The organism is Oceanobacillus sp. HCA-5259, assembly GCF_037892815.1.
GTDB lineage: Bacteria > Bacillota > Bacilli > Bacillales > Amphibacillaceae > Oceanobacillus > Oceanobacillus indicireducens.
Map to the genome: position 1 here is coordinate 1 of NZ_JBBKBV010000004.1, position 115,343 is coordinate 115,343.

Annotated in this window: 118 protein-coding genes, 1 tRNA gene, 1 rRNA gene, 2 riboswitches and 1 other annotated feature (1 of these 123 running past the window's edge); of the genes, 77 read left to right on the forward strand and 43 right to left on the reverse strand. The window is 39.6% G+C overall.

Translation table 11 applies throughout. The features are described from left to right. The first annotated feature begins 17 nt into the window (after positions 1 to 17). Positions 18 to 133, forward strand: a 5S ribosomal RNA gene (gene rrf, locus WKU33_RS03425). 746 nt (positions 134 to 879) lie between these two features. Here rrf and WKU33_RS03430 read toward each other — a convergent pair. Continuing rightward, entirely contained in the window at positions 880 to 2,127 is a 1,248-nt protein-coding gene (locus tag WKU33_RS03430; RefSeq protein WP_340453238.1) for a BaiN/RdsA family NAD(P)/FAD-dependent oxidoreductase, read from the reverse strand. Positions 2,128 to 2,284: 157 nt separating this feature from the next. On the opposite strand from WKU33_RS03430, the gene WKU33_RS03435 reads away from it, so the two are divergent. The 6 genes from WKU33_RS03435 (at position 2,285) to trmB (ending at position 8,128) form a co-directional block, all read left to right on the forward strand. Further along, a complete protein-coding gene (locus tag WKU33_RS03435) occupies positions 2,285 to 3,910 on the forward strand; it encodes a putative polysaccharide biosynthesis protein (RefSeq protein ID WP_340453239.1) in 1,626 nt (541 codons plus the stop codon). A gap of 12 nt (positions 3,911 to 3,922) precedes the next feature. Further along, a complete protein-coding gene (locus WKU33_RS03440; protein WP_340453240.1) occupies positions 3,923 to 4,642 on the forward strand; it encodes a pseudouridine synthase in 720 nt (239 codons plus the stop codon). Between the two features lie 14 nt (positions 4,643 to 4,656). Beyond that, the gene (gene thpR, locus WKU33_RS03445; RefSeq protein ID WP_340453241.1) at positions 4,657 to 5,208 is read left to right on the forward strand and encodes an RNA 2',3'-cyclic phosphodiesterase; all 552 of its coding nucleotides are present in this window, start codon (positions 4,657 to 4,659) and stop codon (positions 5,206 to 5,208) included. 23 nt (positions 5,209 to 5,231) lie between these two features. Further along, positions 5,232 to 6,179, forward strand: a complete 948-nt coding sequence (locus WKU33_RS03450; RefSeq protein ID WP_156857813.1) for an NERD domain-containing protein — start codon at positions 5,232 to 5,234, stop codon at positions 6,177 to 6,179. Between the two features lie 290 nt (positions 6,180 to 6,469). Next, on the forward strand, positions 6,470 to 7,285 hold the full coding sequence (locus tag WKU33_RS03455) for an aminoglycoside phosphotransferase family protein (protein WP_340453242.1): 816 nt from the start codon (positions 6,470 to 6,472) through the stop codon (positions 7,283 to 7,285). Between the two features lie 201 nt (positions 7,286 to 7,486). Beyond that, complete coding sequence (gene trmB, locus WKU33_RS03460; protein ID WP_156857811.1) at positions 7,487 to 8,128, forward strand: tRNA (guanosine(46)-N7)-methyltransferase TrmB; 642 nt, start codon at positions 7,487 to 7,489, stop codon at positions 8,126 to 8,128. 78 nt (positions 8,129 to 8,206) lie between these two features. On the opposite strand, the gene WKU33_RS03465 is transcribed toward trmB, so the two are convergent. Next, complete coding sequence (locus WKU33_RS03465; RefSeq protein WP_232334482.1) at positions 8,207 to 8,632, reverse strand: DUF2512 family protein; 426 nt, start codon at positions 8,630 to 8,632, stop codon at positions 8,207 to 8,209. Positions 8,633 to 8,980: 348 nt separating this feature from the next. Between WKU33_RS03465 and uraA the strand changes: the two genes are divergently transcribed. The 5 genes from uraA (at position 8,981) to WKU33_RS03490 (ending at position 15,875) form a co-directional block, all read left to right on the forward strand. Beyond that, on the forward strand, positions 8,981 to 10,240 hold the full coding sequence (gene uraA, locus WKU33_RS03470; protein WP_156857809.1) for a uracil permease: 1,260 nt from the start codon (positions 8,981 to 8,983) through the stop codon (positions 10,238 to 10,240). A gap of 333 nt (positions 10,241 to 10,573) precedes the next feature. After that, entirely contained in the window at positions 10,574 to 11,773 is a 1,200-nt protein-coding gene (locus tag WKU33_RS03475; RefSeq protein ID WP_156857808.1) for an ornithine--oxo-acid transaminase, read from the forward strand. A 127-nt stretch (positions 11,774 to 11,900) separates the two neighbouring features. Further along, positions 11,901 to 12,803, forward strand: coding sequence for an arginase (rocF, locus tag WKU33_RS03480; RefSeq protein WP_156857807.1), 903 nt, complete (start codon positions 11,901 to 11,903; stop codon positions 12,801 to 12,803). Between the two features lie 267 nt (positions 12,804 to 13,070). After that, positions 13,071 to 13,252: riboswitch (Lysine riboswitch) on the forward strand. Between the two features lie 94 nt (positions 13,253 to 13,346). Beyond that, complete coding sequence (gene dapA / locus WKU33_RS03485; RefSeq protein WP_340453243.1) at positions 13,347 to 14,237, forward strand: 4-hydroxy-tetrahydrodipicolinate synthase; 891 nt, start codon at positions 13,347 to 13,349, stop codon at positions 14,235 to 14,237. A gap of 384 nt (positions 14,238 to 14,621) precedes the next feature. Further along, the gene (locus tag WKU33_RS03490; RefSeq protein WP_156857805.1) at positions 14,622 to 15,875 is read left to right on the forward strand and encodes a PcsB-like coiled-coil domain-containing protein; all 1,254 of its coding nucleotides are present in this window, start codon (positions 14,622 to 14,624) and stop codon (positions 15,873 to 15,875) included. A 63-nt stretch (positions 15,876 to 15,938) separates the two neighbouring features. Here WKU33_RS03490 and WKU33_RS03495 read toward each other — a convergent pair whose 3' ends face one another. The 4 genes from WKU33_RS03495 to WKU33_RS03510 are packed head-to-tail and all read right to left on the reverse strand — an operon-like array spanning position 15,939 to position 19,451. Next, the gene (locus WKU33_RS03495) at positions 15,939 to 16,946 is read right to left on the reverse strand and encodes an SPFH domain-containing protein (RefSeq protein WP_156857804.1); all 1,008 of its coding nucleotides are present in this window, start codon (positions 16,944 to 16,946) and stop codon (positions 15,939 to 15,941) included. A 36-nt stretch (positions 16,947 to 16,982) separates the two neighbouring features. Next, positions 16,983 to 17,777, reverse strand: a complete 795-nt coding sequence (locus WKU33_RS03500) for a TPM domain-containing protein (RefSeq protein ID WP_340453245.1) — start codon at positions 17,775 to 17,777, stop codon at positions 16,983 to 16,985. After that, positions 17,777 to 18,808 (reverse strand): TFIIB-type zinc ribbon-containing protein, encoded by a 1,032-nt coding sequence (locus WKU33_RS03505; protein WP_340453246.1) that lies wholly within the window; start codon positions 18,806 to 18,808, stop codon positions 17,777 to 17,779. The genes WKU33_RS03500 and WKU33_RS03505 overlap by 1 nt, the downstream gene beginning before the upstream one ends. A 13-nt stretch (positions 18,809 to 18,821) precedes the next feature. Further along, positions 18,822 to 19,451, reverse strand: coding sequence for a PspA/IM30 family protein (locus WKU33_RS03510; protein ID WP_340453247.1), 630 nt, complete (start codon positions 19,449 to 19,451; stop codon positions 18,822 to 18,824). Between the two features lie 722 nt (positions 19,452 to 20,173). Here WKU33_RS03510 and WKU33_RS03515 point away from each other — a divergent pair. The 3 genes from WKU33_RS03515 to WKU33_RS03525 all read left to right on the forward strand — a co-directional run bounded on the left by WKU33_RS03515 (position 20,174) and on the right by WKU33_RS03525 (position 22,128). Continuing rightward, a complete protein-coding gene (locus WKU33_RS03515; protein ID WP_198042706.1) occupies positions 20,174 to 20,344 on the forward strand; it encodes a hypothetical protein in 171 nt (56 codons plus the stop codon). 199 nt (positions 20,345 to 20,543) lie between these two features. After that, the gene (locus tag WKU33_RS03520) at positions 20,544 to 21,446 is read left to right on the forward strand and encodes a hydroxymethylglutaryl-CoA lyase (protein WP_188859227.1); all 903 of its coding nucleotides are present in this window, start codon (positions 20,544 to 20,546) and stop codon (positions 21,444 to 21,446) included. A 148-nt stretch (positions 21,447 to 21,594) separates the two neighbouring features. Then, entirely contained in the window at positions 21,595 to 22,128 is a 534-nt protein-coding gene (locus WKU33_RS03525) for a helix-turn-helix domain-containing protein (protein ID WP_336253033.1), read from the forward strand. Positions 22,129 to 22,176: 48 nt separating this feature from the next. On the opposite strand, the gene WKU33_RS03530 is transcribed toward WKU33_RS03525, so the two are convergent. Next, positions 22,177 to 23,748 (reverse strand): flotillin family protein, encoded by a 1,572-nt coding sequence (locus tag WKU33_RS03530; RefSeq protein ID WP_156857798.1) that lies wholly within the window; start codon positions 23,746 to 23,748, stop codon positions 22,177 to 22,179. A 58-nt stretch (positions 23,749 to 23,806) separates the two neighbouring features. After that, complete coding sequence (locus tag WKU33_RS03535) at positions 23,807 to 24,340, reverse strand: hypothetical protein (protein ID WP_340453248.1); 534 nt, start codon at positions 24,338 to 24,340, stop codon at positions 23,807 to 23,809. A 181-nt stretch (positions 24,341 to 24,521) separates the two neighbouring features. Here WKU33_RS03535 and WKU33_RS03540 point away from each other — a divergent pair, with 181 nt between their 5' ends. Together WKU33_RS03540 and WKU33_RS03545 are read left to right on the forward strand one after the other, a co-directional pair. Further along, positions 24,522 to 24,851, forward strand: coding sequence for a PadR family transcriptional regulator (locus WKU33_RS03540; RefSeq protein WP_232334480.1), 330 nt, complete (start codon positions 24,522 to 24,524; stop codon positions 24,849 to 24,851). Beyond that, on the forward strand, positions 24,841 to 26,043 hold the full coding sequence (locus WKU33_RS03545) for a DUF2812 domain-containing protein (RefSeq protein WP_156857796.1): 1,203 nt from the start codon (positions 24,841 to 24,843) through the stop codon (positions 26,041 to 26,043). Before WKU33_RS03540 ends, WKU33_RS03545 begins: the two co-directional genes overlap by 11 nt. 33 nt (positions 26,044 to 26,076) lie before the next feature. On the opposite strand, the gene WKU33_RS03550 is transcribed toward WKU33_RS03545, so the two are convergent. Further along, a complete protein-coding gene (locus tag WKU33_RS03550; RefSeq protein ID WP_340453250.1) occupies positions 26,077 to 26,745 on the reverse strand; it encodes an RluA family pseudouridine synthase in 669 nt (222 codons plus the stop codon). Positions 26,746 to 27,128: 383 nt separating this feature from the next. Here WKU33_RS03550 and WKU33_RS03555 point away from each other — a divergent pair, with 383 nt between their 5' ends. Next, positions 27,129 to 27,938 (forward strand): DUF6612 family protein, encoded by an 810-nt coding sequence (locus tag WKU33_RS03555; protein WP_156857794.1) that lies wholly within the window; start codon positions 27,129 to 27,131, stop codon positions 27,936 to 27,938. A gap of 47 nt (positions 27,939 to 27,985) precedes the next feature. Here WKU33_RS03555 and WKU33_RS03560 read toward each other — a convergent pair whose 3' ends face one another. The 7 genes from WKU33_RS03560 to hmpA form a co-directional block, all read right to left on the reverse strand. Beyond that, a complete protein-coding gene (locus WKU33_RS03560) occupies positions 27,986 to 29,674 on the reverse strand; it encodes a putative bifunctional diguanylate cyclase/phosphodiesterase (protein WP_156857793.1) in 1,689 nt (562 codons plus the stop codon). Between the two features lie 115 nt (positions 29,675 to 29,789). Continuing rightward, positions 29,790 to 30,434, reverse strand: coding sequence for a peptidylprolyl isomerase (locus WKU33_RS03565; RefSeq protein WP_156857792.1), 645 nt, complete (start codon positions 30,432 to 30,434; stop codon positions 29,790 to 29,792). Positions 30,435 to 30,505: 71 nt separating this feature from the next. Further along, positions 30,506 to 31,756 (reverse strand): DNA polymerase IV, encoded by a 1,251-nt coding sequence (locus WKU33_RS03570; protein WP_340453252.1) that lies wholly within the window; start codon positions 31,754 to 31,756, stop codon positions 30,506 to 30,508. A 180-nt stretch (positions 31,757 to 31,936) separates the two neighbouring features. After that, positions 31,937 to 33,250 carry a serine hydrolase gene (locus WKU33_RS03575; protein ID WP_156857790.1) on the reverse strand — a complete coding sequence of 438 codons (1,314 nt, stop codon included), beginning with the start codon at positions 33,248 to 33,250 and terminating at the stop codon, positions 31,937 to 31,939. Positions 33,251 to 33,280: 30 nt separating this feature from the next. Further along, a complete protein-coding gene (locus tag WKU33_RS03580; RefSeq protein WP_156857789.1) occupies positions 33,281 to 33,583 on the reverse strand; it encodes a hypothetical protein in 303 nt (100 codons plus the stop codon). Position 33,584: 1 nt separating this feature from the next. Then, positions 33,585 to 33,812, reverse strand: a complete 228-nt coding sequence (locus WKU33_RS03585; RefSeq protein WP_156857788.1) for a helix-turn-helix transcriptional regulator — start codon at positions 33,810 to 33,812, stop codon at positions 33,585 to 33,587. A gap of 662 nt (positions 33,813 to 34,474) precedes the next feature. Further along, positions 34,475 to 35,701, reverse strand: coding sequence for an NO-inducible flavohemoprotein (gene hmpA, locus WKU33_RS03590; RefSeq protein WP_156857787.1), 1,227 nt, complete (start codon positions 35,699 to 35,701; stop codon positions 34,475 to 34,477). Between the two features lie 141 nt (positions 35,702 to 35,842). Between hmpA and WKU33_RS03595 the strand changes: the two genes are divergently transcribed. The 4 genes from WKU33_RS03595 to WKU33_RS03610 all read left to right on the forward strand — a co-directional run bounded on the left by WKU33_RS03595 (position 35,843) and on the right by WKU33_RS03610 (position 37,342). Next, positions 35,843 to 36,280, forward strand: a complete 438-nt coding sequence (locus tag WKU33_RS03595; RefSeq protein ID WP_156857786.1) for an RrF2 family transcriptional regulator — start codon at positions 35,843 to 35,845, stop codon at positions 36,278 to 36,280. Positions 36,281 to 36,330: 50 nt separating this feature from the next. After that, positions 36,331 to 36,609 carry a hypothetical protein gene (locus WKU33_RS03600; RefSeq protein WP_156857785.1) on the forward strand — a complete coding sequence of 93 codons (279 nt, stop codon included), beginning with the start codon at positions 36,331 to 36,333 and terminating at the stop codon, positions 36,607 to 36,609. A gap of 255 nt (positions 36,610 to 36,864) precedes the next feature. Continuing rightward, positions 36,865 to 37,065: a cold-shock protein gene (locus tag WKU33_RS03605; RefSeq protein WP_156857784.1), complete on the forward strand. Its 201-nt coding sequence runs from the start codon at positions 36,865 to 36,867 to the stop codon at positions 37,063 to 37,065. 124 nt (positions 37,066 to 37,189) lie between these two features. Further along, complete coding sequence (locus tag WKU33_RS03610; protein ID WP_445321679.1) at positions 37,190 to 37,342, forward strand: helix-turn-helix transcriptional regulator; 153 nt, start codon at positions 37,190 to 37,192, stop codon at positions 37,340 to 37,342. A gap of 32 nt (positions 37,343 to 37,374) precedes the next feature. Here the strand turns inward: WKU33_RS03610 and WKU33_RS03615 are convergent, their stop codons facing one another. Next, positions 37,375 to 37,962, reverse strand: coding sequence for an AAA family ATPase (locus WKU33_RS03615; protein WP_340453258.1), 588 nt, complete (start codon positions 37,960 to 37,962; stop codon positions 37,375 to 37,377). A 481-nt stretch (positions 37,963 to 38,443) separates the two neighbouring features. On the opposite strand from WKU33_RS03615, the gene WKU33_RS03620 reads away from it, so the two are divergent. The 3 genes from WKU33_RS03620 to WKU33_RS03630 all read left to right on the forward strand — a co-directional run bounded on the left by WKU33_RS03620 (position 38,444) and on the right by WKU33_RS03630 (position 39,349). After that, complete coding sequence (locus WKU33_RS03620) at positions 38,444 to 38,797, forward strand: cupin (RefSeq protein ID WP_156858053.1); 354 nt, start codon at positions 38,444 to 38,446, stop codon at positions 38,795 to 38,797. 148 nt (positions 38,798 to 38,945) lie between these two features. Then, positions 38,946 to 39,128: a hypothetical protein gene (locus tag WKU33_RS03625; protein WP_340453261.1), complete on the forward strand. Its 183-nt coding sequence runs from the start codon at positions 38,946 to 38,948 to the stop codon at positions 39,126 to 39,128. Beyond that, the gene (locus tag WKU33_RS03630) at positions 39,116 to 39,349 is read left to right on the forward strand and encodes a type II toxin-antitoxin system RelE/ParE family toxin (protein WP_340453262.1); all 234 of its coding nucleotides are present in this window, start codon (positions 39,116 to 39,118) and stop codon (positions 39,347 to 39,349) included. The genes WKU33_RS03625 and WKU33_RS03630 overlap by 13 nt, the downstream gene beginning before the upstream one ends. Before the next feature lie 128 nt (positions 39,350 to 39,477). On the opposite strand, the gene WKU33_RS03635 is transcribed toward WKU33_RS03630, so the two are convergent. Beyond that, a complete protein-coding gene (locus tag WKU33_RS03635) occupies positions 39,478 to 39,798 on the reverse strand; it encodes a hypothetical protein (RefSeq protein WP_156858052.1) in 321 nt (106 codons plus the stop codon). Between the two features lie 267 nt (positions 39,799 to 40,065). Between WKU33_RS03635 and WKU33_RS03640 the strand changes: the two genes are divergently transcribed. From WKU33_RS03640 to WKU33_RS03665, 6 genes are all read left to right on the forward strand, one after another. Then, on the forward strand, positions 40,066 to 40,524 hold the full coding sequence (locus WKU33_RS03640) for a hypothetical protein (protein WP_340453264.1): 459 nt from the start codon (positions 40,066 to 40,068) through the stop codon (positions 40,522 to 40,524). Between the two features lie 354 nt (positions 40,525 to 40,878). After that, positions 40,879 to 41,109, forward strand: coding sequence for a hypothetical protein (locus WKU33_RS03645; protein ID WP_336252695.1), 231 nt, complete (start codon positions 40,879 to 40,881; stop codon positions 41,107 to 41,109). A gap of 42 nt (positions 41,110 to 41,151) precedes the next feature. Continuing rightward, positions 41,152 to 43,338 carry a type IA DNA topoisomerase gene (locus WKU33_RS03650; protein ID WP_340453266.1) on the forward strand — a complete coding sequence of 729 codons (2,187 nt, stop codon included), beginning with the start codon at positions 41,152 to 41,154 and terminating at the stop codon, positions 43,336 to 43,338. A 117-nt stretch (positions 43,339 to 43,455) separates the two neighbouring features. Continuing rightward, on the forward strand, positions 43,456 to 44,157 hold the full coding sequence (locus tag WKU33_RS03655) for a hypothetical protein (protein ID WP_188857100.1): 702 nt from the start codon (positions 43,456 to 43,458) through the stop codon (positions 44,155 to 44,157). Positions 44,158 to 44,402: 245 nt separating this feature from the next. Beyond that, on the forward strand, positions 44,403 to 45,611 hold the full coding sequence (locus tag WKU33_RS03660; RefSeq protein ID WP_336252698.1) for an NAD(P)/FAD-dependent oxidoreductase: 1,209 nt from the start codon (positions 44,403 to 44,405) through the stop codon (positions 45,609 to 45,611). A gap of 280 nt (positions 45,612 to 45,891) precedes the next feature. Continuing rightward, positions 45,892 to 46,731, forward strand: coding sequence for a VanW family protein (locus WKU33_RS03665; RefSeq protein WP_336252699.1), 840 nt, complete (start codon positions 45,892 to 45,894; stop codon positions 46,729 to 46,731). Between the two features lie 45 nt (positions 46,732 to 46,776). Here the strand turns inward: WKU33_RS03665 and WKU33_RS03670 are convergent, their stop codons facing one another. Beyond that, positions 46,777 to 47,313 carry a YceI family protein gene (locus WKU33_RS03670; protein ID WP_188857098.1) on the reverse strand — a complete coding sequence of 179 codons (537 nt, stop codon included), beginning with the start codon at positions 47,311 to 47,313 and terminating at the stop codon, positions 46,777 to 46,779. Between the two features lie 256 nt (positions 47,314 to 47,569). Here WKU33_RS03670 and WKU33_RS03675 point away from each other — a divergent pair, with 256 nt between their 5' ends. From WKU33_RS03675 to WKU33_RS03685, 3 genes are all read left to right on the forward strand, one after another. Beyond that, positions 47,570 to 49,348, forward strand: a complete 1,779-nt coding sequence (locus WKU33_RS03675) for a M3 family oligoendopeptidase (protein WP_188857097.1) — start codon at positions 47,570 to 47,572, stop codon at positions 49,346 to 49,348. A gap of 55 nt (positions 49,349 to 49,403) precedes the next feature. Then, a riboswitch (TPP riboswitch) is annotated at positions 49,404 to 49,508 on the forward strand. A 121-nt stretch (positions 49,509 to 49,629) separates the two neighbouring features. Further along, a complete protein-coding gene (thiT, locus tag WKU33_RS03680) occupies positions 49,630 to 50,208 on the forward strand; it encodes an energy-coupled thiamine transporter ThiT (RefSeq protein ID WP_188857096.1) in 579 nt (192 codons plus the stop codon). Positions 50,209 to 50,484: 276 nt separating this feature from the next. Continuing rightward, positions 50,485 to 51,465 (forward strand): zinc-binding dehydrogenase, encoded by a 981-nt coding sequence (locus tag WKU33_RS03685; protein WP_340453272.1) that lies wholly within the window; start codon positions 50,485 to 50,487, stop codon positions 51,463 to 51,465. Between the two features lie 262 nt (positions 51,466 to 51,727). Here the strand turns inward: WKU33_RS03685 and spoVAE are convergent, their stop codons facing one another. The 6 genes from spoVAE to WKU33_RS03715 all read right to left on the reverse strand — a co-directional run bounded on the left by spoVAE (position 51,728) and on the right by WKU33_RS03715 (position 55,690). Further along, the gene (spoVAE, locus tag WKU33_RS03690; RefSeq protein ID WP_188857094.1) at positions 51,728 to 52,078 is read right to left on the reverse strand and encodes a stage V sporulation protein AE; all 351 of its coding nucleotides are present in this window, start codon (positions 52,076 to 52,078) and stop codon (positions 51,728 to 51,730) included. Positions 52,079 to 52,085: 7 nt separating this feature from the next. Further along, on the reverse strand, positions 52,086 to 53,090 hold the full coding sequence (spoVAD, locus tag WKU33_RS03695; protein ID WP_340453273.1) for a stage V sporulation protein AD: 1,005 nt from the start codon (positions 53,088 to 53,090) through the stop codon (positions 52,086 to 52,088). Position 53,091: 1 nt separating this feature from the next. After that, a complete protein-coding gene (gene spoVAC, locus WKU33_RS03700) occupies positions 53,092 to 53,565 on the reverse strand; it encodes a stage V sporulation protein AC (RefSeq protein WP_156856332.1) in 474 nt (157 codons plus the stop codon). A 17-nt stretch (positions 53,566 to 53,582) separates the two neighbouring features. After that, a complete protein-coding gene (locus WKU33_RS03705; protein WP_156856331.1) occupies positions 53,583 to 54,035 on the reverse strand; it encodes a YhcN/YlaJ family sporulation lipoprotein in 453 nt (150 codons plus the stop codon). Positions 54,036 to 54,187: 152 nt separating this feature from the next. Then, positions 54,188 to 54,928: an oxygen-insensitive NADPH nitroreductase gene (gene nfsA, locus WKU33_RS03710; protein ID WP_340453275.1), complete on the reverse strand. Its 741-nt coding sequence runs from the start codon at positions 54,926 to 54,928 to the stop codon at positions 54,188 to 54,190. A gap of 24 nt (positions 54,929 to 54,952) precedes the next feature. Next, positions 54,953 to 55,690, reverse strand: a complete 738-nt coding sequence (locus WKU33_RS03715; protein WP_336252703.1) for a hypothetical protein — start codon at positions 55,688 to 55,690, stop codon at positions 54,953 to 54,955. A 156-nt stretch (positions 55,691 to 55,846) separates the two neighbouring features. On the opposite strand from WKU33_RS03715, the gene WKU33_RS03720 reads away from it, so the two are divergent. Then, positions 55,847 to 56,257 carry a YwpF family protein gene (locus tag WKU33_RS03720; RefSeq protein WP_156856328.1) on the forward strand — a complete coding sequence of 137 codons (411 nt, stop codon included), beginning with the start codon at positions 55,847 to 55,849 and terminating at the stop codon, positions 56,255 to 56,257. A gap of 28 nt (positions 56,258 to 56,285) precedes the next feature. Next, positions 56,286 to 57,650 carry a TrkH family potassium uptake protein gene (locus WKU33_RS03725; protein ID WP_156856327.1) on the forward strand — a complete coding sequence of 455 codons (1,365 nt, stop codon included), beginning with the start codon at positions 56,286 to 56,288 and terminating at the stop codon, positions 57,648 to 57,650. Positions 57,651 to 57,727: 77 nt separating this feature from the next. Here the strand turns inward: WKU33_RS03725 and WKU33_RS03730 are convergent, their stop codons facing one another. From WKU33_RS03730 to lepB, 4 genes are all read right to left on the reverse strand, one after another. After that, the gene (locus WKU33_RS03730) at positions 57,728 to 57,853 is read right to left on the reverse strand and encodes a YjcZ family sporulation protein (RefSeq protein WP_156856326.1); all 126 of its coding nucleotides are present in this window, start codon (positions 57,851 to 57,853) and stop codon (positions 57,728 to 57,730) included. 101 nt (positions 57,854 to 57,954) lie between these two features. Beyond that, entirely contained in the window at positions 57,955 to 59,097 is a 1,143-nt protein-coding gene (locus WKU33_RS03735) for a S1C family serine protease (protein WP_340453278.1), read from the reverse strand. A 33-nt stretch (positions 59,098 to 59,130) separates the two neighbouring features. Further along, the gene (locus WKU33_RS03740) at positions 59,131 to 60,282 is read right to left on the reverse strand and encodes a zinc ribbon domain-containing protein (protein WP_340453280.1); all 1,152 of its coding nucleotides are present in this window, start codon (positions 60,280 to 60,282) and stop codon (positions 59,131 to 59,133) included. 609 nt (positions 60,283 to 60,891) lie between these two features. Continuing rightward, positions 60,892 to 61,422 carry a signal peptidase I gene (lepB, locus tag WKU33_RS03745; protein WP_188857083.1) on the reverse strand — a complete coding sequence of 177 codons (531 nt, stop codon included), beginning with the start codon at positions 61,420 to 61,422 and terminating at the stop codon, positions 60,892 to 60,894. 113 nt (positions 61,423 to 61,535) lie between these two features. Between lepB and WKU33_RS03750 the strand changes: the two genes are divergently transcribed. Continuing rightward, complete coding sequence (locus WKU33_RS03750) at positions 61,536 to 61,721, forward strand: Spo0E family sporulation regulatory protein-aspartic acid phosphatase (RefSeq protein WP_156856323.1); 186 nt, start codon at positions 61,536 to 61,538, stop codon at positions 61,719 to 61,721. A 427-nt stretch (positions 61,722 to 62,148) separates the two neighbouring features. Continuing rightward, a complete protein-coding gene (locus WKU33_RS03755; RefSeq protein WP_156856322.1) occupies positions 62,149 to 62,316 on the forward strand; it encodes an FbpB family small basic protein in 168 nt (55 codons plus the stop codon). A gap of 46 nt (positions 62,317 to 62,362) precedes the next feature. Here WKU33_RS03755 and WKU33_RS03760 read toward each other — a convergent pair whose 3' ends face one another. Next, complete coding sequence (locus tag WKU33_RS03760) at positions 62,363 to 63,274, reverse strand: DMT family transporter (protein WP_340453286.1); 912 nt, start codon at positions 63,272 to 63,274, stop codon at positions 62,363 to 62,365. 122 nt (positions 63,275 to 63,396) lie between these two features. Between WKU33_RS03760 and WKU33_RS03765 the strand changes: the two genes are divergently transcribed. From WKU33_RS03765 to WKU33_RS03775, 3 genes are all read left to right on the forward strand, one after another. Continuing rightward, positions 63,397 to 63,723, forward strand: coding sequence for a hypothetical protein (locus WKU33_RS03765; protein WP_340453288.1), 327 nt, complete (start codon positions 63,397 to 63,399; stop codon positions 63,721 to 63,723). A 433-nt stretch (positions 63,724 to 64,156) separates the two neighbouring features. Further along, entirely contained in the window at positions 64,157 to 65,017 is an 861-nt protein-coding gene (locus WKU33_RS03770) for a methyl-accepting chemotaxis protein (protein WP_156856319.1), read from the forward strand. 17 nt (positions 65,018 to 65,034) lie between these two features. After that, complete coding sequence (locus WKU33_RS03775; RefSeq protein WP_340453291.1) at positions 65,035 to 66,492, forward strand: aldehyde dehydrogenase family protein; 1,458 nt, start codon at positions 65,035 to 65,037, stop codon at positions 66,490 to 66,492. A gap of 199 nt (positions 66,493 to 66,691) precedes the next feature. Here the strand turns inward: WKU33_RS03775 and WKU33_RS03780 are convergent, their stop codons facing one another. The 3 genes from WKU33_RS03780 to WKU33_RS03790 all read right to left on the reverse strand — a co-directional run bounded on the left by WKU33_RS03780 (position 66,692) and on the right by WKU33_RS03790 (position 68,946). Beyond that, positions 66,692 to 67,162: a YkyB family protein gene (locus WKU33_RS03780; protein ID WP_340453293.1), complete on the reverse strand. Its 471-nt coding sequence runs from the start codon at positions 67,160 to 67,162 to the stop codon at positions 66,692 to 66,694. Between the two features lie 254 nt (positions 67,163 to 67,416). Next, a complete protein-coding gene (locus tag WKU33_RS03785; protein ID WP_340453295.1) occupies positions 67,417 to 67,989 on the reverse strand; it encodes an SCO family protein in 573 nt (190 codons plus the stop codon). Between the two features lie 96 nt (positions 67,990 to 68,085). Beyond that, positions 68,086 to 68,946 (reverse strand): metallophosphoesterase, encoded by an 861-nt coding sequence (locus WKU33_RS03790; protein ID WP_156856315.1) that lies wholly within the window; start codon positions 68,944 to 68,946, stop codon positions 68,086 to 68,088. A 538-nt stretch (positions 68,947 to 69,484) separates the two neighbouring features. Here WKU33_RS03790 and cbpB point away from each other — a divergent pair. The 4 genes from cbpB (at position 69,485) to WKU33_RS03810 (ending at position 74,593) form a co-directional block, all read left to right on the forward strand. Further along, positions 69,485 to 69,934, forward strand: coding sequence for a cyclic-di-AMP-binding protein CbpB (cbpB, locus tag WKU33_RS03795; RefSeq protein WP_156856314.1), 450 nt, complete (start codon positions 69,485 to 69,487; stop codon positions 69,932 to 69,934). Between the two features lie 193 nt (positions 69,935 to 70,127). Then, a complete protein-coding gene (locus WKU33_RS03800; RefSeq protein WP_340453298.1) occupies positions 70,128 to 71,876 on the forward strand; it encodes an ABC transporter ATP-binding protein in 1,749 nt (582 codons plus the stop codon). A 109-nt stretch (positions 71,877 to 71,985) separates the two neighbouring features. Continuing rightward, the gene (locus WKU33_RS03805) at positions 71,986 to 73,728 is read left to right on the forward strand and encodes an ABC transporter ATP-binding protein (protein ID WP_340453400.1); all 1,743 of its coding nucleotides are present in this window, start codon (positions 71,986 to 71,988) and stop codon (positions 73,726 to 73,728) included. A gap of 196 nt (positions 73,729 to 73,924) precedes the next feature. After that, the gene (locus tag WKU33_RS03810) at positions 73,925 to 74,593 is read left to right on the forward strand and encodes a potassium channel family protein (RefSeq protein WP_336252712.1); all 669 of its coding nucleotides are present in this window, start codon (positions 73,925 to 73,927) and stop codon (positions 74,591 to 74,593) included. A 42-nt stretch (positions 74,594 to 74,635) separates the two neighbouring features. Here WKU33_RS03810 and rnjA read toward each other — a convergent pair whose 3' ends face one another. The 3 genes from rnjA to def all read right to left on the reverse strand — a co-directional run bounded on the left by rnjA (position 74,636) and on the right by def (position 77,648). Then, positions 74,636 to 76,303, reverse strand: coding sequence for a ribonuclease J1 (gene rnjA, locus WKU33_RS03815; RefSeq protein WP_156856310.1), 1,668 nt, complete (start codon positions 76,301 to 76,303; stop codon positions 74,636 to 74,638). 2 nt (positions 76,304 to 76,305) lie between these two features. Continuing rightward, positions 76,306 to 76,515: a DNA-dependent RNA polymerase subunit epsilon gene (locus tag WKU33_RS03820; RefSeq protein ID WP_156856309.1), complete on the reverse strand. Its 210-nt coding sequence runs from the start codon at positions 76,513 to 76,515 to the stop codon at positions 76,306 to 76,308. A gap of 581 nt (positions 76,516 to 77,096) precedes the next feature. After that, on the reverse strand, positions 77,097 to 77,648 hold the full coding sequence (gene def / locus WKU33_RS03825) for a peptide deformylase (RefSeq protein WP_336252713.1): 552 nt from the start codon (positions 77,646 to 77,648) through the stop codon (positions 77,097 to 77,099). A gap of 785 nt (positions 77,649 to 78,433) precedes the next feature. Between def and WKU33_RS03830 the strand changes: the two genes are divergently transcribed. The 8 genes from WKU33_RS03830 to WKU33_RS03865 all read left to right on the forward strand — a co-directional run bounded on the left by WKU33_RS03830 (position 78,434) and on the right by WKU33_RS03865 (position 87,010). After that, a complete protein-coding gene (locus WKU33_RS03830) occupies positions 78,434 to 79,093 on the forward strand; it encodes a YkyA family protein (RefSeq protein WP_156858003.1) in 660 nt (219 codons plus the stop codon). Positions 79,094 to 79,510: 417 nt separating this feature from the next. After that, positions 79,511 to 80,554, forward strand: coding sequence for a pyruvate dehydrogenase (acetyl-transferring) E1 component subunit alpha (pdhA, locus tag WKU33_RS03835; protein WP_198042718.1), 1,044 nt, complete (start codon positions 79,511 to 79,513; stop codon positions 80,552 to 80,554). A 3-nt stretch (positions 80,555 to 80,557) separates the two neighbouring features. Continuing rightward, entirely contained in the window at positions 80,558 to 81,535 is a 978-nt protein-coding gene (locus WKU33_RS03840) for an alpha-ketoacid dehydrogenase subunit beta (RefSeq protein WP_156858001.1), read from the forward strand. Positions 81,536 to 81,558: 23 nt separating this feature from the next. Continuing rightward, the gene (locus WKU33_RS03845) at positions 81,559 to 82,839 is read left to right on the forward strand and encodes a dihydrolipoamide acetyltransferase family protein (RefSeq protein WP_340453303.1); all 1,281 of its coding nucleotides are present in this window, start codon (positions 81,559 to 81,561) and stop codon (positions 82,837 to 82,839) included. Positions 82,840 to 82,843: 4 nt separating this feature from the next. Further along, entirely contained in the window at positions 82,844 to 84,250 is a 1,407-nt protein-coding gene (lpdA, locus tag WKU33_RS03850; RefSeq protein ID WP_336252715.1) for a dihydrolipoyl dehydrogenase, read from the forward strand. 600 nt (positions 84,251 to 84,850) lie between these two features. Continuing rightward, positions 84,851 to 85,738 carry a polysaccharide deacetylase family protein gene (locus WKU33_RS03855; RefSeq protein WP_336251316.1) on the forward strand — a complete coding sequence of 296 codons (888 nt, stop codon included), beginning with the start codon at positions 84,851 to 84,853 and terminating at the stop codon, positions 85,736 to 85,738. A 39-nt stretch (positions 85,739 to 85,777) separates the two neighbouring features. Further along, complete coding sequence (locus WKU33_RS03860; RefSeq protein ID WP_340453306.1) at positions 85,778 to 86,734, forward strand: NAD(P)H-dependent flavin oxidoreductase; 957 nt, start codon at positions 85,778 to 85,780, stop codon at positions 86,732 to 86,734. A gap of 9 nt (positions 86,735 to 86,743) precedes the next feature. Then, positions 86,744 to 87,010 carry a UPF0223 family protein gene (locus tag WKU33_RS03865; RefSeq protein WP_188857064.1) on the forward strand — a complete coding sequence of 89 codons (267 nt, stop codon included), beginning with the start codon at positions 86,744 to 86,746 and terminating at the stop codon, positions 87,008 to 87,010. Positions 87,011 to 87,046: 36 nt separating this feature from the next. On the opposite strand, the gene WKU33_RS03870 is transcribed toward WKU33_RS03865, so the two are convergent. Continuing rightward, positions 87,047 to 87,664 carry a YktB family protein gene (locus WKU33_RS03870; RefSeq protein ID WP_340453310.1) on the reverse strand — a complete coding sequence of 206 codons (618 nt, stop codon included), beginning with the start codon at positions 87,662 to 87,664 and terminating at the stop codon, positions 87,047 to 87,049. Positions 87,665 to 88,684: 1,020 nt separating this feature from the next. Here WKU33_RS03870 and WKU33_RS03875 point away from each other — a divergent pair. Together WKU33_RS03875 and WKU33_RS03880 are read left to right on the forward strand one after the other, a co-directional pair. Beyond that, the gene (locus WKU33_RS03875) at positions 88,685 to 88,885 is read left to right on the forward strand and encodes a hypothetical protein (protein ID WP_188857062.1); all 201 of its coding nucleotides are present in this window, start codon (positions 88,685 to 88,687) and stop codon (positions 88,883 to 88,885) included. A gap of 129 nt (positions 88,886 to 89,014) precedes the next feature. Continuing rightward, a complete protein-coding gene (locus WKU33_RS03880) occupies positions 89,015 to 89,821 on the forward strand; it encodes an inositol monophosphatase family protein (protein ID WP_188857061.1) in 807 nt (268 codons plus the stop codon). Positions 89,822 to 89,837: 16 nt separating this feature from the next. On the opposite strand, the gene WKU33_RS03885 is transcribed toward WKU33_RS03880, so the two are convergent. Beyond that, positions 89,838 to 90,008, reverse strand: coding sequence for a DUF5325 family protein (locus WKU33_RS03885; protein WP_188857060.1), 171 nt, complete (start codon positions 90,006 to 90,008; stop codon positions 89,838 to 89,840). Between the two features lie 219 nt (positions 90,009 to 90,227). Further along, positions 90,228 to 90,361: a sequence feature (ribosomal protein L20 leader region), on the forward strand. A 10-nt stretch (positions 90,362 to 90,371) separates the two neighbouring features. Here WKU33_RS03885 and infC point away from each other — a divergent pair. From infC to WKU33_RS03910, 5 genes are all read left to right on the forward strand, one after another. Further along, positions 90,372 to 90,935, forward strand: a complete 564-nt coding sequence (infC, locus tag WKU33_RS03890; RefSeq protein WP_188857059.1) for a translation initiation factor IF-3 — start codon at positions 90,372 to 90,374, stop codon at positions 90,933 to 90,935. Between the two features lie 58 nt (positions 90,936 to 90,993). Further along, a complete protein-coding gene (gene rpmI / locus WKU33_RS03895) occupies positions 90,994 to 91,185 on the forward strand; it encodes a 50S ribosomal protein L35 (RefSeq protein WP_188857058.1) in 192 nt (63 codons plus the stop codon). Positions 91,186 to 91,241: 56 nt separating this feature from the next. Further along, positions 91,242 to 91,601, forward strand: a complete 360-nt coding sequence (rplT, locus tag WKU33_RS03900; RefSeq protein WP_156857990.1) for a 50S ribosomal protein L20 — start codon at positions 91,242 to 91,244, stop codon at positions 91,599 to 91,601. A gap of 451 nt (positions 91,602 to 92,052) precedes the next feature. Beyond that, positions 92,053 to 92,325, forward strand: a complete 273-nt coding sequence (locus WKU33_RS03905; RefSeq protein ID WP_188857057.1) for a DUF1294 domain-containing protein — start codon at positions 92,053 to 92,055, stop codon at positions 92,323 to 92,325. 59 nt (positions 92,326 to 92,384) lie between these two features. Beyond that, positions 92,385 to 92,978, forward strand: coding sequence for a TVP38/TMEM64 family protein (locus WKU33_RS03910; protein ID WP_188857056.1), 594 nt, complete (start codon positions 92,385 to 92,387; stop codon positions 92,976 to 92,978). Between the two features lie 270 nt (positions 92,979 to 93,248). Here WKU33_RS03910 and WKU33_RS03915 read toward each other — a convergent pair whose 3' ends face one another. Further along, positions 93,249 to 93,641 (reverse strand): sigma-w pathway protein ysdB, encoded by a 393-nt coding sequence (locus WKU33_RS03915; RefSeq protein WP_188857055.1) that lies wholly within the window; start codon positions 93,639 to 93,641, stop codon positions 93,249 to 93,251. Positions 93,642 to 93,742: 101 nt separating this feature from the next. Between WKU33_RS03915 and WKU33_RS03920 the strand changes: the two genes are divergently transcribed. Beyond that, entirely contained in the window at positions 93,743 to 94,228 is a 486-nt protein-coding gene (locus WKU33_RS03920) for a dUTP diphosphatase (RefSeq protein WP_188857054.1), read from the forward strand. 124 nt (positions 94,229 to 94,352) lie between these two features. Here the strand turns inward: WKU33_RS03920 and WKU33_RS03925 are convergent. Then, a tRNA-Lys gene (locus WKU33_RS03925) sits at positions 94,353 to 94,425 on the reverse strand. A 183-nt stretch (positions 94,426 to 94,608) separates the two neighbouring features. Between WKU33_RS03925 and WKU33_RS03930 the strand changes: the two genes are divergently transcribed. After that, positions 94,609 to 95,694 carry a M42 family metallopeptidase gene (locus tag WKU33_RS03930; RefSeq protein ID WP_340453316.1) on the forward strand — a complete coding sequence of 362 codons (1,086 nt, stop codon included), beginning with the start codon at positions 94,609 to 94,611 and terminating at the stop codon, positions 95,692 to 95,694. Positions 95,695 to 95,737: 43 nt separating this feature from the next. Here the strand turns inward: WKU33_RS03930 and WKU33_RS03935 are convergent, their stop codons facing one another. The 3 genes from WKU33_RS03935 to sspI form a co-directional block, all read right to left on the reverse strand. Further along, a complete protein-coding gene (locus WKU33_RS03935) occupies positions 95,738 to 96,358 on the reverse strand; it encodes a lytic transglycosylase domain-containing protein (protein WP_340453317.1) in 621 nt (206 codons plus the stop codon). A gap of 108 nt (positions 96,359 to 96,466) precedes the next feature. Next, a complete protein-coding gene (locus WKU33_RS03940) occupies positions 96,467 to 96,946 on the reverse strand; it encodes a DinB family protein (protein ID WP_340453319.1) in 480 nt (159 codons plus the stop codon). A 73-nt stretch (positions 96,947 to 97,019) separates the two neighbouring features. Then, a complete protein-coding gene (gene sspI / locus WKU33_RS03945) occupies positions 97,020 to 97,244 on the reverse strand; it encodes a small acid-soluble spore protein SspI (RefSeq protein ID WP_156857849.1) in 225 nt (74 codons plus the stop codon). Positions 97,245 to 97,335: 91 nt separating this feature from the next. Here sspI and WKU33_RS03950 point away from each other — a divergent pair, with 91 nt between their 5' ends. The 15 genes from WKU33_RS03950 to uvrC all read left to right on the forward strand — a co-directional run. Further along, positions 97,336 to 98,082, forward strand: a complete 747-nt coding sequence (locus tag WKU33_RS03950) for a TrmH family RNA methyltransferase (protein ID WP_340453322.1) — start codon at positions 97,336 to 97,338, stop codon at positions 98,080 to 98,082. Between the two features lie 368 nt (positions 98,083 to 98,450). Then, positions 98,451 to 99,485, forward strand: a complete 1,035-nt coding sequence (gene pheS / locus WKU33_RS03955; protein WP_340453324.1) for a phenylalanine--tRNA ligase subunit alpha — start codon at positions 98,451 to 98,453, stop codon at positions 99,483 to 99,485. Between the two features lie 13 nt (positions 99,486 to 99,498). After that, positions 99,499 to 101,928, forward strand: coding sequence for a phenylalanine--tRNA ligase subunit beta (gene pheT / locus WKU33_RS03960; RefSeq protein ID WP_340453325.1), 2,430 nt, complete (start codon positions 99,499 to 99,501; stop codon positions 101,926 to 101,928). 825 nt (positions 101,929 to 102,753) lie between these two features. Next, a complete protein-coding gene (gene zapA / locus WKU33_RS03965) occupies positions 102,754 to 103,017 on the forward strand; it encodes a cell division protein ZapA (RefSeq protein ID WP_156857852.1) in 264 nt (87 codons plus the stop codon). A gap of 3 nt (positions 103,018 to 103,020) precedes the next feature. Next, positions 103,021 to 103,554, forward strand: a complete 534-nt coding sequence (locus tag WKU33_RS03970) for a CvpA family protein (RefSeq protein WP_156857853.1) — start codon at positions 103,021 to 103,023, stop codon at positions 103,552 to 103,554. 107 nt (positions 103,555 to 103,661) lie between these two features. After that, positions 103,662 to 105,380: a DNA polymerase/3'-5' exonuclease PolX gene (gene polX, locus WKU33_RS03975; protein WP_156857854.1), complete on the forward strand. Its 1,719-nt coding sequence runs from the start codon at positions 103,662 to 103,664 to the stop codon at positions 105,378 to 105,380. 11 nt (positions 105,381 to 105,391) lie between these two features. Further along, positions 105,392 to 107,734, forward strand: a complete 2,343-nt coding sequence (locus WKU33_RS03980) for an endonuclease MutS2 (protein ID WP_340453326.1) — start codon at positions 105,392 to 105,394, stop codon at positions 107,732 to 107,734. Positions 107,735 to 107,751: 17 nt separating this feature from the next. Continuing rightward, positions 107,752 to 108,159, forward strand: coding sequence for a DUF350 domain-containing protein (locus WKU33_RS03985; protein WP_340453327.1), 408 nt, complete (start codon positions 107,752 to 107,754; stop codon positions 108,157 to 108,159). 194 nt (positions 108,160 to 108,353) lie between these two features. Continuing rightward, on the forward strand, positions 108,354 to 110,051 hold the full coding sequence (locus WKU33_RS03990) for a long-chain-fatty-acid--CoA ligase (RefSeq protein ID WP_340453328.1): 1,698 nt from the start codon (positions 108,354 to 108,356) through the stop codon (positions 110,049 to 110,051). A gap of 657 nt (positions 110,052 to 110,708) precedes the next feature. Then, positions 110,709 to 111,290 carry a TetR/AcrR family transcriptional regulator gene (locus tag WKU33_RS03995; RefSeq protein WP_340453329.1) on the forward strand — a complete coding sequence of 194 codons (582 nt, stop codon included), beginning with the start codon at positions 110,709 to 110,711 and terminating at the stop codon, positions 111,288 to 111,290. Between the two features lie 122 nt (positions 111,291 to 111,412). Beyond that, positions 111,413 to 112,186: an enoyl-CoA hydratase gene (locus tag WKU33_RS04000; RefSeq protein WP_340453330.1), complete on the forward strand. Its 774-nt coding sequence runs from the start codon at positions 111,413 to 111,415 to the stop codon at positions 112,184 to 112,186. 23 nt (positions 112,187 to 112,209) lie between these two features. Further along, positions 112,210 to 112,983 carry an electron transfer flavoprotein subunit beta/FixA family protein gene (locus tag WKU33_RS04005; protein ID WP_340453331.1) on the forward strand — a complete coding sequence of 258 codons (774 nt, stop codon included), beginning with the start codon at positions 112,210 to 112,212 and terminating at the stop codon, positions 112,981 to 112,983. Between the two features lie 29 nt (positions 112,984 to 113,012). Then, a complete protein-coding gene (locus tag WKU33_RS04010) occupies positions 113,013 to 113,984 on the forward strand; it encodes an electron transfer flavoprotein subunit alpha/FixB family protein (RefSeq protein ID WP_340453333.1) in 972 nt (323 codons plus the stop codon). Between the two features lie 301 nt (positions 113,985 to 114,285). Continuing rightward, positions 114,286 to 114,600 carry a thioredoxin gene (trxA, locus tag WKU33_RS04015; RefSeq protein ID WP_340453335.1) on the forward strand — a complete coding sequence of 105 codons (315 nt, stop codon included), beginning with the start codon at positions 114,286 to 114,288 and terminating at the stop codon, positions 114,598 to 114,600. Between the two features lie 85 nt (positions 114,601 to 114,685). Next, positions 114,686 to 115,343: the beginning of an excinuclease ABC subunit UvrC gene (gene uvrC / locus WKU33_RS04020; protein WP_340453337.1), read on the forward strand. Its footprint extends 1,160 nt past the window's final position; the window shows 658 of its 1,818 coding nt (coding positions 1-658); the start codon lies at positions 114,686 to 114,688; its stop codon lies off the right edge, out of view.

Here is a 115,343-nt window from a genome sequence, read left to right on the forward strand (position 1 = left end):
TAAGTATATATTTCATGTCTGGTAGCGATAGCGGAGAGGTCACACCTGTTCCCATACCGAACACAGTAGTTAAGCTTTCCAGCGCCGATGGTAGTTGAGACTTTGTCTCTGCGAGAGTAGGACGTTGCCAGGCGATAAAAAATGGATTACTTTTGTAATCCATTTTTTTATTATCGCCGAGCGGTCTTTGTGAAGCTTAGTCGTCCTTATACCCTTGGTGAAAGTCAACATTAACTCTAAATGAGGACCGCTTAAATACGGGCTAAAGCCCAACTGCGGCATTCTCCTAAAGGGGTACATTTCCTTTATCTTAATGAGAAGAGTGGAAGCTCAATTAAGTTTGCTTACGTATGAGGCAACTTCGAACTATCTACCGCCCCGGGGGCACAGTTTGTACGTTACTACGATGCACGGCATGTAGCTAATACAAACGCTCTTCGGTGGGACGAGTAATCGCAGTCCCAGGCGTTGCGTACTTAGCCTGTAAGGGAGCTTGCGCCTTTGTTTTAAATTATATAGTGCAAATGAAAAACGTGGCTCTTATAAGAACCACGTTTTTTTGTTGCCCAATAAGCTTTCCAAATGGGACGATTCAAATGGGAACTATTTCGTTCATGAGGAAGACGATTTACCCGGCATAATTTGTTGCATCATTTGCCCGATGCCCTGATTATTCCCGCGGCTCATCGAATAGAACGTAGCAGCACCAACACCGATTGACGCGATTAGCGGTAGCCAGATTCCATTTTTCATTTTTTATCCATCCCTTTCTGTCTAAGCTATTAGACAGTTATAGTGTTAGCTACTTGGTTGCAATCATACGAGGCAGCTATTGGAAATTAGCGGTCAACAACATCTAAAGTCTCCCGAGGGAACAAGTTAGCTCCACGCGGCATTCATACCGGCAAGGCGCCCCGTGACAAGGGCCGAGGTGATGTTATAGCCTCCGGTGTAGCCGTGAATGTCGAGTATTTCTCCGCAGAAGAATAATCTGTCCATCAATTTTGATTGCATTGTGTTTGGCACAATCTCTTTAATGGAAACCCCACCACCTGTAACGAATGCTTTTTCCATCGGAAGAGATCCATCGACTTTAAAGGAAAATTGTTTAATCACTTGAGCAAGTGCACGGACATTCTCATTAGAAAGATGGTTACCTTGTAAGTTTCCGTCAAGGGTTAAAGTATCAAGCAAGAATTGGAGATACCGCTCAGGAATAAGACCTTTTAAGCTGTTCTTAATGGCACGTTTTGGATTATTATGGATGAGTTCGTTTATCTCCTGTCTGATTTTTTCTTGATTTTTGTCGGGGAGAGCATCGATTTGTAAAGTTACAGCCTGTTCTTTCATCAATTCTTTCACGACAAATTGGGAGCAGCGTAAAATGGCAGGTCCCGAGACCCCGAAATGGGTGAAGAGCATGTCCATGCGATGGGTTATAATTGATTTCCCTTTTTTGTTTAATACAGAAACGGCTACATCCCTTAGCGCAAGTCCTTGCAGGATTCGTTCTTTTATAAAAGATTCCTTAGATGTCAAAGGAACTTCTGTAGGAAATAGTGTTGTAATCGTATGGCCAGCTTTCTTTGCCCAAGGGTATCCTTCACCATTGCTTCCTGTATGAGGCACTGCTTTCCCTCCGACAGCAATGACAATAGCCTTCGTTTCATATTCATCTCCATTTTCGCCATATACTTTATGAACCGTTTCTCCATAGTCGACCGCTTTAACTGGAGAATTTAATTTGACTTCCACTTGAAGCTTGTTCAGTTGATCGATGAGGGTATTAACAACAGAAGCTGCTGAATTCGAGGCGGGAAACATACGCCCATGATCTTCTTCTTTTAAGGCAACTCCAAGGTTCTCAAAGAATTCAATAATATCGTAATTATTAAAAACAGAGAACGCACTGTAAAGAAATTTACCGTTCCCTGGAATATGTTTAATTACTTCATCTTCAGGTAGCCGATTTGTTACATTGCAACGACCGCCACCAGAAATGGCCAGCTTTTTACCTAGTTTTTTACCTTTTTCAAGTAAAAGGGTGTGTGCACCATGCTCGGCTGCAGAGATTGCGGCCATTAATCCTGACGGTCCACCACCAATGACAATAACGTCATAAGTCATTTTATTCACTCCTCTCGTTAGATATCTTACCCTTTTCAAGTCAACCTGAGCAACTTTCTAAGTAAATACATGATATTAAAACAGTTTCAATATCAGTTAAGGCAAGTTTATGGTAAAATAACATAGGTATCTATTTAAGAGAAATACAGGTGAAAACATGTCGAATCTTGTCAGAGGATCATTGCTGCTTACAGTAGCAACCTTTCTATCTAAATTTTTAGGATTAATTTATTTAATACCATTTAACGCTCTAGTGGGAAATGAAGGGGGTACGTTGTATAGCCTTTCCTATATTCCCTATAATATCATGTTGAGTATCTCGACAATCGGGATTCCTCTCGCCATGTCAAAAACGATATCGAAGTACAATGCGCTTGGTGACTATGCGACAGGGAGAAAAACCTTTAAGTATGGCACCATTCTTATGTTTATTACAGGCTTTATATCTTTTCTTATTCTTTATTTCGGTGCAGAATTGTTAGCGGCTCGAATGATTACCAACCAAAACCCTGCTTTAGGAACGACAACAGCTGATGTTGTACTCGTTATTCGGGCAGTGAGCTTTGCACTTATTATCATTCCGGCAATGAGTATTATGCGCGGCTTTTTTCAAGGACATGAATCAATGGGACCTTCTGCGTTATCCACCGTGACCGAGCAAATCGTTAGGATTGCATTTGTGCTTGTTTCCGTATTTATTGTTATGGTGGTTGTTGATGGTACAGTAGCTACGGCTGTCGGGTTTGCTACCTTTGGAGCCTTTGTCGGTGCTGTTGGCTCCTGGGTGGTTCTCTTATTCTATTGGAAAAAAAGGAAACCTTATTTGGATGGCTATTTAGAACAGCAAGTTGTACCCAGTGAAACATCGACGAGGGACATTTTTAAGGAAATGTTCAGCTATGCTGGTCCGTTTATTATTGTTGGACTGGCAACATCGCTTTATCAGCTTGTTGATGCGTTAACATTTGAGCGGACAATGACTGCGATAGGAAATAGTGAAACTTGGGCCTTTGGGGCAATTACTACTTATGCCCACAAAATCGTCATTATCCCAGGTACAATCGCAACGGGACTTTCTTTAGCTATTCTTCCGGCATTAACCCGGACATTTGCACAGAGAAATATAAAAGAATTGCATACACAAATTAACCAATCGTTACAAATCGTCCTTGTATTGGTTATTCCGGCAGTAATTGGAATTGCTTGTCTAGCTGATGTGTTTTATGCGTCCTTGTATGGGTTGGATGAGATTGCAACGACAGGAACGCTGCTTGCATGGTATGCACCGGTTGGTCTTTTCTTTGCGTTGTTTACCGTAACAGCGTCGATCTTGCAAGGAATCAATCAACAAAACTTTACCGTGCTGAGCTTAATGGCAGGATTACTCGTTAAGGTATTACTAAATATTCAGCTGATCCAGTGGTTCGGTGCAAAAGGGATTATATTCGGTACTGGTCTTGCTGTTATTATTGCCGTATGTATTAATTTATTCCGGATTAAGCGGTCGGTTGATTTTCCGTTCCGTCAAGTCACGAAACGGACGATACTCATTTTAATTTTTGGGGCGATTATGGCGCTCGCTATCTTTGTTGTAAAAGCAATTCTTGGTATGTTCATTTCGTATGAAACATCACGTACCGGATCCATTATCGTATTGCTTGCAGGAGTATCTGTTGGCGGGGGAGTTTATTTATGGCTCGCCTATACATCAACATTACTTCATCACGTATTCGGTGATGAAATACCGTTTGTCGATAAGTTATTACGTAAGCTCCGTAAATAATGGAGGGATAGAATGCGGTTAGATAAAATGCTTTCCAATATGGGAGTTGGCACAAGAAAAGAAGTAAAAGCCATGTTGAAGAAAAACCTTGTTACTGTTAATGATGCGTTTATAAAAAATGGGAGCAAGCATATTGATCCTGAAATAGATGTTGTAAAAGTGGACGGCCAGAAAATCGTTTATGAGAAATATATCTATTTGATGCTCCATAAACCGGATGGTATTTTATCAGCCACTAGAGATTATCATACAAGAACTGTCGTTGATTTAATTGATCCTTATTTTCAACACTTTCAGCCATTTCCAGTAGGGAGGCTCGATAAGGGTACAGAAGGGTTATTACTTCTTACAAACGATGGTGATCTTGCACATCGCCTTCTCTCACCAAAGAAAAACGTGGAAAAAACATATTTCGCAACTATTGAGGGAAGAATAACAGATGAGGATATTCGTAAGTTTAAGGATGGAGTAGATATTGGGGAAACGGAACTCACTAAACCTGCCGAGCTTGTGATTTTACGAAGTGGTTCTATCTCCGAAATTGAACTGACCATTACGGAAGGGAAATTCCATCAAGTAAAGCGGATGTTTGAGGCTGTTGGTAAAAAGGTCACTTATCTGAAAAGGCTGCGGATGGGCGAACTAACTCTCGATCCATCCCTTCCAAAGGGTGAGTACCGCCGCTTGAATGAAGAGGAGCTGGCTTATTGTGAGCAAGTGAAGGATGCATAACATGAGGTGAGATAGTGAGCCATTATTTTCTTGGAATTGAGATCCCGGATGATTTAAAGAATTTTTATAATGATTGGCAACAGGAGTTAAAGCCGATTTTCCCGTATAAAAGCTGGACAGATACGCGCGATTTGCATATTACACTTTCCTTTTTAGGGGAGGTGCATCGAGACCGTCTCGAAAAGCTTGTGAAGCAACTGGAAATATTACAGTTTTCCGGTAGCTTTACGCTTTCATTGGAAGGACTAGGTACATTCGGGAAGGGTAACCGTCCGCGTGTCCTTTTTGTCGATGTCCGTCTTAATGAGGAACTCCTGCAATTACAACAGCAGATTGTAAAAGCGACAGAAACGTTAGGTTTTGAGCAAGAGAAACGTGCATATCGTCCCCATCTTACCCTTGGAAAAAAATGGGGAAAAGCATTTGATTTGCCAGAAGGTAAGCTAAACGAGATAAAATTACGTTATCAGCAGATTAATCAATTTGAGGTCACTGCCTTTACTTTATATAAGATTCATCCAGGACACGTACCAAGCTATGAAAAAGCTGCTGTTTTTCCACTTTGAATGGCTAGAAAGGGTGGTTTTTAATGGCACAGTTAATTAAAATTCAAGATTACATTACGAGATATGAATGGGATACATTTCGGTACCCCACGCAGTACATCCGTCTAAAACGGGAAAGCTGGGACCGGTTATATGAACGCTGGTCCAGCCCGCGCCGAGACATGCCATCACAAGAAGAACTATATTCGGAGGAAACGGCGGATTCTATTATATCCAAGTTAAAGAATAAATTATTAAGAAAACAAGTTTACTCAGAAACGGTTCAAGAAGAGCAATCAAGTGAAACGGAAGCTCTTCCTGAAACTGAGCAGGAATTAAAACAGGAATTTCTAGATAATCTATTAAACTTTCAGATGAAATGGGCAACATCGACCGTGACTCATCAATCAATCGTTGCCAAAAAATATTATTCAGATTCCTTGTTGAAATATTTGCTCCAGCGACTTCCAGATACGTATCTCGTCATGTATCATCCAATATTTTCAATTAGGCAAGTGCCTGTGGAAGGTGATATTATTTTAATTTCACCTGTGGAAATAGAAGTAATTCAATATGTCGAGTTGGAAGAAGATGCGGTTCTGATGGCAAGCGAAGAGCGGACATGGCATGTAGAGAGCCCAAAGGGAAACAGAAAGATATTAAATCCGCTCATTTCATTAAAACGGACGGAAAAATTAGTGAAAAGCATATTGGCTACAAAAGACATTTCACTACCTGTTAAAAGGAGCGTATTGTCACGTACTAATCCAATTTATTTTGCAAGTGAACCTTACCAGACGCAAATTATTGGCAGTACAAATTATATCGATTGGTTTAATGAAAAAAGATCCTTTCAATCGCCGTTAAAAAATGTTCAAATCAAAGCTGCGCAAACTTTATTAAGATGTTGCCAATCCACCTCATTGAAGCGATCGGAATGGGAAAAAGACGGGAGTGGACATGCTACAATAGAAGAAGCGGAAGACATATAATATGGATCTTTATCGTAAATCCGCAAAGTTGGGAACGGCAGATTACAAACGCATTTTACTGTTTTTATTGGGATTTAGGAGAAGAGATAAAAGGAATCGAACTCCTGGAAGCTTAACAATCGAGTCGGAAAAAAGTGGACGGCGAGACACAAGTTTATAAGGCGGGAAATCAAAAAGCGACAGAACGGAATCCGGTTAATTATTCCGAAATAATACATATAGTTGTAATTTGATACAATTAATTTTAAAATGGTATTTCAAATGTTACAAGTGAAAGATGGGAAAACTTCATGAAGGAATGGCTTGAAAAAGCGGTAGGAAAAGGCTGGACGCTCACTCCAGCTGGCGGCCTAACAGGGGACGCCTATATTGCCACAAAAGACAATCGCAAATTATTTGTTAAACGGAATACCTCGCCATTTCTCGCGGTGTTATCGGCTGTCGGTATTGTTCCTAAGTTGATTTGGACAAAACGGATGGAAAATGGTGATGTGATAACCGCCCAAGAGTGGCTCGAAGGTAGAGATTTAACCAAGGAAGATATGAAGAGCGGGCAAATTATGGAATTATTAAAGAAAATTCATCATTCACCTGAACTATTGCATATGCTCATGCGCCTGGGAAAGAAACCAGTTACATCTGATCAGTCACTCCTAGAGATCGAGGGCCGTTTAGTGCGCCTCGGTTTACTCGAGCAATATGAAGAAGTCGCTGTTGCTTTAAATTATTTGGTGAAGCTTTTACCGATTACCCGAAATCAAAAGCTTGTTGTCTGTCATTGTGATCTTAATCATAATAATTTATTAATGTCTGAGTCAGGGGAGATATTTCTAGTGGATTGGGATGATGCTATGATTGCCGATCCAGTGATCGATTTTGGTTTCCTTTTGAAATGGTATATCCCTAAAGAAGAATGGGACGAATGGCTGGAGAGATACGGAGTCACCGAGCATGAATATTTGTATGAAAGAATGCACTGGTATCTATTGTTGAATGCCCTTGATTATATTAGCTGGCATAGTGAAAGACATGAAGCAGATAAGGTAAAGGAACGGTTGGAGACATTAAGTGAATTGAATCAATTTATGGAAAGCATGATAAACTGACATCATTTGCTTTATCACATATTAACGGTCTGTAATACCCCACCTCTAAACAAGAGGGAAACCGAATATGTGAGGGTTGGGGATAAACAGTCCGTAAATCCCTGATTCTGTTCAACTAACATTCAGGGGGGAAGGATCCACCACTGAATGAAGTATCACTTTATAAATAGAGAAGACATGATAGGTAAGGATGGATAGGAAATGCGTCAACGTTATAAACCATGGGCTGATGATTTTTTATTAGAGCATCAGGATTTAATAATACAAAATCCTACTGAACAAAAGGGCAGATGGCAGGGCTTATTTGCAAGCAAGCAGCCCTTGCATTTGGAAGTAGGAACAGGAAAAGGGCAATTTCTTGTCGGGATGGCAAAGCAGCATCCCGATATTAATTTTATTGGAATGGAAGTTGCAAAGAGTGTCGTCGTGACAGCAGGTGAGAAAGCATTGGAGGCAGAACTGGACAACTTACTGCTCGTCCACGCAGATGCTAATCATTTGCTTGATTACTTTGCGGAGGATGAAATTTCAACTATTTATTTGAATTTCTCTGATCCATGGCCGAAAAATCGCCATGAGAAACGTCGCTTAACGTATACGACATTCTTAAAACAGTATGAACATATTTTACAGCAAGAAGGGGAACTCCTATTTAAAACCGATAATCGTGGACTATTCGAGTATTCCCTCTGCAGCTTCTCCGCATTCGGTATGTTGCTGGGAGAAGTAAATCTTGATTTGCATGCAGAAGAAGATCCATTGAATGTCATGACAGAGTATGAAGAAAAGTTTTCTGCCAAAGGACATCCGATTTATCGCTGCAAAGCTGTTTTTCAAGGATAAGTAAAAACCGCATATCCCTTTCTAATTGTATATAGCGGGATGTGCGGTTTATAAGAAATGATTTTGTGATAAATATCATTAATCTTTTTTATCTTTCTCTGGATAAATTTCCTCACTTGCCTCCGTTTGATATCGCATTGCAGGAAACGGGATAATGGTCGCTTCCCTTCTCGGTAGTATTCGCTCTTTCATATACACATGAAAGAGTGCCTCGCAAAATGTAAAGAAATAAGCAATCGCCAACGAAATGGCTACTAAAGCTGTTGATTGGCCAACATACATTCCAGAAAATAGCCAAACGACGAGAAATGAAATGCCGAAGTCAACGATAGCTGATGCGAGCATGCCAATTGCAGGAAGGATAAGAATGTCCGCTAGATAAGCAACTCCTGTCAACAAGAGTGAAAGGATAATTAAATGACCAACTGTAACTGATCCAAACACGGCGAGAAATGATGACAGGATAATCGCTGTGTAAACCCATTTAATGCCCAATGCTTTCATATGTACCAATTTAATAACCCCTCGCTTCTTGATTATATAGAGTTAGTATTAAGCTGGTTATAGCTTTTTATACACGAATAATCGAGTTTTAAAAAAGTACTTGACTTTATAGGTCGTTATTTGTCATAATTATTAGTAGTGAAAATAATTAGTTGCCTTTAAGTCAACCCTGTGAGGTTGGCAAGGTGATGCGGAATTTAGTTGTTCGAAGAGAACGACTGATAGTGGAATGGGAATATCCATGCGCTAAAAATCTGCACCTTGCTGGCATAAAGGCAAGGTGTTTTTTTATGCAACAATTTAAAAAAACACCTTTCGCTAGAAAAATAAAATGCGAGGAGAAGGAATATGAAACAACGAGAAATTGGCGTCGATGAACGATTACCCTTTATGCAGAGTCTGCCATTAAGCCTACAGCATTTGTTTGCCATGTTTGGTTCAACCGTGCTTGTACCAATTTTGTTCGGGGTTGACCCAGCAACGATTCTAATAATGAATGGATTTGGAACGTTATTATATATCTTTATTACAAAAGGAAAGATTCCAGCTTATTTAGGTTCAAGTTTTGCATTTATCTCGCCGGTTACAGTCGTCTTGACACATGGTGGCGGATACGGGGCGGCCCTTGGTGGATTCTTCGTTGTAGGTGCAGTACTTGTCCTTATCGGCTTAATCGTTAAGTTTGCCGGAACGTCTTGGATTGACTTTATATTCCCGCCGGCGGCAATGGGAGCGATTGTTGCGGTAATTGGACTGGAGCTTGTGCCAGTAGCTGCGGATATGGCAGGATTGATCGCTGCTCAAGACGAACCTAGAGACACGACAGCGATTACGGTTGCTTTACTTACACTTGGTGCGACAATCATCTACTGGGTAACAATGCGCGGCTTTTTAAAAATCATTCCGATTTTACTTGGAATCGTAACTGGATTTATCATTGCCACTATATACGGTATCGTTGATTATACGGCGGTAAAAGAGGCCGCTTGGATTCAAATGCCGACATACTACAAAATTGAGTTTAACTGGGCAGATATTTTAATTATTTTACCAGCGGCACTCGTTTTAATTCCCGAACATATTGGTCACTTAGTTGTGACAGGGAATATCGTGAAGAGAGACCTAGTGAAAGATCCGGGCTTAGACCGTTCCCTATTAGGTAACGGTATTTCAACAATGATCTCGAGTTTATTCGGTTCCACACCAAACACAACGTACGGTGAGAATATAGGAGTACTCGCAATAACAAGAGTATACTCCACTTGGATAATCGGGGGAGCGGCCATTACTGCAATTATTCTATCATTCTGTGGAAAACTTGCAGCATTGATATCATCTATCCCGACACCGGTAATGGGAGGTATTTCCTTACTGCTCTTTGGAATCATCGCGGTTAGCGGGTTAAGAATGCTCGTTGAAGCACAGATTGATTATAATAATTCTCAAAATGTCATTCTAACGTGTGTCGTGCTTGGAATTGGGATCAGTGGTGCAAGTATCAATATTGGTTCGGTTGCATTGACAGGCATGGGCCTTGCAACAATCGTCGCGATTATCATCAGCATCTTTTTCAGACTGCTCGATGTATTAAAATTATCTAATGAATAAAGTTTCACTTTAGGAAGTCAGAATAATTATGTTCTGACTTCTTTTTCTATATCAAAAGCTGAAGCTAGACAATCTATTACGGTGTAATCGCCCCTAGACCTAACGTATCTGAGAACCGAACGAATTCAGGCGATAGGTAATCGTCGTTAACACCTGACTTTAATTCAACTAATACCCAGTGGGATAGAGCAGGACTGAAAACGCGGCGCTTGTCGCAATGTCAGTAATAGTAGATTTTAGTCGTAAAATTCCACTGAAGTTTCGTTCTATGTTATAATCAAACAAATCAATATTTTAAATGAAGTATGAAAGTACATAAGGGGGAAAAGGGTTATGACGATAAAAACAACGGATGGTATTATTTCACAAACGGAGCAGTATGGTGCAAATAATTACCATCCACTCCCAATTGTGATTTCTGAAGCGGAAGGGGTATGGGTGAAAGACCCGGAAGGTAATGAGTATTTAGATATGTTGAGTGCATATTCCGCTCTAAATCAAGGGCATCGCCACCCAAAAATTATTCAAGCATTAAAAGATCAGGCAGATCGAGTAACACTGACTTCTAGAGCGTTTCATAATGATATTCTTGGTAGGTTGACGGAAAGAATTGCGAAATTAACCGGCAAAGATAAAGTTTTACCGATGAATACTGGGGTGGAAGCCGTCGAGACAGCAATCAAAGCTGCACGGCGCTGGGCCTATGAAGTAAAAGGTGTGCAGGATAATCAGGCAGAAATTATTGCTGCAAGGGGTAACTTCCATGGCCGTTCGATCAATTCCATTTCTTTGTCTAATGATGAAACAGCAACAAAAAACTTCGGACCATTTGTACCAGGGATTATGAAGGTTGCTTTTGGTGAAGTGGAAGCTATTCGCAAAGCAATTACCCCAAACACGGCAGCGATTATTGTTGAACCAATCCAAGGGGAAGCAGGGATCATAATTCCTCCAGAAGGTTATTTACGTGAAATCCGTAAGATCTGTGATGAGAATAATGTATTGTTTATAGCTGATGAAGTACAAACTGGTTTAGGCCGGACAGGGAAGATGTTTGCCTGTGAATGGGAAGGTGTAGAACCGGATATTTATGTCATGGGTAAAGCGCTTGGCGGTGGTGTTATGCCAGTCTCTGCGATTGCTGCGAACAAAGAAATCATGGATGTATTTACGCCTGGATCCCACGGTTCCACATTTGGTGGTAATCCACTTGCTTGTGCGGTTTCTATTGCTTCGATTGATGTCATCGAGGAAGAGGATCTTGTAACGAACTCTCTTCGGCTCGGTAAATATTTCGCTGAAGAATTACGAAAAATCGATAATCCGGATTTAGTGGAAGTGCGGGCGCGAGGACTCTTTATCGGTGTCGAGTTTAACCACCCAGTCCGGGGGTTCTGTGAGACACTAAAAGAAGAGGGAATTCTCTGTAAAGAGACCCACGAGAATACAATTCGTTTCGCACCGCCATTAATAATCACCAAAGAAAACCTAGATTGGGCACTAGAACGCATTCATAACGTATTAAGTAAATAGAGAAATTTTCACTAGGCTGGAACATAACGAATGTGTGACTGGTTATGTTCCAGTTCTATTTTGAAAATATATATAGAGATATACGAGCTTTTGTTACATATTTAAAAGGCAACTGGAGGTTTTTCACATGAGAAATATATCAATTATCGGAATGCCGATCGATCTTGGTCAATTACGGCGCGGAGTCGATATGGGCCCCAGTGCAATTCGCTATGCCGGTATCATAGAAAGGCTTGAGAATAGGGGATACACCGTTAAAGATTTAGGAGATATCCAGATTGGTAGAGATAAACTAAAGACAGATCCGAAAACTGGAATCAGAAACTTGGAAGCGGTCTATAAAGCAAGTGAACAGTTAATGATCCAGATTGAAGAAGTTATACAAAAGGATTCTTTTCCGCTTATTTTAGGCGGTGACCATAGTATGGCTATTGGTACATTAGCAGGGGTAGCTAAATCTTATAAAAATCTTGGCCTTATATGGTATGACGCCCACGGAGATCTGAATACTCCTGAGACGTCTCCATCCGGAAATATCCATGGTATGCCACTTGCTGCATCGTTAGGCTATGGCGAAGAAAGTCTCACTGAAATTGGTGGATATTCTCCAAAAGTAAAACCAGAAAATATTATTATCATCGGTGCGCGTGACCTAGATCCTGGTGAAAAAGATTTTATTAAAGAAAAAGGAATCAAAGTGTACACGATGCATGAAATTGATCGAATCGGCATGCCTCAGATTATTGAAGATACGAATCAATATTTTGAAGAGCAGGGGGTAGACGGGGTGCATCTTTCCTTTGATCTCGATGCAATAGATCCCTTGGACGCACCGGGTGTCGGCACTCCAGTTCCAGGCGGGGTAACGTTCCGTGAAGCTCATCTTGCCATGGAGATGCTTGCGGAAACTGGTAAAATTACATCCGCTGAATTTGTAGAGGTCAATCCAATTCTTGATGAGCGAAATAAAACGGGGACATTGGCAGTTGACTTAATTGGATCATTATTTGGTGAACGAATCCTATCCTAGAGTAATTGGTTATAAAATTCCCATTGTAACATCAGAATAATTGCAAATCCTAAGTGAGAGATTCAACAGCCAGTAACGGCCCAATTTATTCAACTAATACTCAGTAAGGAAAAAACGACTAGATGATGTTTTCCTGTATAAAAGATGCACGGTTAGGGTGCAAATAACATAAATATAGCAGTAAAGAGCTGCTGTTACTTGTTATTTCTTACAGTCTTTGTTATAGTAGTGAAAACAATTAAATATCTCTTATTTTATAAACGATAAAGTAAGGATAGAGGTTGCAGTGACCATTAGTACATATGTGGAGGGTGAATGAGACCCAGTGAACCATATGGAAAGGGGGAATTGCCGAAGCAGAAGGAAGCTCATTAATTCCGGATGCTGGGTCTATATCGAATAGGTATAGATCTGTCATATAGGCAACTATATGGGGAGCTATCAAGCGAAAGAACAATCCATCGTTCGAAAAGCAATAGCGGCCCAAACCGTTATTGCTTTTTTGCTTTTATTGATGGTAAAAAAGAAAGGGATGTGAAATAAATGTATTTTGGTAGATTACTAACAGCAATGGTGACACCTTTTGATAAACACGGAGAAGTAGATTATGGTAGAACGTCAAAGCTAATTGAACATTTACTCGATACAGGAACTGATGGTTTAGTTGTGGCCGGGACAACCGGTGAATCACCGACATTAACGACGAGAGAAAAGGTTGAACTATTTAAATATGTAGTGAAAGAAGTAAATGGCAAAGTACCGGTGCTTGCCGGAACAGGCTCGAATAATACGAGAGCCTCCATTGAACTGACAAGAGAAGTTGAATCGATTGGCATTGATGGAATTATGCTTGTCGTACCATATTATAATAAACCTTCTCAAGAGGGATTATATCAACATTTCAGCCAAATTGCAGCGTCCACATCTTTACCAGTCATGCTTTACAATATTCCAGGAAGATCTTCTGTCAACATGACTCCTGAAACGATTATCCGCTTGTCCCAAGTTGATAACATCGTCTCTGTAAAAGAAGCGAGCGGAGATCTTGATGCAGTATCTCAGATCATTGAAGAAACTGGAGATGACTTCAGTGTATATAGCGGGGATGACGGCATGACGTTACCAATTCTTTCTATTGGTGGAACGGGCGTTGTATCGGTCGCAGCTCATGTGATTGGGAAAGATATGCGAGCGATGGTCCAAAACTTCCTTGATGGTAACGTTACAGAAGCTGCTGGAATCCACCGTCGCATCGTGCCGGTTGTAAAAGCCTTATTCCAGGCTCCAAGCCCATCACCAGTAAAAGAAGCATTGAATGAAATCAACGTACCCGTTGGAAGTGTCCGCTTACCACTCATCCCATTATCAGATGTAGAAAAAGCAAATCTCACGCAAACCCTAGCAAACTTCCAAACAAATACTGTAGAAAATTAATAGAAATATGTTAAAGCTAAGGAGAATTTATTTTTCCTTAGCTTTTTAACTTTAGGGAATTATTAAGGTTCCTTGTAAAATGAAGATGCTGAGGATAACTGAAATTGTTAGCACTAGCCCGAGAGTAACAGTTTGTACGTTGCTGCGACTACTAGATGTGCTAGCTTAGTGGCAAACCTTCTACGGAGGGACGAGTAATCGCAGTACCAGGCTCCCGCGTAACGAATCGCGTTCTTAACCTGCAAGGGCGTTTCCGTCTTTGTTTCAATGTAAATTTCTCCTGAAATCTAATTGTAATCTAAGCATAATCTTTTTGTTACGATTGGATGTTATACTGCAACCATAGATTGCGAATTAGAAATCTATGGAAATGGGGGAAAAAGGTTGAGGAAAAAGATAACAATCGTCACCTTGATAGCTTCTCTATTATTTATCCAAGGCACCTTTCATTTACAAGTCCATGCAAGTGGCAAGGGTGATTTAGAGGAGATCCAACAAGAGAGAAAAGAAATCCAGAACAACTTATCAGCTGGGGAACAGAAAATCAATGAACTTTATGACGATATGAAAGCATTGAACGAGGAAGTCAATCGGTTAGATGACCTTCTACAAGAGAAAGAGGCAAAAGTGGAGGAAATTACATATGAGATTGAAACTACGAAAGAAGAGATTTACACCCTCCAAGCAGAAATCGATCGATTGAATGCAAGTATTGAAGAACGCTTTGACTTGTTGAAAACAAGAGCATCATCCTACCAGAAATCAGGCGGGCTAATTAATTATATTGAAGTGATCTTTGACTCCCAGAGCTTTGGAGACTTCATTAGCCGCGTAACTGCAGTCAATCAAGTAATGGATTCGGATGCGATGTTGATGGAACAGCTTGAAGCTGATATGGAACTTGTCGAAGCGCATCAGCACTCAACACTTGAAAAGCTGAATGATTTAGACCAAATGCATGAAGCGCAAGAAGCAGAACGTGCACAGATTGAACAGGAAAAGCAGCAACAAGAGACGGTTAAAGCGTCTTTAAATGATAAGCGCCAGGAACTAGTTGCTTATGTCGAGCAATTAGAAGGGGAAGATACACGTTTAAAAACAATGGAAGATACAGTGAAAAAAGAAATTGCTGCAGCAGAAGCGGCAGAACGTGAGCGCCAAGAAGAGATTAAACTAGCAGCTGCTGAGAAAGCGAAACAGGAAGAACAAGCCCAAGCTGCAGTGGTTAAAACGAAATCAGTAGAGAAAAAAGAGGAACAGAAAGAAAGCAAACCGGTTCAGGTGAAAAAGGAAGAACCGGCTGTAAATAAACCGGAATCGAAACCAACGCCAAAGCCAAGCGAATCTGATAATAAGTCATTCACAGTTACATCTACCGCTTATACAGCAGACTGTAACGGCTGTTCTGGTGTAACAAGTACAGGAATCGATTTAAAGGCGAATCCAAATGCGAAGGTAATCGCAGTTGATCCAAGTGTCATTCCACTTGGAAGTATCGTTCATGTGGAAGGATACGGCCATGCGATTGCAGGAGATACAGGAAGCGCAATTCGTGGAAATAAAATAGATGTATTCGTCCCAACGCAAAAGCAAGCAACAAGCTGGGGCGTACGCACGGTGAAAGTAACGATTCAGTAATAACAAGTGCTCCTATATAAAAAAACAAAGAAAAGGTCGGCATCTTGGTGCCGACCTTTTCTATTACAATTTTTGACCACAGTTCGAGCAGAAGTTTGCTCCATCTGTTTTCTGCCCGCAATTTGGACAGAAGTTGGGCTTGCTTGAATTGCCAGTTGACTGGTTATTCGCTGCTGGCTGATTTTGTTGCTCCTGTTGTTGATTTTGGTCCGGTTGATTCATTTGTTTCATGTTTTTCATCATTTCACTTGCAACGTTCATGCCCATCATCATCCCGGCCATGTCGGATGCGGTTCCGCCACTTTTTACCTTACCTGAGGCTATACCGTCAGTCATTTCAAGTTGTTGATATTTCGCAACGTCACCAACCATACCCTGGGAAGCAGCTTTCGTAATCATATCCTGAATTTCTTTTGGATAGTTAAAGCTGTTTACATTAAATCCAGTGATGGAAAGCCCTAAATCATAGATTTCCATATCAAGGTCTTCCTGGATGCCCTGTGAGATTTCAAATGAATTTGCTTGCAGATTAAACATATCCTTCCCTTCACGCGCAATCCATTTCATTAAGAGTTGATCCAGCACGGTAGTAATCCGGATTTTTACATCTTCCACGAGATATTTCTTTTTCACACCTGCTACATTTTCGATTAATCTCACATAATCATTTACTTTAAAATTAAATGTCCCGTTCGCCCGGATTGGAATTCCACCCGGTAAAGCGGGGGAGGGGGAAGGGATGTTGATTGCGTTTTTCGTTCCCCATTTCACCGTGAATTGTTTCGTGTTAACAAATAGGACTTCGACACGCAGTCCGGAATTAAAGCCAAATTTAAATCCTTTTAAAGTTGATAAGAAAGGAATGATTTCTGATTCAATATTATACTCCCCATCCTCTTCAAAAATCCCTTCAATTTTTCCATTACTAAAGAAAATTGCATCTTGACCAGGTTGAATCATTAGGCGACTGCCTTTTTTAATCTCCCGGTTCGGCCACTTCCAAAAAATCATATCATCTCTAAATTCTTGCCATTCCACAACGTCTGCTAGTTGATTTCTAAAAAAAGACATGGAATCCGTCCTTTCTCGTTACGTATAATTATTTGTTTAAAATTTCCTACCGCCGCCACTATGCGAGCGGCCAGCACGGGTGACACCGCCACCACCAAATCCACCGCCGCCACCGCTATTGCTATTATTTGACGGTTTTCTTTTTCTTGTGACGGTTTTACGGAGATAGCGGTCATGCTTCCTGACGATTCGCGAGTTATTCCGATTTAAATATGTTCCACTTGTTACTGTACTTTTTCCCCCTGAGGAATATGCCATGATAAATACGATTAATCCACCTAGAGTAATAGCAACCCCAAGTTGAAGATACGTATTTAAGAAAATAGATTCCGGATTTACACCGGGGCGAATATTCAAATATTCAGCGGATTTCTCAAAGAATAGCTCAAAAGCTTCAAAGTAATCGTCATTCGCCAAGTCAGGGATAATGTGATCGAGAATTAATTGTATTCTTGCATCGTCTACATATTCCTCTCCCTTTCCGAACCCTGCGATATAAGCTTCCCTATCCGCGCTTGATTCTATATAAATAGTTAAGATGACCATATTATCTTCTGCGCGGTTCAGTTTTTCTTCTAGTTCATCGGAAATGTCCTGTGTATACCTCTTTAGTGATTTACCCTCGATGTCATTTGTTGTAACGACAATGAAGTCAGTCGACCATTCACTAAAATAGGAGGCAGCTTTCTTTTCCAGCTGTTGTATTTGATTTGCATCTAACAGGCCAGCTTCATCGTAAATTCGCTCGACATCTGCAAAGGCGGGAGTTGTGAATAAGAAAAAGAATGCGATAAAAATGATTGCACTTTTTGATAAACGGTTCATGAACATTAGAAATTGATACCTCCTGTAACAATAAAGGAGAAAATTTTCATTAAGATAAAGGATCCACCGGCAATGCTTGCAAACCATCCGGCAATCTTCGCTTTACTGAGTGGAGGCTTTCCGACAACTTTTCCGGTTTGCCCGTTCATTGCAAAAATATGTTCCGCCTGCTCGTAATCATAGTATACCATCCAGACTGGAAGTAGCGTATATAGGCTTTTTGTTTTTGCCGTACGGATATTTTTATCTTTATAATTCACGGAATGGTATCCACTGATTGTTGAACGAATATAATCATCAAGTGGTTTACGCATTTTATCCTTTACCCGTGGCAATAAATCTTCTGCATCATAATTGTACTTCTCTGCAATATAACCTGCAAGATAAGGGGTTTTGAAGTCTTTTAGATCACTATATTGATAGGGTTCAAGCTTATCCATCAGAGCATCATCCATTTTTTCCGAAGCATCGACTGGCACCCGGCTAAAGTCTATGCGTAAATCTCGGTATACATCATAATACTTTGTTTCCGTATAAATATAATCCCCTCTTGTGTAGTTTCTTACCCTCGTTCCAATTGCATGGACTTTCGCTTCATTTTTTAAATCATAGAGCCAGAAGGGGACATATATGCCGGTAATTTCTTTAATCCGGTCAGCCATCTTGAAATCTTTAGGGGTAAGCAGTCCTCTTCTACACCATTTTCGAAATGCTTGTTCTGCTTGCTGTTTTGAAATGGTGAACGGAAGCACAAGCGAAGGGGCAAGGATTCCAGACACACGATCAGCCAACACGACAGCTGCCCCACAGAAACTGCAATTGGTCGCGGTAGTATCACCATCTGTAACAATGACAGCCCCGCAGTTCTCACATTGATATTCTTTTGCTTCCTCTTCTTCAAATACCGTTTCAATAAAGTCCTCGGAAAAGTTCTCTATATTATCCTGTCTACCGCAATTGTCACAGGACAATGTACCAGAATCGGCATCGAACGTCATATCACTCCCACAGTTTGGACATTTATATTGTATAACCATTTGTAATCCCCCGCTATTCGTTAGATGTCTCGCTTCTGTTCGTCGTTAATTTTGCAATTTCTTCATCTATGGACTCAATAGGTGCTGGTTTGTTTCTTAGCTGTTCAAGTGCTTCAGCTTCATCCAGCTTAAAATTTAGTTCTTCCTCGTAACTCATAAAACCGGAAGTAATGGAGGGGTTCCCACTATTTATTTTTTGTTTCTGGTTAAGTAGTGCTGATTTTTCTTTAATCATTCGGCTTCTTGCTTCCAATTGCCTGACATCCAGCGTTAATTTTTCTTCTAGTAATCTCATTTGCCTTGCTTCTATTAGAAGTCGATTATACTTGGCAACTAGCTCTAACTTTTTACTTTCTAGATGTTCTTGGTCATCTAAAAATCCTGCAGCCTGTGTTTCGATCCTATCAGCTGCGCGTTCCCGGTAGCGCTCTAGCTTTCTAATTTCCATTTCACATTCATCCACTGCCCGCTTAGCTCGTCTTACATCCGCTTCTAATGCATTCACTTCAGATTGTATAGTACGAAGATCGAGGTTCACATCGCGTAATGTTTTTTTAATAACTTTTTCAGGATCTCTGGAACGATCGATTCTACTGTTTATATTTGCTTTCATAAGGGTAGTAAATCTAGAAAGGATTCCCATTCCGCTTCCTCCTCCATATAAGGGTTAATTTTAGTTTAACTCAATATCTCACCTTTCGCATCTGAAAAAATAATCACTTTTATTCAGCGTGAGCGCAACCTTCTCCTGGAGGTCCGCAGTCCAGACACCTCTCGCTTTCCGCGGGCGGCTGGTGAGCCTCCTCGCAGGCAAGCCTGCTGTGGGGTCTCACCAAGCCTATCCTCCCGCAGGAGTCTCGAGGTGTCTGGACTGCTCCCAGGAAAGGCCAAACTAGGAACACTATTTCGTACTCCAGAAGTATAATTTTATCAAGATGGAATAACTTCCATTCATCATAATCATCTTTACCAGTTCAGTTGCCCGGCGGACGGTGACTCCTACGGGAAAAGCACGAGTCCAGACCTGAGCAGGAAGCGAACTTCTTCCGAGGAGGCTGAGGCCGTGCCCGTAGAAAGCATCCGTCCGCCGGGCAACTGAACGGTAATTAGAACGCCAATAAAATGAATGCTCAAAATACTTACGCTGAATGAAAGTGATTCGCTGTTTTGGGCTGCGAAAGTTGGGGTAATATATATTACGGTATAAAGGGAAGTTTGGTTTCATTTTTCTTTTTATTGATAGTAAATTGTGAATAGGACTAATTGTTAAAACTTTGTTATGTTTTTGTAATGTTTTCTTAAGATTTGTAAAGGCTTTATCGGGGTACACATTAAGTAGAAAGCTAAAGAAAGGAATGAAACATGATGAAGAAGCAACTCAAAATTTTCGCCTCGATTTTCCTTTTATCAGGATTCCTTGTAGCTTGCGCAGATGCTGAAGATCCAGCAGAAGAACCAATGACACCGGATGTACCTGGTGAAGAAGCGCCTGATGGCGGCGTAGATCCTAGTGCAGACACAGATGAAGGACTCTAAACGAAAAATAAACACAACGATAACAAAACGGGCTCTAAATAGAGTTCGTTTTGTTTTTTTAGAATAATATATTTGCAATGGCTGAATATTTATTATATACTTTACTCAACAATGTTGAATAAGAGTAAACTAATATTGAGTTTAATTTTTTACAGCGTATTGTAAACGGTTCCAATGATTTGATGAACGGAGGGATAGCGTGGAAAATTTACCGAAAGAAGTAATTATGAAAGAGGTTGGTCCCCGAGATGGTTTACAAAATGAAAAGGAATGGATTCCGACCGAACATAAAATTGCTTGGATTAATATGCTTTCGAATACAGGGGTAAAGGAGATAGAATACTCCTCGTTCGTAAATCCAAAAATGATCCCCGCCCTTAAGGATGCAAGAGAAGTGGGCGAGCGTATTATCCGTAACCCAGATGTTACCTATTCAGCACTTGTTCCGAACATGAAGGGATTAGAGTTTGCATTGGAAGCAGGTATTGACCGGGCATCTGTCTTCATGTCGGCAAGTGAAATGCATAATCAGAAGAATATTAATAAATCGATTGGGGATACGTACCCGATTCTAGAAGAAGTGATTAAGGAAGCAAAGGATGCCGGGAAACTTGTGACAGGATATATTTCAACTGTATTCGATTGTCCATACCAAGGAAAGATTACGCCAGAACAAGTGCTTGAAGTATGTGACCGGCTCGTTGAAGCAGGTGTCGATGATTTATCGTTAGGCGATACGATCGGGACAGCGGTTCCTACCGATGTTGAAAAGCTGCTCGAAGTATTACTGAAACATTTCCCGAAAGAGAAGCTTATTCTCCATTTCCATGATACAAGAGGGATGGCAATCGCCAATATTATGACTTCACTCCATTATGGAATAAATCGATTTGATAGTACTGTAGGAGGGCTCGGAGGCTGTCCTTATGCAAAGGGTGCTACCGGAAATGTGGATACGAATGATGTATTGTACTTGCTGCACGGGATCGGAATTGAAACAGGGATTAGTGAAAAGAAAATGCAGCAAGCAGGTCTCTATATTCAAAACATCCTTGGCAAGCAACTGCCAAGCCGCTCCCTAGCTTATATATCCAATGCCTAATAATGAGCCATGGTACCGAAACGGTTATCATGGCTTATTTTACTCTACTTATCTTGACTTGCAGGTCTTGCTATTCTATCATAATAACGTAATAGAATATTTGGGAAAGGAATGAACACCCATAGATCTGCAAAGTATTGGTAAAAAAATTAAGCAAATCCGATTACGAAAAAAGCTAACACAACAGCAAATTGCTGATCAATGCCAAATATCAAAAAGTATGCTCTCCAAAATTGAAAACGGCCAAACTGCTGCAGCTGTCGCGACACTCTCGAAAATCAGTGAAACATTGGAAGTTCCACTTTCCTGGATTTTAGATGAAGAGAAAGAAGAAGAACTCGTATTACAAAGAAATAATGACCGCCCATCTAAAGTAGGGGACGAGTCCATGGGGTATTCTTATGAACTGCTTGCAAACCGGGCTCATTATAGCGGGATCGAACCAACAATTGTCCATGTTACACCAAAGGAATTCAACAAGCGGACGGAAGGGTATACCCACTCACAGGATGAGTTCATTTTCATTTTGGAAGGCTCCATCATTCTTTTTTATAATGGAGAAAAGCATTTGATGAAACAGGGAGATAGTGCGTATTTCCAAGGGCACAAGCCGCATTTATTCATGCCGGTGAATCAACATGAAGAGGCGAAGGTACTTACATTATTTATTGATAGAGAATAGCCACTACCTGGTTTACAGTTGTTTGTGAACCAGATAGTGGCTATTTATTTACTCAGAATCAGTTATTTTAGATGTATCAGCCTCTGCCTCTATTTGTTCCTTTTTCGCTTTTGTTTCTGGAACAGGGTTGATCGTGCTTACGGCTTGTGTTTGTTTACCTGCGATACCTTCCAGTAATTCTTTTACATCAATACCGGAAGTCTCTTTTAATGTTTCCTGCAGACTTGCCATTAGATTAGTTGCATAACCTGACACTTTATTGGCGCCACCATCACCTTTGCCGCCACCAGTATCAACAACCGTAATCTTATCGATGTTGCCAAGTGGTCCTGCAACTTCTTTCGCATAGTCAGGAAGCATCTTGATAACCATATCGAGTATCGCTGCTTGACCGTACTGTTCGAAAGCTTCGGCAATTTTCTCTTTGGCTTCCGCTTCTGCGATACCTTTGAGACGGATGATTTCTGCTTCCGATTCCCCTTGCGCTCTTAATGAATCAGCTTTAGCTAGACCATCAATCCGTACTTGTTCAGCTTCCGCTTTTGCTTGCGCTTCAATACGGTATTTATTCGCATCTGCTGCAGCCATTTGTTTCGCTTTCTCTGCGACAGCCGCTTGCTCAACTGCATAACGGTCCGCGTCCGCTTTTTTCTTAACTTCTGAATCATATTGTTTTTCTCGACGTTGAATCTCTTTTTCTTCGAGTTCAATTTGTTTTTGACGTTCGATAATTTGAATCTGCATTTCCTGTTCGGTAACTTGTTGTTTCGATCTTGCAGTTTCAAAGTCGTACGCTTGGTCAGCCCGTGCTTTCGCAATATCCTGTTCGCGGCGGTATTCGGCTGTTTTCAACTGATTTTCTTTTTCTGCTTCAGCGATTTCAGTTGCACGTTCCAGTTCGGATTTTTGTGCATCCTTCGCAGCTTCGGCCCGCTTAATCCGTGTTTCTTTCTCCGCGTCAGCTGTTGCAATATCTGCATCCCGTTTTACTTGGGCAATTCGCGGTTTCCCGAGGGATTCGAGATAACCATTCTTATCTCTTACTTCTTTAATAGTGAAGGATACAATAACTAGCCCCATTTTCGCAAGGTCTTGAGAAGCAACCCGTTGCACTTCCTGGGAGAACTTATCCCGGTTTTTATAAATTTCCTCAACGGTCATGGAACCGAGGATGGAGCGGAGATGCCCCTCTAATACTTCTTTTGCTTCAAATTCCCGGTCTTGCCGGCTCTTTCCTAAAAATTGTTCAGCGGCAGTTGCAATCTCATTGATCGATCCACCGATTTTAATAATAGCAGTTCCATCCGCCATTACGGGAACACCTTGTTCCGTATAGACTTCGGGAGTAGAGACTTCCAGTTTACTAGACAAGAGACTTAATGGGCTTGCCTGCTGGAAGACCGGCAGAACAAAAGTACCGCCGCCACGGATGATTTTAATCTTATTCCCTGCTTCATCCGTATGTACATTTTTACCTCCTAGATAGCTACCTGTTACAATTAATGCTTCGTCTGGTCCAGCTGTACGATATCTCGTCGTGAAAATCGCGATAAAGGCAATGACAAGAAAGACGACAATCGCAACAACTACCCAGACAGCCATGCTGACTGATTCAAACATGCAGTTTCCTCCTTAATATATATTTATTAACATACTCTCTTTGAGTAGATTAAACGGATTATAAATCGAACCCTGACTCATATGGAATGACATAAAGGATACCATTCTTCACTTCGATAACAAGTACACGGCTGCCTGCCTGGATTTCTTCCTTATCATAACTTGCTGCAGGCTTTGAGATTGTGCCACTTTTACTTTCTATGACAATTTCTCCATAACCATCAAGCGGGATAGAAAGGATTAATTTACCAACCCTTCCTTTTAGTGATTCCTCTGTATAACTTAATGATTCTTCTGCTGATTTCATCGGAATAAATACGAAGAGGTTCAGTACGGAAGTGAGTATAAATGCAATAACAACAGAAATGATGATAATAAGAACCGTTGATAGTGACGAGACAATTTCCATAATATAAGCGGAGGCAGAGAAAAATGTAATGAAAGCAAGAATCAATGCCGGATTAAAAAATGGTGTAATCTCCCCAAAAGCTTCTAAGAAATCTCCAAAAAATAAATAAAGAAACGTTAAGATACCCGAAAGGATAAGGATAATTAAATAAACATTTTCTATAGACGTACCGAATAGTTCCACATAATCCCTCCTTTCTTGCGCCTTACTCTATTTACGTTTTATCGTACCATATGGTTTCAGCTTTTTCATTCAGAATTTTAATTTCTAGAGAAAATACATATTGTAATCGGTTTACTCATCCCTTATACTATGTGTAACGATATATCGTGACGCGATATAGAGATGATGAAGGAATGATGAGATGGGGAAAAGACAAGAGAATCCGATGTCAGAAGCGATGTATTATATTTTGTTAGCTCTAAGGGAGCCTCTGCATGGTTATGCGATAATGGAAAAGGTCCATGAAATTTCCCGGGGAAGAATTGAAATGGGTCCCGGAACATTATATGGAATTTTAAAGCGCCTTGAAAAGGATAACTGGATTGAACTCGCTGATGCAAATGGCAGAAGGAAGATTTATAAAATGACTGCATTGGGTGAGCAGGCGTTGGAACAAGAATATGCTCGCTTAATGGATATGGTTGCAGATGGAAGAGCTAGAATGCTAGGGGGAGAATGTGATGAGCAGTAAAAGAAAAGTTAAATTGCTTATTTTTGATGAGTGGGAGCTTGAAGAACAGGAATCATGGTTACAGGATATGGCAGGAAATGGTTGGCATCTTGTTCATTTCACATTTGGGTTTGCAGAGTTTGTGAAGGGCGAACCTGCTAAAACCCAGTATCGCCTTGAAGTTGCTTCGAAAAATAGGCAATTGGAAGATGAGCAGATTGAATTGTATGAGGCAGCGGGCTGGGAGCATGTAACGTCGAGAAGATTTATTCATGTCTTCCGTGAAAAAAAGGCGGGTGAGACAGTTGAAATTCATACCGATCCAGTGATACAAGCTAGTTCGATTAAGCGTTTAAAGCGGAATATTTTAAGCCGTGGATTCACCATCACTTTTTTTACGATTTTAATCATAATTTCGCAAGGGTATCGATTTATCAATCCGACAAGTTATGATTTATTGGAAAACAATCTATTATCGAATATAATCTTTGCTCTGATCTATCTCTTACTAGCTGTATATATGATTCGAGGAATGATCCATATATCCCTGCTGATCAGGAAGCTTAAACGTAATGAAATGTTTAATCATGAAAAGCCTTATCGACGGAAAAAAATAATGAGAAAGGTATTCTTTTTTATTTATATAGGTTTGTTTTTGATTCTACTAATCTTTATATTCAATGAAACAAGACAAATGTCTCCTGAAAAAGCATATCCGGAAATTCCAGATAGCTCACTGCCAGTAGTAACGTTGCTTGATGTAGAGCAAGTACAACTTAAAAAGGTGAGTTTTCCCACTAATGGAATCGAGCGGAAACGCGAGAATCATTTCCTTGAACAGTCAAGTATTTTCGTGCCGAAACAAATTAAACTGGAACAGCGATTCACTATCCCTGCAAAAACAAAGGAAAACGATACGGTTCCTTATACAGCAAGCATCAGCTCTTACCGTTATGATGCGTTGACGGAATCAATTGCTAAAAAGTTAGTGGATGCTTTAAAAGATGAAAAAGGCTTGGAAGATTATGAAGAAATTCATTTGACAGGTTATGATGAAGCATGGATAGAAGAACAGAATAACTATATATCTATTATTGCACGGACCGAAAATACTGTCACCGATATCGGCTATACCGGGAGCGAACCTAGTAGGGTATTAATCGATCTGTTGGAGGAACAAGAGAAGGAAGAAGGAAAAGAAAATGAGACATAACTGTAGTTTGAGCTATGTCTCATTTTCTTCTTATTAAAACAAATTCCAAGGATATTCATTAGGTGGAGCGGCTGAGATTCGAATCTTCTCTTTTTTCGTTGGGTGAGGTAAAGCAAGCTCACTCGACCATAAAGCAATCTGTTCGCCAGGTTTATTTACATTCTCCCCGTATTTCTGATCGCCATATAAAGGGAGTCCCCGACTTGCAAGTTGAACACGGATTTGGTGCGGGCGCCCTGTATGGAGCGTAATTGCAAGCAAGCTTAGTCCTTTTTTCGTACCAAGTACTTCAAAATCCAGCAGCGCTCTTTTTGCCTCTTTATTCTCCTTCGTGGAGGTGTGGACGATATTTTTCTTTTTATTCTTCACAAGATAATCTTCCAAGCGGGCAAACTCTTTATCTGGCACGCCTCTTACAATCGCTAAATATTTCTTTTCCATCTCCTGCTTGCGGATAACGTCCGAAATTCGGGAAGCGGCTTTCGATGTCTTGGCAAATACCATGACACCGCCAACTGGTCGATCCAAGCGGTGAACCATCCCGACATAAACATTACCTGGTTTATTATATCTTTCTTTAATATCGGATTTTACAACATTCAATAAATCAGGGTCACCTGTACGATCTTCTTGGACAGGCATATTTACAGGTTTAATAACATAAAGTAAATGGTTATCTTCGTATAAAATTTTTAGATCCATGCTGATTTCCTTTCAACTGGTTATTAGTTCACATCATACCATATGTGAAAGGAAACTTCTTATAGTAGGGGGAGCATTTATTATTTCCGGTTCGAATTTTTCCTTTTATCTGCTATAGCACTCAAGGTTGTGAATTAATCTTTGAACCACTGATAACAATAGAATCATAGCATATATCGTAGAAATTCAGGAACCTCGTAATCCGTCCAAATAGATTGTCTTTACTAGGACTTTCGTTGGGAATATTTGAAATTCCGCTTTTTGCCCTGTTCAAAATAAAGAAAACAAGATATACTATCCTACGATTCCGCCAAAAAAGTTGAAACCTTTGATAAAAGTAATTCGTATCAAATGGTAGGGGAAAAAGAAAGGGGATAGTGATTTTGAAGAAATTTACAGTAGGTCTAGCTGTCTTGTTGATGGCCTTCTTAGCAGCTTGCGGTAATAGTGATGAAGCGAAGGAAGTCTATCAAAAAGCTGTCGAAGCTGGAGAGAAAATGGAAAGCGTTGAGATGGATATGGTGATCAACCAAACGATGGAGAGTGACGCGATGGAAGGTGAAATGGTGATGGATATGGATACAAAATCCGCCATGACAATTGATCCACTCGCGATGCACCAAACAGGTACAATCAGTATGGAAGTCGAAGGAATGCCAATTGAAACAGAGATGGAAATGTACCTCACAGATACAGATTTTTATATGTACGAGTCAATGTCAGAGACTTGGTTAAAAATGAGTGCAGATATGATGCCGACAGAAATGATGAATACGGACCAAACTGCACAAGACCAATTAGAAATGCTGGAGTCCTTTATGGATGATGTCGATTTCTCAGAAGAAGATGACTACTATGTATTTAAGTTTGAAGGAGAAGGCGATGAGTTTGCCGACCTTACCGAGGAACTTATCAAAGAGAATCTTGGTGAAGAAACATTTGCCGACTTAGGAGTAGAGATTTCCGAAGTACTTGAAGAAATGACAATTCATTCCATGTACTATGAACTCCATATTGATAAAGAAACATATGATACGACAAAAGTAATTACGAATATGGATTTTGATATTAACGCAGAAGGTGAATCCTTACGTATGAATCAAGAAATGACTGCAACATACACTGGAATTAATACAGTTGATGAGATTGCAGTACCACAAGAAGTAATCGATGAAGCTCAAGAAATCGAATAATGAATTGAAAAACAGCCAGCTGGGATTTTCCAGTCGGCTGTTTTTGGTTACTGCAGAGAATGATATAATTCTTCTATTCTTTCACTGTTTACCGGGCGGCTGAAGAAGTAGCCTTGTCCTTCATGGCATTGCTGCTCCTGGAGGTATTTAAATTGATCACTGTTTTCAATACCTTCTGCGATAATCCGGAACTGTAAGTTTTTGCCCATGCTAATAATCGTGTTGACAATAATTTTTCCATCCCTGTCTAGGTCATCGATAAAAGATTTATCGATTTTTAATGTATCAATCGGCAATTGCTTTAAGTAACTGAGGGAGGAATAGCCGGTACCGAAATCATCGATGGAAAGCTTGACTCCAAGCTCTTGGAGGTCATGTAATTTCTTTGTGGAATCCTCGATATCCAGTAATGTGCCTTCCGTAATCTCCAGCTCTAAATAGGAAGCATCCAGTTGAGCTTCGTGGAGGATTTCCTTTAGATCAGCAATAAAATACGGATCACGGAATTGAAGTGGTGACACATTGACGGACACGCGTTGCAAAAATAGTCCTTGTTGCTGCCAGCTCATCATTTGATGACAGACACTATGAAGAATCCACTTTCCTACAGGTACGATAAGACCTGTCTCCTCTAGAACTGGGATAAATTCCATTGGAGAGACTTTGCCGAGTAACCGGTTATCCCAGCGAAGTAATGATTCTACGCCAACAATTTTATTTGTTTTCAAATTAAATAATGGTTGATAAACAAGGGAAAATTCATTACGCTCCAATGCGTCTGTAACTTCAAGTTCAATTTGATAATCCCGATCCAGCTCTCTAATCTGATTATCTGAATGGAATTGAAAATTGTTTCTACCCTGCTTTTTAGCGTGATACATCGCTGTGTCCGCTTTTTTTACAAGATCTTCAAGCGCAGTAGTTGCATCCCTTTCTGCTAGGAAAGGATGCCCAGAACTGATTCCGATGCTTGCTGTTAGGAGCAGTTCATGATAATCGATTCGGACAGGTTCCCGGATGGTGTGAAGAATTTGATTTACCAGCCGATTTGTATCTTCTCTAGAATGGTTCTCTAATAGGATAATAAATTCTTCACCGTCATAACGGAAGATGAGCGACTCCTTTCCCACGCATGTTTCCAACCGTTTTGCCAAGGTTATGAAGACTTGGTCCCCAATATCCTGACCGAAATTATCATTAATGGTTTTAAAACGGTCAATATCAATAAAAAGAATTGTGATTTTGGTATCGGCTGGGTGCTGTTTTTCCGTTACCCATTTCTTCATATAATTCCGATTTGGAAGGTTTGTCAGAGGGTCAACATAAGCTAGGTTTTCCATCATTTGCTCATACTCTTTACGTTCGGTCATTTCACGCTGGATTAGCACGTAATGGGCTTCTCCAGTCGCGGCGTCGGACGTAGGGGAGAGATTTGCTTCCACCCAATAATAGGTCCCGTCTTTCTTCTGCTGTCTTATGTCACCACTCCATTTTCGCTGATTATTTGCAGCTTCGTTAACAAGTGTTGAAAAGTCTTCAGGGAAAATATTTGTCAACGCATTTCCTAACAATTCTTCCTGGGTATATTGGGTGACTTCTGTAAACCTTTTATTGACATACTGAATGATACCTTGATGATTGAATATAATAATCATTGCTAAGTCGTTGATTGCTTTTTCAATTTCGTGTTGGAATTTGAACTTTATCTGATCCAGTTTTTTAGATGTTTCATTCATATGACTTTCCTCACTCTTTTCACTGATTTAATGCCATCGTGATTATGTTTATAGTATTAACTGTACTATATGTGAAACGGGCTGTCTGTGACAATTAGTTAAACCTTTATGATTACTATTCGGATAATACATTTGGCTCGGGATAGTCATAACCTTTCGTATCGACTTCAACTGTCTTCATTACTTGGTCTTCAAAAGGCTTATCCAGTCCATCACGGTCAACAGAAACAATCTGATCGACGACTTCCATCCCCTCCGTCACTTTACCGAAACTAGCATAGTCACCATCCAATTGTGAGGATTTTTCTACCATAATAAAGAATTGAGAACCTGCGGAATCCGGTGATTGTGATCTTGCCATAGATAGTACGCCCCGATCATGTTTTAAATCATTATCAAAGTTGTTGGAGGAAAATTCTCCAGCAATCGAATAGCCGGGACCGCCCGTGCCAGCGCCATCTGGGTCACCGCCTTGAATCATAAATCCAGGGATAACCCGGTGGAAAATGAGTCCATCATAAAATCCATCTTCAACTAGGGAAATGAAATTTGCAACGGTATTCGGTGCAATTTCCGGATACAATTCCAGTATAATTTGTTCGTCATTCTCCATCGTAATGGTGACGACCGGATTCTCTTCCACGTCATTTGGATAAGCAGTTGTATCATCTGCAGTTTCTTCGGCTGGAGCTTCTTGTTCACCACAAGCAGTTAAAATTGCGGCAAACAGAAAAATAGTGAGTAAGAAGTGTTTTTTCATCGTCTATTCTTCCTTTCGCTGTTTGAGTAGTTAGACATCCAACTTATTATAGCACGTTACGCAGCGCTGGTTTAAGCTTGATGACCTCCGATTTTTTTGCTCCGGTCGAGGAGAATGCCTGCTTCGGTGTAACTCGAGGCTCGCAGGATGGAAGTGGCTCCGTATTTATCACGGATGGCGTCCATGACATAACCGATATTATTTTTCTTTAAGCGATTTTCAAATAAATCAAGCTGGATAGTTCTATGATCATAAAGATTACCAAGGGTTACATATACGTGGCGGATGTAGCTGCTTCCGTCATAGAATTTTTGGAAAAGCTGCATACAGACCTCATACATATCCATCGTTACATTGGTCGGGCGTTCGATGCTTTTCGAACGGGAGAACCCACCCTTCTTTTCTGAGGAATAGGAAATACTAAGACTAATTGTTTTTCCAGCTTGATTAGCAGTGCGCGCACGCCGGCAGACTTCTTCACATAAATCCAAAATACATGTCGCGACTTCCTTTTCCGTATAGTCTCGGAGCAGGGAAATGCCATGTCCGAATCCTTTTTGCTCTGTCTTGGTGAAGTTGCCGTAAACTGGGCTTAAATCAATGCCCCAAGCATGCGAGTAGAGTTGCTCACCCATAATGCCAAAGCGTTTTTTTAGTTGATTCAAGTCATAGCGGGCGAGCTGACCAAGTGTGACAATCCCCATGCGATTCAGGTTGCGTTTCATGCGGCTGCCAATTCCCCAAATTTTTTCAATTGGAAAAGGCCAAAGTTTCTCTTCTACATCTTCATAGCTGCATTCAGCGATTCCTTCTTTCTTCGCGTGAAGATCCATGACGACTTTAGCGAGAAATTTATTATCACCAATTCCGATTGCAGCAGTAAGTCCAAAGCTTTCCATAATTTCTGCTTTTATTTTCTCTGCAATTTGGCGTCGGTCACCGAATAGTCGCTCAAGTCCATTGACTGTCACCCATATTTCATCAATGGAATATGGGTGGATGGCTTCTTTTGGTGCATAATTATGGATTAGCTTTGTAATTTCCAAGGATACATGTAAATAATCGGCCATCCGAGCAGGAACGATATGAATATCCGGATCATCAGGAAGTTCGAAATAACGGCTGACATTACTGATGCCATATTTTTCTTTTAAGGCAGGAGAGGCGGCGAGCACAATACTTCCTGGGCGCTTTAAATCACCGACGACGGCAAGCATTGTTTTCATTGGGTCAAGATTACGTTTTACCGCTTCAACACTTGCGTAAAAGGAGCGCATATCGATACATAGAATGTCATGTCGCGGATAAATTGAATAATCCATCGTAGTCCACCACCTAATAGAAACGTTTGTTCTTATTGTAAGTAGTTTACTAAAGGTTATCAATGGTAAAATCCGCCAAACAAAAACTCTACCGAATTATTCAGGTAGAGCAGGGATCATTTCAATTGTCCCGTCAAGGGTTATTTGCAACTTCACCACGCATTATAGCTTAACAAGGGATTAGGATTGTTCCTCCAGTGCTTGTTTTACTTTTAATCGGTACTCGTCACTACCAATCAAGTTCACCTCGAACGAATTGATGTTATTCTGTAACAACATGCTTTGCCATTGGTTGAGGTCATCCGTAAATAAGATAATTTCTGTTTTTTCGCCGTCAAGATTTTCTGCATAAAGTGCATCATTCAAGATAAATGCGGTTGATCCACCTTTTGCTCCAAGATGGGCGTAGTAGTTCTGATTCGCTTCATTCATTTCCATTGGCCATTCCATTAAGTCCCGCATAATCGCAGCCGCTTTAGTCGGTAGTTCATCGTTGGATATAATCGATAAAAGGTTTCCATAATCCTTTGCAGAGGCTCCGATTAATCGGTCGGACCAGACCCTTTGAATGGCGAATGGCAAATCAAACGAATAGGATTCGATGTCAATCGCACCTTCTTTCATCTGTTGGCTGAAATCAATTGCAAGTTTCCGGTAACGCTCCATCGGTATAGCTTCCAGTTCGTTGACGATATCATCGGTGTCCATGGATTCGTCAGCAATATATTCCGAAAAGAGGAGGGGACTGACTAAAGGATATACCGGTTCGTGATGGGGAAGACCAAGAGATTCAATCCGATCATTAACTGTAGAAATTCCTAGCAGGTGGAGCAGATAGTCGGTATTCGCATTTGAACTGTATGTAATCATTCCTTTAGCAACTTCATGAAGAGTTGTTTGCTTATCTTTTATTTTATCCGCTGCGTGAATGGATTCGAGCCATGCTTCATGTGCAGATCCGTCCGTACCTTCAAAATAAAAACAGTTTAGATCGTCAAGAGGGACAAGCTGATCCTTATCCAGTTCACCAGCTTCTACTTGCATGGCATACTCTAGGGCAATGATTATTTTGACGGTACTTGCGAGTGGACGCACAACGTCCGATTGATAAGCAATAACTTCCTCGCCATTATTTACGACATAGAGCGAAGTTGTTTCTGGATTGTCTTGTAGATGATGAAGGACATAATCTGGATTATCACGGAAAATAATGTAGGCTGCAGTTCCGATAACAATAACGATTCCACCGTAGATAATCAGGCGCTTCTTCGTATATGTCTTTTTATCCAAGAGGATATAGACTATCAGACTAAGGAAGAGAGCTAATAAATAATTCACATTAAAAATCAACACGGCAAGAATAATTGCAAGTACAATTGTATTCATGATTACTGCTTCCCGAATTTTTTCTTTCGTTCGTTGTTTTTCACTCAGGAGCGGCAGAAGAGTAAAGATAACGATTCCGGAAAGCCCAATCCAAGCCCAAATATTCATATAAACACGTTCCTTTCGCTATTTAATGAATTAATATTTTCTTCTTAGTACGCTTAAAATGCTTGCATGGAGAATCATTAAACCGGTGATTAAAAACCAGATAATTAATTTGTATGTTTCATAGTCTAGATGTTGAATGAATTGATCATATAATTCAATTAGAAACCACCCTAACGGCATTAAAGGAAATACAATACCATATGATTTATTGGAAATACTTTGCCCGCGTTCATCTTTGAACTCTTCTCCAAATTCAAATCTTAAAGAAATGAAAACAGCAATAAAGAAAATGATGACATAAGCTAGGCGCAATATAGCTAGAAAAACTTCCACTTTAATCCTCCTCCATTTCATATTGGAAAACATCATGTAACTCAACATCAAAGAAAAGAGCAATATCAAACGCTAATTTTAAAGAGGGATTATACCTATTTTTCTCAAGGGAAATAATCGTTTGCCTGCTTACCCCTAATTGATTTGCAAGCTCACGCTGGGATAATCCTCTTTCCGCTCTTAATACAACAATCCTGTTACTAATCTTTCTTTTTTGCTTAAAGGACATATCCATTCACCTCTTCTATCATTAAGGTAACATATTTTTAACATATGGTAAACTTTTTTTTACCTTTGGTACAAAATAAATTACAGAGCGTAATTGTAAAAGCTGCGGATCACTTTCATTCGGAGTAAGTGCACTTTTGTCTGGTTGCTCCAAGAGTGCAAACAGGACGGGCGCGCGAATAGGAGAGAAAATCATTTTGTTTTCCTATTTCAGAGAGTTGAGTGCATGAATGGGAGAATACAGTCTGTTTGTATTCCCATTCCGTCATACCGAGTGCGCTAAATGGAAAATAAAGTCTGTTTGTTTTCCCGTTCCGTCATACCGAGTGCGCTGAATGGAAAATAAAGTCTGTTTATTTTCCCATCCCGTCACACCAAGTGCACTGAAAGGAAAATATAGTCCGTTTGTATTCCCATTCCGTCATACCAAGTCCACTGAAGGGAGAATATAGCCAGGTTATTTTCCCATTCCAGCAAGTCGAGTGCATTAACAGGAAAATAACACCCGCTTGTGTTCCCATCCGAGCAGAACGAACACACTAGCGAGAAAACAAAACAATTATTCTTCAAATCAGCCGGGAGAGAGGGGAAAAAGAAAAAAATCCCGGCTACTGTGTAAGAAGGGCAGTAGATGGGATTCTCTGATTGTTTGTGATGGTGAAATTAATTTGTAATATCTTCAGCTGGTCCGAAGATTTCAAAGTGGATATCTTCTTCAGCAACGCCGTATTCTTTTAAGATTTTATAAGCGGCACGCATAAAGCCTTTAGGCCCGCAGAAATAATAGGCAGCATCTGTCGTTGGGAGAATTGTGCTTAACCATTCGGTATCAATATGTCCTAATTTATCATATTGATCATCTGCTTCCGGGCTATCGTAGACGACATAGCTTTTCACATTGTTATGGGATTCTGTAATTTCACCCACACGGTCTTTCATTGCATGCACATTACCATTTTGTGCAGCGTGAATATACGTAACTTCACGTTCTGGCTGTTCCTTGATTACTGTTTCAAGCATACTCATCATTGGGGTAAGTCCGACGCCACCACTTAATAGAACGAGTGGACGAGTATCTTCTGTATCAAGATAGAATTCTCCAGAAGGTGCACTAATGGAAAGTACGCTTCCTTCCTCAACATGTTCATGTAAATAAGATGACACAATTCCAGCTGGAGTATCTGCAGTACCATCTTCTCGCTTCACGCTAATCCGGTATTGCCCTTCGTCTGGCGCACAAGATAAGCTGTATTGACGTTGGTGCGTGTATGGTTCTCCTTCGATATCAACTTTTACGGTAATGTACTGACCCGCCTTATAACTAGGAAAAGGGTTTCCGTCTGCCGGTTCTAGATAGAACGACGTAATAACATCACTTTCTTTAACTTTTTTCATTACTTTAAAGTCACGGTAATCAATCCAACCGCCTGTCATGTTTTTCGTTTCTTCATACATTTCTTTTTCAACGGAAATAAATACATCTGCAATCACACCGTATGCTTTTTCCCAGGCATCGATGATTTCATCTGTCGCAGCGTCTCCCAGTACATCTTTAATACCAAGAAGCAGATATTTACCGACGATTGGATAGTGTTCCGGCTTGATGTTTAGACTCTTATGTTTATGCGCAATCGATACGACAGCTGGTAAGATCGCTTCCAAATTATCGATGTTTGCTGCAGCTGCATAAACCGTATTTGCCAAGGCTCTCGGTTGATCCCCGTGTCGTTGGTTTGTCTGGTTGAAAATGTTTTTTAGTTCTGGATGATTTTCAAACATTAATTGATAGAAACGTGTTGTAATTTGTTCACCATGTTCTTCTAATACTGGTACAGTTGCTTTAATAATGTTTCGAGTTTCTTCAGTTAAACCTGTAGTAGTTGTTGCCATAATTTAAGCACTCCCCTTTAAAAGTTTAAACATGTATTTTGAATACATGTTTATTGTATAATTAATGTAACTACTGTATCAATAGGAAAAACCGAACCTATGTTACAATAATGTGAAAGTATTTTTTAAGGAGAAACGAATATGAATCTAAAAAAATATACAGATTATGGGCTTCGTGTTCTATTATTTGCTGGGATGAAAGAGAATGAAGAACTGGTAAACATTAAAGAAATCTCGGAAGTATTTAACATATCGCAACATCACTTGGGGAAAATTGTCCACGAATTAAATAAGCTTGAGTTGATTGAAACAATTAGAGGCCGAAATGGCGGAATCCGTCTAGCAAAGCCTGCAGAAGAAATTAATATTGGTATTGTTGTCAGGCAGCTGGAGAATGACTTTAATATGCTCGAATGCTTTGAAAAAGGTCAAAAACATTGTGTCATCGAACCGGGTTGCACGTTAAAGCATGTCGTTAACCGGGCATTGCATGCATTTTTTAAAGTGCTTGATGAGTATACGTTGAAGGATTTGATTCATAATGAGCAGGAATTGAAGGAATTGATGGGGATTCGGTGAGAAAGAGGGGAAGTCACCGCTAAGGGTTTCTCTTCATGGAGGTGCATGCTATGTCTCTTCCAGATAAAATCATTAAAGAAATTGACATGTTGAATGAGAAGGATAGACAAAAGGTTCTTAACCAAAGTTATTATGTTGCCTTTGAAAATGATGCAAACGATATAACCATGTTCCAGAAAGCTGCTCACTCGGTAATGATTGGATCTCACCTAGATTTCGCACCATATGCAACAGAATCGATTTTATTGGAAGGAAATTATGAAAGAGACATTATAAATAAAATGAAGGAACTGGTAAAAGCATATAATGAAGTTAAAATGGAGTATTAGTCATTATAATAATTTAGCGAACGATTATACTTTGAGAAGAATGGGTTGAAATAGAGTTTGAACCAGATTGAATACTATATCTAAAAAAGAATAGTATCTTTTTTGGGTGACATGTGTTACACTTAGGTTACTTAATTGTTCGTGCTAGCAATACAGGATTTATGTCAAAACATTATAACGTTTATCATCATCTTGAATTATTATCAGAACAACCAAAGTAATAAACGTGCTTGATGCACAATGGAGGAATTTCATATGAACACAGGTTCAGTAAAATGGTTTAACGCAGACAAAGGTTTCGGTTTTATCGAAGTTGAAGGTGGAGACGATGTATTCGTACACTTCTCAGCAATTCAAGGTGATGGTTTCAAAACTTTAGACGAAGGTCAACAAGTTTCTTTCGATATCGAAGAAGGTAACCGTGGACCACAAGCAACTAACGTTGTTAAATCCTAATTTATAGAAAATCCCATCTGCTTCTGTAGCAGAAGGGATTTTTTTGTTTAAATAAAACAACAGAATCAAATGTTCTAACGTTTGTACTGCAAAATCGATTAAAGGTGGCACCAGCAGAAAAAATATGACACAAGGCGAATTGGCAAAAACAGTTAGGGTTTCAAGGCAAACGATTAGTTCAATCGAGACAGGACAGTTTAGCCCAACCGCCAAATTAGCTTTGTTGCTATGTATTGCATTAGATAAGAAGTTTGAGGATTTGTTCTATTTTTATTAAGTGATTAGGCTATACGACAATTGATCCAGATTTTAGCGTATATGTTTTATTAATGTCATTGTTCTATCCAGCCATTTTCTTAATGAAGTTCTATCGTCTGGTATAAGGGTTATATTACTTCTTTTTGCTATTTCTTCAACAACTAAATCAACACTTATATTATCCGTTATTATTTTTTCTTCTGTAATATCTGTATGGAATGCATGGATACATCGGTCGATTTGTGATTTCGTCCAAGTCTCTCCTTGTTCTAACCGTTTATTCAACCGTTTTAATAACGTTTCCTTATTTGCATATAGAATATAATGCTTTAAAGGTATACCATCATCCGTAAGTTTTTGAATGATCTCTTTGTAATACTGGGGATTAGTTACTGTCATTGGTACAATGATTACGCCATCATATGTATTGGAAATGTATTTCAACATGCTGTAATTGAAAGACCGCCATTGTTCATGGTCCTGAAAATCAGATTTGTGTAATTCCTTTGGTGTATTTTTTCGAATAAAATATCCTATGTTTTCTGGGTCATAAACAAAAGAGTTGGGCAGTCGACGTTTTAATTCAAATGCAGAAGTTGTTTTTCCCGAACCAAATGCACCATTTAGCCAAATAATCATGTATGTAACCCCTTTTTATTGCTTTTTCAAATTACTGTATCACCTCAATATATCATTAGACCACCTTCAGTACAAAGGATTTTATTTCCTTGGAATCTACTGAGAAGGAAATCTCGTTGAACAGAATCATTTTATTTTTATTAAGGATCGGATACTTAGCCAAAATAAGAACTGTTCTAGATATGGGTATGATTCCTGTATATGAGTCATGGGTGTGTACAATTCTTGAAAACTTTAAACGCTTTCAAAAAGATCGACAGTGCTACCTAACCCCCCACGCGAAGCCAGTTTATTGTAAATATTATATCATAAAATTGATCGGAGGGAGGGGGGCTTCAATAAACTCATATATCTGCAGCGAATGGGGTGCTTAGCGAAGTTTTGTAATTAAGTTATGTTATTACATTGGATGCCATGAATTAGTGGCATTCTTTTTTTTAGTGAAGAAACCTTGGAATACTATCTATAGTAGGAGGGCATAATGGAGTTTTATAAAATTAGTAAATACAGTGGTAAAAAGATTTTAAAATCCAATTCAGATTTTATTATGTCTCGTATTATTCAAACAGACATGCCAACTAACATTGGATGTATGTATTTAGATGAAAATGGCAGCGTTGGCTATCACCAAGCAGTCGTACCTCAACTTCTTTTAATTTTGAACGGCGAGGGCTATGTTCGTAATGAAAAAGATAACTATTTTAATGTTGAAGCTGAGGATGCTGTTTTTTGGGACAAAGATGAATGGCACGAAACGAAAACCAAAGGAGGATTAACTGCTATTGTTGTTGAAAGTGAAGAATTAAATCCTGCATTATTTATGTCACTGAAATAATTGTTAGTCAAGTTTAAATGGATTTTTAAAATATTAGGTATGATGTTATTCCGAAACACAAGCAAGTTTTAGTCCAAAAGGTATAACGTGGAACCAGTCAACTGCTGATTATTAAATGAATTTGGTTTATAAGTTAGGAGGTAGTTGAATGAGTGCAAAAGAAGAAGTGATAAAGATAATTAAAGACTTACCTAATGATGTGATGTTAGAAGATATTGTTAACGAGCTATCTGTTAAAGTGAAGATTGAAAAAGGGCTGGATCAACTTAATAATGGAGAATATTATTCTCGTGATGAAGTAAAGGAGAAATTTGCTAAATGGCTGAATTGAGATGGTCAAAATTAGCCGTTAATGATTTGGCCGATATCATTTCCTATATCTCTCAAGACTCTAAAGAAAATGCCAAAGTATTTGTGGCTGAAATTTTGATTCTGTTGAAACAACTTACATTCCCATACTCAGGTAGGGTTGAACCAGAATTAAATGATGAGATTATTAGAGAAAAAGTATTTAACAATTTCGCGTTATTTACAGAATTAAAGATAATGTGATGGAAGTTGTCCCGTGTTCTTCATAGCGCTAGAGGGTTTCCCGGAATTAAATGAATAACATCATGACCACAGCTAATGGTTATGATGTTATTTTTCTTTTGCTATTAGGCTGTGTTACTCATCCTTATTTAAAAATAGTCTCTATATTGATAGAGCATTGCAATAAAAGTAAAAATGGTAAATAAAAGAGAAGTGATGAAAGATGGACTTATTGAAAATTCAAATTTACGATTCTCATTCTCTCTATGACCTGTCGTTCCTTGGATTGCTGCATCCATATTTCGTGAAGTGAGTCCTCCTTTTGAAGTGAAAAACCAAATACTAATCGTAACAGCTGCTCCAATGAAAAAAGCGTAATCTAAGAATCCTGAATTTGTAAAATAAGCCAATCCCAAACCTAAAGTAGTTAAAAGCAATAAATTAATTAAAATGCTTAAAAAGACTCTCACGATTGCAAAACACTCCTTTTCGCGAAAATTCTGTATTATTTAAATCGTAACAGATACTCTAATAACTTACAATATGATATTCTTATCCTATTAAAGGAAAGACATCTTACCTTGTTCTTGTAGGATACAATGCACTAGCCTTATTTGGAGTAGTGATTGGGGCACGCTCTAAAAAAGAAGGTAAAGCACCTTTGTTATTGAATATAAAATAAAGAGCCAAAGAACTGAGTATGGATTAGCGCGTTTACAAAGAAGAGAGGAAAGTCAATGAAAAAATGGTTCGTTGTATCGTTGGTATTTGTTGGACTTACTCTTTTTGGTTGTTCGGACTCGGATAATGGGATTGCTGGACAAAAACCTCAAGAAGCTGTAATTGAGATAGGGAGTAAATCGTATGACACGATATTGGGCTCTTATTGCTGGGGTGAAAATGGTCAAACAACATGTGTTGATACTGCTGGACCACAAGAACTGTTGAAAGGGGTAGAGCCGATCAAGGTAAAAGCTGGAGTAAAAATATTTTTTGTGATGAATGATGAATCGCAACCAAATGAGTCTTACGTATTACAGATAAGTGAAAGTGATGAAATTGAAGTAAGTGTCCAAGAGAATAGTTTCCGAGCACCTTTACAACAGGGGATATATTACTATTCTTATGGGTATGGTGGATGGATGAGCAGGAAGAGAACGAATCCAATGGCGATGCCTTCTATAATTTTGTACTAGAAGTTGAATAAACTTTCTTAAAAAAATGGCTATACATTCGTCAGTAATCTAAACAGAAAATGAATCATGTCTCACGGTCAGAAAACCTGTTTTGAGCAATCTATTCCAAAACAGGTTCTTTGAATTTTAATTTAAAAAGTGAATTCGAACAGATGCTATTTAAATCTAAATTTGATTGACTTTTTCAGCGAAATCGTCCAAACTAAAAAAAGAATAAACGTTCGGTTTGGTTTGATATACGCTAGTTGAACCCGTCTAGCAAACGGTTAAAATTAATTTTTGTTTGACCTATTAAAGAGAATGGTCGAAGAAGTGAGTTACTTATAATTCAATATTGATATGGAGGTTATTTTAATGAAGGAATCATTCTTGATTATCAAAAGAATTGAAAGTGACTTAAAAGAAATTGTTAAGCAAACTGAAACCAAAATCATGAAATCTATTCCATCCCTTCCCTCCTACGATTTAAGGACAAGTAGAAAGTACTATATCTCCCACGACTATGATCCGCCGTGGGATCATTCTGGTAACCTATTTACTAGTTTATCGGGAAATGTCTCCCAAAAACGATATTATCGTTTATAATCAAAAGAAGCAACGTGTGTTTTACTTGGAGGTTAAAATGATATGAAATTAATTCTTGCTGAAAAACCATCCGTAGCAAAAAACATTGCAGATGCCTTGCAGATCAAGACGAAGAAAGATGGTTATTATGAAGGAAATGGTTATTTTATTACATGGGCTTTTGGTCATTTAGTAGAGTTATATGATGCGAAAGATTATGAACCGAAGATGCAGCGCTGGCATATGAATTATTTCCCGTTCATTCCGCAGACGTTCAAATATAAAGTGAAAAGCAATCCGCGGAACAGGAAAGCGGCTGACCCAGGAGCTGTAAAACAATTAAAAATTATTGAATCACTTATTAAAAAAACGGAAGTGGAATCTATTATTTCCGCTTGTGACTATGATAGAGAAGGTCAACTAATCGGTGACAGCATCATTTATCGTGGTGGCAAACGGCCGAATAAACCGGTGTACCGGCTCCTCTTGAATGAATGGACGCCAAATGAAGTGCGAAGCGGATTAGAGAAACTAAAGCAGAATGATGAGATGAAAGCTCTCCGGGACGCGGGAATCAGCAGGCAGTGGGCGGATTGGGTAATCGGGATTAATCTTACCTCCGTCACGACGCTGAAATACCAAGAGGGGAGTGGACAAGCGTTAAACATCGGACGCGTGCTCTTGCCGACATTGAAAATCATTTATGACCGGGATAAGGAAATTGAGAATTTCAAACCAGAAGATTATTATAAGCTTGCTGCTGTTTTTGAAACAAACGAGAAAGAGGTTTATGAAGGGACATATACAGAAGGTAAAGAAGATAAATTTAAGAAGAAAGAAACGCTTCTTGAAATTGAAGAAAAAATTGCTGGCAAACAAGGACAAGTCATGGATAAAAAAGTGACAAAGAAAAAGGAATTCCCGCCATTTCTTTTCAACCTTTCGAATCTTCAAGGGTTTATTACGAATAAATACAAAGGCTGGACCTCAGACAAAGTCCTCAAAGTTGCCCAGTCCCTATATGAGGAAAAGTTAATCACTTATCCTAGAACTTCCAGTGTCGCGCTTGATGAGAGTTTAGTCGGGAAAACGGCGCATGTGTTAAAGACGCATAGCGAAGATTTACCTTATAGAGATGAGATTAAATTTATGAAGACAAGACGGGTATTCAACAATGCAAAAGTAGAAAGCCATAGTGCGATTATTCCAACTTATTTAAAACCGAAAAGGCTCACCTCAGACGAATCAATTGTTTATCAAGCGATTAAAAACCGTTTTATAATGCAATTTATGCCGATTGCTGAATACGAGGAAACCAATCTGACGACAAAAATAATCGATGCCTCGATTGACGGTGTGTTTATAACGAAGGGAAGAGTCCAACTAATTGAAGGCTGGAAAAAAGTAGAGAAAATCCAGTCGAAGGATGTCCTTTTACCTATTATTCAAGTTGACGATCAAGTAGACATTAATGAAACAAAATTAACTGATCATGTAACGAAACCTCCGAAACAGCATACCGAAAGAACGCTGCTGCGGGTCATGGAAACGTGTGGTAAGAATATAAAAGAAGAAGACAGTGAAGCAGATGAAGAATTGCTCGGTAGCATATTAACGGGTTTTAGTATTGGTACACCTGCGACACGTGCTGAGACGATTAAGAAATTGAAGGATGTCGGTTATATTTCGGCAAAGGGAAAGAACCTAACTTGTACGGAACTAGGAAGAAAGCTTGTAGAGACTTTCCCGGTGAAAAGTTTATTTGATCTAGAATTTACCGGCCGACTTGAAAAACGTCTCGCAGATATTCAAAAAGGGGAAGAAACGCGAAAAGACTTCCTCAGCCTAATTTTTCAGTTTACAACAAAAGCGGTCGAAACTATTAAGCAAGACGAGGAAACGATCATCCATAAAGCAGCGAAAAAGAAGGCGACAAACGAAGTATTAGGTAAATGTCCAGCTTGTGGCGGGGACGTCGTTGATACTTACATGGCCTTTAGCTGTAAAAACTGGAAAACCGGCTGTAAGTTCGCCATTTGGAAAAATGATAAGTTCCTCGCCACGATGCGGAAGAAACCGACAAAAACAATGGTGAAACAGATTTTGAAAAATAACCGAGCTTACGTAAAAGGATTGACTAGTAAAAAAGGGAAGAAATTCAATGCTTACCTTTCTTATCATAAGAAAGAAGGAACAGCGTATTATAGCTGGGAAATGGATTTTAATAAGAAACAAACACATGAAAAATGACGAATTTCTTAGGTAAATGAGAGATAAAGGAATAATTTATCAAAAACCATTGAAAAACCTCCTACTAAAAGCTTACAATAGGGGCAATTGGAAAGATGTAGCAAGGAGGGATAAATCGTGAAACCTAGGAAGCTGTTAATTATTAATATTATTACGTTTCTTGTTTTTGTTGGCGTTGTTGGCCTAGGTATTTACCAAGCGAATGCGAACCGTGGCGAACTCGGGAAAACAGATAATGAAGAGTTTGAACAAGAAGAAGCAGAAGAAACCGAGGAACGGGAAGACATTGAAATCGTAGAAAAAGAAGATGATGAACCACTTGAGACACCGGTAGATACGGTGAAAAAGGAAACGCTTAGTTCTTTAGTTTTAAAGGATAAGGCAAAGTTCATCCTTGCTTCAAGTGACACAATTGAAGAGGTAGAGGAAGAGCCGCTGGAAGAACCGGAAGTTCCGGAAGAAGAATCGGTGGAAAATGAATTACCGGAAACGGAAGAACCGACGAACTGGAACTGGACCGTTCCAAATAACAATAATTCAAATACTGGAAATAATAATACCCCAGATAACTCAAGCAATTATAATAATCGTAATGATCATAACCCAGATACGCATAAGCGGCCGGCACCGTCGACTCCGAAACCGGACCCGACTCCGAAACCGGATCCGGATCCAAAACCATCAAAGCCGGAACCTGATCCAGAACCAAAGCCAGATCCGAAACCGGATCCGAAGCCAAATCCCGAACCAGATCCTGATCCGGAACCAGAACCGGAAGAGCCGATTGATGATGATCCAGACGGTGGAAGATTGCATTAATAAGATATGGAAGAAGGGATTTGTTTGAGCAAATCCCTTTTCAACTGCAGCTAAAAGAATAAGCTTTCTAAATTTAATAAAAACGATTTCATTAATAGCTTAATTAAGCAAAGTTTGCTATCATTGTAAAGTAGGTTATAAGCTAACTGGTACAAGCGTTCTTTTGTACATAATCATGCTATGAAATGAGAAGAAAAACGCTTTTACTAAACACAGAAAAAATACAAAAAGGGATGGTGTTTATAATGAACAAACCCAAAATTGTTGTCTTGGGGGCAGGTTATGCAGGGCTTACTGCAACGAGAAAATTAGCCCAAAAACTGTCACCTGAAGAAGCAGAAATTGTACTCATTAACAGGCATAACTATCACTATGAGGCAACTTGGCTCCATGAAGTTGCAGCAGGTACAATTAACCATAACCAGGCTCGCTATATGATTTCTGACGTGGTTAATCCAAAGCGTGTTCGTCTGATCTATGACACCGTAGTGGAAGTTAAAACGGAAGACCAGCGTGTCGTACTCGAAAACAGTGAAGTAGAATACGATTACCTCGTTTTCGCATTAGGTTTTGTAACAAATACATTCGGTATTAAAGGAATGGAGGAAAATGCATTCTTCATTCAAGATATCGACAGTGCGCGCGTCATCCGCGAACATATCGAATATAAATTCGCACAATACAGCAGTGGTGAATCAACAGATGATAGTGATCTAACTGTGCTTGTTGGTGGCGGTGGATTTACAGGTATCGAATTTGTTGGTGAATTAGCCGAGAAGATTCCTGAACTTTGTAAGAAATATGATATCCCGCGTAACAAAGCACGGATCATTAACGTAGAAGCGGCACCATCTATATTGCCGGTATTTGAAGAGGATCTTGTAGCATATGCGAAGAAATCGTTAGAAGACCGTGGTGTTGAATTTAGAATCGGTGCAGCTATTTCGGAATGTACAGAAGAAGGATTCATTGTTGGTGAAGATAATGAATTAATTAAAGCTGGTACAAGTGTCTGGACTGGAGGAGTAATGGGAAGCCCAGTACTTGAAAAATCTGGATTTGAAGTATTCCGTGGAAAAGTTAACGTTGACGCTGATCTGCGCTTACCAGGATCTGAAAATGTATTTATTATTGGTGACTGCTCATGGACTATGGATAAAGAAACAGGAAAACCATATCCACCAACTGGTCAATTAGCAACACAAGAAGGTGCTCATGTAGCAGAGAACATCAAGAACGCATTATATGGCCTACCGTTAACAGACTTTGTTTTCGATGACAAAGGTACAGTAGCATCACTAGGAATTTCCGATGGTATTGGAAACATCTTTAATGGCGTGAAATTGCAAGGAAAGCCAGCAGCTGCGATGAAGAAGGTAGTTGACGACCGTACACTCTTGGTAGTCGGCGGACCGAAAGCATTGCTGAAAAAAGGAAAATATCGTCCTTTCTAATTTGGAATTCTACTATTAATCCACTATAAAAGGTAAAGAGGAGTAGATGAACGATGAAAAGATTTTGCAGCATTTTGTTGCTCGCTGTAGCTGCAATTGTAGGCTACCGAGCAGTAAGTGATATCCTAGAAGATTCAAGGGATTTCCGCTAATAAAACCAATTTAAAAAGTCACCCGGTTTTTAAACTGGGTGGCTTTTTTATTCATTCGTATGTTATATCTTCAGTTGAGCCATATTATAACAGAGGTGATAAAGTTGCGCCGTAATACTTTATATTTTGTGCTCACCCTGTTATGGTTTCTCTTGTCTATAGCGGTTGTTTCTGCAGAAGATGATGAAATTATGCTTCAGAGAGACGAACTCCAATCTTATTCCCTATCTGATTGGGCACATGGATTTGTAAATTGGGAAAGGCTGGATGAATTAATGGATCAATTGGCAGAACAAGTTAAAGAGCCCCCTACTAACGCAACACTTGGCAACGGCTTTGAAATTATCGAGGGGCAGCCTGGAAAAGCGTTGGATCGAATTGCTTTTACAACCTCTTTTTTAAAGGCATTTTATACTGGAGAGGATCAGGTGGTTGAAATCCCGACTAAAGCAGTTCAACCAAGGGTGAGTCAGGAAATGCTGCGGGAAATAACTCAAAAACGTCTTGGCTCTTACACGACTTACTATAATTCCGCAAACAAAGAACGGACAAAAAATATTAACCTTTCTGCAGAAGCTGTACATGGAACGGTTATTTTTCCTGGTGAAGTGTTTTCATTTAATGATATTGTTGGTGAACGAACAGAAGAGAAAGGGTATCAACGAGCGCCGGTTATTGTAAAAGGTGAGTTCTCAGAAGATATCGGCGGGGGTATTTGTCAATTATCATCAACAATTTTTAATGCAGTTGATTTACGTGGTATCCAAATGATTGAAAGGTACACTCATAGCCGCTCCGTTCCTTACGTACCCCCGGGAAGAGATGCAACCGTAAGTTGGTGGGGACCAGATTTTACATTTAAAAATTTATACAATGAACCAATCGTGCTTACCGCCTATGCAGCAAATGGCAGCTTAACAGTTGAAGTATTCTCTTCTGAAACAGTAGATTATTTCCAATCAAAATAAAAGCAGTATCCCGGGTTCATGGGGATACTGCTTTATGTGCATCAGTTACTCAGCTTTATGAAGTTCTAGTTCGAAGTGGATTTTTACTTCGTCGGATACGAGTACGCCGCCTGTTTCAAGTGTAGCATTCCAAGTAAGTCCGAATTCTTTACGGCTGATTTTCGTTTCACCGCTGAAGCCGGCAACTGTAGAACCGCTCATCGGGTCTTTACTTTGACCTTCAAATGTAACGTCTAATGTAACTTGATTTGTATTTCCGTTAATTGTTAAATCGCCAATTACATCATATTCATTATTTCCTTTGCGTTTTACATCTGTTGAAACAAATGTAAGTGTCGGATGATTCTCTACGTCAAAGAAGTCTGCAGAACGAAGATGGTTATCACGGTCTTCGTTACGTGTGTTTATACTTGCAGCATCAATCGTTACTTCGATTTTCGAATCGGTAAGGTCTTCCACATCTGCTTCGATCACTGCATCAAATTTGTCGAATGTTCCTTTCGCTCGAGAAATCATCATGTGTTTAACCGAAAAACCTACTTCACTGTGCGCCAAGTCTACCGTCCATTTTTCTCTAGTCATTTAAAATCCCTCCAAATATTATTAAGTATTCCTCAATACTTACTTTCTGTTACCTAGTATAAATTAATAAATCGGTAATGTCAATATATCTTAATTAAAAAATATTTATTTAAGGATAAATTAACAAAACGAAACCATTATTCAAATACCACTAAATAGACTATCTCAAACTTGTTTTCCGTGTAAATGGATCTTAATAATGCAATCCTTCAGATATTTCGATACAATAATATGGGGAGAAGAAGGAGGAAGAGAAATGAAAGAATATAATCCAACTTGGGATTTGGATTCACTATTTCCAGGAGGAAGTGCGTCACAGCAATTCAGAGATTATCTTGGTCAGATTCGAACGGAGATTAAACAATTAGAAGGCCAATTCACCACATTGGAAGTGGGGGTAGATTCATTTTCCACGATGCTTAGCCAGTTTATAAAGGAATTGGAGAAGACAATGTTCAAACTTCGTGAGGCTGGAGCGTTCGTCAGTTGTTTAAGTGCGCAAGATGTAACGGATGAAGGGGCTAAAACACTAGTTGCTGAATATGGCACACTTTCAGCTTCGTTTAATGGCGTGCTGACAACTTTCATGCAGAAACTTGCGGAAATCCCGGACGAGGAATGGCAAGCAACCATTCAGCACGAAGCGTTACAAGAAATAGGGTATGTATTATCAGAATATCGTAATAAAGCACGGGACTTACTTGCTGTGGAACAGGAAGTGCTGATTAATGATCTTGCTGTCGATGGTTATCATGCATGGAATCAAATGTATAATACAATCGTAGGGAATATGACAGTGGAAATTGAAGGGGAAGAAAAGATAGAGTCCTATTCAATTGGTCAGGCCTCCAATCTGTTAACTTCAAGCGACCGAGCAACTAGAAAGAAAGTATTTGATAAGTTAAACGATGCATGGAATAAACAAGCATCCTTATTTGCACAAACATTGAATCATTTATCAGGTTTTAGACTACAAATGTATAAGCACCGCAAATGGGAAAATGTATTAAAAGAACCGCTGAGTATCAATCGGATGAAGCAAGAAACGTTAGATGCGATGTGGACAGCGATAGCTAATAATAAACAACCTTTTGTCGCTTATATAAATAAAAAAGCAGAACTATTGAATATAGATAAATTAAGCTTCTATGATGTCGATGCACCGATTACCGACCATGTTAAAAAATTGAGCTATACAGAAGGCGCCAAATTTATTATGGATCAATTCCGTTCTTTTAGCCCAAAGATGGCGGATTTTGCTGAGCAAGCTTTTGAAAAACGTTGGATTGAAGCGGAAGATCGGCCTGGCAAACGTCCTGGCGGTTTCTGTACAAGTTTTCCTGATAGTAAGGAAACAAGAATTTTTATGACGTATTCCGGAACAGCATCGAATGTTGCCACGTTAGCCCATGAACTTGGTCATGCTTATCATCAGCATGTGATGAATGACGTTCATGGTCTTAATCAACGTTATGCAATGAACGTCGCGGAAACGGCCTCAACTTTTGCGGAAATGATTGTCGCTGATGCAGCAGTTGAACAGGCAGAAACAGCAGAAGAAAAGAAAGCTTTACTTGAAGATAAAGTTAATCGAAGTGTTGCTTTCTTTATGAATATTCATGCCCGGTTTATCTTTGAATTAAATTTTTATAAAGAAAGAGAAAAAGGTTTTGTCTCACCGGCAAGATTGAATGAATTGATGGTGGAAGCACAGAAAGAGGCTTATCAAGATGCACTCGATGAATATGATCCTTATTTCTGGGCGTCGAAACTTCATTTCCATATAACAGGGACACCATTCTATAATTTCCCTTATACATTTGGTTATTTGTTCAGTCTTGGTATTTATGCCCGCGCAAAAGAGCTGGGAGAGAGCTTTGAAGACGACTATATTGCATTACTGGAAGATACGGGACGGATGTCGGTAGAAGAGCTTGCGATGAAACATTTACAAGTCGATCTTACAAAACCGGACTTCTGGGAAGCTGCAATCGAGCTTTGCATCAAGGACGTCGAAGCGTTTCTTAAACTGTAAATTTGTTTTATAAGTGTACATTAGCTATAATAGGGTTAACGAAAAAAGCATAGAAAAAGCCAACAGGGGGAGCTAATAGCTGAGAGTGGGCAACGAGGATTGCTCAGACCCTTTGAACCTGTTAGTTAGTACTAGCGTAGGGATGATGGTTTTTTGATGGATAAAAAGCAATGTGAGCGGATTCCCCATCAGGAACCTTCCCTTGGCATTGCTTTTTTTGTATTTAAAAAAGTTGTTCAAAATAGCTTATAAAAAGCTTATAAAAAGGGGAGTTATAACGAATGAAGTCTAATAAACTACTATTTTTAATTGAAGTATCAATCTTCACTGCTTTGGCGTTGCTTTTAGATATCTTGCCAATATCGTTTAAAATCTGGGCGCAAGGTGGTTCGGTCTCCTTTGCAATGATTCCGGTGTTTATAGTAGCGTTCCGTTGGGGATTAAAAGGTGGATTAGTATCCGGTTTCCTCTGGGGGATGTTACAGATTGCAACGGGGAACGCATATATTCTGACGCCACTTCAGGGGTTCATTGATTATACACTTGCCTTTACGGTGATCGGTTTTGCCGGTCTGTTCGCAAGACAAGTTCAAGAAGCGGTACGGGACGGGCGGACAAAAGTGTACCTAACGTATATAACGGCGGGTGTACTGCTTGGTTCTGTGTTGCGTTTCCTTGCACATACCGTTGCTGGGGCAGTATTTTTCGGTTCAGCAGCGATTGAGGGACAATCAGTTTGGGTGTATTCGATTATCTATAATTCATCGTACATGTTCCCGTCATTTGTATTGTCAGCAGTGATTGTATTTTTCCTATTCCACAAACAACCGCGCGCATTGCTCAACCTAGCATCAAGCTAAACCGCAATCTATCCGCTCACATTGCAACTGTAAAAATAATGATCTCTCCCAAATTAAGGAGAGATTTTTTTAGTTTAACTGTTTCAAAGTGAATACGTAGATCTCTCCGGCGCAGGAGTCTCAAGGTTTAGGCTGCGAATCTTCAGAGAAGAATTTTCAGCACAACATTATAAAAAAGAATCAATTCGTTCTGGTTGATAATTCGCCCAAAGTCGCTGATAATAGAAGATAATTATCTGAATAGATATAAAAGTGCATACGAAAGGGGAAGTGGAAATGAAGGCATTTGTTGTGGAATATGGAGAATTAAAACTAAAAAGTATGCCCGAACCAAAGCCGGGAAATAATGAAATTGTTGTTAAGCTAAAAACAGCGGGTCTGAACAGGAGAGATCTCTATATACCGAACCGGAGAGGTAACGATAAAGAAGCTTTAATCCTCGGTTCGGATGGAGCGGGGATCGTCGAATCAGTTGGAGCAGATGTTACTCGTTTTAAAGTGGGGGATGAAGTCATCATCAATCCATCACTTAACTGGCACGAAAATAGTGATGCACCACCAAAAGGATTTGACATCCTCGGAATGCCTGATCACGGAACTTTTGCCGAAAAAATTGTGATCAATGAAGAACAAGTAGAAATGAAGCCAGATTACTTAACATGGGAAGAAGCCGGTGTGCTCGCTCTTGCTGCATTGACAGGTTACCGTGCATTAGTGACTAAGGGGAATATTAAAGCAGGAGAGACCGTATTTATTCCTGGAGCAAGTAGTGGGGTGAACACGTATATCATCCAATTTGCAAAAAGCATCGGTGCACGCGTGATTGTTTCTTCAAGAAGTGATGAAAAGTTGAAGCAGGCCCAGGAGATCGGAGCGGATCTTGCCATTTCAACGGAAAGTGATTGGGAAAAGGAATTGGAGAACGAGCAGATTGATCTTGTGATTGACAGTGTAGGTGCAGCAACGTTTAATCGTTCGTTGGACGTATTGAAGCAAGGCGGAAAAATTGTTATTTACGGAGCTACAGCTGGGGATGAAATCGACCTTAACTTACGTGCCTTTTTCTATGGTCAGTATCAATTGTTCGGCTCCACGATGGGAAGTCGTGAAGAGTTGCAACAGGTATTAGCCCATATGGAAAAGCATGAAATAAGACCGATTATGGATAAAACCTTTGAACTGGATGATGCCCAAGAAGCGTTCAATCATCTGGAAGTGAACAGCCAGTTTGGTAAAATTGCTTTATTAATCGAATAGAAATAGGACCGGTAAATTTCCCGGTCCTATTATTTTTATCGGAACTGAAAACCACGGTCTGTAACGAAATTAAGTGGACATCCCCTTTTTCGCCGTCAATTTTGGCTAGGAATATGCCTCCATCTACAATCCGAAAGAATGTTACATTTGCTTTCTAATCCGCTTGAAAAAAGGAGTAAAAGGCAGCAAGCGCTAGCGGTGCGAATATGGTTGTTAATGTTCTTTTGATAACATAAGTGAAAGATCTGTCTGTTACAAAACACTAGGCTTTCGGCTTAAAGAGAATGGCACCGAGAACTCCAAAAATAATTGCTGCTGAAATACCGGCACTCGTCACTTCAAACATCCCTGTAACAACGCCAATCAGCCCGTGTTTCTCAGCTTCAGCCATGGCTCCATGGACTAAAGAGTTCCCAAAACTTGTAATCGGTACAGTCGCACCTGCCCCAGCGAAATCAATTAACGGTTCATATAAACCGAGTCCGTCAAGAATAGCACCTAAAACTACGAGAGTTGTTAATGTGTGAGCAGGACTGAGCTTGAATACATCAAACATAATTTGTCCAATAACACAAATAAGACCACCAATAACAAATGCCCAGAAAAATATCATGAACAAGTCACTCCATTTCAATTGAGACTGCATGTGCAATAGCGGGAATCGAATCCTTTTGCTGAACGCTTAATGGGGAGTGCAAAGAGCCGGTAGCTACGAGTAACATCCGTTTAAACTCTCCTTGCATCATCCGTTTCAGAAAATGCCCGTACATGACAATTGCTGAACAGGCTGTGCCGCTTGCACCTGCTTGAACAGGTTGATCGGGACCGTAAATCGTCATACCACAGTCCACGTATTGCTTATCTTCTAGTTGAATGCCTTGTTGCTTTAATAAATCAAAAGAAGTATTTCTTCCAATTTTACCGAGATCTCCAGTTATAATCAGGTCGTAATAAGTTTCATCTACGTTTCTTTCCTTAAAATGCGTTTGAATCGTTTCCACTGCAGCAGGGGCCATTGCCCCTCCCATATTGAAAGGATCCGTTATTCCCATGTCAACGACTTTCCCAATTGTTGCAGAGGTCACAGTTGGACCATTCCCTTGCTTACTGAGAACGGCACAACCCGCTCCGGTAACTGTCCATTGCGAAGTCGGGGGTTTTTGACTGCCATAATCATTCGGATAGCGGAACTGTTTTTCCGCTGCGGCATGGTGACTAGATGAGCCACTTACAATAAAGTCGGCAAATCCGCCATCAAGTAAAGCAGCGGATAATGCGAGCCCTTCTGTAGAGGTAGCACAAGCGCTGAATAAGCCGAGGTAAGGCATCGCCAATGCCTTGGCACTAAATGTTGTAGGAGTAATTTGATTGATTAAATCTCCACTTATAAAGAAATTTACCTGCTCTTTTTCGATTGGGCTTTTCTTTAAGGCAATTTTAACTGCTTCTTCCATTAAACGCTGCTGTGCTTTCTCAAAAGACTTCTCTTCAAGCCAGCCATCATCAAATAAATGGTCGAAATCACTGCGGAGAGGGCCATCTGCTTCAAATGGTCCTCCCGTTATACCGGTAGCGAGAATGACCGGTCGATTTTTAAATTCCCATGTCTGCTTTCCAAGTAACATATTATAAGCCCCCCAATTGCAGGAAAATCGTTTTGATTAATGCAATAATAAATGCGGCAAATACACCGTATACAATGACGGGACCAGCAAGTTTAAACATATTTGTCCCTACCCCGATAATAAAACCTTCTGTACGGTGCTCCATCGCTGCAGAAATAACTGCATTACCGAACCCCGTAACGGGAACTGCAGAACCGGCACCAGCGAATTGACCTAGGCGATCATAGAGGCCAAAACCTGTCAGAATCATCGTGATGAAAATGAGCGTTGCAGTCGTTGGATTGCCTGCTGTTTGTTCGGTAAAGTCGAAATAATAAATATAAAAGGTAGTGATTATTTGTCCGATTAAACAAATAAGGCCACCGATAAGGAAGGCTTTTACACAGTTAAGTAAAATTGGTCGCTTCGTCTCTCGTTTTTCCTCAAAGGATTGATATTGTTTAGCCTTCTTTTGCTCATTTTTTTGCTCTGTCATGTAAAACACCTCATTCCTTACGTCTGTTCTTTAGAAAGCTTGCGGATTCTTTCTAACTCTTTATTTAATTCAGCTTTGGATAAATCCCCACTATTTAACCGTTGTTCCAGTTTCTTTAATTCGAGAAAGATTTTCTGATCTGTTGATAGTTCAACTTCATGTTTATTGAATGTAGTTTCAACCGTGTTTTTCAGATCCTTCTTCAAGTCTTTTAATTGCAAACGGTCATGATGTTTTGGATTGACGGCAACCATAATCACTTTGTCATTATTGATTGCAATCACTTCGTTGACATCATGCTCTTGTTCAATAAGTTCTTTTGCATGGTTACTTGTTTCTTGTTTAAAATTGGTCGAAGTGCGCAGGATGGAGGAGTTTGTTTCACTTGCTGATTGTCCAGTGTCATTCGTTGCGCAAGCGCTCAATATAAGGAAGAGAAGAAAGGGAACTGCAAATACATTAGGTTTCATTGGAATCACACCTTTCTACAAGGTCTTATGTTCTTGAACTTACAGTTTTTAGCATTGGGAAATCGCTCGGAAATATACTTGGAATTTACTTCCTATTATTTAGGAGAAGCTGGGGAAGAAGAAAAAAACATCAGGCAAGGTTAACCTGATGTTTAATGTCTATTCATATTTTTGCTTTGTACGTATGCTGCGACATCCATACGGGTAGGTACGTTATATTTTCGGAGCATTTGCTTCGACCAGTTATCATCTTTAAGATTTGAATCACGCTGCTGGTAATAATCTGACAGGATTCGATCATAATCTTCTATATGCGTATGTTTTGCTTGATCATATGTATTTTTATGGAATACTGCTTCGAATGGCAGGCGAGGCTTAATGTCGGGCTCATGATTTGGATGGCCAACAGCTAGACCGAATAGCGGGATAACATATGCCGGGAGCTTCAGAAGCTCGTCAACCCGGTTGATATCGTTCCGTAAGCTTCCAAGAAAGCATGCGCCAAACCCGAGAGATTCCGCAGCGATAACCATATTTTGCGTCACTAACGCACCATCTACAGTCGCGACGATGAATTGTTCCGTACTTTCCAGATTCTGCTTAACATTTCCTTGTACCCCGTTCGAATCCAGATTAGCAATCCGGCTTAAATCGGCACAGATAACAAATAAGTAGCCATTCTTCTCTACGTAGGGTTGCCCAGAGACTTTTCTTAATTCTTTTTTTATGCTTTCATCTGTTACGCCAATAATGGAATAGGCCATAACATTACTTGAAGTCGAGGCCCGTTGCCCAGCTTCTACGATTGTTTTTACTTCATCCTTCGTCAATTTCTCTGGTGTGAATTTTCGAATAGAGCGGTGATTGTGGAGTAATTTAATTGTTTCGTTCATTGGTTGCTCTCCTTTATATTAAAATTATTCGATTGTTAGATTATAAGTTGTTGTGATAGCAGGTTGTTCTTCTAATGCGTTCCAAGCGTCCCAAGCCTCTTCGCTCGGTTCGGTCAAAACGGGAAAATCAATTGCAAGCGATGAATTATCTATCCACTCGAATGATAGGATCGGCCATGAAAAACCGAGGCTGCCTGTTTTTTCATTGTCCCTTACCATTGAGACAGTCGTCCAATCTTGAAGATCGAATATAACAATATGACCAGGAGTCAAATGTCCATTTCCCGGGCGGGTAAAGTGAAAAGCCACTTTTGTTGCATCTGGAGAGAACGTGTGACTTTCATATGTTGCCATATCTGCCACTAGAAATGCAGGCTTATGTTGATCTGGATGTAAGAGAAGATAAGAACATTGGTCATGATGGCAGGAGAAACGCAATATAAAGAATTCTTCGAGCCCCAATATATACTTCTCCAGTTCCATTTCTTTAAGTGCTTGCTGTGGTTTTTTCTGAGTTTCTAGAAACTGATGGAGTATTGGAATATCACGGATGGATAGGGAGACGATTTCTTCATTAATTGTAAACTCTGCGTAGTCCTCTATATCTTCAGGTTCTTGATCCAATGGTTCAGATTCTGTTGCAGCGGATGTTGTCAACGGTTCAAGATCTAAATCAGCTTTATGAATTGGAGAAATCGTATCGTTTTCAATACAAGCTGATAAAAGAATTACAATGAGCGCGACAGGAAGAATCATTCGCATAGTAACCGCTCCCTAGTAGTTTTTTCACTATCCAATTGTACACTACTTTTTATAAACATGCAGTTGCTTTGCATTTTAAAAAATTGTTAAGTTTTATTCCCATCTTGTAAAATTTTTGATACACTTCAATATAACGAAATGGAGGGGGAAATTAGGATGAAGACGTTTAAATTAAAACAGCTGCAAATTGTAGAATTCCATTCAGATACATATCAAACCGTACATATCCCGCTAATCGACGGATTAAGTATTAATCGGGAAGATAAAGAAAATCGCTGGTTAATCGAAGCATATACGAAGCGTGATCTCTTGGATTACTTCACAGAATTAAAAGAAACTTATAAAGAATTGATTATCCATGTCAAAATTACAACAGAGTTGAATGAATTGGCAACTTTCATGACGTCCATCATTGGTATCAATCAGATTGGTGATAATATAAACATTTTATTCCTCGGTACGATGGTGGACCACAAGACAAATAAGTTAGAGGGAATTTTACAGAAATTGATGAAGGAAGGGAACAGAGGAGGAGACTTGCTGAATAAGTTTAAAGAATATCTTTGAAAATTAAAGTCATAGGAGTATCTCGGCAATGAACATTCGTGATGGTAAACTAATTTGGTTGAATCGGTTAACCCCAGTTCAACTGCTGTTGCTTTTTTATATCGTTGCAGTCATCTTTTCGACTGCACTTCTTGCTTTACCTATAGCATATAAGGAAAATGTATCTATTTCATTTATCGATCTTTTATTTACAGCTGTTAGTGCGCTCAGTGTCACGGGATTAAGCACGATTTCAATTGTTGATACATTCAGCACTACCGGAATTATTTTTCTGACGATTATTTTACACCTTGGAGCTGTCGGCGTGATGGCGATCAGTACGTTAATCTGGTTATTAATCGGTAAAAAAATTGGTTTAATCGAAAGAAGATTAATTATGACGGACCAGAACCAGCCAAGTTTTAAGGGAATCGTTCGTTTAATTAAGCAAATTATTATTCTACTCTTGTTTGTTGAGCTGCTTTTTGTTATTATTTTAGGTTTTTATTATTTAAGATATTATGAATCGTTACCAGAAGCTTTCTTTCATGGTTATTTTACAACGATTACAGCTATTTCGAATGCAGGCTTTGATCTGACAGGCTTATCAATGGTCCCGCTTCGTGGCGATTATTTTATTCAAAGTGCGGTCATGTTCTTAATTATTTTTGGAGCGGTAGGTTTTCCTGTTTTAATTGAAGGGAAAGAGTTCTTGCTTGGCAAAAGGAAGAAAAATAGGACGTATCGCTTTTCTTTATTTTTTAAAGTGACAGTTACAACTTTCTTCGCATTGATTCTCATTGGAGCCATCGGGATATTTGTATTGGACTATAATGGGTTTTTCAAGGGAGTTGTCTGGCATGAAGCCCTCTTCTATGCGGTTTTCCAATCTGTGACGACGAGAAGTGGCGGACTTGCGACACTTGACGTTAGCCAGCTAACAGATGCAAATCAGCTCTTTATGTCATTTCTTATGTTTGTCGGTGCCTCGCCGAGTAGTGCAGGTGGGGGGATCCGAACGACCACTTTTGCCCTTGTGATGTTATTTATCTTAACGTATATTAGCGGGAAGAAGCAGGTGCGGATTTTTAACAGAGAAATTCACGAAGAAGACTTGAGGAAAGCTGTGACAATTACATTGGTTGCATTTTTCATTATGTTTGTTTCAGTCTTGCTCGTTTCGGTTGTTGAGGATTTCTCTTTAACGCAGATTTTATTTGAGGTCACTTCGGCATTTGGTACGGTTGGACTTTCGATGGGCATTACTGCGGACCTTGGTATTGTAAGTAAAGTTTTGCTGATGCTCCTCATGTTTATCGGGAGAGTCGGCATCATCACTTTCTTGCTTATTTTTAGGCGACGCGTAACGAAGAGTAATGTCCGTTACCCGAAAGAAAGGATCATTATCGGTTAGTGATAAGGAAGTTTAAAAATGATAAACAAAAATAGCTTGTGCATTGGGTGGGGTATGCACAAGCTATTATTCGTGTCTTAGTAGAAAAATGCTGCTCCAACGATGATTAGCAAAATAAAAAGTACTACGATTAAAGCGAAGTTGCCGCCATAACCGTAGCCGTAGCCACCACATCCGTAGCCACCGCCAAATCCGTAGCCCATATGTTTCACCTCCCACATCTACAGTGTTACTATATGCAGGAAAACTTAAAACGTATAGTCATTCGCACAGAAAAGGACAAGGAGGCACCAAACAAAACCAATTAATCGCTTGTATCTGTTATTTTTATGATTTTCAATTGGTCATTTTCATAAGCAAAGATAAATTCAAATTGATGAGAAGTCGTTTGCTCTTTTTCATTATCTTGATTGCTGTCCCGTTCAATGACATCAACTTCAATTGTTGTCTTAATTTGATTATTATCTAATACTTCACTTTCTGGATCCGTTATTCTTAAATCAATAATATGAATATATTGGTTCCTAAAATCTGCATAGGAAGTGCTTTGTTGCAGGCTGCTCCCAAGAAGTGAGTAGGCACTGATATAATCACGGATGCCGATACTGTCCCAGAAATACTCAATTAGGTAATTAGCATCCTGTACACCTTGTTCCATATTTATGTTATTTACAATATCTGTGATACTGGCAAATTTTAAATCTTCATTAACAGCCTCATTGGACCATTCTTTTACGATGTCAATTACTTCGTTTATCGGGATACTGAATCCGAACATCCCATCGTCCATCCCAACAGAATTAATACCAATGATTTCACCAGTTTCTCTTTTAATGAGAGGACCGCCACTATTACCATGGGTGATCGGTGCGGAAATTTGATAGGCATTGGCATAATGAAATCCATCAACATCCAAGTCTCGCTCCGTACCTGAAATAATTCCTAGTGTAACAGTATTCTGGAAGCCGTGTGGACTGCCAAGAGCAATGACCTCATCCCCGATCTCCGCTAAATCATTAGAGAGGGAAAGATGTTCGCGATTGGCGAGTTGCGGTACACGAATGACTGCAATGTCTGTATCATCACTCATTCCAACAACAGCGGCAGGATAAAATCTTGCATTTGATGTACGGACGTAGATTGCATCCGCATCTTGAATGACGTGGGCATTTGTAATGATGTCACCTTTATTGTTATATAAAAATCCGGACCCGGTAATTGTATTGTATTCATTATGCCCTTCAATTTGGATCACGCTTTTTTCCGCTTCGTGTATAATTGATTTCAAATCTAGATTCTTGCTATTTTCGGCAATGTGGTTAACAAACGGTTGATTGACAGTAAGCTCCGTATTTTTCCAGTCGGAATACATCTTGAACAGAATAAACATGCCAATTAACAGAATGACAATACTTATGAGAATAGCGGGGTATCGTCTTTGTTTCATGAAGCTTCACCTCAGATATCAGTATCCGATTGATCAGTCGGTATACCATGTAATTCTTATTATTTCTGCTTCCAATTCACTGGACTTGTCTTTTAAATCAAAATGAGTAAACTCAAATTTACCTTGTTCGGTTGGGTAGAGTGTGTCTGGATAGACGAATATTTCATTCGTTAAAATTTCCTCCCCCTTCCGCGAAAGGGCGTAATCAACAAGTATTGAATTGATAGGAACGGTGGCATTACTCTTCACTGCTCCATTAACTATAACTCTACCATCTTCATCATTCTCCACTTTTATAGAGACAACTTCAATCGCATCGTTCTCATTCATTTGATGTTCCTGGTAGACGGTATCCATTGCTTGTTCCAAACGTTCCTTTGCTGCAGTTTCAAAAGAACTTTTTTCTTTATTAATATTTGCTAGTAAACTTTGTAGCTTCTCGGAATCTGGTGCGTATTTTAATCCATCCTCTGTAATTAAAAGGGCATCGTTAAATTGTTTATGATTCAATGCTTCACTTGCTGTTGAGAAAGTATACTCAATGAGTTCATTCCGTAATTGCATGACAATTTCATTCGCTTCTGGATGATTTATTTCTTCTGCTTCCCAAATGAGCATCCGAATTTCATTCATGCTTGGACTCTTTTCCAGTTTCGCTTTTAACTGTTCCATAAGGACAGAAGCGTGCGTTTGATCAATCTTTTCCACCAGTTCACTGACAACAGGACCTTGATATGTCTTCAATTTATCTTCTGCTAGATGGAGAATGTCGAGTGCTTCATTATAATCTTCGGTATGCAGGAGTTGCTCTGCTTTTTCCAATTGTTCTCCAATGCTTATCGCTTCCGCTGTGTATTGCAACGCTACTTGAGCCTGGTTGAAATCTTTCCGGTGGCGCAGAGAATCCTGAAGAAGTTGATTCGCCTGTGCATAATCACCCTCTTGCAGGGATTCTTGCGCTTCCGTATATAATTCAATTGCTTTTGCAGATTGATGATTGAAGTAGAGGGATGATATAAAAATACTACTTATAACAATGACCAACATGGCGATCGGGAGTATCCACCATTTTTGGAATCTTGCGGGTTCGAGTCTTGCCTCTATATCCGGCAGCGGTCTTCCGCATTTTAAACAGAAATGCTCATCTTCTTTCACTTTGGTCCCGCAATTTGGGCAATAATACATGGTCTACCACCTCCAATAATCTTTATTATTTTATCATAAATACTTTATTTAAAAGGAAAAAATTGATATGATAAGAGGGATGATGAGATACATAGCTTTAATTTTGAATGAAATAAATGATAAATTATGAAAGGGGTGCATATGAATGGAAACAATTTATGTAATTGTTCTCTTCGGCATTCTTATCCTAAACATGGGCTACTGTTTATTAGATAATGAAAAGTAATGATTCGAACAGGGCAGCCACACTCGACTGCCCTGTTTACTTTGTTGCTTCAGAAAACTATAAAATAAAGACGCTGTGAATAACGAGTTTCTAACTGTAGCCGCATTGGCTCTGCTTGGGCTACTGATCTGCTAGTATAACGCTTTTCGGTGAGACAAGTAATCGAAGTCCCGGGCGCCCGCGAAACGAATCGCGAAACATAATGTAAGGGCACTAGCGTCTTTGTTTTATCACGCATTAACGGTCTGTAATATCCCCACCTCTAAACATGAGGGAAACCCAAAATGTGAAGGTGGGGGATATACAGTCCGTAAGTCCCTGATTCTATTAAACTAACATTCAGTGGGGGAGGAAAGGAAACCCCTACTGAATGAAGTTTCACTTTATCTTGTTCGACCCCATTCACTAATTGGGTAAATAATGAGTTCTGACCTTCCAATGATTTCCTCACGCTGAATAAATCCAAGGCCGTTACGGCTGTCTTTACTAATCGCACGGTTATCTCCCATCACAAAATAACTATCCTGAGGAACATCTATCGGGCCGAATTCTCCAGTTTTGCTGCTAATTTCTTCGCTCAGAAATGTTTCGATGTATCTTTCTCCGTCAATATATAATTCACTATTTCTGATTTCAACTGTTTCACCAGGAAGAGCAATAATTCGCTTGACATAATTTTTATCTGTTTGTTGAATGATGATAATATCTCCGCGCTTAGGCTCATTAAGGAGATAAATCATTTTATTAAAGATGAGTCTTTCGCCATTTTCGAGTGTCGGTTCCATGCTATCACCTTCAACGATCGATGTGGCAAATACGAAGTTTTGGATTAAAAGGGCAATAATAACAGCGGTTGCAATGGCTTTTAGCCATTCAAACCACTCGGATTTTCGTTTTGTAGCCAATGCTACCATCCTTTTCTATTTTAATTCACTTTTTATAGTAGCATAACTTCCTTGCATTATCGACAGTAAAGGACGAACTTTTTTCATGACAACTAATGAATTAAAGGAGTGCTATAATTTTAATGGATACGCTTATGGATATGCTTAAACAAATTGAAGTTCTACGTAAAGAAATGATTCAAACAGCGGAGGAAAATGGGTTGAATCATGAAAAATGCATTACGATCAGTAAGGAGTTGGACCAGTTATTGAATGAATACGAACGGGTAAAACAGGTGTCGTCTCCTAAAATAAAAACAAAACAATAAAATAATTTGAAGTAAATCTTCTAATGTGATAGAAGAGTATAATTCGGAGCGAAAACTTTGTAATTATCACGTATTAACGGTCTGTAATCCCCCACCTCTAATAGGGAAAACCAAAATGTTAAGGTGGGATATACAGACCGTAAATCCCTGATTCTGTTCAACTAACATTCAGTGGGGGGGGATTTCCCCACTGAATGAAGTTTCACTTTATGAACAAACGGTTACATATGCCGAGAAGTATTGCGGGAATATTGTAAGCAAAAGAGTGATTTGTTTGAAAATTATCAGCAAATGACATATAATATAATTGAAATGATAATTTTCCGTCAATTTTGAATTAAAGTTCCTAAAATGTTCAAATAATTTAGATTAGAAAAGCGGAAAATAGGGTATAATGAAACTAGTATGTGAAAAGGAGTGCAAAAAGATGAGACCTAAACGTATGAGTTTTGAGCAACTCGTCAGCCAAAATATAAGAGAAATGCTAGAGGATGAAAATAGCATTAATCAGCTGGAGATGCGTTTGGAAAAAAGACATGAAGCGAATGCTAGAAAAAAACGCGAGCAAGACGCTGAACTTTTTTCTAATGAATAATAATAGAGTATGAAAAAATGGGGAGGCTAGAACGACTCCCCGTTTTTTATGCTCTAATTTTTTGATTATCAACTATATGATTATCACGCTTATTATACACTTGAACAATAATGACAGCGGCGATAATAGAAGCCATTCCTAGCATCTGAATGAATGAAAACGCCTCTTGGAAGATGAAGATGCCAATTAACGTTGCAACGACAGGCTCTACCGTCGTCAGAATAGAAGCCTTTGAAGCTTCTGTTTGATTCAATCCATGGGTATAAATAATGTATGCGACAGCAGTAGGCAGCAGTCCTAAACCGAATGCATAAAGCAGTACTTCTAGATCTATTAGCAAGCTGGCTTTTTCCTTATAAGGAAAGAAAGGGGTTAAAGCAATTGCCGCAGTTAAAAATGTGAAAGTTGTAATAGTTAAAGATGTATATTTCCTTAGGGCATATTTACTGAATATGCTGTACAGTGCATAGCCGACTGCCGAACCAATTCCGAAAATGATACTTCCCCACTTAAATGCTTCTTTATCAAAGGGAATTAATCCAACGACAAGACTCGTGCCAAACAATGTAATGAAAAGGGCAATGATTTTAATCCGTGTTAACGGTTCTTTGAATAAAAAATAAGAAAAGATTGTGACAAACGTTGGTCCTGTATAAAGTAATGCGGTAGCAACTGGGATTGATGATATTTCTATAGCGGTAAACATGCAATAATTGAAAAATACAATACTGAATACGCCAGTGCCAATGAAATATTTAATATCTGTTATTTTATGTAATTTCAAGCTCTTCGGGGTGGTACACAATAAATACAAGACAAGGATAAAAGCTGATGTCCATACCCGCAGTGTCACAACTTCCATCGGAGTAAAGCCGTATGTATAGAGATTCTTTACGTAAAAACCGATTGTTCCCCATAACGCCGCTCCAATAAGAATATAAATAAATGCTTTATTCACCAGTATCGCTCTCTTTCCTCCATTTTCATATCATTATATTAGTAAAGTATTTAAATGTATAGTAATTTCGTGAAATGGGAATAATGAGGCTATTTAAGTTACTTAGCTGGAGGGTTTCGTCCATGGAGCGTTTCTTTTCTGAATTGATAATTTTTCATTATGATTTCCTTTTTATTATCGCGGGTTTATTACTGCTATTATGTATGTTTATTTTAGCTAGACGCCTGGTCGAGTGGGGGAAAGAAAGGGATTATTTACTCGCTTTTATTGTGGGGAGCAGCTTTTTTCTGAATCTATTCTTTTTTATATTAATCATTGGAAAGAAAGAAGGGCATGCAGTAATATTTCTGCCATATTTACTACAGATCATTGGAATTTATGGGTTATTGCTGCTCCTCGGTTTGGGGTGTAAGTTCGTATTTAAACGAATTGTCCGTAAAAGGGTGTAAACAGTTGAATGCTGTCACGCCCTTTTTAGGGCATTTTTTAATTATATGATTTTATTAAAAGATACGTTTAAAGAGGCTGGGACATAACTATTCTAATATGAATTAAATCCGAACAAAACTGCTAACTAACTCCGGGAATATACGGAGACTCCAGCAGGAGGCTCACCAGCCGCCTGCGGAAAGCGTAGTATATTCCCGGAGCGGTTGTTGATGCTCTTTCTTATCATTTGTTCGGATTTATAACCAAGAAGTTATGTCCCAGTCTCTTTTTAAAGTCTTATTAAAATTACTGAATAATATAGTTCACAAACAAAATGGTATTTCATATTTTTTCCATTAAACACTTCAAATTAACTATAAATGACCGATATAAAGAATGGAAATAAATACATATACCTATTTCGGGTAAATTTATGACAGGAGACGTGGAATAATGCAAGATTCTTTAATACAAAAAGAGGCACATCCAGTCCTACAATCCTTTATCCAAGTAGCTCCATATTTTCAAATGCTAGTTAATGATGATATCACAATAGGGATTTATGATACAGAAAAATTGCTAATCAATATTCCTGCAAAAACCTTCTCACTTAATGTAGCTCCTGGTGATCCATTGCTTGAAGGTGATATTATTGCGAAAGCGATTCAAGAAAATAAAAGTCAGGCTATGGTGGTACCGGCTGATTTGTTTGGAGTAAATCTTGTTTCCCGTGCAACACCTGTGCATGATGAGCATGGGAAAGTAATTGGTGGAGTTGGTGTTGGGTTAAATGTCGATAAGGCGAACAAACTTTCAGAAATAGCTGGCAGTCTATCCAATGTGATTAATGATGTAACGAATACGGTTCAAGAAATGGCAGAATCAGTTAATGAATTAGCTACGAATCTTAGCTTTGTTTCTGAAAAGGCAAATGAAGTAACAGATAGTGTAGACCTTATTGACAAAGTTTCAACAGTTGTTAGGGATATCGCGGATCAGAGTAATTTACTTGGATTAAATGCAGCTATTGAATCAGCACGTGCTGGAGAACATGGGAGAGGATTTGGAGTAGTCGCTGATGAAATTAGAAAAATGGCAACTAATTCAAAGGACAATGTACAGGAAATCCAAAATATTACAAGCCAAATTAAAAGTGTAATCGAGGATCTGGATAAGGATATACAAAAAGTAAATTTGGAATCCACTACCCAATCCGCTTCGATTGAAGAACTAACAGCAACAATGGAAGAAATCAATGGAAATATTCGTAGTTTAGCGGAGTTAGCTAGAGAAAACATTGAGTTAAACAATTAATGAAAGGTTGAATGAAGATGAGCTTTAAAGAATTAGCAAGTCAATATATTAACGGAGAATGGAAAGACGGTTCTAGTAATCTTACAATAGAAAATAAAAACCCATATAATGGTGAAATTATTGCAACATATAAAGCTGCTAGTATAGCAGATTTGAATGATGCATATGAATCGGCACAAACTGTACAAGAAAAGTGGGCGAAAACAAACCCAGTTGTACAAAGAGAAGTGTTTGATAAAGCAGTAGATTATATCAATGAAAATCATGAAGCAATCGTAAATATAATTACTGATGAGATTGGTGGTACACGTTTAAAAGCAGAATTTGAGATTGGCTTAGTTACAAATTTGATAAAAGAAGCAGCCACTTTTCCTATGCGTATGAATGGTACCATTTTACCATCTCCAATTGATGGTAAAGAAAACCGGGTTTATCGTGTACCAGTTGGTGTGGTTGGGGTGATTAGTCCATTTAATTTCCCATTTTTCTTATCCATGAAATCTGTTGCACCGGCATTGGCTACTGGAAATGGTGTCGTATTAAAGCCGCATGAGCATACAACAATTACAGGCGGAACACTTATTGCTAAAATATTTGAGAGTGTTGGATTGCCTAAAGGCTTGTTAAATGTGATTACTACTGAAATATCGGAAATTGGAGATAAATTTGTTGAACACCCGATTCCACGTGCTATTTCCTTTACAGGATCAACAAAGGTTGGAAAACATATAGGAGAAGTTGCTGGAAGAAATCTAAAAGAAGTTCATTTGGAATTAGGCGGAAATAGTGCTTTAGTTGTTTTAGAGGATGCAGATATTGATTTAGCAGTAAGTGCAGGCGTATTCAGCCGCTTCACGCATCAAGGACAAATCTGTATGTCAACTAATCGCTTAATTGTTCATGAAGATGTATATGATGAATTTGTGGAAAAATATATCAAGACAGTATCTGGTTTGACTTGTGGTGACCCGAAAGATCCAAATACGATTATTGGACCAGTTATTAATGAACGTCAAGTTAAAACGACTGTAGAATTAATTGAAAAAGGTATTGAAGAGGGGGCAACTCCTTTACTTAAAGGAAATGTTACAGGGAACGTAATAGAACCAGTTGTATTTACTGATGTTACCCCAGATATGACGATTGCAAATGAGGAATTCTTTGCACCAGTTGTATCTATCATGAAAGTAGCAAATGAAGAAGAAGTTCTAAACTATGCCAACCAAAGCCCATATGGTTTAAGTGGTGCAATCCATACAAGAGATGTAGAGCGTGGTGCCGAGCTTGCAAAGCGGATGGATACTGGCATGATCCATATCAATGATGGAACAATTAATGATGAGCCTAACGTTGCTTTCGGCGGTGTCAAAAATTCAGGAATTGGACGACTAAATGGAGAATGGAGCTTAGATGCGTTTACTACAACAAAATGGATCTCCATTCAACACACAAAACGAGTCTATCCATATTCTTAAGGTGAATAATCCCCTTCTAGCCATACTTGCGCAGTTTTCTGCAGCATAGAAAATAGGCCAATGAAAAATACAGTCTAATAATTAATATTATATATGGGTAACGAAAAAGTCCTTTTTTTCTTATTTAGAGAAAATAAAGGACTTTATTATGTGTGCAGTTAGTGGTTAGTCATCTACTCGATTGAGCTTAACCAGAGGGTTAATATTTTCTATATCCATTGGTCGGTGGCCATTTCATTTTACCAAGTGATGAGGGTGTATAGTAAGCTGATGCATATGATCGACTTCTTTTTGGTTTGGTTGAAGACTTATAGTTGATATAAGGGTATAAAATCCGCTTAGCCTGTGAAAGTGACATTTTCGATTGGGGATTTCGGTAGTTTTTATCCAGGGAACCGAGATGTTCCAATTCTTTGAAGTCATCCTTTGTTGGAGGAATGTGAAAATAATAATCTGCCACTTTAACAAGCAGTGTGGAATGCTGGTTGCTGTACTTAGGTCTGTCCGAGAAATGAAGGCCTATCTTTTTTGCGCGTTTTTCTCTTAGCAGCTTATTGATCGCTTCTTTTTTGATGAAATATAAATGTTGGGGCTCTGGGGCAGTTTTCGCATGGCGGTTAACAGTGAAAATTGCCTGAGCTATCTCTTGTAGATCACTATCTGTATTCATAAATTCACTCCTTTAGCATACCTCTAGTATATCTATCGTACCTTAAAGATCCGGTTTAGGCAATGGGGGTAGGATTGATAGATTTTTTATAGTCTTTCGTGTCTCACCATTAGAAGTCCGTAGGCATATAGTCCGTAAATCCCTGATTCTGTTCAACTAATATTCAGTGGGGAGGTAAGGATACCCTCACTGAATGAGTTGCACTTTATGGAAAGCAAAAAAGCATTCGTAGTGAATGCTTTTGGTAGGTGATCTTATTCATTTAGCTTTTTGATATCATTTATTATTGATTCCATACTTTCGGATTGCACTCCGTCGTAGAACTTAATAACTTCTCCTTCAGGATTGATCAGGAAAAATCTAGTTCCATGCGTTACTTGATCCGTGCCTTCTGGGGCTTCGGCAAGTAAACTCTTAAACGATTTGATGGAAATTTCCTTTATCGTTTCAAAATCATAACCCGTTAGAAATGTCCAATTACTGAAGTCTGCATCATAGCTTTCCCCATACTCGCGCAGTACTTCCGGTGTATCATAATCAGGGTCGACACTAAAAGATATAAGTTGGATATCGTCATATCCTTCTTCAGCTAAACGGTCCTGGAGTATTTTCATGTTGGCGGTCATTGGTAAGCATACTGTCGTACAGTTTGTGAAAATCATATCTGCAATCCAATATTCACCCTCTAAATCCTCAAGGCTCAGCGTTTCGTTATCTTGGGTGGTGAATTCGAAGTCGAGCATATCTTGACTCATATTCGTTTCGATTGCTTCACCACAGCCCGCAAGGAAAAGGGAGAGTGCCAAGATAAATAACAAGCGCTTCATGTAAGCAATCTTCCTTTCTAAGTATAATGCTTAGATTTAGTATAGCATGCTTTTCTTTTGATTTTAGCTGATCCCAATGATTTTCCTGTGAAACCTTTATGACAAATTCGCTTGAAGTGTATATTCATGGATTTCAGGTTTGCAAAATAAACGGTAGGGGACACGGGTAGTCCCAATGCCTGCATTTACAAATAATTGCAACCGATTGTCAATTAAATACTTACCACGTACATATTTTTCCGCGTAAAGAGGGGTGTAGAGGTGTCCGATGATAGGTAAGCGCACTTGACCGCCGTGGCTATGCCCTGAAAGTTGTACATCTACCGGATATTTTACGGCTTCATCTGCAAAATCTGGTTCATGGGCAAGCAAGACTGTAAATAACTCTGGGTTTGCTTGCTGTAATGCAGCATCCAAATCGGGCTTGCCTAGCATTAGATCATCAATTCCTGCAAGGATGAACGTATCCTGTTCCGAACTAATTTCTACATGGCTGTTTTGTAATAAGGTAAAATTAGCTGCTTCCATGATGTCGAGAATCGTTTCCGTACCGTAACCGCCATGATCATGATTCCCATAAATCCAATATTTTCCTAAGGGGGCGTTCAAACTGCCAAGTACTTCAATAATCGGTTCGTGTTCTTGGGCTTGTAAATATTTAGGGTTATCAACTAAATCCCCTGTAAACAAAATAATGTCCGGGTTACGTTTATTAATTTGGTTGGCAAGCTTTTCTAAGTTCTCAATCGAATAATTAAATCCAAGATGGGTATCAGAGAATTGAATGATTTTCTTTTTATGGAAGGTGGTTGGAATGTTATCCGATATAATGTTTTCTTTTTGGATATGTAGACTTGCTGGTTCAATTTCCCGACTGTAAAAAAATGTTCCCCCGCTTAAGCCGATTAAAGTCATTGTGAATCCTGCCGCTCGCTTTAAAAATGCTCGTCGATTCATCTGGGTCAAACCTTTCTATATAAAAACTTTCCGTTCTATTTAAATAGTTATACTTTCCTATTATAGCATGTAAGCGAAGGCTCCGTACAGGAAGAAATGTAAAGGGATAAAGCGGAATTTGGATAAGTAATGTAACTGTACTTAGTTTTAAAGGTTCCGAGTAAAAGTGTTATAATCTAAATTATCTGTTAAATTGTTGACATAATTCTTCTAAAACGATATACTTTAATAAGATGAAGTTTTTTAAATGCAGTCTTCATTATCCTTGTCATAACCTGCTCGCATTCCCTCGCATTACACCAACCAAACGTCTTCAATTTATCTTTTGAGTGTTTGAATTTCGTAAAATAACTTGTTATCTGATACAATAAAAGAGGAGCATCTTTGTATTAGAGTTAGTCCATATGACAATTAACTAATGATCATGAGAGAAATGTTAGCGCGACCATGTATTTAAACTTGTAGTTACACAAGGACAAGACGTAATAATTAACCCGCACAAAATATGGATATATAGTTTGAGAAGGGGGTAATTTTTTTGAGTACCATGCAAGAAAGGGAATTACAAAATATTCTTGTAGAAGAACTAATGATTTCATCTGAGAAGGTTGCTCATGTCCAACTAAACAATCCACTAGAACATGCTTTACTTGTGCTTGTGAAATCTGGTTATGCCGCAGTGCCTGTACTTGATTCGTCTTATAAATTAGTAGGTATAGTTGGCAAAACCGTGATTCTAAACGAAATTCTTGGGTTGGAACGATTCGAAATTGAAAACTTGTCAGAAATGCGCGTAGAAGAAGTAATGAACAGCGATATACCATGTTTGACAAGGAAGAATAATTTAGTGGATGGCTTGAATGCATTAATCAATCATGCCTTTATCTGTATAGTTGACGAAGATGGCTACTTCGACGGGATCTTAACGCGTCGAGCCATATTAAAGGAATTGAAGAAAGATATTTATATGAAACATTATAAAAAATAATCTCTAACGAATAAATATCCCCATAATATTTGGGGTTTTTTTATTGGTAAAACTTCATGTATTCATAGATTAAGAAAGCGGGACAAAACCCCATGTCCCGAAAAAAATTATTAAAATCAAGAATTTGTTATAGCTATTTATTTCGGTTTCCGATATATTTATATATACTGACAATTTTGAAGGGGGAGCACAATTGAATACATTTAAACGGTTGAAAGAATTCTATTGGCCATATAAGCACTATTTTCTTTGGTCGTTATTCTTTCTAATTATTCTAACGTGTATCACGGTTGTTTATCCGATCATTCTGCAAATAACAATCGATGAAGTCGTACTCCAGGATCGTTATGGACTCATTCTTTATATTTCGCTTATCTTCTTAGGCCTCATGATTATTAAAGGGATTTCCACTTTTTCCTTTCAATATTTAAGTGAATTATTTGGGATGACATCCGTATATCATCTTAGAAACGCTTTATATGGAAAATTGCAAGTATTATCCTTTAAGTATTACGATAATTCAAAAACCGGAGACATTATGTCAAGATTGACTGCGGACGTAGAAGGTTTTCGCTTTTTCCTATCCGCTGGATTTGCAGAATTAATTCGTATTGTCGTTCTGATTGGTGTCAGTTTAACGATCATGTTTTATTATTCCATTCCACTTGCGATCGTTACGATGCTTGCTATGCCTTTTTTGGGTATCATTGTTTTTCAATTTGACAAACAAGTGCACCCTGCTTTTAGAAAAGTAAGGAAATCCTTTGGAAGGTTAAATACGCGAGTGCAAGAGAATATCAGTGGAATGAACACGGTTAAATCATTATCACGAGAAGATTTTGAGATTGACAGATTTTCATCCAGTAATGATGATTACCGAAAGCGGTACTTGTTCACCTCTAAATTATGGTCGAAATACTTTCCGTTAATGGAGTTTATTGGTAATGTAGCGGTTGTTTCGTTACTGGGATATGGCGGATATCTCGTCATTAATGATCAAATGGCGCTTGGTGAACTTGTTGCATTCTTTAGTTTAGTCTGGTATATCCTCGGTCCGATTATGAACCTCGGGTTTGTTGTTAATATGTTTTCTCAAGCGAAAGCATCGGGAGAACGTTTGATCGAGATTCTTGACCAGGAAGAAGAGATTCAGGAAAAAGAAAATGCAATTAGGCAACCGATAAAAGGGCATGTCACGTTCAAAGATGTATCCCTTCAATATGTCGAAGAAGATGATGTAGCTTTAAAGCATATTGATTTTGATGCACCTCCCGGGAAAGTCATTGGACTGATTGGCGCAACTGGTTCAGGGAAAACGAGTATTACACAACTTATTACAAGATTTTATGAAGCGGATATGGGAGAAGTCCTTGTTGATGGTCAATTGGTTTCCGATTATGAATTGAAATCATTACGAAGTCAGATTGGCTTCGTATTACAGGAACCTTTCTTATTTTCAACATCCATCCGTGAAAATATCGCATACGGAAGACCTGATATAAGTGAAGAACAAGTGATAGATGCGGCCAAACGTGCCCAGGCCCATGATTTTATTATGCAATTGCCAAAAGGATACGATACATTACTCGGCGAAAGAGGGATGGGACTGTCGGGTGGCCAAAAGCAGCGGATTGCCATTGCTCGTGCGCTCTGTATTAATCCAAGTATCCTGATTTTGGATGATGCGACATCTGCGGTTGATATGGAGACAGAGTTTAAAATCCAAGCTGCTTTAAAAGAGGTAATGAAGGAGAGGACGTCCTTTATTATTGCTCATCGAATTTCCTCCATTAAGCATGCTGATGAAATTTTAGTACTGGAAGAAGGGGAAATAAAAGAACGCGGAACACATAATCAATTACTTGCAGAGCATGGAATATATCGCAGAATTTACAATATTCAATATCAAGACCGGGAAGAGATTATGGAAATTGTGAACTGAAAGGAGGGGGATTCGATTGGAAACTTCCAAGAAAGATAAGAAAAATCATTTAACTCGTTTTCATTATACGGTAGAACAAGTTATTGAAAAACCGTTTAACTGGAAACAAATGCTACGACTCTTAACCTATTTGAAACCTTATGCCAAAAGTTATTTGCCGGCCGCAATTATTGCAATGCTTGTATCAACCTTCGTCCGTTTGGCAGTACCGATTTTAGTCGGGAAGGTTGCGATTGATATTGCCATCTTAAACAAAGATACGACACTATTGACGTGGCTCGTTGTCATCATAGGCTGCTTGTATTTATTAAGTTATCTGGCAAACGTGTTGCGGATAAAATGGGTGAACCAGCTGGGGCAAAATGTCATCTATGATTTGCGCCATCACTTATTTTCCCATGTACAGCGGCTATCCCATGGTTTTTTCGATCATCGTTCGGCGGGATCGATTCTTGTTCGGATTTTAAATGATATTAACTCGTTACAGGAACTTTTTACAAACGGAATCATCAATTTATTAATGGATTCAATTACTTTAATCGGCATTATGGTTATTCTCTTTGTTCTAAGTCCAAAATTAGCCATTGCTGTATTAATCGTCTTACCGATTATGTTTTATATATCTACGAAGTTAAGACGAAATATCCGCCGTTCATGGCAGAAAGTACGGATTAATCAATCGCGAATGAACTCCCATTTAAACGAAGCGATTCAGGGGATGCGAATTACCCAGTCATTCTCACAGGAAAGAGAAAATGCCGAGTTTTTCGATGGAGTGAATAAGGGATTCTTTCACAGCTTTAGAGACGCAGCGAAAAAGAGTGCATTATTCCGCCCGTTTGTCGATATGAGTGATGCAGTTGGAACAATTATTCTTATTGCTTTTGGTTCCTATTTAATTTTGTTGGGAGAAGCAAATGGTGGAATCGCAATTGGTACCTTCGTATCATTTGCTTATTTTACCGGAATGTTTTGGGAGCCGATTTCAAGATTAGGTCAAATGTATAATCAACTCTTGATGGCAATGGCTTCCTCGGAGCGGATTTTTGAATTTCTTGATGAGCGACCTAATGTAAAGGAGAAAGAGAATGCGTATATCTTTCAGAATATGAAAGGGCATATTCAATTTGAACGCGTCCAGTTTTCTTATAATCAGGACCGGATTGCCCTGCATGAAATATCCCTAAATATTGAAGCAGGAGAAACGGTTGCATTAGTTGGCCATACAGGAAGTGGTAAATCGACAATTGCCAATTTAATTAGCCGATTTTACGATCCGACGGAAGGTGCAGTGAAAATAGATGGGAAAGATCTTCGGGATGTTGAACTTGCAAGTCTACGGAAACAAATTAGTGTTGTATTACAAGATACGTTTATATTCTCGGGCACTATTATGGAGAATATTCGCTTCGGAAGACCGGATGCAACCGATGAAGAGGTAATAGAAGCAGCAAAAGTTGTCGGGGCAGACGATTTTATTAAACGGTTGTCTAATGGATATGCTACGGAAGTGGAGGAGCGAGGGAATATTCTCTCGGCTGGTGAACGGCAATTACTTTCCTTCGCAAGAGCACTGCTTGCTAATCCGCGTATTATAATTTTGGATGAGGCAACAGCTAGTATTGATACAGAGTCAGAAATGAAGATTCAACAAGCTTTAAAGCGGCTGTTAAAAGGTAGAACATCGATTATCATTGCCCACCGGCTCTCAACGATCCGGGAAGCTGACAAGATATTCGTCCTTGAAAACGGTAAAATCCTCGAAAGCGGCAATCATCAGACACTTATCGCCAAGCGAGGAAAATATTATGAATTAGTCAAATCCCAATTCACCATGCTCGATGCGCTATAAAATTGGAAGTTTACTAAGTTTTTTTCCAGCTCCGCAGCCGCAATCGGAAAGCGAGAGATATCAGGCTTGCGGGGCAGGCCTTAGTAGAGAGGGAGTTTTTCTCTTTAATATTACATGTATTTGTTAATTTTGTGCAATATTTAGGTAAAGGTTATAATAGAGCTACAAAGATGTTACTAGTTTTGGAGGGATTGTAATGAGTAAGGATTATGCGGTGATTGGTTTGGGGAGGTTCGGTGGCAGTATTTGCCGAGAATTAAGCAAAGAAGGAAAACAAGTGCTTGCTATTGATATTGACGAAGCAAAGGTTAATGAATTTAAAAACATTGCCTCCCACGCCGTCATACTCGACTCTACCGACGAAGAATCATTAAAAGAAATTGGAATTCATAATTTTGAACACGTCATTGTTGCAATCGGAGATAGTCTCCAAGCTAGCATTCTAACAACAGTCATCTTGACAGACTTGCATGTGGAACGCATCACCGTAAAAGCGCAAAATGACTATCATGAAAAGATATTGCGAAAACTTGGTGTTGATCGGGTTATCCATCCGGAGCGGGATATGGGGAGGAGGATTGCACAAAATATCATTTCAAATAATATTCTCGATTTTCTAGATTTATCCGATGACCACAGCATTGTCGAGGTGAAAACAGGGAAGAAAATGATCGGAAAATCATTAATTGATCTCGATATCCGAGCAAACTTTGGTTGTAATGTAATGGCGATAAAAAGCGGCGAGACAATCGACGTCTCACCAAGTCCTGAATATGTGTTTAAGCCTGATGATATATTGCTTGTCATCGGTAGCGATGACGATATTCACCGTTTTGAAAAACAGCTTATTATTGATGAACAATAAAAAACATTAGCAGGCAAATAGATGTCTGCTAATGTTTTTAATTTATACTTCCATAATAATCGGTAAGACCATCGGACGGCGTTTTGTCCGTTCATATAAGAATGGTGCAATTGTGTCTGTAATTTCATTTTTAATTTCAGACCATTGGCTTGTTTTTCGTTCCATTACTTTATTTAAATGTTTCGTGACAAGCTCTTGTGCTTCTTTGATAAGATCTTCTGATTCCCGCATATAGACGAAACCGCGAGAAATAATATCCGGACCAGCTGCGAGCTGGAACTGTTTCATATTAATGCTTACGACAACAATCACAAGACCTTCTTCTGAAAGGATGCGTCGGTCTCTTAGAACAATATTACCGATATCGCCAATCCCGCTTCCGTCGATATAAATCGTACCTGAAGGAATTTTACCAGCTACATCAGCAGTATCTTTGCTTAAGGCAAGCACATCACCATTGTCGAGGGTGAAACAGTTATCTGGATCTATTTCACAATCAACTGCAAGCTTGATGTGTTCTTTCATCATTCGGTATTCACCATGAATCGGCATGAAGAACTTCGGTTTCATCAAGCGAAGCATCAGTTTTTGTTCGTCCTGCGCCCCGTGACCAGAAGTGTGTACATTGCTTAATTTACCATGGATAACCTCAGCACCTGCACGATAAAGTTTATTGATGATTCGGCCGACACTAATTGTATTTCCAGGGATTGGAGATGATGAAAATACAACCGTGTCGCCAGGTATTAATTGAACTTGCTTATGTGTGCCATTAGCAATTCTTGAAAGGGCCGCCATTGCTTCACCTTGAGAACCTGTGCAAAGTATCGCTACTTCATCAGCAGGAAGACGATTGATTTGGTTACTATCCACAAATGTATCTTTAGGTGCCTGGATGTATCCAAGTTCCAGTCCTAGATTGATCGCATTCTCCATACTGCGTCCAAATACTGCGACTTTTCGACCGTATTTTACTGCCGAATCGATCACTTGGCTCAAGCGGTAGATGTTGGATGCGAATGTGGCGAAAATTAGTCTGCCATCAACCCGACTGAATATATCGTCGATGCTTTCACCAACAACCTTCTCAGACAACGTGAAGCCAGGGACCTCACTGTTTGTGCTGTCCGACAATAAGCAAAGTACGCCTTCTTTGCCAATCTCAGCCATTTTTGTCAAATCAGCATGCTCTCCAACTGGGGTGAAGTCGAATTTAAAGTCCCCAGTATGCACAATGTTTCCTGGAGGTGTTTTAACAACAACTCCATAGGAATCCGGAATACTATGGGTTGTCCGGAAAAAACTAACGGAAGTCTTACGGAATTTAATAACATCATCTTCATTAATAGGATTTAACTTAGCATTCCTTAATAAACCATGTTCTTCTAGTTTCGATCTGATTAATCCAATTGCAAGTTTTCCAGCATAAATAGGCACATTGATTTCACGCAATAGATAAGGGATCCCTCCGATATGGTCCTCATGTCCGTGGGTGATGAATAATCCTTTAATTTTATCTTGGTTTTGTACTAAATACGTATAGTCCGGGATGACGTAATCAATTCCGAGAAGCTCGTCCTCGGGGAATTTGATTCCAGCATCGATGATAATGATTTCATCCTGGAATTGAACAGCATACGTATTTTTACCTATTTCACCGAGTCCTCCTAAAGCGAAGACTGCAGTTTGATCATTTTTTACAAACTTCATATTCAGATTTTCTCCACTTTAAAATCATCGGATTGTTTTTCATACTCTAGATGTGCCTCATCTAATTCTTGGATATATTCCACATTGTATTTTCGATCTCTTAATTTTTCACGTACTTCTCTTACAGAATCTGCTTCAATATAGAGACTTTGCGTTCGTTCTCGAACTGGAGCTTCATCTTCAAGTTCTTGATATAAAACTTTATATATCATATTATCTCTCCTGACATTTTAATATTTAGCGTTGCAAATAAAACATACTAAGCGCATGCTCTGGTACCCATGCGCCCAGCATGTATTCGATGTTATTAAAGTTCCTGCAAGTTTCCGTAGCATGCATGAATTCTAGTTGATTGGTGAATAGTAATCATTCTATTTATAAGGTGTAGGCACACGTTCTTTTTGACCTATAAAATCTTTCAAACGTTTCTTGAGCTTTTCTTTAAGGCGCTTTAACATGTTTACACACGTCTCCTTTCAGATATTAAGAAAAGCAGCAAAAACATTTTACCGATCCAATCCTCTTATCTACATTATAGTACGAATCAATGAAATTTGAAATGATTAAGGAAAAAAATATTATTTAGAGGTACATTTTCCCTTTTTAATAGGTGGAAAAACTTACCTCAAAATGGTGGACGATGAACGGGTACCCCATCTACCTAAAGATGCTATGCTGCTTTCGTTTGAGTAATCCTATTTTTTGCCATTCATCGGAATTTATACTTTATATTATGCGAGTCTGTCCAGGGAGGTACATTCTTGGGGAGGGGAAGGTGCCGGGCACCTTCCGATTATTCAACTGGTTTTGAATTTTCCGGGATATAGAACGGGTTTTCCTGATTGATATGATCGTAAAACATGATACCATTTAAGTGATCGATCTCGTGCTGAAAGACAATAGCGAGATAACCTTTTAACCGTATTTTGATTGGATTATTGTCCATGTCGAATGCTTTGACCGTGATGCGTGCATATCGCGGAACGTACCCTTCTACTTCCCGGTCTACGGATAAGCAACCTTCTCCTGTTGGTAGAAATGCTTTTTCAACGGAATGAGAAACAATTTTTGGATTAACAAGCGCATATTCATGAACTGTGCCTTTCTCATCTACGTAATAGACGGCAAACATCCGTTTTTCAATTCCGAGTTGTGGTGCAGCTAAACCTACACCTGCGCGTAATTTATATTTTTCAGCCATTTCGTCGTCTTGACTGTTTTTAAGAAATGTTACCATATCTTCTAAAAGCTGCTTTTCATCTTCGGTTAATGGCAATTCTACTGCTTCAGCAACTTTCGTTAACGAAGGGTGACCTTCTCGTACAATATCCTTCATTGTAATCATATCTATTTCTCCTTACTTTAATTGGATTAATTTGTTTCCTTACTTTATCTTAATCATATCTGAAATACTCAACTTTCGCATCTATAAAAAACTAACGTGGTCAAAGAAATATAGACCAGCTCAACAAAAAATTCAATTCAATGAACTACCGCTCGTTTTCATTCAGCGTAAGTGTAACCTTCTCCTAGAGGTCCGCAGTCCAGACACCTCTCGCACCTGCTGAGCGGCTGGTGAGCCTCCTCGGGCTACCGCCCTGCGGGGTCTCACCTATGCCTTTCCTCCTGCAGGAGTCTCGAGGTGTCTGGACTGCTCCGAGGAAAGGCGTGATTTGGATTACTGTTTAATATTCCAAAAGTACAATCCTTATCATAACGGAATAATTTCTTTTTAAAATAATCCTTTAGACCAGTTCAGTTGCCCGGCGGACGGTGACTCCTACGGGAAAAGCACGAGTCCAGACCTGAGCAGGAAGCGGTTTTCTTCCGAGGCAGACTAAGTTCGCCACGTCCTGTGGCAACGTCTGACATTAACGTCCTGTGCGTCGAGGCTTCGGCCGTGCCTTAGGATGCGCATCCGTCCGCCGGGCAACTGAACGGTAATTAGAACGCCAATAAAATGAATGCTCAAAATACTTACGCTGAATGAAAGGATTAACACAAAAGTATATCCGTTATTTTTCTGTAGGGGGGATGATTCTAATCGATAATTGTCTATCGGTTCGGGCTGAATTTATGATATACTCTAAAAACATACTTATGAATTAGATGTTTAGGAGGTTACAGAACATGTTGTGGAAGAAAAGGATTCTTATATTTGGATTATTGCTCATCATCTTATCGGCATGCAGCAGTGAAAGTACAGAAGAGAAGATACATACACACTTAGAGGAAACTGTCCTGCTGGAACAAGAGTTCGAGGCTCAACAAAGTGAGATTACCGAACTTGAAAAGCAAGAACAAGAAATTTATGCTAAAGTGATTGATCTAGGAATGGATGACTTCGAGGAAATTACGCAGCTCTCCCAAGATGCTATTACAATAATAGAAGAGCGCGGTGAAAAGATTGACACTGAACGCGAAAGTATAAACGGAGCAAAAGAGGAGTTCCAATCGATTGAAGCACTTCTTGAAGACCTTGAAGAAGGAGATGCTCAAACGAAGGGTGAGGAAATGTATCAGACAATGATAGAACGTTACGATACATATGATGAGCTTTATGAAGCGTATAAAGAGTCACTCAACTTGGAAACGGAATTATATACATTGCTTCAGGAAGAAGAAGTGGAACAAGATGAATTAAATGAACAGATTGAAAAAATAAATGAAAAATATGAACAAATATTAACTGCGAACGATGCTTTTAATGAATTGACAGTCGAGTATAACAACTTGAAACAAGATTTTTATGAAGCAGCTAATATGGAAGTTACATTTGAAGAAGAATAAGATGATAAAACCTTATGTAGGCGGAACAGGATGCATAAGGTTTATTTTTTTGCCCATTTTATCTATATAGATTAAAATAGTCCTGTATTAGTCGTTTTTGCAAAACTGTAATGGAACAGCAATGTAAAGAAACATTGGGTTATAACATGGTTTGTTGATTAGGCTTACCTCGATAAGGGTAGAGTGAAGTTAAAGTGTTTGACCTATTGAGGAATTTAAGCTAATATTTAATAGTACACGATTTGTACTAGTTTTTTTGCGGAAATCTATATAACAGTTCCTTGGTGAGGATATTCACCATTAGTTATTGCGCGTGAATGCAATGGAAGTGTTTGCTTCCGATGACAATATTTTATTAATAAAGGAGAGGTGACTACCTTGAAACATGTATTAAAAGATGTTGAGAGTAAGTTCGAAATGTTCCAGATTCTAAACGAAGATGGAGAAGTTGTTAATGAAAAGGCCATGCCTAAGTTATCTGATGATGAGCTAAAAGAGTTGATGCGCCGGATGGTTTACACACGAATTCTTGATCAACGTTCAATCGCACTTAACCGTCAAGGACGTTTAGGTTTCTATGCACCGACAGCGGGTCAGGAAGCTTCACAGTTAGCGAGTCATTTTGCGCTAGAGAAAGAAGACTTCATTTTACCGGGATATCGTGATGTGCCACAGCTTATTTGGCATGGTTTACCGCTGTATCAGGCATTTTTATTCTCGAAAGGTCATTTCCATGGAAACCAATACGAGGATGGCTTGAATGCATTAGCTCCGCAAATTATTATCGGTGCACAGTACGTACAAGCTGCTGGTGTTGCACTTGGTATGAAATTACGTGGATCGAAAAATGTGGCGATTACTTATACTGGTGACGGTGGAACATCTCAAGGCGACTTCTATGAAGGTATCAACATGGCGGGTGCTTACCAAGCTCCGGCAATCTTTGTTGTTCAAAACAACCGCTTTGCAATCTCTGTACCGGTAGAAAAGCAAACGGCCGCGAAAACATTAGCACAGAAAGCTGTGGCTGCTGGTATCGAAGGAATTCAAGTGGATGGAATGGACGTGCTTGCAGTTTATGCAGCAACTAAAGATGCGCGCGACCGTGCTGTTAAAGGTGAGGGTCCAACATTGATTGAAACATTGACATACCGTTTCGGTCCACATACGATGTCAGGTGACGATCCAACTCGTTATCGTTCCGAAGACTTGGATAAAGAGTGGGAGAAGAAAGATCCACTTGTACGTTTCCGTAAGTTCTTGGAAGGAAAGAAACTATGGAGCGAGGAAGACGAGAACAGAGTAATTGAAGAAGCAAGAGAAGATATCAAACAGGCGATTAAGAAAGCAGACCAATATCCGAAACAGAAAGTAACGGATTTAATTAATAATATGTATGAAGAGCTCCCACACAACTTACAGGAGCAGTTAGAATTTTATGAAGAAAAGGAGTCGAAATAAATCATGGCGCAAATGACAATGATTCAAGCAATTACAGACGCAATGCGTAACGAATTGAAGAATGATGAAAACGTACTTGTGTTCGGTGAAGACGTTGGACAAAACGGTGGAGTTTTCCGTGCGACAGAAGGATTGCAGGCAGAGTTTGGTGAAGAACGTGTATTTGATACTCCGCTTGCCGAGTCTGGTATCGGAGGACTTGCGATCGGTCTTACAACTCAAGGTTTTCGTCCAGTTCCGGAAATTCAATTTTTCGGCTTCTTATTTGAAGTAATGGACTCTATCAGCGGACAAATGGCTAGAATGCGTTACCGCTCTGGTGGTACGTACCAAGCTCCAATTACAGTTCGTGCACCATTTGGTGGAGGGGTTCACACACCTGAACTTCACGCAGACTCATTAGAAGGACTCGTTGCACAACAGCCAGGACTTAAAGTTGTCATTCCTTCCACTCCGTATGAAGCGAAAGGATTACTCATTTCTGCAATCCGTGATAATGATCCGGTAATTTTCCTGGAACATATGAAACTTTACCGTTCATTCCGTGAAGAAGTGCCGGAAGAAGAGTACACCGTTCCACTTGGAAAAGCAGCAGTGAAGCGCGAAGGTAAAGATGTTACATTAGTTGCCTACGGTGCAATGGTACACGCAGCGCTAAAAGCCGCTGATGAGCTTGCGGAAGATGGTATTGAAGCGGAAGTAATTGACTTACGTACGGTATCGCCAATCGATTACGATACAATTCTTGCATCTGTTGAGAAGACAAACCGTGTCGTCGTTATCCAAGAAGCACAACGTCAAGCTGGAGTTGCAGCAAATGTGGTTGCGGAAATTCAAGAAAGAGCAATTCTGCACCTAGAAGCACCAGTATTACGTTTGACTGCTCCGGATACAGTATACCCGTTCTCAGAAGCGGAAGAAGTTTGGCTACCAAACCACAAAGATATTATAGAAAAAGTCAACCAAGTAATAAACTTCTAAAATCACCATAGGAGGTAGAGAAAATGGCATTTGAATTTAAATTTCCGGACATCGGTGAAGGAATCACGGAAGGCGAAATAGTAAAATGGTTCGTTAATGAAGGCGATGAGATTAGTGAAGACGATGTCCTTTGTGAAGTACAAAATGATAAAGCAGTTGTAGAAATTCCGGCACCAGTAGATGGTACAGTTAAGAAAATCTACGTTCAAGAAGGTGAAGTTGCGACAGTAGGAAATACTTTTGTTTCGTTTGATGCAGAGGGTTATGAGTCTGATGATAGTACGGAAGAAGCACCTGCACAAACAGAGGAAGCAAAAGAAGAAGCGAAAACGGACAGCGCAAAACCAGCTCAAGCGGAAAGCGCGGATACAGACAGTGACGCAGTAGTCATCGCTATGCCTTCTGTGAGAAAACATGCACGTGAACAAGGCGTTAATATCAGAGAAGTTTCTGGAACAGGTAAGAATGGCCGTATTTTAAAAGAAGATATCGATGCGTTCGTAAGCGGAGATGCACAGCCAGCTGAAACTGTTACAGCAGAAACTGCCGAAGATACAAAAGCTGCTTCTAGTGCACAGCAGGTTGCCGTTCCTGAAGGTGATTTCCCAGAAACACGCGAGAAAATGTCGAATATCCGTAAAGCTATTGCGAATGCAATGGTTAACTCGAAAACAAAAGCGCCTCATGTTACGTTAATGGACGAAATCGATGTAACAGAGCTTGTTGCACACCGTAAGAAATTTAAAGAAGTTGCAGCGGAGCAAGGTGTGAAACTAACATATCTTCCTTATGTTGTAAAAGCTTTAATTTCTGCATCGAAAAAATATCCTATCCTTAACTCTATTATCGATGATGCGACTGATGAGATTGTACAGAAACATTACTATAATATCGGTATTGCAGCTGACACGGATAGAGGATTGCTCGTTCCGGTTGTTAAGAATGCAGATAGAAAATCCATCTTTGAAATCTCGGCAGAAATCAACTCCTTGGCAGAAAAAGCTAGGGATGGTAAACTGAAACCTGAAGAGATGAGAGGAGCTTCGAACACAATTTCAAATATTGGTTCAGCTGGTGGACAATGGTTCACTCCAGTTCTAAACTACCCTGAAGCGGTTATTTTAGGAATTGGTAGAATTGCTGACAAGCCAATTGTACGTAACGGAGAAGTTGTTGTTGCTCCAGTACTTACATTATCTCTAAGCTTTGATCATCGTATCGTTGATGGTGCAACTGCACAACTTGCACTGAACCAAATTAAACGTGTACTAAATGATCCACAACTAATCATGATGGAGGCGTAAGAAGATGGTAGTAGGAGATTTTCCAGTAGAAGTAGACACACTTGTCGTTGGCGCTGGACCTGGGGGATATGTTGCTGCAATCCGTGCCGCTCAACTTGGACAGAAGGTAACAATTGTCGACAAAGGAGCGCTAGGCGGAGTTTGCTTAAACGTTGGATGTATTCCATCTAAGGCACTCATCACTGCTGGACAGAAGGCAGCTGAAGCACAAGGTATTGAAGAACTTGGTATTAAAGTAGAAAAAGTTTCTGTTGACTTTTCCAAAGTGCAAGAATGGAAAGATTCTGTCGTAAACAAACTTACGAGCGGTGTTGAAGGATTACTTAAAGGCAATAAAGTAGATATTGTAAGTGGTGAAGCATACTTTGTAGACAAAAACACTGCAAAGGTTATGGATGAAAAGAATTCACAAACGTATAAATTCAATAATTGCATCATTGCAACAGGATCTACACCAATTGAAATCCCAAGCTTCAAATTCTCTGATCGTGTACTTGATTCTACAGGTGCACTAAGCTTAAAAGAAATTCCTAAGAAGCTTGTTGTAATCGGTGGAGGTTATGTTGGAACGGAGCTGGGAACTGCCTTTGCTAACTTCGGTACTGAAGTTACGTTCCTTGAAGGTGCAAAAGATATCCTTGGCGGGTTTGAAAAACAAATGACACAAGTTGTGAAAAAACGTCTTAAGAAAAAAGGTGTTACCATTGTTACAGAAGCGGTGGCAAAAGGCGTTGAAGAAACAAAAGACGGTGTGAAAGTTACCTATGAAGCAAAAGGTAAAGAAGAAATTCTTGAAGCGGACTACGTACTTGTTACAGTCGGCCGTAAGCCAAATACGGAAGAAATCGGCTTAGAGCAAGTTGGTATCGAACTTGATGAGAGAGGTCGTGTTAAAACAGATAAGCAGTGTCGTACATCTGTAGATAACATTTATGCGATTGGCGACATCACTGCAGGTCCGCCACTTGCCCATAAAGCTTCTTATGAAGGTAAAATTGCAGCAGAAGTAATCAGTGGCGAGAAGTCTGAAATTGACTATATCGGTGTTCCTGCAGTAGCCTTTACGGAGCCGGAACTAGCAACTGTTGGATTATCTGAACAAGAAGCGAAAGATAAAGGCTTTAACGTAAAAGTCGGTAAATTCCCATTCGCAGCGAATGGACGTGCATTGGCCCTAAACGAAGCAGACGGTTTCTTGAAACTGATCACTCGTAAAGAAGACGGTCTTGTCCTCGGTGGTCAAATTGCTGGACCGAACGCAAGTGACATGATTTCTGAAATCGGCCTTGCAGTTGAATCTGGCATGACAGCCGAAGATATCGCATTAACCATCCATGCGCACCCGACACTAGGTGAAATTACGATGGAAGCTGCAGAAGTAGGACTTGGAAAACCAGTCCACATGCTATAAAAACAGAGAAAAATGACGGCTATTGAGTTAGCCGTCATTTTTTATTTGTCTAAGAAACTATAAAATAAAAATGCTGTGATAATTTAGTGATCCAGGTCTAGCCACGTCCGCTCTGCGCCCAGCAACTATCAAACTTCACACTCCTCCAATCGATAAAGAAGACTTGCCGAGCGGTCTTTGTGAGGCTTAGTCGCCCTTATACCCTTGTGGTGAAAGCGGGCATCAACTCAAAACTAAAGGAGGGCCGCCTAAGTACGGGCTAAAGCCCAACTCACGTCTACCCTAAAGGGGCATGTTTCCTTTATCTCATTCCGGTAAAAAGGAAGTTCGATTAAGTTCGCTCACGTATGGGGCAACATCGAACTACCTCCCGTCCTGGGAGGCACAGTTTGTATGTTGCTGCGACTACTGGATGTGCTAGTACAAATGCTCTTCGGTGGGACGAGTAATCGCAGTCCCAGGCGTTGCGTAACGAATCGCGTACTTAGCCTGTAAGGGTGCTTGCGCCTTTGCTCTTTAATACTGGAAAGTTTTTCATTGTCATCCATTCTAATCATTACTATAATGTAAACCAAAGAGAACATCAGGAGGATACGAAAAATGAAGCGATTAATTTTCCTGCTTATTTTCGCGCTTGCTTTGTCAGCTTGCTCGGCAAATGAAGCAGAAGAGCCGGATGATTCGGCGAGTGAAGACACGAATCAACAAACAGAGGAAGAAATGGAACATAAAGACGAAAGAGCGGAGGAAGAGGAACCTGAGGAGGATGAAGAATCCGAAATAGAAGTAGACGCAGAAGCAGCGAATGAGCCAGAGTATTATATAGCTGAGGATGCAAGTGTCGTCCCTTTAGAAGAAGATATCGATGAAAATGTTGTACTTTTAACGATTGATGATGCTCCAGCGGGATATGCTTTAGAAATGGCGGAAACATTACAGGATTTGGAAGCAGGTGCAATTTTCTTTGTGAATGGTCACTTCCTTGATACACCGGAAGAGGAAGAAGCCTTGAGACAACTCCATGAAATGGGATTTCCAATCGGGAATCATACGTATAATCATCCTTTAATCCCTGATTTACCAGAAGAAGAACAAAAAGAAGAGATAGTAAGTTTGAATGATCGAGTGGAAGAAATTATTGGAGAAAGACCGAAATTCTTCCGAGCTCCTAACGGGATGAATACGGACTATTCTGAGCAAATTGTTGCTGATGAAGGTATGATATTAATGAATTGGACATATGGATACGATTATTTCGAACCTTATATGGATGCGGATAAATTAGCTGAAGCGATGATTTCGGGTGAAGGTCCAGAAGTTGATGTCGATTATTCCTTGCTGAAGCCGGGAGCAAATTTATTAATGCATGACAGGGAATGGACGAATGAGGCGCTTGAGAGAATTGTTAATGGATTAAGAGACAGCGGGTATGAAATTGTTGATCCCCATCTTATTCAAACACTAGATGAAGCAAGTGAAAAAGAATAAATAATCATATGAAATGGAAATAAAGGGAGGAAAAAATTAATGGAGTTTGAAACTCGAGTAACAAAGTTGCTAAATATTAAATATCCTATCATCCAAGGAGGGCTTGCTTACTTAGCTTATTCCGACCTTGCCGCAGCCGTTTCTAATGCAGGTGGTCTCGGACAGATTACCGCGATGACGTTACCTTCACCAGAAGCATTACGCGAAGAAATACGAAAAGTGAAATCATTAACGGATAAACCGTTTGGAGTGAATTATGCAATTGGGCAACACGGCAGATCGTATGAAGATATGGTCCAAGTTGCCATAGATGAGGAGGTTCCGGTTATTTCTGTCACTGGAGGTAATCCTAAGGGTGTGCTCGATATGGTAGATAATCATCCAATAAAGAAACTAGTCCTTGTAGCTGCTAGGAGACAGGCGAAGAAAGCGGAAGAACTCGGTGCAGACGCTGTGATGGTTGTGGGGCAAGAAGGCGGAGGGCATTTGGGTCGTTCCGATGTTGGTACCTTTATTCTTACACCACAGGTTGTTGATCACATATCAATACCAGTAATTGCATCGGGTGGGATAGCCGATGGGCGAGGTTTTATGGCAGCGTTAAGCCTCGGAGCAGAGGGGATTGAAATGGGAACCCGCTTCATTGCAACGAAAGAGTGCCTTGCTCATGACAATTATAAACAAGCAATACTGAATGCAGAAGAAGAGGATACAACCGTTATTAAACGTTCGATTGGGGCTCCTGCCAGAGTGTTAAAGGGACCTTTTGCCGAGAAAATCCTTGAAATAGAAAAGCAGCAACAAGGGTATGAATCATTAAAGGATTACATAAGCGGAAAGGTTAATCATCACTATATCCAAGAAGGCGATGATACAGAAGGGTTTGGTTGGGCCGGACAATCTGCTGCAAGGATACATGATGTTCCGACAGTGGAAAGTTTAATTCAGTCTCTTATAAAAGAAGCAACAGAAATACGTGAACAATGGGCAAAGTGAGGGAAATTTATGAGTTATTCCTATCCAATTGATGAAACGTGGTCACAGCAGGAAATTGTCGATGTCGTTAATTTTTTTAACCTAATTGAGCAAGCGTATGAGAACCAGGTTCGAAGGGATGACATTATTGCTCTATACCGGCGCTTTAAGGAAATTGTCCCGTCTAAATCAGAGGAGAAACAATTATTCGCTACATTTACAAAAGCATCGGGCTACGCACCTTATCCTGTAGTGAAACAAGCAAGAAATCCAGAAGTGAAAAATATTCGAATGTAAAAAATGCTGGGACATATGTTGCCGTCCCAGCATTTTTTAGCGTTCTTTTACAGCTAATTGATAGAAGGGGATGAGTTCATCGTACGTCGAGATGATCGTATCGAGTAATTGCTGTCCGTCCTGAACCCGTTCATCATCCATCTTTAAGTTTCTGCCGATTAAAAACTCTGCTTTTTTCACATCGCGAAAACGTTCCAGCAGTGATTTCTCTAGTTCATCCAGGGCTATAGAGTTTTTCTTCATATGGTCTATTGAGATAACAAAATCACTTGGCAATTTTTTAATCGCTTCGAAGTTGTTTATAAAGCTTTGAGCGATTTTTTGTTTGTTCGGTAATTCGTAAACATGTGCCAGCCAAATAAAAACGCGGTCATCAAACAGGCCTACTTGAAAGTGTGGATGCTTTTTATAACCTCGTTTATTATCGCAAATTGCGAGCCATGTATCTTTTGGAGGATTAACTGTTCTTCTAGCATGTTTTGCAATATGTAAATACATTTCATTTCCAAGCTTCATGGATAGATTATCTTTTAAAATTTCTCCGAGTTCACGAAATTTCGGTTGAATGCGAGTCTGTATTGCTTCCATGCGTGCCTCCAAGCCATCGATATGGAATGTGTCAAAATCAGTTTGTTTAAAACCATTAAAATCCATTTGTGTCATCCTTTCTGATGAATGATAACTTAACTTTTGCACCTAAAAATGAATGTAAATCATCCTTAACAAGCATCTACAGTCTTTAAAATATGAACTTAAACATAATTAGTAAAAGGCTTTTCAAAATAAACAGATGGTTACTTTCATTCAGCGTAAGTGCAACCTTCTCCTGGAGGTCCGCAGTCCAGACACCTCTCGCTTTCCGCAGGCGGCTGGTGAGCCTCCTCGTACGCTTTGCGTACTGCGGGGTCTCACCTATGCCTTTCCTCCTGCAGGAGTCTCGAGGTGTCTGGACTGCTCCGAGAAAAGGCCAAGTTTGGAGCACTACTTTTCATTTTAGTAAGAGGGCACCTATCATGGTGGGATATTTTCCATTAATAACAATCCTCTCTACCAGTTCAGTTGCCCGGTGGACGGTGACTCCTGCGGGAATAGCACGAGTCCGGAGACCCCTTAGTGCTCAGCCCGAGGCAGACTAAGAACGCTCTCGTATGTAGCAACGTCTGACATTAACGTCCTGTCTTCGGCTGTGCCCGCGGAAAGCATCTGTCCACCGGGCAACTGAACGACGATTAGAACGCTATAATTAGTGAACGAACCAGGCACTTATGCTGAATGAAAGTAATAATACTACTTTTGGTTACTTTTGAAATAGAGTTGTTAGGAAAATAGAACAAACAGTTAGCATTTTGTCCGTAAGCCTAATCGATTGCTGGGTATACTAATTAAATGAAGCGATAGCTAACGGTTTCAGACTGTGAAAGCCGAGTAATAATAATTATTAAGTAATGGATTCGATTTGTCAATGAATTAATATTACATAGACGATTCGCTTGTATCTAAGAGGACAAACCCATTAGAATAGAGGTTTTTAGCCAATTGAATGTTTAAATTGTAAAGGATATGGGAAAACCTAATTTAAGAAGCTAGTTCTAAATATTGGCGAACTTCCTTTAAGAAATCTTCATAAACTAAATTAAAAGAGCCATCGTAATCACTTAGAGAGGTGTGATTAGAATGAAATATCTAATGCAAGCAATCGAAAAACAAGAAGCTAAACTTAAACTGCCGGTAATTCGAATGGAAATAGATTATGAATTAATGAATCTTTACGAAGCCATGGAGGCAGGAGATAAAACGGAAATAATCAAAGTTAAGCAGAGGCTTAGCTCGTTACGTCACCAGCTGATTGAAATTACAAAAAGTGAAAATAAGTAAATAGGAGGACTTCGTATTTATTACGGTATCATTGCGGTGGTCAAATAAATACGAAGTCCTTTCATTATGACTTGGCCAGTACGTTTGGTACAATGAGTGGAAAGAGAGAGATTTGGGGGGAATAGACACATGGATAAAATAAATCGAGACAAACTTTATCTGGACGCCAAAGCTTGGGTGTTGGAAGCTGGTGAACAGATAAGAAATAAAATAAATGAACCACGAGTTATTGAAACGAAATCAAACCCGGATGATCTCGTAACTGAAATGGATAAACAAACAGAGAAGTTTCTTGTTGAGAAAATTAAAGCAACTTATTCAGATCATTATATTATTGGTGAGGAAGGATACGGCGATGAGCTTACTTCTTTACAAGGCACTGTCTGGATAATCGATCCAATCGATGGAACGATGAATTTTGTTCATCAGCAGAAGAACTTTGCGATTTCCGTCGCGGTCTTTCATGATGGAATTGGTGAAATTGGATTGATTTATGATGTGATGGCTGATGAATTGTACCATGCTAAGCGTTCCGAGGGTGCTTTCAAGAATGAGGAATTGTTGCCAGAACCGAGACAAGACTTAAAACTCGAAGAATCAATTGTTGATATGAACCATTATTTCCTCTGTCCGAATCGGATTGTTGATGAGAAAATTATGCATCAGATGATTCGTACTGTGCGAGGAAGCCGGACGTACGGTTCTGCGGCGCTTGAGTTAGCCTATGTTGCTGAGGGAATAATTGATGCCTATTTATCCATGCGTCTTGCTCCATGGGATATCGCGGCTGGTGTAGTGATCGTTAATGAAGTTGGAGGAAATGTGACAACATTAGACGGAGACGAATTGAATATGCTCGGAAATAATTCTATTTTAGCATGTAATCCAAAAATTCAAGAGCAATTACTTGCGTTTATAAAAAATGGCCGAAAGTGACTGTGTATGCACGCAGTCACTTTTGCTTTTTCTTGAGGGCAAGTCCATAACCCATCAAACCGAATCCGAGTAAAATGAATAAAATAATCAAGGGAACACTGCGTAAAGCGACAGCGAATCCTACCGCTATAAACATAAAGACAACTAATAAGGCCAAACTAAAGAATTTCCAATTAAACGTTTCCATGTTTACACCCCGATTTCTATTAACCATCTGTAGTATATCGGAAAACGAGGAATACTTCAAAGATGTAAAAAAAAATTTGCTTCTGTTATTTATCTATGCTACTATAAATAAGCAGTTTTTGCTGAGGAACGTATACAAGATTTCTGAAAGCCAGAAAGTACTTGACGAAGAGACTCAATCATGCTATAATTTAGTAGTTGAATGAGATTTATATGATCTAAAGACAAGCAGAAGCACCCGCTTCTCACCTGCTCGACACCATTTGTGTAGTTGACTGGTTTCTCTCAAGATATTAATGATTAATTGACAGGGAAACGTGTGGGTGCATTTTGTACCGACACTTTTTTTATGTGAGTAAATAGATTGTCTGAAAAGATCAGCAACAAAAATATTCGGAGGTGGCTTGAGATTAGCAAAGAGAGTTTAAATGTAAATGAAAGAATCCGCGCAAGGGAAGTACGTCTAATCGATTCCAATGGTGAACAACTAGGTGTGAAATCGCATAAAGAAGCTATGCAAATTGCTCAGACGAGGAATTTAGACTTGGTTTTAGTGGCACCTAATGCAAAACCACCAGTTGCCCGTATTATGGATTACGGAAAATACCGTTTCGAAATGCAGAAGAAAGAAAAAGAAGCACGGAAGAAACAACGAGTTATTAACGTGAAAGAAGTACGGCTTACACCAGGAATTGGCGATCATGACTTTGAAACGAAACTGAAAAATGCTCGGAAATTCTTGGAAAAGGGCGACAAGGTGAAGGTAGCTGTGCGCTTCCGCGGAAGAGCTATTACTCATAAGGGGCTTGGCCGTGATGTCCTTGACCGCTTTGCTGAAGAAGTAAAAGATATTGCAATCGTTGAACAGAAGCCTAAGATGGAAGGGCGTAATATGTTCATGATGGTTGCGCCATCAACTGAAAAATAAGATACGTTATTTTCTTAGTAAGAAATACTGCTTAATTTTACTTTAGGAGGAAATTCGGATGCCAAAAATGAAAACCCACAGAGGGTCTCAAAAACGTTTTAAAAGAACTGGAACTGGAAAATTGAAAAGATCTCATGCATATACAAGTCACTTATTTGCAAACAAATCACAAAAACAAAAACGTAAACTTCGTAAAAGTGCGGTCGTTTCCCGTGGAGATCAAAGACGCATTGATTCCATGATTCCTTAAGTCATGGAAATACTGAAATAAATTTGGATTAGAATTGTACTAGGAGGGAATTTAAAATGGCACGTGTAAAAGGTGGAACAGTAACACGCAAACGTCGCAAACGCGTCCTTAAATTAGCTAAAGGATATTATGGTTCGAAAAGTAATTTATTTAAAGTAGCAAAACAACAGGTGATGAAATCAGGTCAGTATGCATATCGTGACCGCAGACAGAAGAAACGTGATTTCCGTAAATTATGGATTGCACGTATTAACGCAGCTGCGCGTATGAATGATATGTCATACAGCAAATTAATGCATGGTTTGAAATTAGCTGGTGTTGATATTAACCGTAAGATGCTTTCTGAACTAGCGGTAAACGATGCACAAGCATTTACACAGTTAACGGATAAAGCTAAAGAAGCTTTAAGCAAATAATAAAAAGGTCAAATTCCAACTCAAACGGAATTTGACCTTTTTTTAAAATTAAAATTTTCTTCCCAAGGTTCGTAGTTCCGATACTTTTCGCTTTCCGAGGGCGTTCGGCAAGCCACTGGCGCACAGAACGTGCTAATACAGGCGTTGCCAAAGGACTGGCGTTCTTAGTCTGCCACGCGCTATCGTGCTGCGGTATCTTTCAAGGCCTATGAACCCCTGAGAAGTCTCAAGGTATCGGGACTCCAGAATTTGGAGAGAAAGTTACTCCTTCATCACAGTTAGGGGAATTCCTTCCCTCCCCCACTGAATGTTAGTTGAACCGAATCAGGAATTTACGGACTGTATATCCCCCACCTTAACATTTTGGCTCTCCCTCTTGTTTAGAGGTGGGGGTATGACGGACCGTTAATACGTGATAAAATTACATCATAATAGCTAAAGGAGATTTTTTATGAATGATTCTATGTTGGTTTATGTTCTAGTTGTAAATATTTTTACGCTTTTTCTGATGAGAATTGATAAGCAGAAGGCGATCAAGCAACAGTTTCGTATTCCAGAAAGGACTTTCTTTCTGTTATCATTTTTAGGTGGTGCGCTTGGTACATATATCGGCATGCAACTGTTTCGTCATAAAACAAAACACGCATCGTTCACAGTCGGAATCCCAGTGCTGATCATTTGGAATGCTGGTGCTTTTATCTACCTATTCGTAAACATGTCATAATCGGCTCATTGCCTAACATATAATAAATGGTAAAGCGAATACGAAGAAGGAGGAGGAGCATGGAGGCATTAGGAGCGAATCTTCTCACCTATGTTGAGCTTGGCGGCTTGTTTGCACCAGTCCTATTCATTTGTTTTCATTTACTCCGACCATTATTTTTTATTCCTGTCGTTTTTATCTGTATCTCGGGCGGAATATTTTTCGGACCGTTTGCAGGTGGTTTGTATTCTTTAATCGGTATTACGTTATCAAGTATTTTATTTTACGGAATCTATACGAAAATGCCGAATGCAATGGAACGCATTTTTCGTATAAAGCAGCGTTTGCTGGGAGACAACAAAGAACTTACAAAGTCTCAAATTCTGTTACTTCGATTAGTGCCCTTTATTCATTTTCATTTATTATCCCTTTGTCTGATTGAAATTTCGACCAGCTTCAGAGATTATACAAGAACTTCACTCCTTACAAACATTCCACTCGCCTTCATTTATACATCAATTGGCGGAACCTTTTCTACCTTGTCCCCTTATACAATCACCGGATTAATGGTAATTCTACTTGTCTTTCTCTATCTATTACGCAGGAAAGAAATCATTATCAAATGGCAGGATTTTTTCTCCATGGAACAACCAAAGCACACATCGAAAGCTTGATGTGTGCTTTGTTTTGCATAGGAAACTATGAGACATAAATGCTATAGATAACTTAGATAACCAGGGCAAGCCACGTCCGCTCTGCGCCCAGCAACTAGCAAACTTCACACTCCTCCAATCGATAAGTCAACATCAACTCACAACTAAAGGAGGGCCGCCTAAGTACGGGCTAAAGCCCAACAGCGGCATACCCCTAAAGGGGCATGTTTCCTTTATCTCATTCCGGAGTGCTCCAGTTTGTACGTTGCTAAACGGGCGCTTGCGCCTGTTTTATTCTAAGGGGGTTAACACAAGTTCGCTGATCGGATGTTTCCATTCAATTTTCGCATAAGGATAACGTATTAATAATTCATTTTCTAAAAAGTATAGATCTTCTCGGGTAATCCCATTCAAGTCAATTGGATGGCAGACAGTGACATGGATATTCGTTACCTCAAATGAATCTTCAGCAATACCGACATATTTTTCCCCGACAAATGTACAGCCCTTATATACGAAACGTAAATTCTTTTTACTGTTCTTTGGTTCATCATCAAGGTAGAATTGGTTTAGGTCTTTAGCGATCCGTATTTTTCTATCCGAACTTCTTAAGTATTCAATCCAAGTATAAACAAGGAGAATAATTGCAAGCAGAATAAGAATACGAAATAATAGTACAAGCATGTGTAATCGTCTCCTTACTTGTTATATAATTCAAGTACGAAAGGAAGAGGGGAAAGGTTTCACTTTTTTAAAAAACATAAGATAAAATGAGGTGCAGAGAATTGAATTGGGGAAAACTTTATAATATGCAGCAGGAATTGGACAATTATATTGCCGATAATCATGAGTTGGAAGGGAAAGATTTATATCATGAAAGACATTTGGCTTTCCTTGTAGAGCTTGGGGAGCTTGCAAATGAAACTCGTTGCTTTAAATTTTGGAGTAAGAAGGAACCGAGTGAAAGAGAAGTAATTCTTGCGGAATATGTGGATGGGATTCATTTTCTCTTATCAATCGGTTTAGAGAAAGGTTATAGATATGAAGGTGTAGAAGCCGCCGGAACAGAAAATGACTTGACAAAACAATTTAATCACGTCTTTATTGTAGCAGCAATCTTTAATCAGCATTCAACAGAAGAAGGATACGTTCAATTATTTAAGGAATTTATCCATTTAGGTAAATTGCTCGGATTTAACGAAGAGGATATTTATAATGCCTACTTGGAGAAAAATGAAATAAATTACGAACGGCAAGACCAAGGATATTAAAAGGAACTATAAGTCCACCCATATCCGCATAATGATAAGCAAAATTTACGGAAACTCTAATTTTTTATTATGTAAATAAAAAACGCCTAAACCCATATATATATCAAAGGATTAGGCGTTATTATGGGACATGTAGGGATCGAACCTACGACCCACTGATTAAGAGTCAGTTGCTCTACCGACTGAGCTAATGTCCCGTCAACTATTTAATGATATCACATAATGAAAAGAGATGCAAGACATTTATTAGCTTTTTTCTACTAAAAAAATCGTTCTGTGGGAGTATTTGTTAAGATTAATTTACTTTCGTTTTTTTAATTAAGAAAGTTGAGTATAATAGGTTTATACTTTAAGTTACAGTAAAGGAGAGATATTAGAACATGGCAAAATTAGATGAAACATTAACGATGTTGAAAGATTTAACCGACGCGAATGGTATCTCGGGGAATGAGAGGGAAGTTAGAGAAGTATTTGAAAAGTATATTACCCCCCATGCAGATGAAGTGACAACAGATAATTTAGGCAGCTCCATTGCGAAAAAGATAGGTGATGAGAATGGACCGAAAATTATGGTTGCTGGTCATTTAGACGAAATAGGCTTTATGGTTACGCGAATTGATGACAAAGGATTCATTTATTTCCAAACGGTTGGTGGTTGGTGGAACCAAGTCATGCTTGCCCAGCGTGTGACGATTATGGGTTCAAAAGGAAATGTCACTGGTGTTATCGGTTCAAAACCACCACACGTGCTCTCAGCAGAAGCGCGTAAGAAGCCGTATAAGATAAAGGATATGTTTATCGATATTGGAGCAACGAGCAAAAAGGAAGCAGAAGAATTTGGTGTTCTGCCAGGTCAATCAATTGTTCCATATTTCGAGTTCACGCAATTAAAAAATGAGAAGATGCTAATGGCAAAAGCTTGGGATAACCGAATTGGTTTAGCTATTGCTATCGAGGTATTAAAACAACTTCAAGGCGTGGATCATCCAAATATCGTCTACGGTGTCGGAACAATTCAGGAAGAAGTTGGGCTTCGTGGAGCGAAAACAGCAGCACATAAAATTGAACCAGATATCGGCTTCGGTGTTGATGTGGGGATTGCTGGTGACACACCAGGCATCTCTGATCAGGAAGCGGACAGTAAGTTAGGGGATGGACCACAAATTGTTCTCTATGACGCTTCAATGCTCTCCCATAAAGGCTTACGGGAATTAGTCGTGAAAACAGCGGATGAACATGGGATTCCTTACCAGTATACATCGATTGCTGGTGGTGGAACAGATTCCGGTTCTATTCATTTAACAGCAAATGGAGTACCTTCTTTATCCATAACAATTGCAACTCGTTATATTCACTCTCACGCAGCAATTTTACACCGTGACGACTTTGAAAATGCGGTTAAATTAATTGTAGAAGTTATTAAACAACTTGATAAGGATAAGGTGAAAGAACTTATACTCGCATAACAATAGAAAAAAACAAGGTGTGCATCGACACCTTGTTTTTTTATCAGGCTAAATAGTTGTTCATCACTTTTGTTACATAATTTCTTGTTTCATTGAATGGCGGAATGCCACCGTGTTTATCGACATTTCCTGGGCCAGCATTATACGCTGCAAGAGCAAGCTCCATATTTTGATTATAACGGTCCAGCATTTGTCTTAAATATTTTGTGCCGCCTAAAATATTTTCCCGTGGGTCATAGGAGTTAGCAACACCTAAACCTCTTGCAGTACCCGGCATTAATTGCATAAGACCCTTAGCACCGGCACCACTCGTTGCACGAGGATTAAAGCCGGACTCCGCTTGGATCACACTTCGGATCAGCCGCTTATCAATATTGTATTTCTCGCTTGCTTCAACGATATAATTATCAAAAGCAGTTGCCTTCAAAGGAGACGAACGGTTAGCCTGATGACTCGGTTGGCTCAAATTATCCGGCCGTTGAAAAGGTACCGATCCAAGAGAGGATAGAGCAGGTGGTGTGAGCGCCCTTGCTTGGTCGATTTTACTCTGTAGTAATTGATTGAAAGTAAGTTCTGCAAAAGATGAACTGGAGGGTGAACTGCCTGAGCTCATTGTTTGCATAGCTTGTAGCTGCATAAGCTGGTTTAAGTCTCTGATTTCCAATATAATCCCTACTTTCTCTACTACAATCTTACTAGGATTTCGCACATATTTCAATCGTTAAAAGGGACATAAGGCGCATAATTACGCTGCTATGTCCCAATTTGTTCATTATTTTTCCAAATCTTCTTTTGTTGGCCCCATGACACCAGGAACTTGAAGTCCTGCCTGGCGAAGGAGTACGGTCATTTGTCCGCGGTGATGGGTTTGGTGATCGATTAATGTACGAAGAATTGCTCCTCGGGCAGTTGGTCTGCCATGTTGATCCACTTCTTCAATTAAATGTTCATCAGAGAATGCTTTTGATACTTTTTCAGCTAGTTCATTACTTACTGCTTGGTATCCTTCCGCAATTTCCTTGGCTGTGCTCGGTAGTTTTTCCGCATCTCCTACATTGTTCAGTTCCAATCCTAACAGACCTACAAAATAAGCGGGGGCGGTTGCCAAATGCCAACCTAACCATCTTAACGTGTTATGCCCTTTTACAATTGCTTGATCCAATGTTTCATCTGTTACTGCTTCGAGAACTCGCAACGTTCCTGCGCTTGCACCTTGCCAATCTTGAAGAAAATCTTCTACTTTGCGATACATTGAATAACCCCTTTCATTTTTGGTTATCCATAGTTTATCAAGAATATCGCGAAAGTAGTAGGGAAAAGCATCCTTAGGAGCCTGCGGTAGCTTGCTTTACACCAGATTCTAGTGATTCTACCATGTCTTGCTTCATTGTTTGGTCAGCTTGCTGCCAGATTAACTCAAATAACACACCAAGTCCTGGCAACATTTTTTCTTCTCCATTTTGTATTGCATCTACAATCGTTGCTTCCAGTTGGGATTGATCATTTGTCGATATATTACTGAGAATCGCTTTGCGTAAATTTAAATCCATTTTGTTTACCTCCTTAGTTCTTTGATTCATGAACTTAGTTTGACCAAATGGTTCCTAAATATGTATGATAAGAAAAAAGAACAGGATAAGGATGAAGACGTTGATTACATCATTGACAAACGGAAAAGTTAAGGCTTGGAGAAAGCTTCACAAACGAAAAGGGCGCAAAGAACAGCAAATGTTTCTCGTTGAAGGGTCACATCTTGTGGAAGAAGCCTGGAAAAGCGGACAGGAAATAGTAGAAATCATCGTGGAGGAGAGTGTTCCACTTCCTGCTTGGAGTAATGACCTTCCTGTAGAGCGTGTTTCTAAACAAGTGTTTGAACATATCTCTCAGACGACAACACCCCAAGGAATAGCGGCTGTTATTATGATGCAGTCGGATAGAAGTGTCACGGGTAATCAGCTTGTGATGCTTGATGCGATACAGGATCCTGGAAATTTAGGGACAATTATTCGTACGGCAGACGCTGCTGGTATGGATGCTGTCATTCTTGGTAAAGGAACAGTTGATTTATACAATGATAAAGTCATCCGTTCAACTCAAGGGTCACTCTTTCATATCCCAGTTTTTGAAGCTGATTTGACAGAAGAAATACCTTCATTGAAAGGGAGAGGGTATGAGATATGGGCAACTGCACTGGAAGAAGCGCGTTATTATCAGGAGATGAAGACGCCGGATAAAGTTGGACTAGTACTTGGAAATGAAGGAGCGGGTGTTCAGCAAGAATTGCTTAAGCAGGCGGATGAACGGGTGAAAATCCCAATCTACGGAAAAGCAGAATCATTGAACGTGAGCATTGCTGCAGGCATCCTCATGTATCGCCTGAAAGAATAGGCTTGCAAGCTGCAAGAAAATTATCTATAATGGATGAAGTGAAGCGTTAATTGATTGTATAAATAAATGAATGAATAGAAAATGTGTTGAAAGAGCTAGGTTATATCCATGACGGTAATGCAGGGAGGAAATGTCTGAGACTGAAAACATTTCTATTGCTGGGATAGGACCATTTCACTCTGGAGCAGGCACTTGGACCTTGTTTCGTACAAGTAAAGGTGCGCCCGGATTTTATAATCCGTTATCAAAATGTGAGTTGGACAATATATATGTTGTCAACAAGGGTGGTACCGCGAAATAATAGCCTCGTCCCTTTATTGGGATGGGGCTTTTTTTATTGTTTAAAAGTATTCTAAGGAGGGTTCCATATGAAGGAGCAGTTGGAGACAATACAGCAAGAAGCACTTGCTAAAATTGAAGATGCTGAAGGAATGACAAGCCTTCAAGATATTCGAGTCGCTTATTTAGGGAAAAAGGGCTCAATCACGAAGGTCTTAAAAGGAATGGGACAGCTTTCCCCAGAAGAGCGTCCAGTTATTGGAGAAATGGCTAATAAAGTACGTAATATCATCACCGAAGCAATTGAAGAGAAGGCCGCTAAACTAGAAGAGGCCGCTTTGAATAAGCAGTTAGAAGCGGAAACGATTGATGTGACACTACCGGGTCGTAAGGTCAACGTTGGAGGACCGCATCTCTTAACAAGTATTGTGGAGGAAATCGAGGATTTATTCATCGGTATGGGCTTTGAGATCAAGGAAGGCCCGGAGGTAGAAACAGATTATTATAACTTTGAAGCACTTAATTTACCGAAAGATCACCCGGCCCGAGATATGCAGGATTCATTCTATATTACGAACGAGTTATTGCTGCGTACACATACTTCTCCTGTTCAAGCACGAACAATGGAAAGTTATAAAGGAGAACGGCCATTTAAAATGATTTGTCCGGGGAAAGTATATCGTCGAGATAGCGATGATGCAACACACTCCCATCAATTTACACAAATTGAAGGTCTACTCGTCGATAAAAACGTCCGGATGAGTGATTTAAAAGGAACATTAGATAAATTTGCTAAACAGATGTTTGGAAAAGACCGCGAAATTCGTCTCCGTCCAAGCTACTTCCCATTTACAGAGCCATCTGTGGAAATGGATATTTCCTGTAAAGTCTGTAACGGTGATGGGTGTAGCGTATGTAAAGGAACAGGCTGGATTGAAATATTAGGTGGTGGAATGGTCCATCCGAAAGTTCTGGAAATGGGCGGATATGATCCAAGCGTATACAGCGGTTTTGCTTTTGGAATGGGTCCAGAGCGAATTGCTATGTTGAAATATGGTGTAAGTGATATTCGAAGCTTCTATATGAACGATATCCGATTCTTAAAACAGTATCATCACGCATAGGGAGGAAAAATAAGTGTACGTATCCTATAACTGGTTAAATAATTATGTTGATTTAGGAGATATTTCTCCAGAAGAGCTTGCAGAGCGAATTACAAAGTCTGGAATTGAAGTGGAAGGAATTGAGTATGTCGGGGAAAAGGTGAACGATGTTGTTGTCGGACATGTCTTAACTTGTGAGCAGCATCCGAATGCCGACAAATTAAATCTTTGCCAAGTAGATGTTGGAACAGAAACCTTACAAATCATATGTGGTGCCCCGAACGTGGCTGCAGGTCAAAAAGTTGTCGTAGCCAAGCCCGGCGCTGTCTTACCAGGTAACTTTAAAATTAAAAAAGTGAAATTACGTGGCGTAGAATCAAATGGAATGATTTGTTCTTTACAGGAACTGGGAGTGAAAGAAAAGTTCGTTCCCCAAGAATTCGTAGACGGTATTTACGTTTTCCAGGATGAAGTAGAAATCGGTGAGGATGTTACTCCGCTTCTCAACTTAAACGATGCGGTATTTGAACTCGATGTACTTGCCAATCGGGCAGATGCGTTAAGCATGATGGGGGTAGCGTATGAAGTAGCAGCTATTCTTGATGAACAAGTCATATATCCGGATGAGACGATTGAAAGTAATGAAAGTGAGTGTGCGGAAGATTATGTAACCGTAGAAGTGGCAGCTCAAGAGTTAAACAAATATTACGGGGCATTTATCATTAAAGATGTTGTGATTAAGCCTTCTCCTTTATGGATACAGAACTATTTACTGGCAGCTGGTATCCGTCCGATTAATAATGTAGTTGATATTACGAACTATGTCTTGCTCGAATACGGCCAACCGCTTCATGCGTTTGATTATGATAGATTTGCATCAAACACGGTGTTGGTTAGACGTGCGAATGAAGGGGAAGAAATTGTTACCCTTGATGGTCAGACTCGCAAATTGACGCGTGAGAATCTTGTCATTACCAATGGTTCGGTACCGACTGCGCTTGCTGGAGTAATGGGTGGACTTGATTCGGAGGTAACGGATGAGACGTCGACTATTTTACTAGAAGCAGCCTATTTTGACGGTACGACTGTAAGAAAGACAGTTAAACAAACTGGTTTACGGAGCGACTCAAGTACCCGCTTTGAAAAAGGAGTTGACCCGAAACGGGTAAGAAAAGCCGGCGAAAGAGCTTGCCATCTACTTGAAAAATATGCAGATGGAAAAGTTTTGCAAGGTTTAAGTGAATATGATGGCCTTGATTATTCGGAGAAAACAGTTGTCATTGAAACGGATCGTGTGAATGAAAGACTTGGTTCCTCTATTAAGAATGAAGAGATTGCTGACATCTTGCATAGATTGCAATTCACTTTTGAGCAAGAAGGCGCAACATTCACGATTCAAGTACCGACAAGAAGACAGGATATTACAATCTTTGAGGATATGCTTGAGGAAATCGCTCGTATTTATGGCTATGATAACTTGCCGTACACCTTACCTAAAGGGGAAGGGCAGGTAGGTGGTCTGAATCACGTACAGCAATTAAAACGGAATATCAAATCATTACTTGAGGGATTAGGATTAATGGAAAACAGAACCTATTCCTTGACGAATGAACATGATATTGAGAAATTAATCAGCCCGGAGATTATCAAAAAATCACCAGTTCCAATTGCGCTGGCTAGGCCGATGAGTGAGGATCATAAATATCTCCGCCTAAGCATACTCCCAGGGCTTCTTCAATCTTTAACGTATAATCAAGCAAGAAACCAGATGAATATTGCTTATTATGAAATTGGGTCAATTTTTGTATCTGAAGAAGAACAAATTACGAAGCAACCGGAAGAAATTCTTCGTGCTGCAGGTGCGATAACGGGGAACTGGGTTGACCATCCATGGCAAGGGGAAGTAAAACCGGTGGACTTCTATGTTGTAAAAGGAATTGTTGAAGGGTTATTTGAACAGTTGAAGTTATCTATCCAATTTGAACCGGTAAAGCTTGAGGATATGCACCCAGGCCGAACAGCGGTAATTAAACAAAACGGTCAGGTTATCGGTTTCCTCGGACAGGTTCACCCACTCCTTGCAAAAAGGTTAGATTTAAAGGAAACTTATGTATTTGATATCAATTTAGATGCAGTATTTGCAGAGTATGAAAATGAACCGAGCTATACAGAAATTCCAAGATACCCAGCGATTTCACGGGATATTGCCTTTATCCTTGATAAGGAAGTTTTAGCAGGCGACGTTCAAGCAAGAATTGCCGAAATAGGTGCACCATTAGTTAAGTCTGTTGCTGTATTTGATGTTTATGAAGGGGAACATTTAGAGGCTGGTAAGAAGTCAATCGCTTATCATCTCGTTTATCAAGATCCGGAGAAAACATTGAAAGACGAAGAAGTGGAAGCATCTTATCAGGAAATTGTAAAAGCCATATCCGATGAATTTAATGGTTATGTAAGATCTTAAAAAACCAAAAAGCGTTGTAGCATGGATCATAAGTCCGCTACAACGTTTTTACTTCTTCAATACGTAACGATGAACCTAATGAAACATCCACAGTCGTTGAAGAATATAACCAGACATAATTAAAGTTTTTCAAAACGAACGACTTATACTTTCATTCAGCGTAAGTGTCTTTGCTCGTTTATTTAATTTTGCGCTCTAATCGCCGTTCAGTTGCCCGGCGGACGGATGCTTTCCACGGGCACAGCCGAAGCCTCGACGCACAGGACGTTAATGTCAGACGTTGCCACAGGACGTGGCGATCTTAGTCTGCCTCGGAAGAAAACCGCTTCCTGCTCAGGTCTGGACTCGTGCTATTCCCGCAAGAGTCACCGTCCACCGGGCAATTGAACTGGTCTAAAGGATTATTTTAAAAAGAAATTATTCCGTTATGATAAGGAAGGATTATACTTCAGGAATATTAATCAGTAATCCAAATCACGCCTTTCCTGGGAGCAGTCCAGACACCTCAAGACTCCAGCAGGAGGATAGGCATAGGTGAGACCCCGCAGGGCGCCAGCCCGAGGAGGCTCACCAGCCGCCTGCGGAAAGCGAGAGGTGTCTGGACTGCGGACCTCCGGGAGAAGGTTGCATTTACGCTGAATGAAGGTATTAGTTGGAAAGCGGAGGAAGCTATGAGGATTATGTAGAGCGAAATGTCAGTTTTTTGGATTGCACTAAGGGAGGGCTGATTGTCCCAAACTCCAAAAGCAGGGGTAATTATAATACTTCTTTTTAGAAACAAAAAATGATATGATAAATGGTAGTGATTTTGGCGGGGGGATCAACATGACAGAACATGAAAAGAACAGGATTACAGTGGAAATCAATAATAGAACATATACAATCATGGGTAATGAACCAGCAAGTCATGTGAAGTTGGTTGCGAGTCTTGTTGATCAGAAAATGAATGAAATTAAAGACCATAATCCGCATTTAGATACAACAAGGCTGGCCGTACTCACAGCTGTAAATACGATGAACGATTATGTGAAATTGAAAGAAGACTACGCAAAATTAGTCGGATCAATTGCGAGGAAAGAGGAAAAATAAGATATGTTTGATTTAATCTTAATTATATTACTTCTATTCGGTCTGTTTATCGGCCTGAATAGAGGGTTTATTTTACAGCTATTTCATTTAATAGGCTTTATAACAGCTTTTATTATCGCGGCAAGGTACTATGATGACTTAGCCATTCGGTTGGAACTTTGGATTCCATACAAGGAACTAAGCGCAAATATCTGGCCTGAATTCCTACAAGGGCTACCGATTGAAACGGCATTTTATAATATCATTTCATTTGCAGTTTTATTTTTTGCGGTAAAAATAATCTTGCAGATTGTTGCAAATATGCTTGATTTTGTTGCGGCAATCCCGCTTATTAAGCCGGTGAATAAGATTCTTGGTGCAGTTTTAGGTTTTTTGGAAATTTATTTAATTGTGTTTGTCCTTCTATATGTACTTGCCTTAACACCAATTGAGACTGTACAATCATATATTAATAATTCATCGTTGGCTTTACTCATACTGGAGCAGACTCCATATTTCTCCAATAAAGTGTTTGACTTAGTAAAAGTGTATTTATAAGAGCGGTTCGTCGTATTAGTATTGCTACTGGATTACATGTACAATAGTAGTAAACGATACGGAATCGGTCTTTTTTTATTGAAATAACAATAAAGCAGGTGAATGGATTGCTCGTAAATAAGAAAGATGTTATTCGTTTATTAGAACAAATTGCTATTTACTTAGAATTAAAGGGTGAAAATCCGTTTAAAATATCAGCCTATCGCAAGGCTGCCCAAGGATTGGAAACAGATGAACGATCACTTGACGAAATTGAAGATATGACGAAAATAAAAGGAATTGGAAAAGGGACAGGCGCAGTCATTACCGAATTCATGAAGGAAGGAAAATCGACAGAGCTTGAGAAATTGCAGGAAGAGGTTCCGTCTGGATTAATTCCCCTTCTCCAGCTGCCAGGACTTGGTGGCAAGAAACTTTCTAGATTATATAAAGAGTTAAATATTGTCGATGCGGATAGTTTGCGAACTGCATGTGAAAATGGGGAGGTCGAAAAGTTATCTGGTTTCGGGCCTAAAACAGTGAAGAATCTACTGACAGCGCTGGACGAAGTTGGAAAACGCCCGGAACGTCTTTCGATTGCAGTAATGCTGCAAATCGCTGGGAAAATAGAAAACTATTTGAATGCTATAGATTCGATTACCCGCTACTCGATTGCAGGTAGCTTAAGACGAATGCGTGAAACAATTAGGGATATCGACTTTATTATTTCAACAGATGAACCGGAGAAGGTACGTGAAGCACTACTGTTACTCCCTACAGTAAAAGAAGTGATTGCTGAGGGGGATACAAAGGTGTCTGTTACACTGGAAGAAGAATATGATATCAATGTCGATTTCCGTCTTGTGAAGGACGAGGAATTTACAACAACACTTCATCACTTCACAGGTTCGAAGGAACATAATGTAGCGATGCGCCAATTGGCGAAATCCCGTGGAGAGAAAATTAGTGAATATGGAGTTGAAGTAGAAGCAACGAACGAAATACTCACATTCCCTGATGAAAAGGCATTTTATGAACATTTTGGTCTTCCTTATATCCCGCCTGAAATACGAGAGGGAACGACAGAACTTGAACAGTTTCAAGAGACCCGGGAATTGATTGAACTAGAAGATATCCGCGGAGATTTACATATGCATACGACGTGGAGCGATGGGGCACAAAACTTGGAAGAAATGGTTCTAAAGGCTATGGAGAAGAGATACGAATATATTGCCATCACTGATCATTCTAAATTCCTTCGGGTGGCGAATGGATTGAACGAAGAACGTCTTCGGAAGCAATGGGAGGAAATTCAGCTATTAAATGAAAAATATCCTGATATTCATATTTTCACCGGAGTTGAGATGGATATTTTACCAGATGGAACGCTTGATTTTGAAGACTCCTTTTTAAAAGAACTAGATTTCGTGATCGCGTCCATTCACTCAAGCTTTAACCAAAGTGCAGAAAAAATTATGGAGCGATTATATCAAGCACTTGAAAACCCTTATGTAGATATGATTGCTCATCCGACCGGAAGATTACTAGGACGCCGGGACGGCTACCGGGTCGATATGGAAAAGTTGATTGAAAAAGCGAAAGAAACAAATACAGCGCTTGAAATCAACGCCAATCCGAATCGACTCGATCTTTCAGCAACACATGCAAAAATGGCTCAAGAAGCTGGAGTAAAGCTGATTATTAATACCGATGCCCATAGCTATGAAACACTCGCATTTATGGAGTTTGGAGTTCGCACTGCCAAACGGGGCTGGATTCAAAAAAGTACGGTATTGAACAGCTTACCTCTAGCAGAGCTTAAAGCTTTTTTAGATCGAAATAAATAGAGGTGAAGTAAATGAACGAACGTGTACTTCATGTACTCGAGTTTGATAAAATAGTCGAACAATTAAAGGAGCAAGCAGAAACATCACTTGGCAAGGAAAAGGCTGCACATATTTTCCCTGAAACAGACCTAGATAAGGTGAATCGGCTTCAGGAAGAAACGGATGAAGCGGCTCAAATATTGCGCCGCAATAAGGTGATTCCCTTTGGAGGGATCCGTAATATCCGGGAGAGCCTGAAACGCAGCGTAATCGGGGGTGTCTTATCTGCCTCGGAATGCCTTGATATAGCGAATACAATGTATGGTGGAAGACGGGTGAAGAATTTCCTCGAAGATTTGGAAGAGGAGATTCCAATCTTGAAACAATTTGCGGAAGATATTGCTCCGATGCGTGAGATGGAGCAGGAAATCCGCCGTGCCATCGATGAAAATGGAGACGTCCTTGACAATGCATCAAATAAATTAAGAAGTATTCGTTCCCAGATAAGAACGTTTGAGGCAAGTGTCCGAGAAAAATTAGAAGGGTATACGAGATCTCATGCGAAGATGCTTTCAGACGCTATTGTTACAATTCGTAATGACCGGTATGTATTGCCTGTGAAGCAGGAATACCGGGCACAAATCGGCGGAATCGTCCATGACCAATCCTCTTCCGGCCAGACCCTTTTTATGGAACCTCGGGCAGTGGTCGATTTAAATAATAAATTGCAGCAAGCAATCCTAAATGAAAGACAAGAAATTGAACGAATTTTAACAGAGCTTTCGAATCAAATTGCTGGAGTAGAACCAACGATTTCCATCAATTTAGAATTACTGGCTACGATCGACTTCATTGCAGCAAGGGCAAAGCTTGCAAGCAAAATGAAAGCAAGTAAGCCGCGGATGAATGATAAAGGGATTATTAAGATGAAACAAGCCCGCCATCCGCTCATCCCAGATGATGAAGTTGTCGCTAATGATATTGCAATCGGTGAAGAATATACGGCAATTGTTATTACAGGACCGAACACAGGGGGAAAGACTGTTACATTAAAAATGGTCGGCCTCTGTACATTAATGGCCCAATCTGGCTTGCAAGTCCCAGCCTTTGATGATTGTGAGCTTGCTGTTTTTCAAGCTGTATTTGCCGATATTGGTGATGAGCAATCGATTGAACAGAATCTAAGTACATTTTCTTCCCATATGAAAAATATCGTTTCGATTATGGAAGAAGTGGATGATGCGTCTCTTGTCCTCTTTGATGAACTAGGTTCAGGTACAGATCCGAGTGAAGGGGCTGCACTTGCTATGGCCTTGCTTGATGAAGTGATCGCTCGCCGTGCGCGAGTCATTGCTACAACACATTATCCGGAATTGAAAGCTTATGGCTATAATCGTGATCATGTCATTAATGCGTCGGTTGAGTTTGATGTCGAATCATTAAAGCCGACATACCGTCTCTTGATTGGTGTTCCGGGTAGAAGTAATGCATTTGAAATATCAAGACGTCTCGGATTACAAGCAGAACTTATTGATAAGGCAAAAAGCTTAGTCGGCATCGATTCAAAAAGTGTTGAAAATATGATCGCATCACTTGAAAAGTCGCAAATCGCTGCGGAAAAGCAATATGAGGAAGCTCATGAAATTTTACTTGAAAGTGAGAAAATGCGTACCGAATTAGAGAAAGAGTGGCGCAATTTTGAGCGAAAAAAAGAAGAGCTATATAGAAAAGCGGAAGAGAAGGCAGAAAGAGCATTAAAACAAGCACGGGAAGAAGCGGAAATCATTGTCGAAGAAATCCGTAATATGAAAACGAATGCTGGTCTGAAAGAACATGAGTGGATTGAAGCGAGGAAGATGCTGGAAGAGGCTCAACCACAATTAATTAGCAAATCCAACTCCACCAAACAGGAAGTGTCGAAAGAAAACAAACCATTAAAACCAGGTGATGATATTAAGTTGCTTACAGTCAATCAGCAAGGTGTCGTACTGGAGCAATTAAATGATCAAGAATATATGGTTCAAGTTGGTATTATGAAAGTAAAAGCAAAACGGAAAGACCTACAATATGTTGGAGGACAAAAGCAAGAACCCGAACGAACCGTAGCAACAGTTAGAGGTTCCAATGCTCACGTGAGAACCGAACTTGACCTGCGGGGCGAACGTTTTGAGGATGCCCTTCACCGGCTGGAGAAATATATTGATGATGCACTACTTGCGGGTTACTCAAAAGTAACGATTATCCATGGGAAAGGAACCGGAGCACTGCGTTCAGCTGTACAGGATTTTGCTAAACAACATCCAGCTATATCATCTGCCAGGTTTGGCGGCAGTGGTGAAGGTGGCAGCGGGGTTACCGTTTTAGAACTTAAATAAAAGGTAGGGATGTCCGTATGGATGGTTTTTGGGAAAATATTATCGTAATTACAGCAGCAAGATATAGTGTTGTTGTCTTATGTACGCTTATATTTCTTACTGTGTTTGAGCTGGTAACATCCTATAAAAATTGGGAAGAGATTCGTAAGGGGAATCTTGCAGTAGCAATGGCAACAGGTGGGAAAATCTTTGGCATTGCTACGATTTTCCGTTATTCGATCGAGCATAACGATTCCCTGCTTCAGACAATTGGCTGGGGAACATTCGGTTTTATTTTATTATTAACTGGTTATTTTATCTTTGAATTTCTTTTACCGACAATTAAAGTGGATGAAGAGATTGGGAAAGGAAATGTTGCGGTTGGATTATTATCGATGATCTTTTCCATCGGGATTGCATTTGTCATTGGCGCAAGTATTGGTTAGAAAGAAGGGGAAGCAGGATGGTTTTTGAACGATTAGCGAAGATCTTAATTGGTGTTGCGATTGCATTTTTACTTGTTGGCTTATATTATATTTTCAAGTAAAATAAAAAAATATCTTGAATTTGATAAATAAAATTTCTAAAAATAGAAATTAATCGATATAATGATTATAATAGATAAAAAGGAGGAGATGAAATGGAAGCAACAAAAAATTGGTATGCCCACTATCCAGAAGAAATACCGCGAAGCATCCAATATGATGAGAAGCCTTTAGATTCCTATCTTGAGGAAAGTGCTTCTCGCTACCCGGAAAAGAAAGCGCTTTATTTCATGGGGAAAGAATTAACATACCAAGAATTATATTCTCAAGCGAAGCAGTTCGCGAATTATTTACAATCCCTCGGTCTAAAAAAAGAAGATAAGGTTGCAATTATGCTTCCGAACTGTCCGCAGGCTGTAATTAGTTATTATGGTATCCTGATGGCAGGGGGGGTTGTTGTACAGACAAATCCGCTTTATACGGAGAGAGAGCTCGAGTACCAGATAACCGACTCTGATGCAAAAGTGATAATTTGTCTGGACATACTTGTGCCGAGGGTGAGCAATGTACAAGAGAAAACAAATTTAGAGCATAAAATTGTAACCGGTATCAAAGATTATTTGCCTTTCCCGAAAAACTTGATTTATCCATTTATACAGAAGCGCGAGTACAACATGGTAGTAAAAGTAGAACAGAGTCCAGATACCCACGTATGGGAAAGTATAATGAAGACTGCTAAAGCCGAATATAAAAAAGTGAAAATCAATCCTAAGGAGGATCTTGCTCTCCTGCAGTATACCGGTGGAACAACGGGCTATCCGAAAGGCGTTATGCTTACCCATTATAACTTAGTAGCTAATTTACAAATGTGTGAAGCTTGGCTTTATAAGGCTGAGCAAGGGAAAGAAGTCGTTCTTGCAGTACTTCCATTCTTTCATGTATACGGCATGACGACAGTAATGAATTTCGGTGTAAAGCAAGCGGCAAAAATCATTCTGATGCCGAAATTTAATCCAGAAGATGTCTTGAAAGTGATTGATAAACAAAAGCCTACCTTATTTCCTGGCGCACCAACGATTTATATCGGCTTGATTAATCACCCCGATATCGAGAAGTATGATTTATCCTCAATTAGAGCGTGCCTAAGTGGTTCTGCACCACTCCCGCTTGAAGTGCAAGAGCAATTTGAAAGGCTTACTGGTGGAAGGTTAGTTGAAGGTTATGGGCTGACTGAAACATCCCCAGTAACCCATGCTAATCCAATATGGGGAAATCGGATAAATGGTAGTATCGGTCTCCCGTGGCCTGATACCGATGTTAAAATAGTTAAGACCGGTACAGATGAAGAAGTAGAAATTGGCGAAGTCGGTGAGTTGGCTGTAAAAGGACCGCAAGTGATGGTCGGTTACTGGAAAAATGAAGAAGAAACAGCCAACGCCCTCCGTGACGGTTGGTTTTATACAGGTGATATGGGTTACGAGGATGAAAATGGTTACTTTTATATTGTTGACCGGAAGAAGGATATGATTATCGCTGGCGGTTATAATATTTACCCAAGGGAAGTCGAGGAAGTCCTTTATGAACATCCGGCTATCCAAGAATGTGCGGTAGTGGGTGTACCTGATCCGTATCGCGGCGAAACGGTTAAAGCATTCATCGTTCTTAAAGAAGGGAAGCAAGCGACAGAAGAAGAACTGAACAGGTTCTGTCGTGATAATCTTGCAGCCTACAAAGTCCCTCGCAGGTATGAATTCCGTAAAGAACTCCCAAAAACCATAGTTGGTAAAATTCTCAGAAGGCAACTAGTTGATGAAGAGGTCAAACAGCAAGACGAACAAATCGAACCAGTATAATTTAAGAAATCTTTGTAAAAACATTGACACTTAACAGGTAAACGAATAAAATGGAATTATGAATGAACAGTCATTCATAATTCCGTTTTTTTATACAGCAATCACGCCCTAAATCAGCTAGGCACTTTAGTGAACTTAATGGTAGCTAATCACTTTCATTCAGCGTAAGTATTTTGTGCATTCATTTTATTGGCGTTCTAATTACCGTTCAGTTGCCCGGCGGACGGATGCTTTCCACGGGCGCGGCCTCAGCCTCCTCGGAAGAAAACCGCTTCCTGCGGGGTCTTCGGACTCGTGCTTTTCCCGTAGGAGTCACCGTCCGTCGGGCAACTGAACTGGTAAAGATGATTATGATGAATGGTAGTTATTCCATCTCGGTTAAAATTATACTTCTAGAGTACGAAATAGTGTTCCAAATTTGGCTTTCCCCTCGGAGCAGTCCAGACACCTCGAGACTCCTGCAGGAGGATAGGCATAGGTGAGACCCCGCAGGGCGCCAGCCCGAGGAGGCTCACCAGCCGCCTGCGGAAAGCGAGAGGTGTCTGGACTGCGGACCTCCAGGAGAAGGTTGCATTTACGCTGAATGAAAGTAATTGTCAGGTTATTTATTTTGATTTTATATGAATGAAAAGCTAGAAACATGTTAAGGAGAAAACGATGAAGAGCAATAAGCCAAAATATCAACAGATTATCGAAGCTGCAGTTAAAGTAATTGCAGAAAATGGTTATCATGCATCACAAGTTTCAAAAATCGCGAAAGAAGCAGGCGTAGCCGATGGAACGATTTACCTATATTTTAAAAATAAAGAGGATGTACTCGTTTCCGTTTTTGAAGAAAAAATGGGGCAATTTATAGACAAGATAGCCAAGGCAACGAGTGAGCAAGCTAATGCCAATGATAAATTGAAAGTTTTAATAGAAATGCACTTTAGTCAATTGGAAGAGAATCCCGATCTCGCTATCGTCACCCAACTGGAATTAAGACAATCCAATTACTCTTTGCGATTACAAATCAATAATGTGTTAAAGGCCTATTTACGTGTCATCGATGAAGTTATTGAAGAAGGCATGAAAGAGAAACAATTCCGTAGCGATATCAATCCAGCGCTTATCCGGCAAATGATTTTCGGAACGCTTGACGAAGTAGTGACGAATTGGGTGATGAAGGATAGGAAATTTACTTTAGTCGATCAGGTGGATGAAGTACACAAATTTTTAACAAATGGTTTGAAGGCTTAATAAAACGCCGTTTAACGATAATAACTCGAATAAAAAAATAGGATGATACATTTTTATTCGAGTTATTATTTTCAAAATAATCGTTTATCGATTAAGATAGAGAATATAGAGGGGGGATCATATTGACCACAATTGTAAAAAAAGTGGAAAATCAAGTGGCATACTTAACGATTCAAAGTCCACCAGCTAATGCATTGTCTAGTCAATTAATAAAGGATTTAGATGTGTTCCTCGGGGAAATTGAAGAGGGCGACAATGTAAAAGCGATTGTCATTCACGGCGAGGGCAAATTTTTCTCAGCTGGTGCTGACATTAAAGAATTCACTTCTTTGCAAGCGCATTCAGATTATGAGGAGCTTGCTAAAAATGGGCAGAAAGTGTTTCAAAGGTTGGAAGAATTCCGGGTCCCTGTTATTGCAGCAATCCACGGTGCAGCATTAGGTGGAGGTTTAGAGCTTGCAATGGCATGCCATATCCGGATTGTCGGGGAAAATGCAAAGCTCGGTCTACCAGAGCTCAATCTAGGTATTATCCCTGGTTTTGCTGGGACTCAGCGTTTACCGCGCTACGTCGGAACTGCTAAAGCATATGAAATGATATTATCAGGGGAGCCGATTTCCGGTCGTGATGCGGTCACGTTTGGACTTGCTAATCGGGCAGTGCCTGACGAAAATGTCTTGGAAGAAGCTAGCAAGCTTGGGGAAAAAATAGCTGGGAAAAGTAAGCCGACAATTAACCAGGTTATGAAACTTGTAAATTACACTCGCTCCGATAAATTCATAGCTGGTGTGGAAGCTGAAGCGGAGGCCTTCGGAAATGTATTTGGCTCCGAAGATGCAAAAGAAGGCATTCAAGCATTTATTGAAAAGAGAAAACCTAATTTTAAAGATAAATAAAAAGTATAAGAGGAGGAAGCAAGATGGATATTTATGTACTATTAAAAAAGACCTTTGATACAGAAGAAAAAATTAATCTGGATGATGGAAGAATCGATGAGGAGGGTGCAGAATTCATCATTAATCCTTATGATGAGTATGCTGTGGAAGAAGCAATTAAACAGCGTGATGAGCACGGAGGGGAAGTAACCGTGATTACAATCGGGGATGAAGACTCTGAAAAACAATTACGAACTGCCCTCGCAATGGGAGCAGATAAAGCCGTCCTCATCAATACAGAAGATGATTTGGATGAGGGAGACCAATATACAACAGCCAAAATTTTGGAAGCGTTTTTTGAAGATAAAGAAGTGGACTTAATATTAGCAGGAAATGTTGCGATTGATGAGGCGAGTGGCCAAGTTGGTCCGCGTCTTGCAGAAGCTTTAGGCATCCCATACGTTACAACAATTACAGATCTATCGATTGATGGGGATAACGTTCGGATTGAAAAGGATGTGGAAGGAGACGTAGAGACGGTTGAAACGACCTTACCTCTCCTCGTTACTTGTCAGCAAGGTTTAAACGAACCACGTTACCCATCTCTTCCAGGAATTATGAAGGCGAAGAAAAAGCCGCTTGAAGAATTAGAACTGGATGATCTTGACGTAGACGAAGACGATATTGAACCGAAAACGAAGACAGTTGAAGTGTTTCTACCACCTGAAAAAGAAGCAGGGAGGATTCTGGAAGGAGAGATCCAGGATCAAGTGAAAGAACTTGTCACATTACTGAGAAATGAAAAGAAAGTACTTTAAGCGAAAAGGATAGAGAGAGGGGAAGAAGAATGAGTAAATTACTAGTAATTGCAGAAGGTAGAGACGGTGCTTTACGTAACGTATCATTTGAAGCGATTGCAGCAGCGAAGGCAATCCACGCGGATGCTGAGATCGTCGGCATCGTTTTAGGAAAAGAAAATCTGGAAGAGCAAGCCCAAGAGCTGATTTATTATGGCGCTGATCGCGTTGTTACGATTGCTCATGAAAAATTAGAAAACTATACATCAGAAGGTTATGGTCAGGCCGTTCTGACGGTAATAAATGATGAATCTCCAGATGGCATCGTAATGGGACATACCTCCATTGGGAAGGATTTGACACCGAAGCTTGCTGCTAAGCTGGATACTGGATTAGTTTCCGACGTTGTAGCAATTGAAACAAACGGTGACCGGGTAGAGTATGTTCGACCAATTTATTCTGGTAAAGCCTTCGAAAAGAAAATTATTACAGATGGTCTAACTTTTGTAACGATCCGTCCAAATAACATCGCAACGCTTGAACGTGATGAAGCAAGGACTGGTGATATAACAGCAAAAGAAGTAGAAGTAGCTGATATTCGTACCGTTATCAAAGACGTTGTCCGAAAAGCAAGTGAAGGGGTAGACTTGTCTGAAGCAAGTGTCGTTATCGCAGGCGGACGTGGTGTCAAGAGTGCGGAAGGATTTGACATCTTATATGAACTTGCGGATGTCCTTGGTGGTGCGGTAGGAGCGTCCCGTGGGGCTTGTGACGCGGAATACTGTGATTACTCCCTTCAAATCGGGCAAACCGGTAAAGTCGTTACACCGGACCTTTATATTGCAGTTGGTATATCCGGAGCGATCCAACATTTGGCGGGGATGTCAAACTCGAAAGTCATCGTAGCGATTAATAAAGATCCAGAAGCAAACATATTTAATATCGCCGACTACGGAATTGTAGGAGACTTATTTGAAGTGATACCATTACTTATTGAAGAAATTAAAACTGTTAAAGTATAATGTGAAAATTAGCCGGGACATGTTTCTTGTCCCGGTTCTTTCTTTCAATTTTTTTAAAAACGAATAAGCAAAAAGCTAGGAAGTAAATAATAAGGGTGTTATACTTCTATTTAAGTAGGTTGACTTATCACGGTGCGATCGCTCCTAAAACATCTGTCTTAAATATAGAGGGGTTAGCCGAATTTATTTAGGCGGGTCATACTGGGCGCTACCACTCTGATTAGCTCAACTAGCATTCAGTTGGAGATGGTCAAAAGCTCCACTGAATGAAGTTTCGTTTTATCAAAAGGAGGAAATGTTAATGGCAATTGAACATGTTACAGATCAAAATTTTGCTGAAGCAACCGCTGAAGGTTTAGTTCTCGTTGATTTTTGGGCACCATGGTGCGGACCTTGTAAAATGATTGCTCCAGTATTAGAGGAAATTGACGGAGAAATGTCCGATGATGTAAAAATTGTTAAATTAGACGTCGATGATAACCAAGAAACTGCAAGTAAATTTGGTGTCATGAGCATCCCAACACTATTACTAATGAAAGATGGAGATGTGGTTGACCAAGCAATTGGCTTCCAGCCGAAAGAAGCACTAACCGAATTAATTAACAAACATCTCTAATTCATGTAAAATTAAATAGTAGAGAACCAAAATCCCTTGTTGTTTTCATAACAAGGGATTTTCTAAACTTAAAGGAATGATTATCATGAATAACATCATTAAGAGGAAGCTGGAAATACTCCCGGCAAATCCAGGTTGTTACCTAATGAAAGATAGGCAGGGAACGATCATTTATGTCGGTAAATCTAAAAAATTACGTAATCGTGTCCGTTCTTATTTTACAGGAGCTAATGATCAGAAAACCCAACGATTGGTTCAAGAAATCGTCGACTTCGAGTATTTTGTCACTTCTTCAGAATTAGAAGCACTCATTTTAGAAATGAATTTAATAAAAAAATATGATCCGAAATATAACGTCATGTTAAAAGACGACAAATCCTACCCCTATTTAAAAATCACAGCTGAAAGACATCCCCGTCTATTGATTACGAGAAAAATTAAAAAGGATAAAGGGAAATATTTCGGTCCGTACCCGAATGTTATTGCAGCACGGGAAACGAAGAAACTGCTTGATCGAATTTACCCTTTACGTAAATGCAATAATCCACCAGGCAGACCGTGTTTATATTATCACTTGAACCAATGTAAGGCATGCAGTAAAACACCGCCGACTCAAGAGGAATATGCCAAAATCGTTCAAGAAGTGAGCTCGTTTTTGCAAGGTGGTTACCAGGAGATTAAAGGAAATTTAACAGAGAAAATGTATGAAGCGAGTGAGGCGCTGAACTTTGAAAGGGCGAAGG

What these genes read in the sequence shown, in the direction of transcription:
- WKU33_RS03430 (WP_340453238.1), bottom strand. Translation starts at nt 2,127, where the DNA reads ATGACTTATGACGTTATTGTCATTGGTGGTGGACCGTCAGGATTAATG.
- WKU33_RS03435 (WP_340453239.1), top strand. Translation starts at nt 2,285, where the DNA reads ATGTCGAATCTTGTCAGAGGATCATTGCTGCTTACAGTAGCAACCTTT.
- WKU33_RS03440 (WP_340453240.1), top strand. Translation starts at nt 3,923, where the DNA reads ATGCGGTTAGATAAAATGCTTTCCAATATGGGAGTTGGCACAAGAAAA.
- WKU33_RS03450 (WP_156857813.1), top strand. Translation starts at nt 5,232, where the DNA reads ATGGCACAGTTAATTAAAATTCAAGATTACATTACGAGATATGAATGG.
- WKU33_RS03455 (WP_340453242.1), top strand. Translation starts at nt 6,470, where the DNA reads ATGAAGGAATGGCTTGAAAAAGCGGTAGGAAAAGGCTGGACGCTCACT.
- trmB (WP_156857811.1), top strand. Translation starts at nt 7,487, where the DNA reads ATGCGTCAACGTTATAAACCATGGGCTGATGATTTTTTATTAGAGCAT.
- WKU33_RS03465 (WP_232334482.1), bottom strand. Translation starts at nt 8,632, where the DNA reads ATGAAAGCATTGGGCATTAAATGGGTTTACACAGCGATTATCCTGTCA.
- uraA (WP_156857809.1), top strand. Translation starts at nt 8,981, where the DNA reads ATGAAACAACGAGAAATTGGCGTCGATGAACGATTACCCTTTATGCAG.
- WKU33_RS03475 (WP_156857808.1), top strand. Translation starts at nt 10,574, where the DNA reads ATGACGATAAAAACAACGGATGGTATTATTTCACAAACGGAGCAGTAT.
- rocF (WP_156857807.1), top strand. Translation starts at nt 11,901, where the DNA reads ATGAGAAATATATCAATTATCGGAATGCCGATCGATCTTGGTCAATTA.
- dapA (WP_340453243.1), top strand. Translation starts at nt 13,347, where the DNA reads ATGTATTTTGGTAGATTACTAACAGCAATGGTGACACCTTTTGATAAA.
- WKU33_RS03495 (WP_156857804.1), bottom strand. Translation starts at nt 16,946, where the DNA reads ATGTCTTTTTTTAGAAATCAACTAGCAGACGTTGTGGAATGGCAAGAA.
- WKU33_RS03500 (WP_340453245.1), bottom strand. Translation starts at nt 17,777, where the DNA reads ATGTTCATGAACCGTTTATCAAAAAGTGCAATCATTTTTATCGCATTC.
- WKU33_RS03505 (WP_340453246.1), bottom strand. Translation starts at nt 18,808, where the DNA reads ATGGTTATACAATATAAATGTCCAAACTGTGGGAGTGATATGACGTTC.
- WKU33_RS03510 (WP_340453247.1), bottom strand. Translation starts at nt 19,451, where the DNA reads ATGGGAATCCTTTCTAGATTTACTACCCTTATGAAAGCAAATATAAAC.
- WKU33_RS03515 (WP_198042706.1), top strand. Translation starts at nt 20,174, where the DNA reads ATGAAGAAGCAACTCAAAATTTTCGCCTCGATTTTCCTTTTATCAGGA.
- WKU33_RS03530 (WP_156857798.1), bottom strand. Translation starts at nt 23,748, where the DNA reads ATGTTTGAATCAGTCAGCATGGCTGTCTGGGTAGTTGTTGCGATTGTC.
- WKU33_RS03540 (WP_232334480.1), top strand. Translation starts at nt 24,522, where the DNA reads ATGGGGAAAAGACAAGAGAATCCGATGTCAGAAGCGATGTATTATATT.
- WKU33_RS03545 (WP_156857796.1), top strand. Translation starts at nt 24,841, where the DNA reads ATGAGCAGTAAAAGAAAAGTTAAATTGCTTATTTTTGATGAGTGGGAG.
- WKU33_RS03550 (WP_340453250.1), bottom strand. Translation starts at nt 26,745, where the DNA reads ATGGATCTAAAAATTTTATACGAAGATAACCATTTACTTTATGTTATT.
- WKU33_RS03560 (WP_156857793.1), bottom strand. Translation starts at nt 29,674, where the DNA reads ATGAATGAAACATCTAAAAAACTGGATCAGATAAAGTTCAAATTCCAA.
- WKU33_RS03565 (WP_156857792.1), bottom strand. Translation starts at nt 30,434, where the DNA reads ATGAAAAAACACTTCTTACTCACTATTTTTCTGTTTGCCGCAATTTTA.
- WKU33_RS03570 (WP_340453252.1), bottom strand. Translation starts at nt 31,756, where the DNA reads ATGGATTATTCAATTTATCCGCGACATGACATTCTATGTATCGATATG.
- WKU33_RS03575 (WP_156857790.1), bottom strand. Translation starts at nt 33,250, where the DNA reads ATGAATATTTGGGCTTGGATTGGGCTTTCCGGAATCGTTATCTTTACT.
- WKU33_RS03585 (WP_156857788.1), bottom strand. Translation starts at nt 33,812, where the DNA reads ATGTCCTTTAAGCAAAAAAGAAAGATTAGTAACAGGATTGTTGTATTA.
- hmpA (WP_156857787.1), bottom strand. Translation starts at nt 35,701, where the DNA reads ATGGCAACAACTACTACAGGTTTAACTGAAGAAACTCGAAACATTATT.
- WKU33_RS03595 (WP_156857786.1), top strand. Translation starts at nt 35,843, where the DNA reads ATGAATCTAAAAAAATATACAGATTATGGGCTTCGTGTTCTATTATTT.
- WKU33_RS03600 (WP_156857785.1), top strand. Translation starts at nt 36,331, where the DNA reads ATGTCTCTTCCAGATAAAATCATTAAAGAAATTGACATGTTGAATGAG.
- WKU33_RS03605 (WP_156857784.1), top strand. Translation starts at nt 36,865, where the DNA reads ATGAACACAGGTTCAGTAAAATGGTTTAACGCAGACAAAGGTTTCGGT.
- WKU33_RS03610 (WP_445321679.1), top strand. Translation starts at nt 37,190, where the DNA reads ATGACACAAGGCGAATTGGCAAAAACAGTTAGGGTTTCAAGGCAAACG.
- WKU33_RS03615 (WP_340453258.1), bottom strand. Translation starts at nt 37,962, where the DNA reads ATGATTATTTGGCTAAATGGTGCATTTGGTTCGGGAAAAACAACTTCT.
- WKU33_RS03620 (WP_156858053.1), top strand. Translation starts at nt 38,444, where the DNA reads ATGGAGTTTTATAAAATTAGTAAATACAGTGGTAAAAAGATTTTAAAA.
- WKU33_RS03625 (WP_340453261.1), top strand. Translation starts at nt 38,946, where the DNA reads ATGAGTGCAAAAGAAGAAGTGATAAAGATAATTAAAGACTTACCTAAT.
- WKU33_RS03630 (WP_340453262.1), top strand. Translation starts at nt 39,116, where the DNA reads ATGGCTGAATTGAGATGGTCAAAATTAGCCGTTAATGATTTGGCCGAT.
- WKU33_RS03640 (WP_340453264.1), top strand. Translation starts at nt 40,066, where the DNA reads ATGAAAAAATGGTTCGTTGTATCGTTGGTATTTGTTGGACTTACTCTT.
- WKU33_RS03645 (WP_336252695.1), top strand. Translation starts at nt 40,879, where the DNA reads ATGAAGGAATCATTCTTGATTATCAAAAGAATTGAAAGTGACTTAAAA.
- WKU33_RS03650 (WP_340453266.1), top strand. Translation starts at nt 41,152, where the DNA reads ATGAAATTAATTCTTGCTGAAAAACCATCCGTAGCAAAAAACATTGCA.
- WKU33_RS03660 (WP_336252698.1), top strand. Translation starts at nt 44,403, where the DNA reads ATGAACAAACCCAAAATTGTTGTCTTGGGGGCAGGTTATGCAGGGCTT.
- WKU33_RS03670 (WP_188857098.1), bottom strand. Translation starts at nt 47,313, where the DNA reads ATGACTAGAGAAAAATGGACGGTAGACTTGGCGCACAGTGAAGTAGGT.
- WKU33_RS03675 (WP_188857097.1), top strand. Translation starts at nt 47,570, where the DNA reads ATGAAAGAATATAATCCAACTTGGGATTTGGATTCACTATTTCCAGGA.
- thiT (WP_188857096.1), top strand. Translation starts at nt 49,630, where the DNA reads ATGAAGTCTAATAAACTACTATTTTTAATTGAAGTATCAATCTTCACT.
- WKU33_RS03685 (WP_340453272.1), top strand. Translation starts at nt 50,485, where the DNA reads ATGAAGGCATTTGTTGTGGAATATGGAGAATTAAAACTAAAAAGTATG.
- spoVAE (WP_188857094.1), bottom strand. Translation starts at nt 52,078, where the DNA reads ATGATATTTTTCTGGGCATTTGTTATTGGTGGTCTTATTTGTGTTATT.
- spoVAD (WP_340453273.1), bottom strand. Translation starts at nt 53,090, where the DNA reads ATGTTACTTGGAAAGCAGACATGGGAATTTAAAAATCGACCGGTCATT.
- spoVAC (WP_156856332.1), bottom strand. Translation starts at nt 53,565, where the DNA reads ATGACAGAGCAAAAAAATGAGCAAAAGAAGGCTAAACAATATCAATCC.
- WKU33_RS03705 (WP_156856331.1), bottom strand. Translation starts at nt 54,035, where the DNA reads ATGAAACCTAATGTATTTGCAGTTCCCTTTCTTCTCTTCCTTATATTG.
- nfsA (WP_340453275.1), bottom strand. Translation starts at nt 54,928, where the DNA reads ATGAACGAAACAATTAAATTACTCCACAATCACCGCTCTATTCGAAAA.
- WKU33_RS03715 (WP_336252703.1), bottom strand. Translation starts at nt 55,690, where the DNA reads ATGCGAATGATTCTTCCTGTCGCGCTCATTGTAATTCTTTTATCAGCT.
- WKU33_RS03720 (WP_156856328.1), top strand. Translation starts at nt 55,847, where the DNA reads ATGAAGACGTTTAAATTAAAACAGCTGCAAATTGTAGAATTCCATTCA.
- WKU33_RS03725 (WP_156856327.1), top strand. Translation starts at nt 56,286, where the DNA reads ATGAACATTCGTGATGGTAAACTAATTTGGTTGAATCGGTTAACCCCA.
- WKU33_RS03730 (WP_156856326.1), bottom strand. Translation starts at nt 57,853, where the DNA reads ATGGGCTACGGATTTGGCGGTGGCTACGGATGTGGTGGCTACGGCTAC.
- WKU33_RS03735 (WP_340453278.1), bottom strand. Translation starts at nt 59,097, where the DNA reads ATGAAACAAAGACGATACCCCGCTATTCTCATAAGTATTGTCATTCTG.
- WKU33_RS03740 (WP_340453280.1), bottom strand. Translation starts at nt 60,282, where the DNA reads ATGTATTATTGCCCAAATTGCGGGACCAAAGTGAAAGAAGATGAGCAT.
- lepB (WP_188857083.1), bottom strand. Translation starts at nt 61,422, where the DNA reads ATGGTAGCATTGGCTACAAAACGAAAATCCGAGTGGTTTGAATGGCTA.
- WKU33_RS03750 (WP_156856323.1), top strand. Translation starts at nt 61,536, where the DNA reads ATGGATACGCTTATGGATATGCTTAAACAAATTGAAGTTCTACGTAAA.
- WKU33_RS03755 (WP_156856322.1), top strand. Translation starts at nt 62,149, where the DNA reads ATGAGACCTAAACGTATGAGTTTTGAGCAACTCGTCAGCCAAAATATA.
- WKU33_RS03765 (WP_340453288.1), top strand. Translation starts at nt 63,397, where the DNA reads ATGGAGCGTTTCTTTTCTGAATTGATAATTTTTCATTATGATTTCCTT.
- WKU33_RS03770 (WP_156856319.1), top strand. Translation starts at nt 64,157, where the DNA reads ATGCAAGATTCTTTAATACAAAAAGAGGCACATCCAGTCCTACAATCC.
- WKU33_RS03775 (WP_340453291.1), top strand. Translation starts at nt 65,035, where the DNA reads ATGAGCTTTAAAGAATTAGCAAGTCAATATATTAACGGAGAATGGAAA.
- WKU33_RS03780 (WP_340453293.1), bottom strand. Translation starts at nt 67,162, where the DNA reads ATGAATACAGATAGTGATCTACAAGAGATAGCTCAGGCAATTTTCACT.
- WKU33_RS03785 (WP_340453295.1), bottom strand. Translation starts at nt 67,989, where the DNA reads ATGAAGCGCTTGTTATTTATCTTGGCACTCTCCCTTTTCCTTGCGGGC.
- WKU33_RS03790 (WP_156856315.1), bottom strand. Translation starts at nt 68,946, where the DNA reads ATGAATCGACGAGCATTTTTAAAGCGAGCGGCAGGATTCACAATGACT.
- WKU33_RS03805 (WP_340453400.1), top strand. Translation starts at nt 71,986, where the DNA reads ATGCTACGACTCTTAACCTATTTGAAACCTTATGCCAAAAGTTATTTG.
- WKU33_RS03810 (WP_336252712.1), top strand. Translation starts at nt 73,925, where the DNA reads ATGAGTAAGGATTATGCGGTGATTGGTTTGGGGAGGTTCGGTGGCAGT.
- rnjA (WP_156856310.1), bottom strand. Translation starts at nt 76,303, where the DNA reads ATGAAGTTTGTAAAAAATGATCAAACTGCAGTCTTCGCTTTAGGAGGA.
- WKU33_RS03820 (WP_156856309.1), bottom strand. Translation starts at nt 76,515, where the DNA reads ATGATATATAAAGTTTTATATCAAGAACTTGAAGATGAAGCTCCAGTT.
- def (WP_336252713.1), bottom strand. Translation starts at nt 77,648, where the DNA reads ATGATTACAATGAAGGATATTGTACGAGAAGGTCACCCTTCGTTAACG.
- WKU33_RS03830 (WP_156858003.1), top strand. Translation starts at nt 78,434, where the DNA reads ATGTTGTGGAAGAAAAGGATTCTTATATTTGGATTATTGCTCATCATC.
- pdhA (WP_198042718.1), top strand. Translation starts at nt 79,511, where the DNA reads ATGTTCCAGATTCTAAACGAAGATGGAGAAGTTGTTAATGAAAAGGCC.
- WKU33_RS03840 (WP_156858001.1), top strand. Translation starts at nt 80,558, where the DNA reads ATGGCGCAAATGACAATGATTCAAGCAATTACAGACGCAATGCGTAAC.
- WKU33_RS03845 (WP_340453303.1), top strand. Translation starts at nt 81,559, where the DNA reads ATGGCATTTGAATTTAAATTTCCGGACATCGGTGAAGGAATCACGGAA.
- lpdA (WP_336252715.1), top strand. Translation starts at nt 82,844, where the DNA reads ATGGTAGTAGGAGATTTTCCAGTAGAAGTAGACACACTTGTCGTTGGC.
- WKU33_RS03855 (WP_336251316.1), top strand. Translation starts at nt 84,851, where the DNA reads ATGAAGCGATTAATTTTCCTGCTTATTTTCGCGCTTGCTTTGTCAGCT.
- WKU33_RS03860 (WP_340453306.1), top strand. Translation starts at nt 85,778, where the DNA reads ATGGAGTTTGAAACTCGAGTAACAAAGTTGCTAAATATTAAATATCCT.
- WKU33_RS03865 (WP_188857064.1), top strand. Translation starts at nt 86,744, where the DNA reads ATGAGTTATTCCTATCCAATTGATGAAACGTGGTCACAGCAGGAAATT.
- WKU33_RS03870 (WP_340453310.1), bottom strand. Translation starts at nt 87,664, where the DNA reads ATGGATTTTAATGGTTTTAAACAAACTGATTTTGACACATTCCATATC.
- WKU33_RS03875 (WP_188857062.1), top strand. Translation starts at nt 88,685, where the DNA reads ATGAAATATCTAATGCAAGCAATCGAAAAACAAGAAGCTAAACTTAAA.
- WKU33_RS03880 (WP_188857061.1), top strand. Translation starts at nt 89,015, where the DNA reads ATGGATAAAATAAATCGAGACAAACTTTATCTGGACGCCAAAGCTTGG.
- WKU33_RS03885 (WP_188857060.1), bottom strand. Translation starts at nt 90,008, where the DNA reads ATGGAAACGTTTAATTGGAAATTCTTTAGTTTGGCCTTATTAGTTGTC.
- rpmI (WP_188857058.1), top strand. Translation starts at nt 90,994, where the DNA reads ATGCCAAAAATGAAAACCCACAGAGGGTCTCAAAAACGTTTTAAAAGA.
- rplT (WP_156857990.1), top strand. Translation starts at nt 91,242, where the DNA reads ATGGCACGTGTAAAAGGTGGAACAGTAACACGCAAACGTCGCAAACGC.
- WKU33_RS03905 (WP_188857057.1), top strand. Translation starts at nt 92,053, where the DNA reads ATGAATGATTCTATGTTGGTTTATGTTCTAGTTGTAAATATTTTTACG.
- WKU33_RS03910 (WP_188857056.1), top strand. Translation starts at nt 92,385, where the DNA reads ATGGAGGCATTAGGAGCGAATCTTCTCACCTATGTTGAGCTTGGCGGC.
- WKU33_RS03915 (WP_188857055.1), bottom strand. Translation starts at nt 93,641, where the DNA reads ATGCTTGTACTATTATTTCGTATTCTTATTCTGCTTGCAATTATTCTC.
- WKU33_RS03930 (WP_340453316.1), top strand. Translation starts at nt 94,609, where the DNA reads ATGGCAAAATTAGATGAAACATTAACGATGTTGAAAGATTTAACCGAC.
- WKU33_RS03940 (WP_340453319.1), bottom strand. Translation starts at nt 96,946, where the DNA reads ATGTATCGCAAAGTAGAAGATTTTCTTCAAGATTGGCAAGGTGCAAGC.
- sspI (WP_156857849.1), bottom strand. Translation starts at nt 97,244, where the DNA reads ATGGATTTAAATTTACGCAAAGCGATTCTCAGTAATATATCGACAAAT.
- WKU33_RS03950 (WP_340453322.1), top strand. Translation starts at nt 97,336, where the DNA reads ATGAAGACGTTGATTACATCATTGACAAACGGAAAAGTTAAGGCTTGG.
- pheS (WP_340453324.1), top strand. Translation starts at nt 98,451, where the DNA reads ATGAAGGAGCAGTTGGAGACAATACAGCAAGAAGCACTTGCTAAAATT.
- zapA (WP_156857852.1), top strand. Translation starts at nt 102,754, where the DNA reads ATGACAGAACATGAAAAGAACAGGATTACAGTGGAAATCAATAATAGA.
- WKU33_RS03970 (WP_156857853.1), top strand. Translation starts at nt 103,021, where the DNA reads ATGTTTGATTTAATCTTAATTATATTACTTCTATTCGGTCTGTTTATC.
- WKU33_RS03980 (WP_340453326.1), top strand. Translation starts at nt 105,392, where the DNA reads ATGAACGAACGTGTACTTCATGTACTCGAGTTTGATAAAATAGTCGAA.
- WKU33_RS03985 (WP_340453327.1), top strand. Translation starts at nt 107,752, where the DNA reads ATGGATGGTTTTTGGGAAAATATTATCGTAATTACAGCAGCAAGATAT.
- WKU33_RS03990 (WP_340453328.1), top strand. Translation starts at nt 108,354, where the DNA reads ATGGAAGCAACAAAAAATTGGTATGCCCACTATCCAGAAGAAATACCG.
- WKU33_RS03995 (WP_340453329.1), top strand. Translation starts at nt 110,709, where the DNA reads ATGAAGAGCAATAAGCCAAAATATCAACAGATTATCGAAGCTGCAGTT.
- WKU33_RS04005 (WP_340453331.1), top strand. Translation starts at nt 112,210, where the DNA reads ATGGATATTTATGTACTATTAAAAAAGACCTTTGATACAGAAGAAAAA.
- WKU33_RS04010 (WP_340453333.1), top strand. Translation starts at nt 113,013, where the DNA reads ATGAGTAAATTACTAGTAATTGCAGAAGGTAGAGACGGTGCTTTACGT.
- trxA (WP_340453335.1), top strand. Translation starts at nt 114,286, where the DNA reads ATGGCAATTGAACATGTTACAGATCAAAATTTTGCTGAAGCAACCGCT.